The organism is Pseudomonas protegens CHA0 (assembly GCF_000397205.1).
GTDB lineage: Bacteria > Pseudomonadota > Gammaproteobacteria > Pseudomonadales > Pseudomonadaceae > Aquipseudomonas > Aquipseudomonas protegens.
Genome location: NC_021237.1, coordinates 4,405,168 through 4,516,303, shown reverse-complemented (window position 1 = coordinate 4,516,303; position 111,136 = coordinate 4,405,168). Strand labels below are relative to the sequence as shown.

Annotated in this window: 104 protein-coding genes (2 of these 104 running past the window's edge); 40 read left to right on the top strand and 64 right to left on the bottom strand. The window is 62.4% G+C overall.

Going from position 1 to position 111,136, the window contains the following annotated elements:
- Positions 1–201: the 3' portion of an FAD-dependent oxidoreductase gene (locus tag PFLCHA0_RS20125; RefSeq protein WP_011062248.1), read on the top strand. 1,191 nt of this gene lie to the left of the window's left edge; only the last 201 of its 1,392 coding nucleotides appear in the window; its start codon lies beyond the left edge, outside the window; it ends in the stop codon at positions 199–201.
- A 108-nt stretch (positions 202–309) separates the two neighbouring features.
- Positions 310–1,014 carry a YebC/PmpR family DNA-binding transcriptional regulator gene (locus PFLCHA0_RS20120; protein WP_011062247.1) on the top strand — a complete coding sequence of 235 codons (705 nt, stop codon included), beginning with the start codon at positions 310–312 and terminating at the stop codon, positions 1,012–1,014.
- A 65-nt stretch (positions 1,015–1,079) separates the two neighbouring features.
- On the opposite strand, the gene PFLCHA0_RS20115 is transcribed toward PFLCHA0_RS20120, so the two are convergent.
- From PFLCHA0_RS20115 to zapE, 4 genes are all read right to left on the bottom strand, one after another.
- Positions 1,080–2,393 carry a leucine-rich repeat-containing protein kinase family protein gene (locus tag PFLCHA0_RS20115; protein ID WP_041752421.1) on the bottom strand — a complete coding sequence of 438 codons (1,314 nt, stop codon included), beginning with the start codon at positions 2,391–2,393 and terminating at the stop codon, positions 1,080–1,082.
- Positions 2,394–2,482: 89 nt separating this feature from the next.
- On the bottom strand, positions 2,483–2,851 hold the full coding sequence (locus PFLCHA0_RS20110) for a hypothetical protein (RefSeq protein WP_015636332.1): 369 nt from the start codon (positions 2,849–2,851) through the stop codon (positions 2,483–2,485).
- Positions 2,838–3,452 (bottom strand): hypothetical protein, encoded by a 615-nt coding sequence (locus PFLCHA0_RS20105; protein WP_015636331.1) that lies wholly within the window; start codon positions 3,450–3,452, stop codon positions 2,838–2,840. The genes PFLCHA0_RS20110 and PFLCHA0_RS20105 overlap by 14 nt, the downstream gene beginning before the upstream one ends.
- On the bottom strand, positions 3,449–4,579 hold the full coding sequence (gene zapE, locus PFLCHA0_RS20100) for a cell division protein ZapE (protein ID WP_015636330.1): 1,131 nt from the start codon (positions 4,577–4,579) through the stop codon (positions 3,449–3,451). Before zapE ends, PFLCHA0_RS20105 begins: the two co-directional genes overlap by 4 nt.
- A gap of 240 nt (positions 4,580–4,819) precedes the next feature.
- Here zapE and PFLCHA0_RS20095 point away from each other — a divergent pair, with 240 nt between their 5' ends.
- The 7 genes from PFLCHA0_RS20095 (at position 4,820) to PFLCHA0_RS20065 (ending at position 11,358) form a co-directional block, all read left to right on the top strand.
- Positions 4,820–5,320: a Csu type fimbrial protein gene (locus PFLCHA0_RS20095; RefSeq protein ID WP_015636329.1), complete on the top strand. Its 501-nt coding sequence runs from the start codon at positions 4,820–4,822 to the stop codon at positions 5,318–5,320.
- A 102-nt stretch (positions 5,321–5,422) separates the two neighbouring features.
- On the top strand, positions 5,423–5,959 hold the full coding sequence (locus tag PFLCHA0_RS20090; RefSeq protein WP_011062241.1) for a Csu type fimbrial protein: 537 nt from the start codon (positions 5,423–5,425) through the stop codon (positions 5,957–5,959).
- 20 nt (positions 5,960–5,979) lie between these two features.
- Positions 5,980–6,516 (top strand): Csu type fimbrial protein, encoded by a 537-nt coding sequence (locus tag PFLCHA0_RS20085; protein ID WP_015636327.1) that lies wholly within the window; start codon positions 5,980–5,982, stop codon positions 6,514–6,516.
- A gap of 4 nt (positions 6,517–6,520) precedes the next feature.
- Complete coding sequence (locus PFLCHA0_RS20080) at positions 6,521–7,021, top strand: Csu type fimbrial protein (RefSeq protein ID WP_015636326.1); 501 nt, start codon at positions 6,521–6,523, stop codon at positions 7,019–7,021.
- Positions 7,022–7,067: 46 nt separating this feature from the next.
- Entirely contained in the window at positions 7,068–7,859 is a 792-nt protein-coding gene (locus tag PFLCHA0_RS20075; protein ID WP_015636325.1) for a fimbrial biogenesis chaperone, read from the top strand.
- 119 nt (positions 7,860–7,978) lie between these two features.
- Complete coding sequence (locus PFLCHA0_RS20070) at positions 7,979–10,336, top strand: fimbria/pilus outer membrane usher protein (protein ID WP_041752419.1); 2,358 nt, start codon at positions 7,979–7,981, stop codon at positions 10,334–10,336.
- A 32-nt stretch (positions 10,337–10,368) separates the two neighbouring features.
- Entirely contained in the window at positions 10,369–11,358 is a 990-nt protein-coding gene (locus tag PFLCHA0_RS20065; RefSeq protein WP_011062236.1) for a Csu type fimbrial protein, read from the top strand.
- A gap of 3 nt (positions 11,359–11,361) precedes the next feature.
- On the opposite strand, the gene PFLCHA0_RS20060 is transcribed toward PFLCHA0_RS20065, so the two are convergent.
- Complete coding sequence (locus tag PFLCHA0_RS20060; protein WP_015636323.1) at positions 11,362–12,087, bottom strand: anti-sigma factor family protein; 726 nt, start codon at positions 12,085–12,087, stop codon at positions 11,362–11,364.
- Entirely contained in the window at positions 12,084–12,590 is a 507-nt protein-coding gene (locus tag PFLCHA0_RS20055; protein WP_011062234.1) for an RNA polymerase sigma factor, read from the bottom strand. The genes PFLCHA0_RS20060 and PFLCHA0_RS20055 overlap by 4 nt, the downstream gene beginning before the upstream one ends.
- Positions 12,591–12,757: 167 nt before the next feature.
- Here PFLCHA0_RS20055 and PFLCHA0_RS20050 point away from each other — a divergent pair, with 167 nt between their 5' ends.
- The gene (locus PFLCHA0_RS20050; protein WP_015636322.1) at positions 12,758–13,843 is read left to right on the top strand and encodes a catalase family peroxidase; all 1,086 of its coding nucleotides are present in this window, start codon (positions 12,758–12,760) and stop codon (positions 13,841–13,843) included.
- Positions 13,840–14,379 (top strand): cytochrome b, encoded by a 540-nt coding sequence (locus PFLCHA0_RS20045; protein ID WP_011062232.1) that lies wholly within the window; start codon positions 13,840–13,842, stop codon positions 14,377–14,379. The genes PFLCHA0_RS20050 and PFLCHA0_RS20045 overlap by 4 nt, the downstream gene beginning before the upstream one ends.
- Positions 14,380–14,400: 21 nt before the next feature.
- Here PFLCHA0_RS20045 and PFLCHA0_RS20040 read toward each other — a convergent pair whose 3' ends face one another.
- The gene (locus PFLCHA0_RS20040) at positions 14,401–15,621 is read right to left on the bottom strand and encodes an MFS transporter (RefSeq protein ID WP_015636321.1); all 1,221 of its coding nucleotides are present in this window, start codon (positions 15,619–15,621) and stop codon (positions 14,401–14,403) included.
- Between the two features lie 104 nt (positions 15,622–15,725).
- Between PFLCHA0_RS20040 and PFLCHA0_RS20035 the strand changes: the two genes are divergently transcribed.
- Positions 15,726–16,181, top strand: a complete 456-nt coding sequence (locus tag PFLCHA0_RS20035; RefSeq protein ID WP_015636320.1) for a winged helix-turn-helix transcriptional regulator — start codon at positions 15,726–15,728, stop codon at positions 16,179–16,181.
- A 36-nt stretch (positions 16,182–16,217) separates the two neighbouring features.
- Here the strand turns inward: PFLCHA0_RS20035 and PFLCHA0_RS20030 are convergent, their stop codons facing one another.
- On the bottom strand, positions 16,218–17,372 hold the full coding sequence (locus PFLCHA0_RS20030) for a M14 family metallopeptidase (protein WP_011062229.1): 1,155 nt from the start codon (positions 17,370–17,372) through the stop codon (positions 16,218–16,220).
- Between the two features lie 487 nt (positions 17,373–17,859).
- Positions 17,860–18,207, bottom strand: a complete 348-nt coding sequence (locus tag PFLCHA0_RS20025; RefSeq protein WP_015636319.1) for a DUF6124 family protein — start codon at positions 18,205–18,207, stop codon at positions 17,860–17,862.
- Positions 18,208–18,338: 131 nt separating this feature from the next.
- Between PFLCHA0_RS20025 and PFLCHA0_RS20020 the strand changes: the two genes are divergently transcribed.
- Positions 18,339–19,004, top strand: coding sequence for a LexA family protein (locus tag PFLCHA0_RS20020; protein ID WP_011062227.1), 666 nt, complete (start codon positions 18,339–18,341; stop codon positions 19,002–19,004).
- 53 nt (positions 19,005–19,057) lie between these two features.
- Here the strand turns inward: PFLCHA0_RS20020 and PFLCHA0_RS20015 are convergent, their stop codons facing one another.
- Genes PFLCHA0_RS20015 through PFLCHA0_RS20000 form a run of 4 tightly spaced genes read right to left on the bottom strand, consistent with a single transcriptional unit; the run spans position 19,058 to position 24,619 of the window.
- On the bottom strand, positions 19,058–21,004 hold the full coding sequence (locus tag PFLCHA0_RS20015; RefSeq protein ID WP_015636318.1) for an acetyl/propionyl/methylcrotonyl-CoA carboxylase subunit alpha: 1,947 nt from the start codon (positions 21,002–21,004) through the stop codon (positions 19,058–19,060).
- Positions 21,004–21,819, bottom strand: coding sequence for a gamma-carboxygeranoyl-CoA hydratase (locus PFLCHA0_RS20010; RefSeq protein WP_011062225.1), 816 nt, complete (start codon positions 21,817–21,819; stop codon positions 21,004–21,006). The genes PFLCHA0_RS20015 and PFLCHA0_RS20010 overlap by 1 nt, the downstream gene beginning before the upstream one ends.
- Positions 21,820–21,836: 17 nt before the next feature.
- The gene (locus PFLCHA0_RS20005; protein WP_015636317.1) at positions 21,837–23,444 is read right to left on the bottom strand and encodes a carboxyl transferase domain-containing protein; all 1,608 of its coding nucleotides are present in this window, start codon (positions 23,442–23,444) and stop codon (positions 21,837–21,839) included.
- Positions 23,445–23,455: 11 nt separating this feature from the next.
- Positions 23,456–24,619 carry an isovaleryl-CoA dehydrogenase gene (locus tag PFLCHA0_RS20000; protein ID WP_015636316.1) on the bottom strand — a complete coding sequence of 388 codons (1,164 nt, stop codon included), beginning with the start codon at positions 24,617–24,619 and terminating at the stop codon, positions 23,456–23,458.
- A gap of 228 nt (positions 24,620–24,847) precedes the next feature.
- Here PFLCHA0_RS20000 and PFLCHA0_RS19995 point away from each other — a divergent pair, with 228 nt between their 5' ends.
- Complete coding sequence (locus tag PFLCHA0_RS19995; protein ID WP_015636315.1) at positions 24,848–26,551, top strand: AMP-binding protein; 1,704 nt, start codon at positions 24,848–24,850, stop codon at positions 26,549–26,551.
- 6 nt (positions 26,552–26,557) lie between these two features.
- A complete protein-coding gene (locus tag PFLCHA0_RS31745) occupies positions 26,558–26,779 on the top strand; it encodes a hypothetical protein (protein ID WP_125062762.1) in 222 nt (73 codons plus the stop codon).
- A 383-nt stretch (positions 26,780–27,162) separates the two neighbouring features.
- Here the strand turns inward: PFLCHA0_RS31745 and PFLCHA0_RS19990 are convergent, their stop codons facing one another.
- The 3 genes from PFLCHA0_RS19990 to PFLCHA0_RS19980 all read right to left on the bottom strand — a co-directional run bounded on the left by PFLCHA0_RS19990 (position 27,163) and on the right by PFLCHA0_RS19980 (position 29,590).
- On the bottom strand, positions 27,163–28,062 hold the full coding sequence (locus PFLCHA0_RS19990) for a hydroxymethylglutaryl-CoA lyase (protein ID WP_015636314.1): 900 nt from the start codon (positions 28,060–28,062) through the stop codon (positions 27,163–27,165).
- Positions 28,063–28,124: 62 nt separating this feature from the next.
- Complete coding sequence (locus PFLCHA0_RS19985) at positions 28,125–28,529, bottom strand: MerR family transcriptional regulator (RefSeq protein WP_011062220.1); 405 nt, start codon at positions 28,527–28,529, stop codon at positions 28,125–28,127.
- A gap of 125 nt (positions 28,530–28,654) precedes the next feature.
- Positions 28,655–29,590: a LysR family transcriptional regulator gene (locus PFLCHA0_RS19980; protein ID WP_011062219.1), complete on the bottom strand. Its 936-nt coding sequence runs from the start codon at positions 29,588–29,590 to the stop codon at positions 28,655–28,657.
- 179 nt (positions 29,591–29,769) lie between these two features.
- On the opposite strand from PFLCHA0_RS19980, the gene PFLCHA0_RS19975 reads away from it, so the two are divergent.
- A complete protein-coding gene (locus tag PFLCHA0_RS19975) occupies positions 29,770–30,999 on the top strand; it encodes an acyl-CoA dehydrogenase (protein ID WP_015636313.1) in 1,230 nt (409 codons plus the stop codon).
- A 42-nt stretch (positions 31,000–31,041) separates the two neighbouring features.
- Here PFLCHA0_RS19975 and PFLCHA0_RS19970 read toward each other — a convergent pair whose 3' ends face one another.
- Complete coding sequence (locus tag PFLCHA0_RS19970; RefSeq protein WP_015636312.1) at positions 31,042–32,424, bottom strand: substrate-binding domain-containing protein; 1,383 nt, start codon at positions 32,422–32,424, stop codon at positions 31,042–31,044.
- A 294-nt stretch (positions 32,425–32,718) separates the two neighbouring features.
- Between PFLCHA0_RS19970 and PFLCHA0_RS19965 the strand changes: the two genes are divergently transcribed.
- Positions 32,719–33,051: a DUF1508 domain-containing protein gene (locus PFLCHA0_RS19965; protein WP_011062216.1), complete on the top strand. Its 333-nt coding sequence runs from the start codon at positions 32,719–32,721 to the stop codon at positions 33,049–33,051.
- A gap of 47 nt (positions 33,052–33,098) precedes the next feature.
- On the opposite strand, the gene xthA is transcribed toward PFLCHA0_RS19965, so the two are convergent.
- Positions 33,099–33,911, bottom strand: coding sequence for an exodeoxyribonuclease III (xthA, locus tag PFLCHA0_RS19960; RefSeq protein WP_011062215.1), 813 nt, complete (start codon positions 33,909–33,911; stop codon positions 33,099–33,101).
- Between the two features lie 176 nt (positions 33,912–34,087).
- Between xthA and PFLCHA0_RS19955 the strand changes: the two genes are divergently transcribed.
- From PFLCHA0_RS19955 to PFLCHA0_RS19945, 3 genes are all read left to right on the top strand, one after another.
- Entirely contained in the window at positions 34,088–34,738 is a 651-nt protein-coding gene (locus tag PFLCHA0_RS19955) for a GNAT family N-acetyltransferase (protein ID WP_011062214.1), read from the top strand.
- Positions 34,739–34,803: 65 nt separating this feature from the next.
- Positions 34,804–36,531 (top strand): autotransporter assembly complex protein TamA, encoded by a 1,728-nt coding sequence (locus PFLCHA0_RS19950; RefSeq protein WP_015636311.1) that lies wholly within the window; start codon positions 34,804–34,806, stop codon positions 36,529–36,531.
- Positions 36,528–40,205: a translocation/assembly module TamB domain-containing protein gene (locus PFLCHA0_RS19945; RefSeq protein ID WP_015636310.1), complete on the top strand. Its 3,678-nt coding sequence runs from the start codon at positions 36,528–36,530 to the stop codon at positions 40,203–40,205. The genes PFLCHA0_RS19950 and PFLCHA0_RS19945 overlap by 4 nt, the downstream gene beginning before the upstream one ends.
- Positions 40,206–40,209: 4 nt before the next feature.
- Here PFLCHA0_RS19945 and PFLCHA0_RS19940 read toward each other — a convergent pair whose 3' ends face one another.
- The 5 genes from PFLCHA0_RS19940 to PFLCHA0_RS19920 form a co-directional block, all read right to left on the bottom strand.
- Entirely contained in the window at positions 40,210–42,699 is a 2,490-nt protein-coding gene (locus PFLCHA0_RS19940) for a fimbria/pilus outer membrane usher protein (protein ID WP_015636309.1), read from the bottom strand.
- 85 nt (positions 42,700–42,784) lie between these two features.
- Positions 42,785–43,534 carry a fimbrial biogenesis chaperone gene (locus PFLCHA0_RS19935; protein WP_015636308.1) on the bottom strand — a complete coding sequence of 250 codons (750 nt, stop codon included), beginning with the start codon at positions 43,532–43,534 and terminating at the stop codon, positions 42,785–42,787.
- 72 nt (positions 43,535–43,606) lie between these two features.
- A complete protein-coding gene (locus tag PFLCHA0_RS19930) occupies positions 43,607–44,209 on the bottom strand; it encodes a fimbrial protein (RefSeq protein ID WP_015636307.1) in 603 nt (200 codons plus the stop codon).
- A gap of 280 nt (positions 44,210–44,489) precedes the next feature.
- On the bottom strand, positions 44,490–44,726 hold the full coding sequence (locus PFLCHA0_RS19925) for a response regulator transcription factor (RefSeq protein WP_015636306.1): 237 nt from the start codon (positions 44,724–44,726) through the stop codon (positions 44,490–44,492).
- 21 nt (positions 44,727–44,747) lie between these two features.
- Positions 44,748–47,921 carry a hybrid sensor histidine kinase/response regulator gene (locus PFLCHA0_RS19920; RefSeq protein ID WP_015636305.1) on the bottom strand — a complete coding sequence of 1,058 codons (3,174 nt, stop codon included), beginning with the start codon at positions 47,919–47,921 and terminating at the stop codon, positions 44,748–44,750.
- Positions 47,922–48,538: 617 nt separating this feature from the next.
- Between PFLCHA0_RS19920 and PFLCHA0_RS19915 the strand changes: the two genes are divergently transcribed.
- The 4 genes from PFLCHA0_RS19915 to PFLCHA0_RS19900 all read left to right on the top strand — a co-directional run bounded on the left by PFLCHA0_RS19915 (position 48,539) and on the right by PFLCHA0_RS19900 (position 53,304).
- Positions 48,539–49,021, top strand: coding sequence for a MarR family winged helix-turn-helix transcriptional regulator (locus PFLCHA0_RS19915; protein ID WP_011062206.1), 483 nt, complete (start codon positions 48,539–48,541; stop codon positions 49,019–49,021).
- On the top strand, positions 49,011–50,480 hold the full coding sequence (locus PFLCHA0_RS19910) for an efflux transporter outer membrane subunit (RefSeq protein WP_011062205.1): 1,470 nt from the start codon (positions 49,011–49,013) through the stop codon (positions 50,478–50,480). The genes PFLCHA0_RS19915 and PFLCHA0_RS19910 overlap by 11 nt, the downstream gene beginning before the upstream one ends.
- 14 nt (positions 50,481–50,494) lie before the next feature.
- Complete coding sequence (locus PFLCHA0_RS19905; RefSeq protein ID WP_015636304.1) at positions 50,495–51,697, top strand: HlyD family secretion protein; 1,203 nt, start codon at positions 50,495–50,497, stop codon at positions 51,695–51,697.
- Between the two features lie 77 nt (positions 51,698–51,774).
- On the top strand, positions 51,775–53,304 hold the full coding sequence (locus tag PFLCHA0_RS19900) for a DHA2 family efflux MFS transporter permease subunit (protein ID WP_011062203.1): 1,530 nt from the start codon (positions 51,775–51,777) through the stop codon (positions 53,302–53,304).
- Between the two features lie 194 nt (positions 53,305–53,498).
- Here PFLCHA0_RS19900 and lpxH read toward each other — a convergent pair whose 3' ends face one another.
- Together lpxH and PFLCHA0_RS19890 are read right to left on the bottom strand one after the other, a co-directional pair.
- A complete protein-coding gene (lpxH, locus tag PFLCHA0_RS19895) occupies positions 53,499–54,251 on the bottom strand; it encodes a UDP-2,3-diacylglucosamine diphosphatase (RefSeq protein WP_015636303.1) in 753 nt (250 codons plus the stop codon).
- Positions 54,248–54,751 carry a peptidylprolyl isomerase gene (locus PFLCHA0_RS19890; RefSeq protein ID WP_011062201.1) on the bottom strand — a complete coding sequence of 168 codons (504 nt, stop codon included), beginning with the start codon at positions 54,749–54,751 and terminating at the stop codon, positions 54,248–54,250. The genes lpxH and PFLCHA0_RS19890 overlap by 4 nt, the downstream gene beginning before the upstream one ends.
- Before the next feature lie 270 nt (positions 54,752–55,021).
- Here PFLCHA0_RS19890 and PFLCHA0_RS19885 point away from each other — a divergent pair, with 270 nt between their 5' ends.
- Complete coding sequence (locus tag PFLCHA0_RS19885) at positions 55,022–56,722, top strand: glutamine--tRNA ligase/YqeY domain fusion protein (RefSeq protein WP_015636302.1); 1,701 nt, start codon at positions 55,022–55,024, stop codon at positions 56,720–56,722.
- Between the two features lie 18 nt (positions 56,723–56,740).
- Entirely contained in the window at positions 56,741–58,123 is a 1,383-nt protein-coding gene (gene cysS, locus PFLCHA0_RS19880; RefSeq protein WP_015636301.1) for a cysteine--tRNA ligase, read from the top strand.
- Positions 58,124–58,195: 72 nt separating this feature from the next.
- Here cysS and PFLCHA0_RS19875 read toward each other — a convergent pair whose 3' ends face one another.
- From PFLCHA0_RS19875 to PFLCHA0_RS19760, 24 genes are all read right to left on the bottom strand, one after another.
- The gene (locus PFLCHA0_RS19875; RefSeq protein WP_011062198.1) at positions 58,196–58,513 is read right to left on the bottom strand and encodes a helix-turn-helix domain-containing protein; all 318 of its coding nucleotides are present in this window, start codon (positions 58,511–58,513) and stop codon (positions 58,196–58,198) included.
- Positions 58,500–58,850 carry a hypothetical protein gene (locus PFLCHA0_RS19870; protein WP_015636300.1) on the bottom strand — a complete coding sequence of 117 codons (351 nt, stop codon included), beginning with the start codon at positions 58,848–58,850 and terminating at the stop codon, positions 58,500–58,502. The genes PFLCHA0_RS19875 and PFLCHA0_RS19870 overlap by 14 nt, the downstream gene beginning before the upstream one ends.
- 237 nt (positions 58,851–59,087) lie before the next feature.
- A complete protein-coding gene (gene nuoN / locus PFLCHA0_RS19865) occupies positions 59,088–60,551 on the bottom strand; it encodes an NADH-quinone oxidoreductase subunit NuoN (protein WP_015636299.1) in 1,464 nt (487 codons plus the stop codon).
- 7 nt (positions 60,552–60,558) lie between these two features.
- Positions 60,559–62,091, bottom strand: coding sequence for an NADH-quinone oxidoreductase subunit M (nuoM, locus tag PFLCHA0_RS19860; RefSeq protein WP_015636298.1), 1,533 nt, complete (start codon positions 62,089–62,091; stop codon positions 60,559–60,561).
- Between the two features lie 39 nt (positions 62,092–62,130).
- The gene (gene nuoL / locus PFLCHA0_RS19855; RefSeq protein ID WP_011062194.1) at positions 62,131–63,984 is read right to left on the bottom strand and encodes an NADH-quinone oxidoreductase subunit L; all 1,854 of its coding nucleotides are present in this window, start codon (positions 63,982–63,984) and stop codon (positions 62,131–62,133) included.
- On the bottom strand, positions 63,981–64,304 hold the full coding sequence (gene nuoK / locus PFLCHA0_RS19850) for an NADH-quinone oxidoreductase subunit NuoK (protein WP_011062193.1): 324 nt from the start codon (positions 64,302–64,304) through the stop codon (positions 63,981–63,983). Before nuoK ends, nuoL begins: the two co-directional genes overlap by 4 nt.
- Before the next feature lie 4 nt (positions 64,305–64,308).
- Positions 64,309–64,809 (bottom strand): NADH-quinone oxidoreductase subunit J, encoded by a 501-nt coding sequence (gene nuoJ / locus PFLCHA0_RS19845; protein WP_011062192.1) that lies wholly within the window; start codon positions 64,807–64,809, stop codon positions 64,309–64,311.
- Between the two features lie 9 nt (positions 64,810–64,818).
- The gene (nuoI, locus tag PFLCHA0_RS19840; protein ID WP_003223795.1) at positions 64,819–65,367 is read right to left on the bottom strand and encodes an NADH-quinone oxidoreductase subunit NuoI; all 549 of its coding nucleotides are present in this window, start codon (positions 65,365–65,367) and stop codon (positions 64,819–64,821) included.
- A gap of 11 nt (positions 65,368–65,378) precedes the next feature.
- The gene (gene nuoH / locus PFLCHA0_RS19835) at positions 65,379–66,386 is read right to left on the bottom strand and encodes an NADH-quinone oxidoreductase subunit NuoH (RefSeq protein WP_011062191.1); all 1,008 of its coding nucleotides are present in this window, start codon (positions 66,384–66,386) and stop codon (positions 65,379–65,381) included.
- Complete coding sequence (gene nuoG / locus PFLCHA0_RS19830; RefSeq protein WP_015636297.1) at positions 66,383–69,097, bottom strand: NADH-quinone oxidoreductase subunit NuoG; 2,715 nt, start codon at positions 69,095–69,097, stop codon at positions 66,383–66,385. Before nuoG ends, nuoH begins: the two co-directional genes overlap by 4 nt.
- A 137-nt stretch (positions 69,098–69,234) precedes the next feature.
- Positions 69,235–70,590: an NADH-quinone oxidoreductase subunit NuoF gene (gene nuoF, locus PFLCHA0_RS19825; protein ID WP_011062189.1), complete on the bottom strand. Its 1,356-nt coding sequence runs from the start codon at positions 70,588–70,590 to the stop codon at positions 69,235–69,237.
- The gene (nuoE, locus tag PFLCHA0_RS19820; RefSeq protein WP_011062188.1) at positions 70,587–71,084 is read right to left on the bottom strand and encodes an NADH-quinone oxidoreductase subunit NuoE; all 498 of its coding nucleotides are present in this window, start codon (positions 71,082–71,084) and stop codon (positions 70,587–70,589) included. The genes nuoF and nuoE overlap by 4 nt, the downstream gene beginning before the upstream one ends.
- Positions 71,085–71,086: 2 nt before the next feature.
- Entirely contained in the window at positions 71,087–72,871 is a 1,785-nt protein-coding gene (gene nuoC, locus PFLCHA0_RS19815; protein WP_015636296.1) for an NADH-quinone oxidoreductase subunit C/D, read from the bottom strand.
- Between the two features lie 70 nt (positions 72,872–72,941).
- Complete coding sequence (locus PFLCHA0_RS19810; RefSeq protein ID WP_011062186.1) at positions 72,942–73,616, bottom strand: NuoB/complex I 20 kDa subunit family protein; 675 nt, start codon at positions 73,614–73,616, stop codon at positions 72,942–72,944.
- A 10-nt stretch (positions 73,617–73,626) separates the two neighbouring features.
- Positions 73,627–74,040: an NADH-quinone oxidoreductase subunit A gene (locus PFLCHA0_RS19805; protein ID WP_011062185.1), complete on the bottom strand. Its 414-nt coding sequence runs from the start codon at positions 74,038–74,040 to the stop codon at positions 73,627–73,629.
- Positions 74,041–74,644: 604 nt separating this feature from the next.
- Positions 74,645–75,970 (bottom strand): isocitrate lyase, encoded by a 1,326-nt coding sequence (gene aceA, locus PFLCHA0_RS19800; RefSeq protein WP_011062184.1) that lies wholly within the window; start codon positions 75,968–75,970, stop codon positions 74,645–74,647.
- Positions 75,971–76,485: 515 nt separating this feature from the next.
- The gene (locus PFLCHA0_RS19795; RefSeq protein ID WP_041752417.1) at positions 76,486–77,241 is read right to left on the bottom strand and encodes a secretin N-terminal domain-containing protein; all 756 of its coding nucleotides are present in this window, start codon (positions 77,239–77,241) and stop codon (positions 76,486–76,488) included.
- 178 nt (positions 77,242–77,419) lie between these two features.
- Positions 77,420–77,842, bottom strand: coding sequence for a GNAT family N-acetyltransferase (locus PFLCHA0_RS19790; RefSeq protein WP_011062182.1), 423 nt, complete (start codon positions 77,840–77,842; stop codon positions 77,420–77,422).
- A complete protein-coding gene (locus PFLCHA0_RS19785) occupies positions 77,835–79,001 on the bottom strand; it encodes a ribosomal protein uL16 3-hydroxylase (protein WP_015636294.1) in 1,167 nt (388 codons plus the stop codon). The genes PFLCHA0_RS19790 and PFLCHA0_RS19785 overlap by 8 nt, the downstream gene beginning before the upstream one ends.
- Positions 79,002–79,084: 83 nt before the next feature.
- The gene (gene purB, locus PFLCHA0_RS19780; protein WP_019092906.1) at positions 79,085–80,455 is read right to left on the bottom strand and encodes an adenylosuccinate lyase; all 1,371 of its coding nucleotides are present in this window, start codon (positions 80,453–80,455) and stop codon (positions 79,085–79,087) included.
- A gap of 119 nt (positions 80,456–80,574) precedes the next feature.
- Positions 80,575–81,198, bottom strand: a complete 624-nt coding sequence (gene hflD, locus PFLCHA0_RS19775) for a high frequency lysogenization protein HflD (RefSeq protein ID WP_015636292.1) — start codon at positions 81,196–81,198, stop codon at positions 80,575–80,577.
- Positions 81,195–82,328, bottom strand: coding sequence for a tRNA 2-thiouridine(34) synthase MnmA (mnmA, locus tag PFLCHA0_RS19770; RefSeq protein WP_015636291.1), 1,134 nt, complete (start codon positions 82,326–82,328; stop codon positions 81,195–81,197). Before mnmA ends, hflD begins: the two co-directional genes overlap by 4 nt.
- Positions 82,329–82,399: 71 nt before the next feature.
- Positions 82,400–82,846, bottom strand: coding sequence for an NUDIX hydrolase (locus PFLCHA0_RS19765; protein WP_015636290.1), 447 nt, complete (start codon positions 82,844–82,846; stop codon positions 82,400–82,402).
- A gap of 147 nt (positions 82,847–82,993) precedes the next feature.
- Entirely contained in the window at positions 82,994–85,219 is a 2,226-nt protein-coding gene (locus tag PFLCHA0_RS19760) for an NADP-dependent isocitrate dehydrogenase (protein WP_041752415.1), read from the bottom strand.
- Positions 85,220–85,723: 504 nt separating this feature from the next.
- Between PFLCHA0_RS19760 and icd the strand changes: the two genes are divergently transcribed.
- Positions 85,724–86,980: an NADP-dependent isocitrate dehydrogenase gene (gene icd / locus PFLCHA0_RS19755; protein WP_011062175.1), complete on the top strand. Its 1,257-nt coding sequence runs from the start codon at positions 85,724–85,726 to the stop codon at positions 86,978–86,980.
- Positions 86,981–87,059: 79 nt separating this feature from the next.
- On the opposite strand, the gene cspD is transcribed toward icd, so the two are convergent.
- Positions 87,060–87,323 carry a cold shock domain-containing protein CspD gene (gene cspD, locus PFLCHA0_RS19750; RefSeq protein WP_019092905.1) on the bottom strand — a complete coding sequence of 88 codons (264 nt, stop codon included), beginning with the start codon at positions 87,321–87,323 and terminating at the stop codon, positions 87,060–87,062.
- 218 nt (positions 87,324–87,541) lie between these two features.
- Here cspD and clpS point away from each other — a divergent pair, with 218 nt between their 5' ends.
- Positions 87,542–87,904 (top strand): ATP-dependent Clp protease adapter ClpS, encoded by a 363-nt coding sequence (clpS, locus tag PFLCHA0_RS19745; protein ID WP_011062173.1) that lies wholly within the window; start codon positions 87,542–87,544, stop codon positions 87,902–87,904.
- Positions 87,905–87,933: 29 nt separating this feature from the next.
- Positions 87,934–90,204 carry an ATP-dependent Clp protease ATP-binding subunit ClpA gene (gene clpA, locus PFLCHA0_RS19740; protein WP_011062172.1) on the top strand — a complete coding sequence of 757 codons (2,271 nt, stop codon included), beginning with the start codon at positions 87,934–87,936 and terminating at the stop codon, positions 90,202–90,204.
- Positions 90,205–90,330: 126 nt separating this feature from the next.
- Here clpA and infA read toward each other — a convergent pair whose 3' ends face one another.
- From infA to trxB, 4 genes are all read right to left on the bottom strand, one after another.
- Entirely contained in the window at positions 90,331–90,549 is a 219-nt protein-coding gene (gene infA / locus PFLCHA0_RS19735) for a translation initiation factor IF-1 (RefSeq protein ID WP_002553999.1), read from the bottom strand.
- A 100-nt stretch (positions 90,550–90,649) separates the two neighbouring features.
- Complete coding sequence (locus PFLCHA0_RS19730; RefSeq protein WP_015636288.1) at positions 90,650–91,357, bottom strand: arginyltransferase; 708 nt, start codon at positions 91,355–91,357, stop codon at positions 90,650–90,652.
- A gap of 58 nt (positions 91,358–91,415) precedes the next feature.
- Positions 91,416–92,096, bottom strand: coding sequence for a leucyl/phenylalanyl-tRNA--protein transferase (gene aat, locus PFLCHA0_RS19725; RefSeq protein ID WP_015636287.1), 681 nt, complete (start codon positions 92,094–92,096; stop codon positions 91,416–91,418).
- Between the two features lie 72 nt (positions 92,097–92,168).
- Positions 92,169–93,119: a thioredoxin-disulfide reductase gene (gene trxB, locus PFLCHA0_RS19720; protein ID WP_015636286.1), complete on the bottom strand. Its 951-nt coding sequence runs from the start codon at positions 93,117–93,119 to the stop codon at positions 92,169–92,171.
- A gap of 295 nt (positions 93,120–93,414) precedes the next feature.
- On the opposite strand from trxB, the gene PFLCHA0_RS19715 reads away from it, so the two are divergent.
- From PFLCHA0_RS19715 to cysG, 6 genes are all read left to right on the top strand, one after another.
- Positions 93,415–95,823 (top strand): DNA translocase FtsK, encoded by a 2,409-nt coding sequence (locus tag PFLCHA0_RS19715; RefSeq protein WP_015636285.1) that lies wholly within the window; start codon positions 93,415–93,417, stop codon positions 95,821–95,823.
- A 68-nt stretch (positions 95,824–95,891) separates the two neighbouring features.
- Positions 95,892–96,515 (top strand): outer membrane lipoprotein chaperone LolA, encoded by a 624-nt coding sequence (gene lolA / locus PFLCHA0_RS19710; RefSeq protein WP_011062167.1) that lies wholly within the window; start codon positions 95,892–95,894, stop codon positions 96,513–96,515.
- A gap of 33 nt (positions 96,516–96,548) precedes the next feature.
- On the top strand, positions 96,549–97,874 hold the full coding sequence (locus PFLCHA0_RS19705; protein ID WP_015636284.1) for a replication-associated recombination protein A: 1,326 nt from the start codon (positions 96,549–96,551) through the stop codon (positions 97,872–97,874).
- A complete protein-coding gene (gene crcB / locus PFLCHA0_RS19700; RefSeq protein ID WP_011062165.1) occupies positions 97,871–98,245 on the top strand; it encodes a fluoride efflux transporter CrcB in 375 nt (124 codons plus the stop codon). Before PFLCHA0_RS19705 ends, crcB begins: the two co-directional genes overlap by 4 nt.
- A gap of 16 nt (positions 98,246–98,261) precedes the next feature.
- On the top strand, positions 98,262–99,542 hold the full coding sequence (serS, locus tag PFLCHA0_RS19695; RefSeq protein ID WP_015636283.1) for a serine--tRNA ligase: 1,281 nt from the start codon (positions 98,262–98,264) through the stop codon (positions 99,540–99,542).
- Positions 99,543–100,937, top strand: a complete 1,395-nt coding sequence (gene cysG / locus PFLCHA0_RS19690; protein ID WP_011062163.1) for a siroheme synthase CysG — start codon at positions 99,543–99,545, stop codon at positions 100,935–100,937. It begins immediately after the preceding gene.
- A 71-nt stretch (positions 100,938–101,008) separates the two neighbouring features.
- Here cysG and PFLCHA0_RS19685 read toward each other — a convergent pair whose 3' ends face one another.
- The 6 genes from PFLCHA0_RS19685 to tusD form a co-directional block, all read right to left on the bottom strand.
- On the bottom strand, positions 101,009–102,010 hold the full coding sequence (locus PFLCHA0_RS19685) for a glutathione S-transferase family protein (protein WP_015636282.1): 1,002 nt from the start codon (positions 102,008–102,010) through the stop codon (positions 101,009–101,011).
- An 88-nt stretch (positions 102,011–102,098) separates the two neighbouring features.
- On the bottom strand, positions 102,099–103,100 hold the full coding sequence (locus PFLCHA0_RS19680) for a glycosyl transferase family protein (protein ID WP_015636281.1): 1,002 nt from the start codon (positions 103,098–103,100) through the stop codon (positions 102,099–102,101).
- The gene (locus tag PFLCHA0_RS19675; RefSeq protein ID WP_015636280.1) at positions 103,097–103,432 is read right to left on the bottom strand and encodes a TusE/DsrC/DsvC family sulfur relay protein; all 336 of its coding nucleotides are present in this window, start codon (positions 103,430–103,432) and stop codon (positions 103,097–103,099) included. The genes PFLCHA0_RS19680 and PFLCHA0_RS19675 overlap by 4 nt, the downstream gene beginning before the upstream one ends.
- Positions 103,429–103,725, bottom strand: coding sequence for a sulfurtransferase complex subunit TusB (gene tusB, locus PFLCHA0_RS19670; protein WP_015636279.1), 297 nt, complete (start codon positions 103,723–103,725; stop codon positions 103,429–103,431). Before tusB ends, PFLCHA0_RS19675 begins: the two co-directional genes overlap by 4 nt.
- The gene (tusC, locus tag PFLCHA0_RS19665; RefSeq protein WP_015636278.1) at positions 103,725–104,087 is read right to left on the bottom strand and encodes a sulfurtransferase complex subunit TusC; all 363 of its coding nucleotides are present in this window, start codon (positions 104,085–104,087) and stop codon (positions 103,725–103,727) included. Before tusC ends, tusB begins: the two co-directional genes overlap by 1 nt.
- Before the next feature lies 1 nt (position 104,088).
- Positions 104,089–104,481, bottom strand: coding sequence for a sulfurtransferase complex subunit TusD (gene tusD, locus PFLCHA0_RS19660; RefSeq protein ID WP_019092899.1), 393 nt, complete (start codon positions 104,479–104,481; stop codon positions 104,089–104,091).
- A 189-nt stretch (positions 104,482–104,670) separates the two neighbouring features.
- Between tusD and PFLCHA0_RS19655 the strand changes: the two genes are divergently transcribed.
- Complete coding sequence (locus tag PFLCHA0_RS19655) at positions 104,671–105,417, top strand: SDR family oxidoreductase (RefSeq protein WP_015636276.1); 747 nt, start codon at positions 104,671–104,673, stop codon at positions 105,415–105,417.
- Between the two features lie 15 nt (positions 105,418–105,432).
- Here PFLCHA0_RS19655 and PFLCHA0_RS19650 read toward each other — a convergent pair whose 3' ends face one another.
- The 3 genes from PFLCHA0_RS19650 to PFLCHA0_RS19640 form a co-directional block, all read right to left on the bottom strand.
- Positions 105,433–106,137, bottom strand: a complete 705-nt coding sequence (locus tag PFLCHA0_RS19650; RefSeq protein WP_011062155.1) for a YoaK family protein — start codon at positions 106,135–106,137, stop codon at positions 105,433–105,435.
- A gap of 42 nt (positions 106,138–106,179) precedes the next feature.
- The gene (locus PFLCHA0_RS19645) at positions 106,180–106,515 is read right to left on the bottom strand and encodes a DUF6388 family protein (RefSeq protein WP_015636275.1); all 336 of its coding nucleotides are present in this window, start codon (positions 106,513–106,515) and stop codon (positions 106,180–106,182) included.
- A gap of 61 nt (positions 106,516–106,576) precedes the next feature.
- A complete protein-coding gene (locus tag PFLCHA0_RS19640) occupies positions 106,577–107,032 on the bottom strand; it encodes an RDD family protein (protein ID WP_015636274.1) in 456 nt (151 codons plus the stop codon).
- A gap of 184 nt (positions 107,033–107,216) precedes the next feature.
- Here PFLCHA0_RS19640 and PFLCHA0_RS19635 point away from each other — a divergent pair, with 184 nt between their 5' ends.
- Positions 107,217–107,969, top strand: a complete 753-nt coding sequence (locus PFLCHA0_RS19635) for an outer membrane beta-barrel protein (protein ID WP_011062152.1) — start codon at positions 107,217–107,219, stop codon at positions 107,967–107,969.
- 72 nt (positions 107,970–108,041) lie between these two features.
- On the opposite strand, the gene PFLCHA0_RS19630 is transcribed toward PFLCHA0_RS19635, so the two are convergent.
- On the bottom strand, positions 108,042–108,950 hold the full coding sequence (locus PFLCHA0_RS19630) for a LysR family transcriptional regulator (protein WP_015636273.1): 909 nt from the start codon (positions 108,948–108,950) through the stop codon (positions 108,042–108,044).
- 125 nt (positions 108,951–109,075) lie between these two features.
- On the opposite strand from PFLCHA0_RS19630, the gene PFLCHA0_RS19625 reads away from it, so the two are divergent.
- The 3 genes in view from PFLCHA0_RS19625 to catA are tightly spaced (at most 51 nt apart) and all read left to right on the top strand, a layout consistent with a single transcriptional unit that may run on beyond the window.
- Positions 109,076–110,224 carry a muconate cycloisomerase family protein gene (locus tag PFLCHA0_RS19625; RefSeq protein ID WP_011062150.1) on the top strand — a complete coding sequence of 383 codons (1,149 nt, stop codon included), beginning with the start codon at positions 109,076–109,078 and terminating at the stop codon, positions 110,222–110,224.
- A gap of 10 nt (positions 110,225–110,234) precedes the next feature.
- Positions 110,235–110,525, top strand: coding sequence for a muconolactone Delta-isomerase (gene catC, locus PFLCHA0_RS19620; protein WP_011062149.1), 291 nt, complete (start codon positions 110,235–110,237; stop codon positions 110,523–110,525).
- Between the two features lie 51 nt (positions 110,526–110,576).
- On the top strand, positions 110,577–111,136 hold the 5' portion of the coding sequence (gene catA, locus PFLCHA0_RS19615; RefSeq protein WP_015636272.1) for a catechol 1,2-dioxygenase. The gene runs 370 nt beyond the window's last position; the window shows 560 of its 930 coding nt (coding positions 1–560); the start codon lies at positions 110,577–110,579; its stop codon lies off the right edge, out of view.

The window sequence follows — 111,136 nt, the reverse complement described above, 5'->3', positions numbered from 1 at the left end:
AACCCCTGGACTCGCTCGCCGCTGGTCAATGGCCCCCTGGGCTACTTCCCGCCGGAGCCGATCCGCTACCTGGGTTCGCTGGTGGTGCGCAACGCCATCCGCCGCAAGGAACGGGCCGAGGACCACGGGCGCCGGCCGCGGCACCTGGATGTGCGCCTGGCGCGTTTCGCTGCGGCGGCCGGCAAGGCCGACAAGGGCTGAAGCCTGCCAGCCACTGACTTTTTGGTCGATCAGGGCCTTGAGGACGTATAAACTTGCCCATCGCGTCGGCCAAATCCAACTCGACGCCATAGATCAAGAGAGTGAGTAATGGGCGCACAGTGGAAGGTTAAACACAAAGAAGCGGCAGCCAATGCCAAGGGCAAGATTTTCGGCAAGCTGGTCAAAGAGATCACCATCGCCGCACGTAACGGCGCCGACACCGCCACCAACGCCCACCTGCGGCTGGTGGTGGAACAGGCGAAAAAGGCTTCGATGCCCCGCGAGACCCTGGAGCGTGCCATCAAGAAAGGCTCGGGCCAGCTGGGCGAGACCGTGCAGTACCACCGCGTGACCTACGAAGGTTTTGCCCCGCACCAGGTACCCCTGATCGTTGAATGCGTGACCGACAACATCAACCGTACCGTGGCGGAAATCCGCGTGGCGTTCCGCAAGGGCCAACTGGGCGCTTCGGGTTCGGTGTCCTGGGATTTCAACCACGTGGGCATGATCGAGGCCTCGCCGGACAGCCCGGACGCCGATCCGGAACTGGCCGCCATCGAGGCCGGTGCCCAGGACTTCGAGCCGGGCGAAGAGGGCGCGACCCTATTCCTGACCGAGCCTGCGGACCTGGATGCGGTACAGAAAGCCCTGCCCGAGCAAGGTTTCACCGTGCTTTCGGCCAAGCTTGGCTACCAGCCGAAGAACCCGGTCAGCGGCCTGAGCGATGAGCAGATGGCTGAAGTCGAGGCGTTCCTCGAAGGCCTGGACAACCATGACGACGTGCAGGACATGTTCGTCGGCCTGGCAGGCTAAGGCGATTCGCCGGCCAGCCCGCTCCTGCATACCTTTGTAGGAGCCGGCTGGCCGGCGAAGCTGTTTTAAAGCCCCGCCAATTCCTCGCAGACCTGGGTAAAGCCCGGTCGCGCCAGTACCTCCGGCTGGCAGCAGCGCTGCACCAGCGCCGCCAGTTTCTGCTGTTGCCCCAGGCTCAGCGAGCCATCCCCGCGCTCCAGCAATTCCTCCAGCAAGATACCGAAGGCCCGCACTTCCAGGCGTTGCAGCGCCCGGCTTTGCACGGTGTCGTCCTGGGCATGGAAGGACGCTGCGCCAAAATCCCCCAGCAGGCAGTCGCCTTGGGCGTTCCACAAGGTGTTGTGGCCATAGAGGTCGCCATGGGTGATGCCCTGGGCATGCAGGTGGGCGCCCACCGAAGCGATGCCGCGGGCGATGCCCAGGGTTACGTCGGCGTTGAAGCGGGCGTCGTCCGGGTAGATGTCCCGGGAGCAGGAATCCAGGCTGGGCAGCGCTGCAAGGTTGGCAAAACTTTTGTCGATCAACTGCATCACCAGGCCGTTCTGGCCCTGGGGGTGGTCGAGGATGCGGCCTTCGACGCGGATCAGGTTCGGGTGCAGCCCGGCGCTGATGCAGGCGTTCATTTCGTGCAGCGGCGAGCCGTCGCTGGTCATCTCGCCCTTGTACAGCTTGACCGCCACCGCTCGCGGCGGTTGCCCGGCGGGCTGCCACTGCGCCTGGTGAATCACCCCCGAGGCGCCTTCGCCCAGGCGCTGTTCCAGGGTCAGTTCGCTCCAGGGGATGGTCGGAGTGGATTCCAGGGCCGTGGCATCGGCTTCCGACTCCAGCGGGTTGCCGGCATAGGCCAGCCAGGTCAGGCGCGGCAGGGCGAGGAGGAACGGCGGCAGCTCGGTCAGGCGGTTGGCGGCAATCCGCAGCAGTTCCAGGCGGTGGCACTGGCCCAGGCTTTCGGGCAGGCGGGTCAGGCGGTTGCCGGCGAGCATGAGTTTTTGCAGCAGCGGGCGCTGGCCCAGTTCTTCCGGCAGCTCAGCGATGCGGTTATCGGTGAGGATCAGCCAGCGCAGCTGCGGTGGCAGGGCGGCGGCCGGCACCCGCTCGATGCGGTTGGCCTTGAAGCCGATCATGCTCAGTTGCAGGCATTGGCCGAGGCAGGCCGGTACTTCACTGAACCAGTTGTCCGAGCAGAACAGGATGCGCAGGCGAGTGAGCCGGTGCAGGTCCTCGGGCAGGCTGCTCAGGGCGTTGCCACTGAGGTTGAGGATCTCCAGGGAGTCGGCCAGATCGAAGATTTCCCGGGGGAACTCAGTCAGCCCGCAGGACAGGTCCAGGCGCTTGATGCCGGCCAGTTGGCCAGCCCGCAGTTGGGCAAGGGTATCCATGAACAGCGTCAACACTCGAAAGAAGAAAAAGGCGGGCAGAATAAAGCAGTTCGGCGGTTTTTGCTGCCTGGGCGGCCATGGGATGGGGGCTATTGGGTTTCCAGCAGCCTGAAGGCCAACGCGCCCGCTCCTTGAACGTAGTCGGCAATCAGGGTCAGGTCGGTCTTGCGGCCTTTGGACCACAGCTGGCAGGCCACTCTCATGGTCGATGGCTCGGTGCCCAGCGGGTAAAGGTCCAGGGCGACCCGGCCGCTGCGGTCTGGTTGGAATACCCGGTCATAGGGCGCAAGGGCCAGGTCGCCGGCCTGTTCTCCCGAGCTGTCCAGCTCTTCGAGGATTTCTGCATAAATGGCCGGGCTCACGCCAACTGCCGCCAATGCCGTCGGCTGGGCATGTTCAATGGCGCGCAAGAGTGCCTCTGCCAGTCGGTAAATCTCTTGGCGGTCAAATGCTTGCATCTTGCAGTGCTCCAGCCAGCCGGCGAAATGCCGCGGGTTGTCTGGAGTTCCCGGCTTCAGCCAGCATCGACTCCAGGCTGTGGTGCTCCAGGGTATTTTTTACCGATCCGGTGGCGGCTCTGCCCAGCGGGCTTTCCAGGTCGAAGTCGCTCTCCAGGGTTGCAAGCAGGTAGGCGCCCTGGCGGCTCCATTGGTTGAAACGCATGACGTGCCGGTCATCCAGAATCACCGCGCCTTCCTGCTTGTCGTCCGAGAAATGGAAAGCCAACTGCGAAGGGGGCAGGTTTTGCTGGGCCGCAAGGCGTTTCCTGTACTTGAGCACGGACGTAAGGCGGGCCCCGGGGGCCAGGTTGAAGCCACTGCCGACCCGTTGCCGGTCAAGGAAGTAGCACTTGAACAGCACCTCCAGGGTTCGCTGGTGGTAGCGCGTCGTGCAGCGTTTTTCATACTGGTGAAAGTCCTGGGGCTCGCCGACCCGCTCATAGCCTTTGGCCGCCAGTTCGGCTGCCGAGAAACTCTCCAGACCAAATAGCCGGGAGTGCTTGAGGGTTGAATCTTGCAGGTGCAGGCACACCAGCTCGCAAAAGCTGATCGAACTCATGTGGCTACCTGCTCAAGCGGGTGCTCGGGGCCGATTTCCTGCAGTTGCCCGAGGCGGCTGCGGGTGCGGGCCAGGTCGATGGCGTGGCCGCCCAGGCTTTCGGCCAGCGGGCGCTGGCCGATCAGCAGCAGGCGCTTGTCCTGGTCGTAGAGCACGTCGATCAGATTGATGAAGCGCTGCTGGGCGGCGATCGAGCACTCCGCCAGTGGCGGCAGTTCATCGATGATCCAGGTGTCGAACTGGCGGCTCAGTTCCAGGTAGTCCATGACTGCCGTGGGCTGCTGGCACAGGTCGTTGAATTCGAAGCGGATGCTGCGCTGCTGGCGCTGGCGGGTGGTCAGCTGGCGGCTGCCGACCTGCAGCAGCGTTGCCGGGGCATGGCGTTCGGGCAGCTTGAGCGCCTGGCGCTGGGCCGCGGTGCCGGGCCAGAGATACTGCCCCCGGGTAAAGGCCTGTTGTTCGTGGGTTTGCGCGTGGGTCCGGTAATCCTCGGCACCGCCGACTTCCATGACCTGCATGCGCGCGTTGATCAGTTCGATCACCGGTTTGAAGCGGGCATGGTACAGCGGGTTGGGCAGCAGGCCTTCGGGGGCGTAGTTGGAGGTCACCAGCAGCACGATGCCGCGCTTGAACAGGGCCTTGAACAGCCGGGTGATGAGCATGGCGTCGCCGATGTCGTGGACATGGAACTCATCGAAACACAGTACCCGGCACTGGCGGAGCAGCTCGTCCAGAGTGGTTTCCAGGGCATCGGCCTGCTGCTGGTGGCGAAACATGCCCTGGTGCAGTTGGGCGAAGAAGTCATGGAAATGCAGGCGCTGTTTCTCGTCGATGGGCAGGGCACGGAAGAAGCCGTCCAGCAGCCAGCTCTTGCCCCGCCCCACGGCGCCATACAGGTACAGGCTCGGCGCCTGCGGGGTGGCCTGCTCCAGGGCGTCGGCCAGTTGCCCCATGCGCTCGATCACCTGCAACTGGCCATGGCTCAGGGTGTAGCCCAGGTCCAGGGCCTTATGGCGAAAGTAGTCATGGATCAGCGCGCCAGCGGCGCTCGGGCGGCGGGCGGGCCTGGCGAACAGGCGACGCCAGGGAGATCGAGTCTGTGCATGTTTTGGCGGTAAAGCGGCCAATGTTGATTACCCCGATGGTTCCAGGCCGCTCACCTTAAGAGCGGCGCGCCAATTTAACCAATAGAAAATGCCCCGGCCAGTCATCTCGAAAAGGCATGGCTACAGCCGTGCCGGCGCAGCGCTCATGCCGTGAGCAATTAATACGCTAACTGGCGGTTTCCCCGCGGGTTGCTAACCTGACTTCAGCGAATGCTCCTCATAAGGATTGAGGCCTTGAATGGATATAAGGGTGTGGCAGTGATGAGCGCATTGCTCAGCGCGACAGCAGGGGCCGCGGACTTGCAGGTGCAGGTCCGGGTCGATGTGCTGCGTGGCTGCCAGTTGGTCGGCCAGCAGCGCGAAGCGGGGATCGAACAGCTCGGTACCCTGGACTTCGGCAGCACCGCGCGCCTGGACGATCCGGCCGGGCCCTTGTCGGCGGCACTGCCGGGCAGCCGCCAGCCGCGCCTGGAATGCAACCCCGATACCCCCTATCAGATGCGCATCGACGGCGGCCTGCACGGTGGTGTCGGCGAAGTGCGCTACCTGGCCAGCAACACCCGGGCCGGCAAACCCATTCCTTATCGCCTCTACCAGGACCCGGCCCGGCGGATTCCGCTGCCGGTGAATGTACCGGTCAGTGGCCGGGTGCCGGATTCCGGCACGGTGGACCTGCCCTTGTACGGGCGTATCGAACCTTTGGCCGAGATCCCTCGGGCCGGCGGTTATTCCGATGTATTGAAAGTGACCCTGACCTGGTAGGGCCGGGGCATGAATGCTGCCACCAGTAACGGGGCAGAGCAGGGAGGGCGGTTCATGGTGAACGGCCCATGTGGGAGTCCTGATGGAACTGGGATGGCTGCAATGAAAGGCAGGACCTGGACGATTGTCGCCCTGGGTTCGTTGTGCCTGTTGGCGGACGACGCCCAGGCGGCAATCAGCGGGCAGATCCAGGCACGCCTGGTGATTACCGCTGCCTGCCAGGTCAGCAGCGGCGGCGATCCGTCTGCCAGCCCGATCGGCGACCCGGGCATGCTCAACTTCGGCCAGCAGGGCCCGACCTGGGTCGCGCCGATCAAGGCCAGCCTCACCAACAGCGCCGAGGGCCAGCTGCAGGTGGCCTGCAACTCCTCGGTCACCGGCTTCACCGTGACCATCAATGGCGGCCTCAACGGCGACGGCACGACCCGGCGCTTGAGCAATGGTCGCCAGACCATCCCCTATCGATTGTTCGTCGATGCTTCCGGTAGCGACAGCTACAGCATCGGCCAGCAGCGCAATTTCGCAGTGAGCAGCGGCAGACGGATTCCCATCCCGGTGTTCGGCTCTGTGGTCGCGAATACCCGCGCGGTTCCGGCAGGGCTCTACACCGACACCCTGACCATCACGCTGGATTGGTAAACCATGAGAGGACACACATCATGCACGCGCTTGTATCCAGAATCGGCTGGCCTCTGTTGGGGCTGGTCATGGCTTCAACGGCCAATGCCGCCACCACGGTCACCGGGCAGATCAGCTCGACCCTGATCCTCACCAGCAGTTGCCAGGTCAACGGCGTCGGCGGCAGCACCGGACTGAACTTCGGTGCCCTGAACTTCGGCACCACCAACAGCCTGTTCACCACCGCCACCGGCCAAGTGCTGGGCGGCGGTGGCGGCGCGCTGTCGATCCTCTGCTCCACCGGCACCACGCCGACCCTGACCATCCAGGGCGGCGCCAATGACGGCAAGTCCACCGGTGGCACCCGGGCCCTGTTCGACGGGGTGGCCAACTATGTGCCCTATGACCTGTACACCGACTCCGGGCATTCGCAGATCGTCGCGATCAACGGCGTGATCAACCTGGCGCCAAGCACCGGGGTGGCGCAAACCGTGAACCTCTATGGCCAGGCGGTGGGCAAGGCGGGGCTACCGGCCGGCACCTACACCGATACGGTGTCCGTGCAACTGACCTTCTGATGCCATGGCCAGCCACGCTTGTGCGCTGCTGCTCCTGGCCTGCGCGAGTGCCTGGCCGGGGTGGATCGCTGCGGCCACCAGCCAGAGCTTCCAGGTCAGCGCCACCATCACCGCCGGGTGCCTGGTGGTGGGGGGTGTCAGCAACTACGGCAGCCTGGCCTTCGGCAGCCAGTCGGCGCTGTCCACCAGCACGGTCAGAGTGGCGCTCACCGGGGGCGTGCAGTTGCAGTGCACGCCGGGGGTGACCCTGAACATGACGGTGGACGGAGGCCAGTACAACAGCAGCGGCCGGCACATGCAGCTCAATAGCGGCAGTGCGCGGGTGGCCTATCAGTTGTTTCGCGATGCGGGCTACAGCCAGAGCCTGGGGATAGGCCAGAGCGTGGCCGTGGCCTACAGCGATGCCAATAACATCAGCCTGCCGATCTACGGGCAGGTGCAGTTGCCGGGCAATCAGCCTGGGGGGACGTACAGCGATGTGCTGCAGGTGCAGCTGTCGTGGTGATGGGGCGCATTCATAACCAGCCGGCAGGCGGACAAGGAGTAGCAGTATGCATTTACCTTTGCAGGGCATGCGGGGGACCGGTTATCTGATCCTGGCGGGGCTGTTGGCGGTTGTACCCAGGGTCCAGGCCGCCAGTTCGGTGCTGATCTGGCCGATCGACCCGGTACTGGAGGCCGATCAGCAGGCCAGCGCGCTGTGGCTGGAGAACCGCGGTACCGAGACCGCCAACCTGCAGATCCGGGTGTTTGCCTGGAGCCAGAGCGGCTTTGCCGACCAGTACCAGAACCAGCGCGATGTCATCGGCAGCCCGCCGGTGGCGAAGATCGAGCCGGGGCAGAAGCAACTGGTACGCCTGACCCGCACCCGCGAGGTGCCACCGGGGCAGGAGCTGGCGTACCGGATCATCATCGACGAGATTCCCTCGGCCAAGCCCATCACCCCGGAAGGGGATGCCAAGAGTGCGGCAGCGATCCGCTTCCAGATGCGCTACTCGGTGCCTTTGTTCGCCTATGGCGCCGGGCTGTGGAGCAAGGAAGACACCTCCCGTCCACGCGATCCCAAGGGGGCCGGCGTGCCGGACCTGAGCTGGCGCAAGGTGGCAGTGGACGGCAAGACGTTTTTCGAGCTGCGCAACCAGGGCGCGGTGCACGCCCGCCTGACCGATGTGGCCTTCAAGCAGGGCGGGCAGGCCCGGCCCGTGGCGCCTGGGCTGCTGGGCTATGTGTTGCCCGGGGCGGTGATGCGCTGGCCGGTGCCGGAAACCCTGGCGGCCGAGTCGACCCTGCAACTGCGGGTCAATGGAGCACCGCAGGTACAGGACCTGGCGCCTACGCACTGAGCCTCGGGCGCAACGCGGCCGCCAGTCGGACGGCCGGTGGGGAGAGGTACGGACGGATGTGAGCGCGGTGGCGCATCCGCCCCGGGATGGAGATGTCCATAGATGGACTTGAGCCCGCAATGAGCCAGGACCCGGCTCGGCGTTTTCGCAGGTGGCAAGGGCTGGTGACCGGCCTGTGTAGCCTGATGCTGGCCGCAGGGGTGCCGGCGGGCGAACTGCCGCCGCCGCCCAGCAGCCTGGAGTCGATGGCCGATGCACAGCTGTTTCTGGAACTGGTGATCAATCAGATGAACACAGGGAAGGTGGTGGCGGTGGAGCAGCGCTCCGGCCGGCTGTTTCTGCCGGCGCAGACCCTGCGTGAAACCGGGATCAAGCTGCCCGAGGGGCTGGGCGCCGAGGTCGACCTGGACAGCCTGCCGGGCCTGCACAGCGACTACGACAGCCAGGGCCAGCGGCTGCTGCTGGACGTGCCGCCCGACTGGCTGCCGGAGCAATTCATCGGCAGCCGCCAGGCTTACCCACGGACCCCGGCCCTGAGCAGCTTCGGCGGGTTGCTCAACTACGACCTGTACCTCAACGACACCGATGACGGCGGCACCTACCTGGCGGCCTGGAACGAGGTGCGGCTGTTCGACTCCTGGGGCACGCTGTCCAACACCGGGCAGTACCGCCAGACCCTGTCGGGGGGTGGGAACAGCTCCCTGAACAACGGTTACCGACGCTATGACACCACCTGGCGTTTTTCCGACGATGAACGCCTGCTGACCTACGAGGCCGGTGACCTGATCAGTGGCGCCTTGCCCTGGAGCAACTCGGTGCGCCTGGGCGGGGTGCAACTGTCCCGGGATTTCTCGGTGCGTCCGGACCTGGTGACCTATCCCTTGCCGCAGTTCGCCGGGGAAGCAGCGGTGCCGTCCTCGGTGGACCTGTTCATCAACGGCTACAAATCCAGCAGCGCCGACCTGCAGCCCGGCCCCTACACCCTGACCAACATTCCCTTCATCAACGGCGCCGGCGAAGCGGTGGTGGTCACCACCGATGCCCTTGGCCGGCAGGTGTCCACCACGGTGCCGTTCTACGTCACCAGCACCTTGCTGCAAAAGGGCCTGACGGACTTCTCGGTGGCCGCGGGTACCTTGCGCCGGGACTACACCCTGCGCGACTTCGGCTATGGCCCGGGGGTGACTTCCGGCAGCCTGCGCTACGGCCTGAGCGACAGCCTGACCCTGGAAGGCCATGCCGAAGCCTCGGACTCCCTGACCCTGGGCGGGGTCGGCGGCAACCTGCGGCTGGGGCAGTTCGGGGTAATCAATACCGCCGTCAGCCAGAGCCGTTTCGACGGCGACGGCGGCCAGCAGTTGAGCCTTGGCTATCAGTACAGCAGCCAGCGCTACAGCGTCGCCTACCAGCGGGTGCAGCGGCGTGATCAGTACGCCGACCTGACGGTGGTCGACAGCCCCTACACCAGCCTCAGCCAGCGTAGCGAGCAACTGACCCTGAGCCTCAACCTGGAGCGCTTCGGCAGCCTGGGCGCCGGTTATTTCGACGTGCGCGCCGCCGACTCGACCCGTACCCGGCTGTTGAACCTGACCTGGAGCAAGCCGCTGTGGCACAGCAGCAGCTTCTACCTGTCGGCCAACCGCGAGATCGGCGACAGCCACTGGGCCATGCAGGCACAACTGGTGGTCCCCTTCGACCTGCACGGCAGCCTGAGCCTGAGCAACGAGCGCAGCAAGACCGGGGAAAACCGCCAGCGGGTCAACTTCAGCCGCTCGGTGCCGATCGAAGGCGGGGTTGGCTACAACCTTGGCTACGCCACCGGCAGTGGCGCCGACTATCGCCAGGCCGATGTGACCTGGCGCCTGCAGTCGGTGCGCCTGCAGGCCGGGGTCTATGGCACCAGCGATGCCGAGACCCGCTGGGCCGATGCCAGCGGTTCACTGGTGTGGATGGACCGCCAGGTGTTCGCCGCCAACCAGATCGACGACGCCTTCGTGGTGGTCAGTACCGACGGCTACAAGGACATCCCGGTGCGCTATGAAAACCAGCTGGTGGGCCAGACCGACAAGAACGGCCATCTGCTGGTGCCCTGGAGCAGCGCCTATTACCGCGGCAAGTACGAGATCGATCCGCTGAACCTGCCGGCCAACGTGCAGAGCCCGAATGTCGAGCAGCGGGTGGCGGTGCGGCGTGGCAGCGGCTACCTGCTGGAGTTTCCGCTGACCCGGATCATTGCCGCCAGCGTGGTGCTGGTGGACGCCCAGCAGCGCGAGCTGCCCCTGGGCAGCAACGTCACTCATGAGCAGAGCGGGGCGCGGACGGTGGTCGGCTGGGATGGGCTGGTCTATCTGGAAAACCTCGCGGCCCAAAACACCCTGCACGTGGAACTGGCCGACGGCAAGACCTGCCTGGCGCAGTTCGACATCGACATGCAACAGCAGCAGGTGCCGTTGATCGGCCCGCTGGTCTGTCAGTAACGGCGGTATCACCGGATCAAGGAGCGTGGCGTGTGAATGCGGGCAAGGGATGGCGACAGGCAATACTGGGGCTGCTGGCGAGCGTGCTGTCGTGCACGGCCCAGGCACTGTGCACGACGGTCCCGACCGCGCCGGCAGGCTTCGGTACCGTCAGCTCGATCCTGGTGCGCACCACCTCGCAGCCGGCCTCCACCACCAATGCCGGGCTGAGCTGTACCGGCTCGCTGCTGAGCATTCTGGCCAGCAACGATCATTTCTACGCCACCATCACCTCCACCACCAGCGGCATGGTGGGACCTACCGGCGACGTCATCAGCTACACCCTGTACGCCAACAACAGCACCAGCTATCCGATCACCCGCGGGGTGCAGTTCGACTTCGCCCGCAATTCCATCATCGACCTGCTGGGCCTGCTGGGCAGCCCGACCGTGGCCAAGACGGTGCCCATCTACCTGGGTACGCTCACCGGCAGCAACGTGGCGGCGGGGGTCTATACCGAGAACCTGAGCATTCTCTGGAGCTGGAACTATTGCTCCGGAATCGGCGCCCTGGGGATCTGTCTGGGCCGGGATGTCGGCAGCGGTACCCAGAGCCTGACCGTGAACATGACGGTGTCCAACGATTGCGTGATCACTGCGCCGAACATCAGTTTCGGCAGCGCGCCGGTGATCAGCGCCTTCGCGACGGTGACCGGGCAGACCATCAACCTGGCCTGCACCAAGGGCAGTGCCTACACCGTGGGCCTGAGCGATGGCCAGCACCCGGTGAGTGCGGGGGGGCGCAGGCAGATGATTTCCGGCAGCAACTACCTGGCCTACGACATCTTCAAGAGTGCCGGCAGCACCCGCTGGGGCAGTGTCGGCAGTGCCCGGCGCTCCAGCACCGATGCCGAGGTGAACCCCGGCAACGGCCTGGGCACCGGCAGCCAGATCTTCAACTACAACGCCAGGATCTACACCGACCAGAGCACCCCGCCGGCCGGCACCTATATCGACAACGTGGTGCTGGACGTGGGCTTCTGAGGGCTATAGGGGAATTTCCGCCGGGCCGACCATGGCGTAGTTGTAGCCCTGGCCGGACCAGTACTGCGCCTGCAACGGGCCCTCGCGGCGGCTGCCCGGGGGCAGCAGTTTGTTCTGCGGCCCTGGCGGGCGGATGTAGAAGCTAACCTTGCGCCCCTCGCGATCCTCGTACAGCACCATGGCCGCCGGGCCTTGCTCGGTGCTCAGCAGGCGCCCGCTGACGGCCCTGAACCCGGCCCCCTGCAGATCCGGCAATGGGCTGGCCTGGGTGAAGTAGCGGTCCAGCCAGGCCTGGATGCTCTGATTGCCCTGTACTTTGAAGTCCGCGGGGAGCATGCCCTGCTCGGCAAACAGACGATAGGCCTGCAGGGCGTCGGTCATGGGCAGCACGCTGCTGCCGGCCAGGGTCAGTTCCCGCGCCTGCCAGCCGCTCAGGCCGCCCACGCCCACCGCCACCAGGAGCACCGCGGCACTGGCCAGGCGGCGCAGGCTACGTTGCTTCAGGCGCGCGCGGATCTGCACAGGGTCCAGCGCCGGGTTGGCCGGCTGCAGCAGGGCACCACCCAGGGCCGCCCGCAGGTGCTGGGCGTCCTGCTGCCAGGCCTGGACCCGGGCCGCCACCTGCGGGTGGCTGGCCAGGTAGTGTTCCAGCAGCCGGCGGTCCTGCTCACTGAGTTGGTGATCGACATAAGCGTGCAAGTCGCTGTCGCTGGGGGGCAGGCTGATCATTTGAGTATCCGTAGAGAAGGGCTGCTGATTTCGCCGTCGCTGAGTTGGCGCAGGGCCTGGCGGGCCCGGGACAGGCGCGACATCACGGTGCCGGTGGGCACTTGGAGAATCTCGGCGATCTCCTTGTAGCTCAAGCCTTCCACCGACACCCAGAGCAGCAGGGCGCGCTGTTCGGCATTCAGGCGGTCGAAGGCTTCCAGGGTCGATTGCGCCATCACCGTGCGCTCCACCGAGGGCTGGCTGTCGTCACGGCCGGTGAAGAACTCCAGCATCCGCGCGTAGCGTCGGGAACGCCGGTGGGCATCGAGGAACTGCCGGTAGAGGATGGCGAACAGCCAGGCCCGCAGGTCGCCTTCGGGGCGTTTCTCGGTCCATCCGGCGAGGGCGCGTTCCAGGCAGGCCTGCACCAGATCGTCGGCGCTGCTGGGCTGGCGCGTCAGGGACAGGGCAAAGCGGCGCAGCCTTGGAATCAGCGGGCGTAGCTGTTGGTCGAGATCGTTCATGAAATCCTGCGGATGCTGGGCCAGTCACTAGGCTTGAGGCTAGGAAGACGCGCCGCACAGCAGGTTATTCCAGCCGCAGGAAAATAAATACCGGTCGTGGAATAACCCTGGGCGAGCTGCGTCTGACAGGTCCTTGCCCTCATGGCTACGCGTATTGGAGATGTCCCATGGTTGATCCTTCATCAAAGCCCGACCGCCCACCCCTGGGGCCCGTCAGCCTGACCCTGCGCCTGGGGGCAATCGCCCTGGTGGTGGCCGTCGCTGCGGGGGCTCTGGCCTATGTGCATGGCAGCCTCGATCCCGGTCGCCTGACCCCCAAGGCCCTGGTGGATGTGCTGGAAACCAACAATGGCGTGCACCCGGGGTATCGCCGTAACCACGCCAAAGGGGTGTGCGTCATCGGCTACTTCGAAAGCAGCGGCGAGGCCCGGGCCTACTCCACGGCGCAGGTGTTCAATGAGGCACGCACGCCGGTGGTGGGGCGCTTTGCCCTGCCCAGTGGCAATCCCTATGCGCCGGACAGCAGCGTGCCGATCCGCAGCCTGGCGCTGCGTTTCCTCCAGGCCAACGGCCAGCAGTGGCGGACCGGGATGAACAGCATGCCGGTGTTCCCGGTGGGCACTCCCGAAGCCTTCTATCAGTTGCAACAGGCCGGCTCCCCTGATCCGGCCACGGGCAAGCCGGACCCGAGCAAAGTGCCGGCATTCTTCGCCAGTCATCCCGAGGCGACGCCGTTCCTGCAATGGGTCAAGGGCGCCAAACCTTCGGCCAGCTATGCCAGTGAAAGCTACAACGGGATCAATGCCTTCTACCTGGTGGATGGCAGCGGCAAGCGCCAGGCAGTGCGCTGGGGGGTAGTGCCCGAGACCCGGGATGGGCCTGATGCAGGCAGTGCCCCGCAAGGCGCCGACTACCTGGAGCAGGACCTGGTTCGGCGCCTGGCCCAAGGGCCGCTGCGCTGGCGCTTGCAGATCACCCTGGCGGCGCCCGGCGACCCCACGGATGACGCCAGCAAGGCCTGGCCGGCGCAGCGGCCGGTAATCAACGCCGGGACCCTGGTGCTGCAAAGCACCCAGGCGCAGAACAGCGGCGAGTGTCGGGACATCAATTACGACCCGCTGATCCTGCCCAGCGGCATCCAGGCGTCCGACGACCCCCTGCTGGCAGCGCGCTCTGCGGCCTACGCCAGTTCCTACCTGCGTCGCACCAGCGAAGTCAGCCAATTGCCCGGCGCCCAGGAGCCACGTCCATGAATAGCCAACCTCGACATTTCGCCCCCCTGGCGCGCCTGCTGCACTGGCTGATGGCGTTGCTGATCATCGCCATGCTGTTCATCGGCGCCGGCATGGTGGCCTCGGTTTCCGCGCGTCATGAATGGCTGATCCACCTGCACAAGCCCCTGGGGATCGCCATCCTGCTGTTGGTGCTGGTGCGCCTATGGGTGCGTTTCTACACCCGACAACCGCCGTTGCCGGCAGACCTGCCGGGCTGGCAGGTGCTGGCGGCCAAGGCCTCCCATGTGCTGCTGTACGCCTTGATGCTGAGCCTGCCGCTGCTGGGCTGGGGCATGATCTCGGCGGCCGGTGACCCGGTGATGCTTGGCAGTTCGCTGCAACTGCCGGCGATCCTGCCGGCCAATGCCCAGCTGTTTGCGGTGTTGCGCAAGGCCCATGGTTATCTGGCGTACCTGCTGTTTTTCACCGTGCTGCTGCATCTGGCCGCGGCGCTGTTCCATGGTTGGGTGCGTCGCGATGGCGTGCTGCAGAGCATGTTGCGCGGCCGCGGTTGATTGAACCCGGCGGCGCCGGGCTCAAGTGGCGCAACCCACCCTGGCCGCGGCTTTGCCCGGGGCCAGGCTCCACAGCCAGTAGATCAGCGCCACGCCGTTGATCCCGGCCCCCAGCAGGCAGACCCCGGCCCAGCCGGCCCAGGCATAGGTGGCGGTGGCGGCGATGGAGCCTGCGGCGCTGCCCAGGGAATAGAACAGCATGTAGCCGGCGGCCAGTCGGCTCTGCGCCTCGGGGCGCACGCTGTAGATCAGGCTCTGACTGGTGACGTGCACGGCCTGCAGGCCCAGGTCGAAGCTGATTACCCCGAACAGCAGGGCCCACAGGGACGATTGAGTGAAGGCAATGGGCAGCCAGGACAGCAGCATCAGGCCCAGTGCCAGGCCGCTGGTCCACTGCGCCAGGCCGCGGTCGGCCAGGTGCCCGGCCCGTGCCGCGCCCAGGGCGCCTGCCGCGCCGGCGAGGCCGAACAGGCCGATCTCGGTGTGGGACAAGGACAGTGGCGGGGCACTCAATGGCAACACCAATGGCGTCCACAGCACGGTGCCGGCGGCGAAGATCAGCATCGCCAGCACCGCCCGGTCCCGCAGCACTTTTTCCTCCTTGAACAGTTGCAGCAGCGAACCGAGCAATTGCCCGTAACCCTGGGTGGCCTTGGGTTGCTCGCGGGTAGGCAGGGTTTTCCACAGGGCCAGGGCCACCAGCAGGGTCAGCCCGGCGGACAACAGATAGACCGAACGCCAGCCCGCCAGGTCGGCCATGGTCCCGGCCACGGTACGGGCCAGCAGGATGCCTACCACCACGCCGCTGGTGACCATGCCCACGGTTCGGCCGCGTTGCTCTGCCGGGGCCAGGTTGGCGGCGTAGGCCACCAGTACCTGGGTTACCACCGCCAGCAGGCCGATGCAGGCCATGCCCAGCAGCAGCCAGGCGCTGCTCGGGGCCAGGGCCACGGTGAGCAGGGCCAGCACCGAGAGCAGGGTCTGGGTCACGATCAGCCGTCGCCGGTTGTACAGGTCCCCCAGGGGCACCAGCAACAGCAGGCCCAGGCCATAGCCGACCTGGGTCAGGGTGATGACGATGCCCACGGTGGCCGGCGCCAGGTCGAAGGTATGAGCCATGGCATCCAGCAGTGGCTGGGCGTAGTAGACGTTACCCACCGCCAGACCGCAGGCGATGGCGAATAGCAGCACCACTTTGGTGGAAAGAGCAGGCGAGGCATGAGGGGAAGAATTGGCTGACATGTTGGGCTCCGGGTTTTGGTTTCATAATGAAACCAGTTGTACGGTAAAGATCGTGGTTTTATATTGCAACCACTTTCCTTTGGCCTGATCGGAGAATGCCCTACATGGTCAAGCGCACCAGCCTGCAAGATGCCGAGTGCCCGGTTGCCCGCTCACTGGACGCCATTGGCGACTGGTGGTCGCTGCTGATCGTGCGGGATGCCTTTGACGGAATCCGCCGTTTTGGCGAGTTCCAGCGCAACCTCGGCATGGCCAAGAACATCCTGGCCACACGCCTGCGGACCCTGGTGGAACATGGGGTGTTCGAGGTTGTCCCGGCGTCCGATGGCAGTGCCTACCAGGAGTACGTGCTGACGGAAAAGGGCAGGGGGCTGTTTCCCCTGATCATCGGCTTGCGCCAATGGGGCGAAGCGTTTTTCTATCAGGAAGGGGAAGCGCATTCACGGATGGTCGACCGGCAGACCGGGCAGCCGTTGCGCGCGCTGGAACTGCGCTCGGCGGACGGGCGCTTGCTGGGGCCGGAGGATTGCCGGCGGGTGGCGGTCGGGGAGGGTGACTGAGGGCTGCGCAACGGGGGGGGCAGCCCTCAGTCGGGTTCAGCGCAGGTGATCCACCAGGTCGGCCAGGGTGCTCAGCACATCCTTGCCCAGTTGCATGGAGCGTTTGCCCGACCAGCCGGTGAGCGGGTTGGGGTTGTCATCGTGGTCCTTGAAGGGCATTTCCAGGGTCAGGGCCAGGCAGTCGTACTTTTCCCCGACGGCATTGCAGGCCAGGGCCATGTTGGCCTGGCCGGGTTTGTCCCGGGTGTAGCCGTGGGTGGTCTGGAAGTCCCGGGTCTGGCGTTTCAGGTGGCTGCGGAAATGCTCCTCGAGCTTCTCCAGTCGCGGGGTGTAGCCCGGGTTGCCTTCGCAGCCGGCGGTGAACACGTGGGGAATCTCTTCATCGCCGTGCACATCGAGAAACAGGTCGACGCCGTATTGTTCCATCTGCTGCTGGACGAACAGCACTTCCGGGCTGAGTTCCTGGCTGGCGGTCTGCCAGGCGCGGTTCAGGTCCTGGCCCTGGGCATTGGTGCGCAGGTGGCCGTGGAATGCGCCGTCGGGGTTCATGTTCGGCACCAGGTACAGGTCGGCCTTGGCCAGTAGCGCGTTGAGCTCCGCATCATCGTGACGGAACAGGCGCTCGATCACGCCCTCCATGAACCATTCGGCCATGTGCTCACCGGGATGCTGCTGGGCGATGATCCAGATCTTGCGTTGGCCTGGCGCGCCGCTGCCTTTGCGCAGCAACTGGATGTCCCGGCCTTCGACGCTTTTACCCACGGCCAGCAACTCGGTGCCGGCCTTGGTCAGGGCCTGGTCGATCAGCCAGTCGTGGCGGCCACGGCTGTAGGGTTCGAAGTAGGCGAACCAGGCATGGGTCTGGGTGGCTTCCAGGTTGAAGCGCAAGGCGTCGCCTTCGAAGATCGTCGGTACGCGAAACCAGTTCACATGGTCGTAGGAGGCCACTGCCTGATAGCCGGTCCAGGCTTTGTTGTAGGAGGATTGGCTGGCGTTGGTCAGGCGAAACCAGTGTTCCTGGCCGACATGCAGGCCGCTGACCTTGAAATGAAACCACTGGAAGTGCGGGCTGCGGGTATCCGGGCGGATGGCCAGCAGTGCCTGCAACGGGTTGCTGATATCCAGTACGTCGATGTTGCCACTGTCGAAATCAGCGCAAATATCAAAAGAAGTGTGATTGCCCACGGTCATAATCGATTCCTTATCAGGATTGTTATGAGCGCTACTCTACACAGAAGGGGGGGTAAAAGAAGGGGGGCGTCGTCCTTGACGCAGACGAAGCTTAGTGGCTATGCGATTGATTCTCAAGCGCTACTTTTTGATTTGCGAGGCTTTTACGACGGGCGTTTGCTTGCAAAAGGACATTCTTTTGCTATCATCGCCGCCATTATTTTTTGCGACACCTACAGTCTTCATTAGCCTGAAGCCAAGCCAGAAAAACTGGCAAAAAAAAGACCCGGCAAAAAGCCGGGTCAAAAACCGTGATTAGCCTGATGAGGAGATAATCCAAAGGTCCGACCTAAGGTCCTTTGGGCTATCGACTGATCTCGCGACCAGTTGCTTGCAATAATAATCATTATCATTTGCAAGTCAAATGTTTTTCCCCGCCTTCCGGAAAATATTTTTCCACTTCCGTTTTTTCCCGTCGCTGGCTTCACGTCCAGCCGTACGCAGGGCTTCAGTTCGACTCAACGCGCTGGCTTTCCAGTGATTTGTCCACCAGGGCCTTGGCCAGATCGATCATGTGCACCACTGAAAACGCCAGGTCGCGATTGGCTCCCCGCAGATTGTCCGCTGCATCGTAGGCGGTGGCCGCTGCACAGCGCAGCAGGTCGGAGGCGTGGATCATGGCTTCCTCGCTGCTCAGGCTGCGCCTGATTTCGAAGAACTTCTCTTCCTTGTCTGACTCGGTAATGGCCGGCTTCAAGTAATAGTCCATTGCGCGTCGGGCAGCCTGGCTGTCCTTGAGTGAGCTTAATGTGGTCTCTGTATCGAGTTCCGGCACGTCCTTGCTGCTTGTGTTCATGAAGTGTTCTGCCCTGTCTGAGAAAGGAAATAGGGGTAGGCCGATGTTAATACACATTGTAATTGTGACGGGATTTCAAATACTACAAGTTGTGTGTTGAGGCTGGAAATACACAACGTATTGTTCGGCCCATGGACAAATGGATCGAGTTGGTCAAAGCCAACATGAAAGGCCGCAAGGTCACACAGGAAAAGCTCGCCGAGCGCCTGGGCATGTCTCAAGGGGGTATCGGTCACTGGTTGAGCAAGCGCCGCCAACCGAAGATCGAAGACATGAACCGGGTGCTGGAAGAGATCGGCATGGGCTTTCTCGAAGTGGCCCTGGTGGTCCGCGAGAAACCCTTGCTAGGAGACGATGGCGAGCCCCTGGCAGACGGGCCTGCGCTCCTCAACAAGTACAACCCGTACTTCCGTTACCCGGTGAGCGATTGGCGGGTGGCCGGCGAGGTTCGCGAAGACGGGCAGCCTGCCTACGTGCCGGAGCGCTACGAGCTTTCCGACTATCAGGCCCGGGGCGCGGCATTCTGGCTGGTGGTGGTCGGCGACGCGATGATCGCTCCCAGCGGTCTGAGCATCAGCCAGGACATGCTGATCCTGGTGGACCCGGCGATTGGCGCCGAACCCGGGAAGTTGGTGGTTGTACAGTGTCCTGGTAGTGACGAGGCGATCTTCCGCAAGTTGGTGCAAGAGGGTGGTTTGCGTTACCTGGTTCCGCTCAATCCTACTTATCCGAAGATGCTCTACAGCGACAAGTGCCGGATTATTGGTGTAGTCGTACAAGCTACTGCGAAGTTTTAACTTTCCCTAGAAGCCCCTTCCTGCAAACAGGAAGGGGCTTTCTTACTTGGGAGTTATTCCAACTCCACCAATGCACTGCCTTCGCTGACCATTTCGCCTTCCTGGCAATACAGCGCCTTGATGACCCCGGCCTGGGGGGCACGAATGCTGTGTTCCATCTTCATGGCTTCCAGCACTACCAGTTGTGCACCGGCCTCGACGCTTTGCCCCGGGCTGACCAATATCCGAACGATGCTGCCATTCATCGGCGCAGTCAGCCCGCCTTGCTGGCTATGGCTGGCTTCGGCCGCGGCAATCGGGTCATAGGCGCTGACGGCATGTGTGTCGCCCTGCCAGTTCAGGTACAGGGTGTCGCCGCGACGGATGGCCCGGTGCTCGCGGCGCAGTCCCTGTTGCTCTGTCCATAGGTGCTCGCCCTGCAGCTCAAAGGCCGCAGTGCGAGCGCCAAGGCTGATGGCCTGATCCTGGCCGGCGCAGCTCAGGTGCAGGCTGGTTTGCGCTGGCAGGCCGTTGCGCCAGCCGTTGATGGCGGACCATGGCGAGTCGGGATCATCGCTTCGTGTGCGTGGCGGCTGGCTCTGGCTGAAGGCGTGGGCGGCCGCTTGCCAGAAGTCTGCACTCAGCTCGCCTGCGGCTGGCAGCAACTGCTCCTGATAGCGAGGGATAAAGCCGGTATCCAGCTGCGCTTCGGCAAAGGCCGGGTGGGCAATGATGCGCCGCAGAAACGCCAGGTTGGTCTTCAGGCCGCCGATGACGAACTCGTCCAGCATGCTCAGCAACCGCAGGCGCGCCTGCTCGCGGTCTTCGCCCCAGGCAATGAGCTTGCCCAGCATCGGGTCGTAGAAGGGCGAAACGCTGTCGCCTTCCTCGACACCGCTGTCCACCCGCCGACCGGGGCCTGCAACCGATTCGCGGTACAGCTCCAGGCGCCCGGTGGCCGGAAGAAAGTCGTTGGCCGGGTCTTCGGCATACAGCCGTACTTCGATCGCATGCCCGCGCAGTGGCACCTGCTCCTGGCTGATGGGCAGGGTTTCGCCGCGGGCCACGCGGATCTGCCAGGCCACCAGGTCCAGGCCGGTGATGGCCTCGGTGACCGGGTGTTCCACCTGCAATCGGGTGTTCATCTCCATGAAGAAGAACTCGCCACGGGCATCCAGGAGAAACTCCACGGTGCCCGCGCCCACGTAGCCAATGGCCTGGGCCGCGCGCACCGCGGCTTCGCCCATGGCCTTGCGCAGTTCGGGGCTGAGGCCCGGGGCCGGAGCTTCCTCGACCACTTTCTGGTGGCGGCGCTGGATCGAACAGTCGCGTTCGTTGAGGTACAGGCAGTTGCCGTGCTGGTCGGCAAACACCTGGATCTCCACGTGCCGTGTCTTGAGCAGGTACTTTTCCACCAGCATCCGCGAATCGCCGAAGGACGACTGGGCTTCGCGCTGGGCCGAGGCCAGGGCTTCGGCCAGTTGGCTGACGTCCTCGACGACTTTCATGCCCTTGCCGCCACCGCCCGCGGTGGCCTTGAGCAGCACCGGGTAGCCGATGCGTTCGGCGGCATTGCGGAAGGTTTCCAGGTCCTGGGCTTCACCGTGGTAACCCGGAACCAGGGGCACCCCGGCGGTTTCCATCAGCGCCTTGGCTGCCGACTTGCTGCCCATGGCGTCGATGGCCGCGGCAGGCGGGCCGAGGAAAATCAGCCCGGCGGCTTCGATGGCTCGGGCAAAACCGGCGTTCTCCGAGAGAAATCCATACCCGGGATGGATGGCCTGGGCGCCGCTGGCCCGGGCGGCGGCAATCAGCTTGTCGATCTGCAGGTAGCTGTCGGCAGCCTTGCTGCCGCCCAGGTCCACGCGGATATCCGCTTCACGGCTGTGCCGGGCGTCGCGGTCGGTAGCGCTGTGCACGGCCACGGTGGTCAGGCCCAGGGCCTTGGCGGTGCGCATCACCCGGCAGGCGATCTCGCCGCGGTTGGCCACCAGCAGGGTGTCTAGAACAGGGGCGCTCATCAACGGGACTCCTTGGACGTGGTCTCGGACTGCCAGCTGGGCGGGCGTTTTTCCAGGAATGCCCGCAGGCCTTCCTGGCCTTCGGCGCTGACCCGGATGCGGGCGATGGCGTTTTCGCAATAGCGACGCAGGGCGGTGGTCAACGCGCCGTTGCCCACTTCCCGCAGCAGGTCCTTGCTGGCGCGCATCGCCTGGGGACTGTTGAGCAGCAGATTGTCGACCCACTGCTGGACCTGTTGATCCAGCTCTGCGGCGGGATAGCTTTCTGCCAGGAGACCGATTTCCCGCGCCCGCTGGCCGCCAAAGCGTTCGGCGGTGAGGGCATAGCGGCGGGCAGCGCGTTCGCCGATGGCCTGGACCACGAACGGGCTGATGACCGCTGGTGCCAGGCCGATGCGCACTTCGGAGAGGCAGAATTGCGCCTCGTCACTGCCAATGGCCATGTCGCAGCAACTGATCAGGCCCAGGGCCCCGCCAAAGGCCGCGCCTTGCACCACCGCCAGGGTCGGGATCTTCAGCTTGGCCAGGTTGTACATCAGCTCCGCCAGTTCCCGGGCGTCGTCGAGGTTGGTGTGGTAGTCGAGCTCGGCCGATTGCTGCATCCAGGCCAGGTCGGCGCCGGCGCTGAAATGCCGGCCGCGCCCGCGCAGCAGCAGGAAGCGCAGGCTCGGGTCGCCCTGCACCTGATCCAGGGCGAGGATCAGTTCACGGATCATTTCGGCGTTGAAGGCGTTGTTCTTGTCTTCGCGGCTGAGCCACAGGGTGGCGAAGCCTCGAGGGTCACGCAGCAGTTCCAGGGTATTGAAGTCGCTCATGTTCTTCTCGCGCAGGATTACATGCGGAACACGCCGAAGCGGCTCTGTTCGATGGGGGCGTTGAGGGCCGCAGACAGGGCCAGGGCCAGTACGTCACGGGTTTGCGCCGGGTCGATGACGCCGTCATCCCAGAGCCGTGCGCTGGAGTAGTAGGGGTGCCCCTGATGTTCGTACTGGTCGAGGATCGGCTGCTTGATCTGGGCTTCCTGGGCGGCGTCGAAGCTTTGCCCGCCGCGCTCGGCCTGTTCGCGCTTGACCTGCACCAGGACTCCGGCGGCCTGCTCGGCCCCCATCACGCCGATGCGCGCGTTGGGCCACATCCACAGGAAGCGCGGGTCATAGGCCCGGCCGCACATGCCGTAGTTGCCGGCACCGAAACTGCCGCCGATGATCACCGTGAACTTCGGTACCTGGGCGCAGGCCACTGCGGTCACCAGCTTGGCGCCGTGCTTGGCGATGCCGCCAGCCTCATATTTCTGCCCCACCATGAAACCGGTGATGTTCTGCAGGAACAGCAGCGGAATCCCGCGCTGACAGGCCAGTTCGATGAAGTGCGCGCCTTTTTGCGCGGCTTCGGCGAAGAGGATGCCGTTGTTGGCGAGGATGGCCACCGGGTAGCCGTGCAGGTGGGCGAAGCCGCAGACCAGGGTGGTGCCGAACAGGGCCTTGAACTCATCGAATACCGAACCGTCCACCAGCCGGGCGATGACCTCACGTACATCGAACGGCTGCTTGGGATCGGCCGGGACCACGCCATAGAGTTCGTCGCGGGCATACAGCGGAGCGATCGGCGTGCGTTGTTGCAGTTGGCCCTGTTTGTGCCAGTTGAGGTTGGCCACGCTGCGCCGGGCCAGGGCCAGGGCGTGTTCGTCGCTCTCGGCATAGTGGTCGGCAACCCCGGAAATCTTGCAATGCACATCGGCGCCGCCCAGGTCCTCGGCACTTACCACTTCGCCGGTAGCGGCTTTCACCAGGGGCGGGCCGGCGAGAAAGATAGTGGCTTGTTCACGGACCATGATGGCTTCGTCGGCCATGGCCGGAACATAGGCACCCCCGGCGGTGCAGGAGCCCATCACCACGGCGATCTGCGGGATGCCCTGGGCGCTCATGTTTGCCTGGTTGAAGAAGATCCGCCCGAAGTGCTCGCGGTCCGGGAACACTTCATCCTGGCGCGGCAGGTTGGCGCCGCCGGAGTCCACCAGGTAGATGCACGGCAGGCGGTTCTGCTGGGCGATGGTCTGCGCCCGCAGGTGCTTTTTCACCGTCAGCGGGTAATAGGAACCGCCTTTCACCGTGGCGTCGTTGGCCACGATCATGCATTCGACGCCTTCCACCCGGCCGATACCGGCAATCACGCCTGCGGCGGGTACGTCTTCGCCGTAGACCTCATAGGCGGCCAGGGCGCTGATTTCCAGGAACGGCGAGCCGGGGTCGAGCAGGCGGTTGATGCGCTCGCGGGGCAGCAGCTTGCCCCGCGAAGTGTGGCGCTCCTGGGCCTTGGCGCCGCCGCCTTGCTGGACCTGGGCGAGCAGGCTGTGCAAGGCGTCGACCTGGGCCAGCATCGCCTCGCTGTTGGCCACGAACTCCGCTGAGCGCGGGTTGAGCTGGGTATGCAAGATAGCCATGGACAGCTCCGTTAGCGGGTTTCGTTGAACAGTTCGCGACCGATCAGCATGCGGCGGATCTCGCTGGTGCCGGCGCCGATCTCGTAGAGCTTGGCGTCGCGCAGCAGGCGGCCGGCGGGGAATTCATTGATGTAGCCGTTGCCGCCGAGGATCTGGATTGCGTCGAGGGCCATCTGGGTCGCGCGCTCGGCGCTGTAGAGGATCACTCCGGCGGCATCCTTGCGGGTGGTTTCGCCGCGCTCGCAGGCTTGGGCCACCGCATACAGGTAGGCGCGGCTGGCGTTGAGCTGGGTGTACATGTCGGCGATCTTGCCCTGGATCAGCTGGAATTCGCCGATGCTCTGGCCGAACTGCTTGCGGTCGTGGATGTAGGGCACCACCAGGTCCATGCAGGCCTGCATGATCCCGGTGGGGCCGCCGGAGAGCACCACGCGCTCGTAGTCGAGGCCGCTCATCAGCACTTTGACGCCACCATTGAGCACGCCGAGGATGTTTTCCTCCGGCACTTCCACGTCATCGAAGAACAGCTCGCAGGTGTTGGAGCCGCGCATGCCCAGCTTGTCGAACTTGTTGCTGCGGCTGAAGCCTTTCCAGTCGCGCTCGACGATGAACGCGGTGATGCCGTGGGGGCCTTTCTCCAGGTCGGTCTTGGCGTAGATCACGTAGGTGTTGGCATCGGGGCCGTTGGTGATCCAGGTCTTGCTGCCGTTGAGCACGAAATGGTCGCCGCGTTTGTCGGCCCGCAGCTTCATCGACACCACGTCGGAGCCGGCATTGGGTTCGCTCATGGCCAGGGCGCCGATGTGTTCGCCGCTGATCAGCTTGGGCAGGTATTTGCTCTTCTGTTCGTGGTTGCCGTTGCGGTTGATCTGGTTCACGCAGAGGTTGGAGTGCGCGCCGTAGGACAGCGCCACCGAGGCCGAGCCGCGGCTGATCTCCTCCATGGCCACCACATGCGCCAAGTAACCCAGGCCGGCGCCACCGTATTCTTCCGCCACGGTGATGCCCAAGAGGCCCATGTCGCCGAATTTGCGCCACATGTCGGCGGGGAACAGGTTGTCGACATCGATCTGCGCTGCCCGGGGTGCCAGCTCCGCCTTGACGAAGGCCTGGACCTGTTGGCGCAGCATGTCGATGGTTTCACCGAGGGCGAAGTTCAGGGTCGGGTAACTCATGGCGGGGCACCTTCAAACTTGTTTTTATTGAGGGAATAGGATGTCGAGAGCGGCGCGGCCTGGCTCTCACCTTTACGTTAACGTAAACCTGCGACCGGTGGCTGTCAATCGCCCTTTACGTAAACGTCAACTTGCGCCAGAGTAGCGAGGCTTTCGATTGGAGCCAGGCTGTTTTGCACCTTTCGCCTGGCTCCTGCACACCCACTAATAAAGACAATAGGGGTCGTCATGGAACACTCGGGTTTCCAGCCGGATCGCAGTTACACCCGTGGTACGCAAGACCAGCCGCTGCTGGCGTTGACCATCGGCCAGGCTTTCGATAACACCGTCGCCGCCTATCCCCAGGGCGAGGCTCTGGTGGTGCGCCACCAGCAGCTGCGCTACACCTGGCAGCAACTGCGCGAGGCGGTCGACCTGCATGCCCGGGCGCTGCTGGCCCTGGGGCTCAAGACCGGCGATCGCCTGGGGATCTGGGCCCCCAACTGCGCCCAGTGGTGCATCGCCCAGTTCGCCAGCGCCAAGATCGGCGCGATTCTGGTGAACATCAATCCGGCCTACCGCAGTTCCGAGCTGGAGTATGTGCTCAGGCAGTCCGGCTGCCAGTGGCTGATCTGCGCCGGAGCCTTCAAGACATCCGATTACCACGGCATGCTCCAGGGCCTGGTGCCCGAGCTGGCGGAACAGTCCATCGGCCAATTGCACAGCGAGCGGTTACCCGAGCTGCGCGGGGTGATCAGCCTGGATGCGCAGCCGCCGTCGGGTTTCCTGCCCTGGTCGCAGCTATCGGCGCTGGGGGCGGGGGCCACGGCCGAGCAGTTGCAGGCGCGCCAGGACAGCCTGGATTTCGACCAGCCGGTGAATATCCAGTACACCTCCGGCACCACCGGTTTCCCCAAGGGCGCGACCCTGAGCCACTACAACATCCTCAACAACGGTTACATGGTGGGGGAGAGCCTGGGCCTGACTGCTGCCGACCGGCTGGTGATCCCGGTGCCGCTGTACCACTGTTTCGGCATGGTCATGGGCAACCTGGGGTGCATCACCCACGGCACCACCATGATCTATCCCAATGACGCCTTTGACCCGCTGCTGACCTTGACTGCGGTGGCCGAAGAGCGCGCCACCGGCCTGTACGGCGTACCCACGATGTTTATCGCTGTGCTCGATCAGCCCCGCCGCAGCGAGTTCGACCTGTCGAGCCTGCGGACCGGGATCATGGCCGGGGCCACCTGCCCGATCGAGGTGATGCGCCGGGTGATCAGCGAAATGCACATGAGCGAAGTGCAGATCGCCTACGGCATGACCGAAACCAGCCCGGTGTCGCTGCAGACCGGGCCGGACGACGACCTGGAACTGCGGGTGACCACCGTGGGCCGGACCCAGCCGCACCTGGAGAGCAAGATCATCGACGAGGCCGGCAATGTGGTGCCCCGCGGCACCATCGGTGAGCTGTGCACCCGGGGCTACAGCGTCATGCTCGGTTACTGGAACAACCCTGAGGGCACCCGCGAGTCCATCGATCAGGCCGGCTGGATGCACACCGGTGACCTGGCCACCATGAACCAGCAGGGGTATGTGTGCATTGCCGGGCGCAACAAGGACATGATCATTCGCGGTGGCGAGAACATTTATCCGCGAGAGCTGGAAGAGTTCTTCTTCACCCATCCTGCGGTGGCCGATGTGCAGGTAATCGGCATCCCCTGCGACAGGTACGGCGAGGAGATCGTCGCCTGGATCAAGTTCCACCCCGGCCATTCGGCCAATGAGCTGGAGCTGCAGACCTGGTGCAAGGAGCGTATCGCGCACTTCAAGACGCCGCGTTACTTCAAGTTCGTTGAAGAGTTTCCCATGACCGTGACCGGTAAGATCCAGAAGTTCCGCATGCGCGAAATCAGCATCGAGGAGCTGCGTGAGCGCATGAACAAGGGGTGAATCCGGATGGAGCGTGCATCGGCGCCGGTGCACGCTTTATGGGCAGCAAAGAGGGATCGCAGAAAGCACAAAGGGGAGCCGAAGCTCCCCTTTAATTTTGTCGTTGCGTGCTCTTTTTTTATTATTGAGGGGCGGTCTATTGTTGTTTTTGGCAACCGTTGCCCTTTACTGCTGTTTTTGGCGATCCCCATCCGGGATCAAGAGCAAACGTATTTTTTTGAGCGCTGATTCAATGTGTCGCCAGGGCGATCCAACCAGTTCGGGAGCTACCTCAGGGTAGTTTTATTGTTCTCTGACCGGTTGCGGGTGGCTCTTGCAAGCCCTCCTGCACAGTGCATCCTCTCCAAAAAAATCTGTTAGCTGCGTCTCTGCCGTGTTGTTTTTGTTATCTCAGAGTCGTTACGTCTTATTTTTATTAGGTTTGCTGCTTTTTATTCTTGTTATGCCATAGAGATAGCAGAAGCCGTGCCAACTTTTTAAAGTCTTTTAAAATCAATGGCTTGATAATTTTGTAGGACAATCTGTACCGCAACAAATTCGACAAACTGTTTCCGTGTTACTCGTTCCGGCCCCAGATCGGAGTGGCCGGTAACACCCGGCCGCACAATGCCTCAGCTGGGGTTACGCGCCTTGGCCACGCGGGAGCCGGTGGGGCGCCCCAGCACGTTACAGATTTGCCGGCCGGCGTCGATCAGGCGGTCCATGTCGATACCGGTATGGATGCCCAGGCCATTGAGCAGGTAGAGCACGTCTTCGGTGGCGACGTTTCCGCTGGCGCCCTTGGCATAGGGGCAGCCGCCGAGGCCGGCGATGGAGCTGTCGAACACCGCGATGCCTTCCAGCAGGCTGGCGTAGACATTGGCCAGGGCCTGGCCGTAGGTGTCGTGGAAGTGCCCGGCGAGTTTTTCCCGTGGTACCTGAGCGCCCACCACCTCGAACATGCGCCGGGTGGCACCGGCGGTGCCGGTACCAATGGTGTCGCCCAGAGAGACCTCGTAGCAGCCCATGTCATGCAGCTCGCGGGCGACCATGGCCACCTGTTCCGGGGCCACTTCACCTTCATAAGGGCAGCCCAGCACGCACGACACGTAACCGCGTACGCTGATGCCGTGCTGCTTGGCGGCGTCCATGATCGGCACGAAACGCTCCAGGCTTTCGCTGATGGAGCAGTTGATGTTGCGCTGGGAGAAGGCTTGCGAGGCCGCGGCGAACACCGCCACTTCCTTGACCCCCGCCGCCAGGGCATCTTCGAAACCCCGCAGGTTGGGCGCCAGCGCGCCATAGACAACCCCGGGCTTGCGCTGGATACGGGCGAAGACCTCGGCTGAACCGGCCATCTGCGGCACCCATTTGGGTGACACGAAACTACCGACTTCTATGTAGCCCAGGCCGGCGGCGGTGAGGGCATCGACCAATTGCACCTTGTCTTCGACGCTGATGGGCTGGGCTTCGTTCTGCAGGCCGTCGCGGGGGCCGACTTCGATCAGGCGTACATGGCTGGGGAGTGACATTCAGGTTCACCTTCTTATAGGGAGTGGCGGATACCGGCGCCCGGGCGCAGGTGTGCCGATGATTATCGGGCGGTGCTTTTCTGGTTCAGGATGGTCTGCTCCAGCGCCTGGGTGCAGCGCTCTTCGGCGGTGTCCAGTTCCAGCTTCATCTGTTCGATGTCGAGCAATTGCTGTTCGAGCTGTTCGCGACGCTCGGCGATTTTCGCCAGCATGCTGTGCAGCTGCTTCAGGTTGCCGCTGCTCGGGTCGTAGAGCTCGATCAGTTCGCGGCACTCGGCCAGGGAAAAGCCGATGCGCTTGCCCCGCAGGATAAGTTTCAGGCTGACCTTGTCCCGGGGCGAATAGATGCGCTCCTGGCCACGGCGTTCGGGAGCCAGCAGGCCCTGCTCTTCATAGAAGCGGATGGCCCGGGTGGTGATGTCGAGCTCGCGGGCGAGGTCGGAAATGCTGTAGGTCTGGCTGCTCATGGAGGCGCTCAAGAGGGGGCTTGGCGCTAAGCTAAAGGCAGGTTGACGTATACGTCAAGCAGTCCGAGCCGATCCCGTTCGCCGGCAAGCCGGCTCCTGCAGTGAGGGCTTGCCGGCGAAAGGGCTCAGGCGGTCTGCTGGTCGAGCTTCTTTTCGTAGGCCGTGACCTGCTGGCAGAGCTCGATCATCTGCTCGCGCATCCAGCGGTTGGCCGGGTCCTGGTCGGTGCTCTCGTGCCAGTACAGGTGGGTTTCCACCGGCGGGACATCATTGACCGGCAGGTTGAACGCATGCAGTTCATGGCGACGGGCAAAGCGCTCCGGTACGGTCATCACCATGTCGGTCTGCTGCAGCACCTGGGAAGCCATCAGGTAGTGCTGGGAGCGCAGGGCGATCTTGCGCTGGATACCCATCTTGCCCAGGGCCAGGTCGACATGTCCGAGGCCGCTGCGGCGGCTGGAGATATGGATGTGGGTCAGGGACAGGTAATCGTCCAGGCTGAATTTTTCCTTGCCCGCCAGCGGGTGGCCCTTGCGCATGGCGCACACATAGCGGTCTTCCATCAGCTTGACGTGACGCACCTGGGGGTCGGTATTGAGCGGTGCGTCGACGGCAAAGTCCAGGCGCCCGGCTGCCAGCTCCTTGGTGGTTTCCCGACGCTTGGAGAGAAAGCTTTCGATTATCACCGCCGGCGCCAGGCGCCGCAGGCGCTGGAACAGTGGTGGCAGGATCACCGCTTCGGTGAGGTCGGTCATGCTGATGCGGTAGGTCTTGACCGCTTGCAGGGGGTTGAAAATGCGACTTTCCTGGACCGAAACCCGCAGCAGCGACAGGGCATTGCGCACTGGCCCGATGATGTTCTGCGCCATGGGTGTGGGCACCATGCCCTGGGCGGTACGCACGAAGAGCGGGTCATTGAAGGTCTCGCGCAGGCGTGCCAGGGCGTTGGATACCGCCGGTTGGGTGATGCCGACGATCTGCCCGGCACGGGTCAGGTTGGCTTCGGTGTAGATCGCATCGAAAACGATGAAGAGGTTGAGATCGACCTTGCTCAGATTCATTGCGCTGCACTCTTATTGTTAGGGCCTGTGGGAGGGCTCGGAAGCCTGTCGGATCAGCCGATCATATATCGGTGATGAATGTTAATACACGCCGAGAATAGGCTAGGTAAATTTTCGTAGCTGATCTAGCATCGATTTCAGTCCTCCAACACCCGATCGTCACAAAGGTAGAGCTGCCCATGGAATTCGCCTATTCCCCCAAGGTTCAGGAACTGCGTGAGCGTGTCACCGCGTTCATGGATGCCTATGTTTATCCGGCTGAAGCGGTCTTCGAGCGTCAGGTTGCCGAAGGCGATCGCTGGCAGCCGACCGCCATCATGGAAGAGCTGAAACTCAAGGCCAAGGAGGCCGGGCTATGGAATTTGTTTCTGCCTGAGTCGGAGTTGGGGGCAGGCCTGACCAACCTTGAGTACGCGCCGCTGGCGGAAATCATGGGGCGGTCGTTGTTGGGCCCGGAACCCTTCAACTGCTCGGCACCGGATACCGGCAACATGGAAGTGCTGGTGCGCTACGCCAACGAAGAGCAGAAACAGCGCTGGCTGGAGCCATTGCTGCGTGGCGAGATCCGCTCCGCGTTCGCCATGACCGAGCCGGACGTGGCGTCCTCCGATGCCACCAACATGGCGGCCCGTGCGGTACGCGACGGCGACCAGTGGCTGATCAACGGCAAGAAATGGTGGACCTCGGGCGCCTGCGACCCACGCTGCAAGATCCTGGTGTTCATGGGCCTGAGCAACCCGGATGCGCCGCGCCATCAACAGCACTCGATGATCCTGGTGCCGGTGGATACCCCCGGGGTGAAGATTGTTCGCCCGTTGCCGGTGTTCGGCTACGACGACGCGCCCCATGGCCACGCCGAAGTGCTGTTCGACAACGTCCGGGTGCCCTACGAGAACGTGCTGCTGGGTGAGGGCCGTGGTTTCGAGATTGCCCAGGGCCGCCTTGGCCCGGGCCGGATCCACCACTGCATGCGTTCCATCGGCATGGCGGAGCGGGCGCTGGAACTGATGTGCAAGCGTTCGGTGAACCGTACTGCCTTTGGCAAGCCGCTGGCGCGCCTGGGAGGCAACATCGACAAGATCGCCGACTCGCGAATGGAGATCGACATGGCCCGGCTGCTGACGCTGAAGGCCGCGTACATGATGGACACCGTGGGCAACAAGGTGGCCAAGAGCGAGATTGCCCAGATCAAGGTCGTGGCGCCGAACGTGGCCCTGCGGGTGATCGACCGGGCGATCCAGATCCACGGCGGGGCCGGGGTCTCCAACGACTTCCCGCTGGCCTACATGTATGCGATGCAGCGCACCTTGCGCCTGGCCGACGGCCCGGATGAGGTGCACCGCGCGGCGATCGGCAAGTATGAAATCGGCAAGTATGTACCCAAAGAGCTGATGCGCAGCGGGCATTGAGGGCGATGCGTCCGGCCTGTCGAAAGGCCGGTCGCTGTGAGTTCAGTACACCCAGACCTCCACGCGGCGGTTCTTGATCCGTCCTTCGTCGGCACTGTTGGCCGCTACCGGCAGCTCGGCGCCAAAGCCGCGAATCTCGCGAAACACCACGCCGCTCTTCACCAGTTCCCGACGCACCGCCATGGCCCGCAGTTTGGACAGCAGGGCCGCGCGGGCCGGATCGTTCTTGGCGTCACCGAAGCCGGCCAGGGTCACCTGGCGGTTCATCTTGCCGTGCTGGCGCAGGTAATCCAGTACCCGATTGAGGTCCTGGCGGGCCTTGTTGTCCAGGCTGGCGCTGCCTTCCTCAAAACGAAAGTTGACCGTCAGGCGCTGTGCCTGGCGGGTGAGCGCCTGATAAGCCTCCGGCATCTGCGGGCCGGGAGCGACGCGCATGGCCTGCACGGTCTGGGCGATAAAGCCGTTGGCGGCGACGATGGCCTGGCCCTTGCTGCCCTGGGCAAAGCTCACCAGGGCATCGGCCCAGGGGTTCTGCCCATTGGGCGGCAGGTACAGGTACAGGCGCCGTGACAGCGGGTAATCCTCGGTGGCGATCAGGCTGTTGAGCGGCAGCATCGGCTGTGAGTCGCCGTCGATAATGGCCACCGCCTTGGCCTGGCGCACATAGGGCAGGCCGATGAAGCCTATGCCCTGGGGGTCATGGCTGACTGCGTCGGACAACTGCTCGCTGGATTCAAAACGTTTTGCGCCGGGGCTCAGGGCCTTGCCGCGACGGCTGAGTACCAGTTCCTTGAAGGTGTCGTAGGTGCCGGACTGGTCATCCCGGGCATAGAGATGTACCGCGCCGCCAATGCCACCCAGTTCTTCCCAGGTCTTGGCTTCGCCGCTGAACAGCCGGGCCAGTTGCTCGGTGTTCAGTTGGTTCAGCGGGTTGTGCGGATGCAGGATGATTGCCAGCCCGTCGATGGCGATCACCTGTTCGGCGCTGGGGCTTTTCAGGTCTCCCAGGCTTTCAAGGTCCACCAGCTCGCTGTCCTTGATCGGCCGTGAAGCGGCGGCCAGGTCGGCCCGAGCGGTTTTCAGAGCGGCAAAGCCGGTACTCGAACCGTGGGCGGCCACTTCCACCCGCACCGCTCGGCCCTGGGCGGTTTGCCCCACCACCTGTTGTTCATTGTCTTTGCCACTGGCGGTGATCCTGATATCGCGCAGGCCCTGTTCTTCCATCAGGCCCTTGACCAGGGCCGGGCCCAGCCGGGCGCCGATGGTATTGGAGCCTTGGATGCGCAGGACGGGCGCATTGTCCGGGGCTGGGGGCAGGGCGGCGAATACCGACCAGGGCAGGGCGTAGCAAACGAAACCGATCAGAAACAGGCTGATGGTCCGGCACCAGATATCTCGTTCACTGACGGTGGAAGCGCGGGGCATGGCGGCACTGGCCTTCTATATAGAGGGAGGAGGTAAGTGCTGGGGACATTAAGTCAGGGAGGTGACAGGGATGTGACGGACGGGGCTATTTGCAGAGAAATGGCGAAAGTCTTACATCATAAATAGCTGTTTTCTCTAGATTTTTTGAGATTTGTCCTAAAGACCAACCCCGGAACGGTGCGTAGAGTGGGCAACTTTGTCTGGCGGGGATTGGGGCGACTGCCAACGCGTCATCCCCCGCGGATGCCTCGGCAGTGTTGAGCTGCTATTTCGTAGTGTGCAAAGGAGTTACAAATGAGTGCCTGGTTCGAGCTGAAGCAGTATGGCAGTGGTGCATGCAGATTCTTGCTGAAGACAAAGGAGGCGCAGACCATGCTTCAAAGCGACCGCTACCCTTGCCGGGACAGTGCCGAGGCGGCGCTCGGCCTGTTCCGCGCACACTGCGCTTCCCCGGAACGCTACGTCAAGAAAATTTCGTCGGGCGGCAAACCTTTTTTCAAGCTCAAGTCCGGTAAGGAAGTGATTCTGGTCAGCCACTTGTACGATTCGGAAGCCACCCTCGAGAGCGCCATCAGCGCTATCGCCAGTGCCGGTACCACGGAGCGGGTCGAGCACATACAGTTGTAACCGCAAAAAAAAGCCCATCGGCAGATGGGCTTTTTTGTGCCTGTCGATCAGCCCAGTTCGAGCCAGATCGGCGCATGGTCCGAAGGTTTTTCCATGCCTCGCAGTTCATAGTCGACCCCAGCGTCCTTGACCCGTGGCAACAGCCCCTGGGAAGCCATGATCAGGTCGATGCGCAGGCCGCGCTTGGGCTCATCCTCGAAGCCGCGGCTGCGGTAGTCGAACCAGCTGAAGCGGTCGTTCACCTCGGGGTTCAGGTGACGAAAGCTGTCCACCAGGCCCCAGTTCTTCAGGCGGGCCATCCACTCGCGCTCTTCCGGCAGGAAGCTGCATTTGCCGGTCTTCAGCCAGCGCTTGGCGTTCTCGGCGCCGATGCCAATGTCGCAATCTTCCGGGGAAATGTTCACATCGCCCATCACCACCAGGGGCTGGTCATTGCTGAAACGGCTTTCCAGCAGGTGCTGCAGATCCTGGTAGAAGCGCTCTTTGGCCGGGAATTTGGTGGGATGGTCGCGGCTTTCGCCCTGGGGGAAGTAGCCGTTCATGATGGTCACCGGGGTGCCGTTGGCATCGGCGAAGGTGCCCCAGATAAAGCGCCGCTGGGCGTCTTCGTCGTCACCTTCAAAGCCTTTATGCAGGGCCAACGGTGCCTGGCGCGAGAGCAGGGCTACGCCGTAATGGCCTTTCTGGCCGTGGTAATGCACGTGGTAGCCCAGGGCCTGGATGTCGGCAAGAGGGAACTGTTCGTCGGCGACCTTGGTTTCCTGCAGGCCGATCACGTCCGGCTGGTGTTTGTCGATCAGCGCCGCCAGCTGATGGGGGCGGGCACGCAGCCCGTTGATATTGAACGAGACGATTTTCATGGTCGGCGGTCCTGGCAAAACAGCGATGCTAGCTGACAACGCCCGGGCCGGCCAGCGTGGCGGCGTGGCGGATGCGCTGCTAATGTCCCTGGGGCGCGGGAACGATCAGCGGCGCGCAGGGCTCGTAATAACAAGAACGCGGCCATTTGAGCCGGGTCCAGGGGAGAGTGACCGTCATGCCTGATTCCTCCAATGTCATCGCCGATATTCACCAGCTCGACAGCGGCTATTCCCGCGAAGCGCGGTCGCTGCTGTACCAGGCCTACCGCCATGAGCCGACCTTCGGCTTCATTTTCGAAGCCGATCGCCCCGGCTACGAACAGCGGGTACGAGCCACAGTGCGCGAATTGGTGAAGCAGCATTTTCTTCAGGACCTGCCGGCCATCGGCCTGCTGGTCAATGACCGGCTGATCGGTATCGCCCTGATCGCGCCGCCGCAACGGCGCCTGGGCATCACCGAAAGTTGGGCCTGGCGCCTGCGCATGGTGCTCAGCACCGGGTTTCGCTGCACCCAGCGCTATCTGGAGTATCACCAGGCGGTGCAGGCCTGCCTGCCCAATGATGCGGTGCATGTGCTGCCGCTGCTGGGGGTACATCCGCAGTTTCAGGGCCAGCATTTCGGCGAGCAATTGCTGGCGGCGGTGCACAACTGGTGCGCCGTGGACGAGCATTCCCAGGGTGTGGTGCTGGACACCGGCAATCCGCGTTACCTGGAGTTCTACAAGCGTCAGGGCTATGAAGAGATCGGTGAGATTGCGGTGGGGCCGGTGCGTGAGCACGTATTTTTTCACCCCAACCCGCAGCACTTACAAAGAGCAACAGCCTGATATAGAACTTTCCGTGCACCTGAGCGCTCTATCGCCCTCCCAAGCTCGTGATAGCATCCGCGCCTATGAAGTTTCCAGGAAGATTTACCAGCGGCTTTTTGCTGTTGTTCACAAGCTGTGCGGCGCTGGCGCAGAGCGAATTGGATGTCAGGGTCAAGCCCGCCAATGACGAGTTGAAGGCCAATGTGGAGGGTTACATTGGCAGTGTCGGCGATCGCGATGAAGAAGCCCTGCTGCGGTTCAGCCGGGGCGCCGAGGAGCAGGCGAAGAAAGCCGCCCAGGCCCTGGGCTACTACCAACCGCATATCCAGAGTGAGGTGCGTGGCGGTGACAAACCGCGCTTGACGTTGCGGATCGACCCCGGCGAACCGGTGCACCTGCGCAACGTGACAGTCCGGGTCGAAGGCCCGGCGGCTTCCCTCAAGTCGTTTCGCCTTCCCGACGGCGACCAGCTCAAGCCTGGTGCCGTGCTCAATCATGGCCATTACGAAGACGCCAAGCGCCTGATCCAGAACCAGGCTTCGCGCTATGGCTTTTTCAGCGGGCGCTTTACCCAGCAGAAACTGTCGGTGGACCCCCAGGCAGGTGTCGCGGACATCGACCTGGTCTATGACAGCGGCCCGCGCTACGCGCTGGGCAAGGTCAGCTTTAGCGGCGACTCCCTGTTCGATGAAGACCTGTTGCGGCGCATGGTGCCGTTCAAGGCCGGCGCGCCCTATGACTCCGAACTGATTGCCGAACTCAACCAGGCCCTGCAGTCGAGCGGCTACTTCGAGGGCGTGCGGGTGGACGCCGCGCCTACTGCCGCCGAGCACGAGGTGATTCCGGTGGCGGTCCAGCTGGAAACCCGCAAGCCCCGGACCATGGGCCTCGGCCTCGGCTATTCCACCGACGTGGGGCCGCGGGTCAAGGCCAACTGGACCCGGCACTGGGTCAACCCCCAGGGCCACAGTTACGGCTGGGAGGCGGAAGTTTCTGCCCCGCGGCAGAACGTCGGCCTGTGGTACGACATTCCCCTGGACCCGCCTCTGACCGACAAGCTGCGGTTCGCCGGTGGTTACCAGAATGAAGAGATTGCCGGCACCGATACCCTGAGTAAGTTGCTCACCATCGGTCCCGAGTGGCACAGCAAGTTGCCCAGCGGCTGGCAGCGGGTACTGTCGCTGAAGTATCAGCGAGAGGAATATCGCCTCGGGGACGACTCGGGCCTGAGTAATCTGCTGATGCCTGGCCTGACTTATTCCTACCTGCGCAGCGACAATCGCATCGACCCGCATAACGGCTATCGCATTCAGTTCGACACCAAGCTGGCCAAGGAAGGGGTCGGTTCCGACACCAACCTGCTGTATGGCACGGTGCTGCTCAAGGGCCTGACCACGGTCTGGGACAATCACCGCTTTCTCGGGCGAGTGCAGTTCGGTGGCAGTGCCACCAATGGCTACAAGTCGATTCCGCCGTCCTTGCGCTTCTTTGCCGGTGGCGACCAGAGCGTTCGGGGCTACGACTATCAGACCCTGTCACCGGAAAACTCCGAAGGCGATCGCATCGGCGGCCGCTACATGGTGGCCGGTAGCGTCGAGTACCAGTATTCGATCGCCGAGAAATGGCGGATCGCGACCTTTGTCGACCAGGGCAACTCTTTCAACAAGCTGGAGCTGCCTAACCTCAAGACCGGGGTGGGCGTCGGCGTACGCTGGGTTTCGCCAGTGGGACCGATCCGGGTCGACCTGGCCCACGCGATGAATGACGATGGCGGCATCCGCTTGCACTTTTCCATGGGGCCAGAGCTTTGAAGCGTGGTTTGAAGATAACGCTGCTGGCGATTGTTGCGCTGGTGATCCTGATCATTCTGGCCGTGGCCAGCGTACTCGGAACCCAGGCTGGCAGCCGCTGGGCCCTGGCGCGAGTGCCGGGGCTGACCCTGGAAAATTTCGAGGGCCGCCTTGGCGGGCACTGGAGCGCCGATCATCTGCTCTGGCAACAGGAGGGCAACCGGGTCGAGCTCAATGCCGTGCAGTTCACCTGGTCGCCCGGCTGCCTGCTGCGCATGACCCTGTGCATCGAGCAGTTGGAAGCCGATCAGGTCAGCCTGCTGTTCCCTCCGAGCGGCGAAACCGAAACCAGTTCGGAGCCCATCAGCCTGCCGGAACTGAAGCTGCCGTTGGCCATCGAGTTGGGGCAAGTGCGTGTGGGCAGCCTGCTGTTCAATGGCAGTGAAGAACTCAAGACCCTGCAGCTGGCGGCGCACTGGACTGCCCAAGGCCTGCAGATCGACTCTTTGCACCTAAAGCGCGATGACCTGAGTCTGGACCTTTCCGGGCTGCTGCAACCCAGTGGCGACTGGCCCCTGACCGCCCAAGGCAACCTCGGCTTGCCCGCTCCCGGCGGTGGCCCCTGGTCCCTGGCGTTGAAGGTTGAAGGCGACCTGCTCAAGACTCTGCAGCTCAATGCCGACAGCCGTGGCTACCTGCAAGGGCAATTGAGCGGCCAGGTGCAGCCCCTGGTGGAGAACCTGCCAGCCCAGGTGCGAATCACTGCCGATGGGTTCAAGGCCAGCGCCGATCTGCCGGACACCCTGCAACTGGATCAGCTGGAGCTGACTGGCAGGGGCGACCTGAAAAGCGGCTACCAGCTCGCCGGCAAGGCCAGCCTGCCGGCGGAGCAGGGCCCGGTGGCCCTGTTGCTGCAAGGCAAGGTCGACGCCAAGGGCGCACAGATTGCCGCCCTGGACCTGAGCGCCAACGACAAGCAACACCTCAAGCTCAGTGGGCAACTGGACTGGAGCGAAGGTTTTGCCGCCGAGGCCAAGCTGGCCTGGCTGGACTTCCCCTGGCACCGTCTGTATCCGCTGATTGACGAGCCGGCGGTGCGGGTCCGCAGTTTTGATGCCGAAGTGGCTTACCGTGACGGTAACTACCTGGGCAACTTCAAGGGCGACCTGGACGGCCCGGCAGGCGCGTTCAGCCTGAGCAGCCCGTTCAGCGGCGACCTGACGAAAATCTATCTGCCGCAGTTCAAGCTGGCGGCGGGCCAGGGCAAGGCCGAGGGCCACCTGAACCTGCAGTTCGCCGACGGCATTGCCTGGGATACCGCCCTGGATCTGTCGGCCATCAACCCCGCGTACTGGGTGGCGGAGCTGCCCGGAACCCTGGCCGGCCCCCTGCGCAGCCAGGGCGAAATGAAGAACCAGCAACTCAAGCTCAATGCCAACCTCGACCTCAAGGGACGCTTGCGCGGACAGCCGGCGGTTCTCCAGGCCAAGGCCGACGGAGCGGACGAGCAATGGACCCTGGGCGCGCTGGACATCCGCCTGGGAGACAACCGGATCAACGGCTCCGGCAGCCTGCAACAGAAGATCACCGGCCAGCTGGATATCAAGATGCCGCGCCTGGGTCAGCTCTGGCCCGAGTTGCGTGGGCAGCTCAACGGTCGGCTGGACCTGGCCGGCACCCTCAAGGCGCCACAGGGCAAGCTGGACCTGGCCGGGCAGCAACTGGCCTTTGCCGAAAACCGCCTGCAGAACCTCAAGTTGGACGCCACTCTGGATGGCGCGCAAAAGGCCCAGGTGGACCTCAAGGGCAGCGGGATTCAACTGGGCGACACGCAGTTGGGGACCCTGACCCTGGCCGGCCAGGGCGACATCAAGAAACAGAAACTGCAACTGGACCTGCAAGGACCGCTGTTGAAACTGGCCCTGGGCCTGGATGGCGCCCTGGACCAGGGCAGCTGGCGCGGGCGCCTGGCCAGCGGCGATGTACAGACCGGCGGCCAGGACTGGAAGCTGCAGAACCCGGCCCGGCTTGAGCGGCTGGCCAACGGCACGCTGAACTTCGGTGCCCACTGCTGGGCCAGCGGCGATGCCAGCCTGTGCGGTGAAGACCAGCGGCTGATGCCGGACCCGAAACTGCGTTATCACCTCAAGCGTTTTCCCCTCGACAGCCTGGCGCAGTGGTTGCCCAAGGATTTCGCCTGGAAGGGCATGCTCAATGCCGATGTGCAATTGGACTTGCCGGCCAGCGGGCCCCAGGGCCAGATCATGCTGGACGCCAGCGGTGGTACCCTGCGGGTCAAGGAAAAGGACCAGTGGCTGGATTTCCCCTATCAGGCATTGAAGCTCAATACCCGACTCACCCCGAGGCGCATCGACACGCATTTGCAGTTCGACGGCGGCAAACTGGGTGAGCTGATGCTCCAGGCGCAGATCAATCCCTTGCCGAAAAGCAAACCGCTGTCCGGTGATTTCCGCCTCAGCGGCCTGGATCTGTCCGTGGCGCGGCCGTTCGTGCCCATGGTGGAAAAGCTCAGCGGCAGCCTCAATGGCAGCGGTCGTTTGTCTGGCGGCCTGCTGGCGCCTCAGGTCAACGGCAACGTGCAGTTGTCCGGGGGCGAGGTGTCCGGCTCCGAGTTGCCCATCAGCCTTGAAGACCTGCAACTGAGCGCGCAGATCGCTGGCGAGAGCGTGCAGCTCAACGGCGGCTGGAAAAGCGGCAAGGCCGGGCAGGGCAGCCTCAATGGCAACATCGCTTGGGGCCGGGCGCTATTGGTGGACCTGAGCCTCAAGGGCACCCAACTGCCGGTGACGGTGGAGCCCTATGCGGCGCTGGAGGTGGCGCCGGACCTGAAGATCTCGCTGCAGGAGGAAAAGCTGGCGATTGCTGGCAAGGTGCTGATCCCCAAGGGCCAGATCACCGTGCGCGAATTGCCGCCCTCGACGGTCAAGGTCTCCGACGACACGGTGATCGTCGGCCAGCAGACCGACGACGGCAAAAAGCCCATGGCCATGGCTATGAACATCGATGTGGAGGTGGGCCAGGACAAGCTGGCCTTCAGCGGTTTCGGCCTGACTGCCAACCTGCAGGGGCACGTGCACATTGGTGACAATATGGATACCCGCGGTGAGCTGTGGCTCAACGACGGCCGCTATCGGGCCTACGGCCAGCGCTTGACCGTGCGTCGTGCGCGGCTGCTGTTTGCCGGCCCCATCGACCAGCCTTACCTGGACATCGAGGCCGTGCGCCAGACTGACGACGTGATTGCCGGCATCCGCCTGAGCGGCAGCGCCGAGCAACCGGCGACGCAGATATTTTCGGAACCGGCCATGAGCCAGGAACAGGCGCTGTCCTATCTGGTTCTGGGGCGCCCGCTGACGTCCACCGGTGAAGACAACAACATGCTGGCCCAGGCGGCTCTCGGGCTGGGGCTGATGGGCAGCTCGGAACTGACCGGAGGCATTGCCAAGAACCTGGGCATTCAAGACTTCCAACTCGATACCCAGGGCAGCGGCAACAACACCAGCGTGGTGGCCAGCGGCGCCATTTCCGAAAGGCTCAGCCTGCGCTATGGCGTCGGGGTCTTTGAGCCCGCCAGTACCATCGCTCTGCGTTACAAGCTGAGCAAGAAGGTCTATCTGGAAGCGGCGAGCGGTTTCGCCAGCTCCCTGGATATCTTTTACAAGCGCGATTTCTGAGGAATCAGGGGCGGCACACCAGGTTCGCCCGCTCATAGTTCAGCGCCTTGTCGCGTTCGGGCAAGGCATAAGGCGCTTCACACCTCTGGCCCTGCCAGTGGATAGTCAGGGTACCGGTGTCGGCTTCAACCAGTGCCAGAGCCTTGCCACCAGGGTCAGAGATCGCCAACTGTTTGCCAGTGCTGTCCTCGAGCGACGCGCCAAACGGAATCGGCTGGTGCTTGGCGTCGAACAGCGCAAACTGCACCCGCCGTCCGGTCTTGCTGGTGTAACGCGCCAGCACCACGGCACCACGACGTGGCACCACTTGCCGGGTCCCACTGTCGATCTCGATATCGGCGCCCAGGTCTCGAGTGTCGAGGTTGATCCAGTTCACGCGATAGGGCTGCGCATTGGGGATCACGGCGAAGCCGTTGCTGCCGGTCCTGGCTCCGGAGAAGCTGCCGATTTTCACCCCTTTCACCCCTTCTGCGCCTTCGACTTGCGCCAGCGCGAACGTTTCGCCCACGGTTTGTCCCAGGTTGATTCCGCCGGCATGGCCGACGATCGAACCCGACAGGTTAAGGTTTTGCGCGTTGTAACCGCGCCCCTGGCTGTAACCGGCGCTGATATCCATAAATGAGGTGCGGGTGCTGAGGTTGACTGAGCCGGAGCTGCCGCCGTTGCTGCTGTTGCCGGCTTGCACTGAGTAATAGGTGTCGCTGTCTTGCGCCAGATAGCCGTTGATGCCCATTTGCGTGGTATCGCTGGATTTCTGCGTGCTGGCCGAGACGAAGGCGCGGGGTGCACGAGGCTTGGAGCCCAGCGGGAACGATATGGACAGGTTCACCAGTGTGTCATTGTTCGCCGGCCCGTAGTTGCCGACATCCTTGGAGTAGGTGGCGCCGAGGTTGTAGCTCACATCGCCCCAATAGTTGCTGTAACCCGCCGACAGGCTTTGCGAGCCCCCGCGTCCCCAGTAACGCTGGTCGCTGGCGTTGATGTAGGCGCTGCCGTATCGCTGGTTTCGGCCCAGGCTCTGGTTGACGGTCAGGTCGGTACGGGTTTTCGAGTTGCCGATACGCTTCTGACCGTCGTTGCTCAGTTCCTCGACGTGCTCGGTGAGGGTGCGATAGCCCTCGGTCGAGTAGCGATAGGCGGCGAGGGTGAAGTTGGTGTCGGTGCCGGTGAACGTCTTCGCATACAGCGCGCGCAGGCTGTTGCCGGTGATGGTTTTGCCGAAAGTGCTGCTCATGGAGTGGGTCAAGTCCAGCGAGACGGCACCGATAGTTGTATTGCGGCCAGTCCCCACGGACAGCGCCTTGAAGTTTTCCGAGGCCTGCACCCCGACGATCCCGGACAAGTTACTGCTGATGCCGTATGCCAGGGTGCTGCTGACAAATTGCGGTGACTTCTGGTCAACGCTGTTGCTGTTGTACCGGCCGGCCGAGACGCTGTACTTCAACTGGCCCTCACGGACCATGATCGGCAGGCTGGAAAATGCCTGCACCGTCACCCGGCGGCGGCCATCGGCTTCGATAATCGTCACTTCCAGGTCGCCGTTGGAGCCGCTGGGGTAGATATCGCTGATCTCGAATGGCCCCGGCGGCACGTTGGCGGTGTAGAGGAGGTAGCTGTCCTGGCGAATCTCCACGGTGGCGCTGGACTGCGCAATGCCGCGAATGATTGGCGCATAACCGCGCTCGCTGTCGGCACGCATGCCGTCGTCGGACGCCAGTTTCAGGCCGCGATAGCGCACGCTGTCGAACAGGTCGGCATCTGAAAAAATATCCCCGGCGCTGAACTGGCCCTTCAGGGCAGTCACGTCATGTTGCAGATAGCTGCGGTTACTTTTGAATGTGCTGGGGCGGCCGGTGCTGCTGCTGAAGTTCGATTCGTTACGCAAGCGCCAGGCGCCGAGGTTGATGCCGTTGCGCAGGCCGATGTTGTTGGACAGGGTATTTTCACCCCGAGTGCCGTTGCGGCTGCTGCTCAACTGATAGTTGATGAATGCGGCGGGAACGCCTTCGTCCCATAGGGCCGAGTCGACATAACCACGTCGGCCACGCACCATGGCGCGTTGCGGAACACTGACGATCAAGCGCAGACGGGGTACGTCGTAACGCACGCTGGCGTGATCGATCAAGGCGGGCAAGTCCAGGCAGGCATCGGGATCATCGCTGCTCAGTTTGCCGCTGGCTTGCAGCTTGCCGATGTCGACCCCCAGTTGCTGCACTATTTCCAGAGTCAGGCAGGCCTCGACCTTGCTCGTGCCGGGAGGGCGACGAAAATCGATGTCGCGGCGGCCGACCAGCGTTTCGTTGCCGTACAGGTCCACCCGATAGATGCCGGGCAGCACACGACTGCTGGCGAGCAATGGTTGCAGATCCACAGAAGATGGTGCGCCTAGGAGAAACGAGGTATTGAACTGTTCATCGTCATCGGCTACGCAGGTGGTGCTGAATAAAAGAACAATCGAAAATGGCGCCCATCTGTCGCGCTTGAGTAAAAACATGCAGGAACCCCATATCACCTCCGATACGAACTAACGGAGCGAAGAGAAATACAGTGGAAGTTCAGCCGTCACAGCGGCGCTTAAGTTATGGGGTTTGTTTATTCAAACTGGCTCGGGTATCGGCACTGTTGGAAATTTGTGCTCCATAACGATCTTGTGCGCCATAATCATTAATGCTTTTGAATAAAAGACGGGCTGTATTGGCGTTGTGAAGTTGTTTAAGGGGGAAGCTTTTTTGCTCGCCGGGGGCAATCATCATTGATTCAACGGGTTGCTCACTGACGGTGCCGGATTGAAGTGTGATTTCGGCAATCGACACGTGATACCGGCCAGGGTTGTTCACCACCAACAGGTGCTTGCCGGCTTGTTCTGTCAGGCGCCAGGTCAGTTCGCTCGGTGCCAGATAGGCGTTGTTTTTCAGGCCTGCCGGGCGGAAGAACACCTTGATGCGCTGACGCACGGCCAGTTGCAAGGTGTTCTTGGATTTCGCCGCTTGAGGGATCTCTTGCACATTGAGCCACACCACCGACTCGCGGTCGGATGGCATGCCCGTGCCTTCGTAGATCACCCGCAATATTTGCTGTTCGTCGCCGCTGACGCGCACCAGTGGCGGCGTGACGGCAAAGGGTACTGCTGCGGTTTCGCTGGAGTCGGTGTCGATCCACGACTGGATCAACACGTCTTCACCGCTGTTGCGCACGGTGATTCCGGCCTCCTTGTGCTGGCCGTCGAAAATCAGCCGGGTGCTGCTCAAGGAAATTCCGGCCATGGCCTGATTGACCATGAACAGGCTCAGCAGGCCTGCACAAAAGGATAGTGAGTGACGATAAAACATGAGGGCTACCGCGCAAGTGAATGAGGATGCGGGGCCGACCGGCCCCGCACCGGGCTTGTGTGTTCGCGCGGATTATTCGTATTGCAGCGTGAACGGTAGGGTGGCGTCGCCACGACCGGCAACAGCCTGTGCCGGAGTGCCGGTGGTTACGTAGGCTGCGGAGAATTTGAGGGTGGCGTTGCTGTCTTGCAGAGAGTTTTCGATCTTTGCGGTGCTTGCCGTGCGGAGGTCGATCACCTCGCCATTGGAGTCAAGCAGCGCAATGCCGATACCTTTCGCAGCCCCCAGACCGTCAATCAGACGAAGCACCTTGGTACCGGGCACGAGACCCGAACCTGCGCCCGAGGTTGGTTTGAAGATCATTGCGACCTTAGTACCGGCGTTGCAGTTGATCTTCATGCTGAAGTTTTCGACGTTCAGTGTGCCGTTGCCTTTAGGCGCGCTGGGAGTGCCCATGTCTTTGATCGACACTTCGCCCATTTCGACCGCGATGGTTTTACCCTTGCCAGCACCCTCAACGGAGCAGGCGTCATTGTTGATGGTGCCGGTGAAGTTGATAGTGCCACTACCGGCCTGGATGGGGTTAGCGGGTGTAGTAACGGGCTCCTCTGCCAAGGCATTGCCAGCGGCGGCGATGATTGAAAGGGCGAGAAGTGCGCGAGTTAGCTTTTTCATGTTGTTTTCCAGTGGTTAGGTTTAAAACAACAACACGATATAACGCGATTTTTTGGTGGTACATCAGACGATTCCTAGAAGTTAATTGCAGCTGGAATGTAGTTGTCTATTGGTTTGAGTTTTTTCTAGTTATGTTAGTAATCCAGAAGTGTATGGTTGCTGTTGGCGCCAAGTTTGCTCGTGGCAAGAGTTTTTTGAATGCTTGTTATCTTTTCGCTCTTAAGTCAATTGTTGCTGACTCCCACTCCCGGAACAAATCAACGCACTATTTTATGTTCCTTTAGCAACAAATGAGTAAAACGCTCGGCACTGCTGCGCACCGGCTTGCCACGATCTCTTGCAGGCGCGTCAGGCTCAGCGGGTTGGAAATTATCGTCAGCGCCAGCACCAGCACGTTGGGGAAGTGCCGCGTCAGGTATTCCATCAGCGCGCAAGCATTGGCCACGCTCAACCAGCTCTCGTACCCCCCCAGGACGATGGGGTGGTCATTGGCAATGGCAACCTTGAGGGTTTCCATGGCTGATTATCCGCATTGAAATTATTCAAGGGTGTCCAGCAGGTCTTTCAATCGAGCCAGATTCTGGCGCACCTCCAGGTCCAGGGCGCTGGTCACGCTCATGCCGTTCAGGCGACACTCCAGCTCGACGAAGGTTGTGGCCAGTTCCTCGAGCTGTACCGCACCCAATGCACCGGCCATGCTGTGCAGCTGTTGCGCCACGCGATGGGCATCGGCGTTGTCCAGTGCCGTCAGCGTGACCTGCATGTCCTGGCGTAGCGTCGTGACAAAGAGTTCGCGCATGTTCGATGACAGCTTTAGAGGCGCAACGCTGGTCGCCGGTAGGGCGATTTTGCAATGTCTTTCCAGGTGCGCGCGCAGGGTGGCGAGGTTCAGCGGCTTGACCATCCAGGCGTTCATGCCGACGCTAGCGCAGCGCTCGCCTTCTTCGCGCAAGGCGTTGGCGGTGACGCCGATAATCGGCAAGGCCTGATCCAGTTGTCGCAACGCCGTGGTCAATTGGTAGCCGTTCATGACCGGCATATTGACGTCGGTCAGCAGCAGATCGAAACGTCCGGGCGACCACTGCGCCAGGGCAAGCTCGCCATTGGCCGCGACGACCACCGAGCAGCCCAGCACTTCCAGTTGCTCCTTGATGATCGCCGAGTTGATCACATTGTCTTCCGCCACCAGCACTTGCAGATTCAACTGCCGGGGGGTATCCGGCGACGAAGGTTGGCTGTCGGTGCGAGCGCCGTGCTGGGCCTGGTAAATCGCCCAGGCGATCGCGCGGACATCATGGGCGTCGACTTCTCGGACGGTACCGCGTAATTGCGAAGGGTTGGGGCCATCCGCCGTGGCGACGACCTTCGGACCCGGCCAGGCCGCGGTATTGGCCAGCGAGCAAAGCTCTACCAGCAGTGCCGATGACACTGGTGTACCGGCCGTCAGCGGGTGGCAGTCGAGGCCAAAACGCTTGAGCCAGGCCATCAGGTGTTGGGCCTGTTCAGCGACCTTTGCACGCACATAGACGGCGGCGCTGCCGGGGCCGAACACAGGGCAATCGGCCAGCTCACCGGGTGCGTGTTCCAGCGAGAGTTGAAGGATGAAACTGCTGCCGAGCCCGGGCTCGCTGACCACGTTCAACTGGCCCGCCATCAACTCGCACAGCCATTTGCAAATGGCCAGTCCCAATCCGGCACCGGCTTGCGCGTTGGCGTCGTTGACCTGATAGAAAGGGTCGAACAGTTGCTGTTGTTGCGCCTGGGTAATCCCCTTTCCCGAATCGCTGACTTGCCATTGCACATGGGCACGGCCGTCGTCGCTTTCCAGCAACTGAACCCGCAGCACCACGCGACCGTTATCGGTGAACTTGATGGCGTTGCTCAACAAGTTGTTGAGGATCTGGCGAATCCGTATCGGGTCACCGCGCAACCGGTCCGGCAGCGCCGGGTCGATGCAGGCATAGAGCAGCAGGCCCTTGGATCGGGCGAAGGCGCTGTAGGTGCGCACGGTGTCTTCGGTCAGCTCCAGCGGGCAGAAATCCTCAAGTTCGAGGGTCATCTGTCCGGCTTCGATTTTCGACACATCCAGTACATCGCTGACCAGTTGGAACAACGTGGCGGAGGAGCGCTGGATGGTGTGCAGGTAATCCTGCTGGCGCGGGGCGAGCGAGGTCAGGCCAAGCAGCTCCAGAGTTCCCAGCACGCCGTACAGGGGAGTACGGATCTCGTGGCTCATGGTGGCGAGGAAACGGCTTTTGGCCTGGTTTGCCGAGTCGGCGGCCTGGCGCGCCTCTTCCAGCGCCGCTGCATCTTCGACATGCCGGGTCACGTCATGCAACGCACATAACCAGGCGTCCTGGCCCTGATAGCGGGTGGGCACGAAGGCAACATGCAAGTGGCGCCCATTGATTTCAAGATCGGCATGACCGGGGCCCGTAAGGGGCGTGAGCAAGCTCATCAGTTGGCCGTTGTCGTGCCATTGCTGGGCGCGCTGGTTTTCCAGCAGCACCTGGTGATCGCTGCGGCGAATCACGCACAGGCCGGTCGGCGCCGTATCGATCACCGTGCGGCTGAATGCCTCGCTTTCAGCGATGCTGGCGTGGGCGCTCTGCGCGGGCAGGATGACCCGGGCCTGGTACCAGCGATTGATCGCCCGACTGCAACCGAGCAGCGCAAGCACCAGCGCGACCAGGCCAAGCAATGGCCACAGCGCGTAATCGAGGAAGCTGCGCAGGCTGATGAAGTAGATCGCCGTCCAGTGATGCTCCCCGGGGCTGCTCAGTTTGAACACCAGGCCGTCGCGGTTGAAGTTCACCCCTTCATCCAGCACCTCGCCGGGTTTCAGAGCTCCGGTCAATACCACGCCACGAGGGGTGATCAAGGTGAAGTCATCGTAGATCGACCACTGCATCAACCGCTCGATGTTGTTGACCTGAGACAGGTTCATCAGCGAGCCCAGCACCACCCAGGTATCGGCGCCCTCGACGGTCAATGCGGTTTTCGCCAGGTTGATACTCACGTACGCCAGCAGGGTGGGGGCGCTCTTGTCGTCATTGGAAGAGACATAGGGTTCCCAGTGCACCTGAAAATCTGGCAATGGCGAGTTCTGCCCGCGCAGGCGCTTGTTCAAGCGGGTCATCGCATCGATCAGATCGCCCATAGGCATTGGTACCCGTCCCGGACCGCGCAAACGCCCGGTGGAGGGTACGGCAAGGTCAAAATTGTCGGGGCCATTGATCAGGGCGACTTGGGGCGACTGATAGTGCGAGGCCGACCAGAACGCACTGTAATAGGCCGCCAAATGGGTACCCAGCGCAAAGATCTTCGGGTATTGGCTGGGGGCAATCCTGTCCGTATTGATCTTCAAGCTATAGGGCAGCGAAAACGGCAGGCCGCGGCCCTCGTAAATATTCGGCCCTTCATCGGGCAGGGGTTTTTGTGAGTAGGGTGGCAACATGAGACTGGGCAGCCGTTCGCTCTTGACGCTTTCCCGGGCGATATCCTGCAGGAACACTTCCTGTTCGTGGACATTCTCCATCAGCCGAGCGAAGTGAAACTGCAAGGTTTCGCGCCGCTCTTCGATCATGCGCGTCACCCCCACATAGCTGATGCCCAGCAACAGCAACAACAGGGCTCCGAGCACCAGCAGGCTCTTGTTCAGGCGCGAGGAACTGCTGGCGAGTTTCTCCAGAAGGGCATTGGGATGTGGCATTAGAGGACCTGGGTAGCAGTGATGAGAGAGCCGTTGGACACAGTGACCACGATGGCAAGTGACGGGCCTCGACACCCGCTTGCCAATCCATACGCGTTTGTCGGCCCGCCATGGGACAGCAACGGCTGGAATTGATCCGAAGATATGGCGTGAAAGATCAGGAAACCCTGAATCTGAGTGCAGTCGATTTTACGCAACAGATCAAGTTCTTGCGCGGTCTCCAAGCTTCCCGTCACCACCGTTAGACCAACGGGGGACCGAGCCTGGCAATGCAGGTCGGCGCCTGCGTCAGTTCCTCGTTGGCGCTGCAGTCGTGCACCTGTATGCGCTCGATCTTCAACTCGCTGAAGGGGGGGATGCCGGGAGCACGTGCGAGCCATGGCCTTTGTCGAAGTCATCGTGGAATAGGGCAATCCCGTTGATTCACAGGCGGCAGGCAGAGGCATGAAGACTACTAATCGTCAGCGGGTTGGTGATGACGCCCGCCTGTTCAGCATAAAGACCCAGTCCATAGGTCAACTAATTACAAAGCAACCTAACTATTGCGTTGACATTCGCTGCCTAGGCAGTAATATCTCGACATATATTCACTGCCTAGGCAGTTATTAGGTGAGCACATGAAGCATTTCACCCCGGACGAATTCAAAACCTGCCATCTCGGCCTGTTGCTGGGCCGCGCCGCATTGCTCAAGGACCGGATCATCGACACCCACATGGAACCCCACGGCATCACTGCCGCGCAGTTCAAAGTGTTGATCATCATGGCCCAGTTCGGCGTCGATACCCCGGCCGAGCTGTGCCGGCACCTTTCGCTGGACAGCGGTTCGATGACACGCATGCTCGATCGTCTGGAGCAGAAGGGCTTCCTGGCTCGCCAACGCAGCGAAGGTGATCGCCGCCAAGTGCAACTGACCCTGACCGAACAGGGCCAGCAGTTGACGGATCGGCTGCCGCAGATCGGCGCCGACGCGATGAATGAACTGGCTGGCGCGATCTCCCCGGACGAGTTGAAGACCCTGGAATACATCCTCAAGAAAATCCTGCTGGCCGCCGGTGACCCGATCACCATCCAGCGCTTAGGTGAACACAATGAGCAGTAAAACCTTGCGCAGCAGCCTGACGCTGGTGCTGTCGGCGATGATCCTTGCCGGATGCGCCAATTACAGCGGCCTCGATACCCAAGGCAAAAATCTCGACGCGAAAAGCCTGAAGGCCGGCCAATCCCTCAACGGTGTGACCCTGTCGCCTGCGGCATGGCCGAAAAGCGACTGGTGGACCAGCCTCGGCGATCCACAGCTCGACGGTCTGATCCGCGAAGCCCTGCGCGACAGCCCGGACATGCAGATTGCCGCCGCCCGCGCCCATCAGGCCAGCGCCGCCGCGTATGCCGCCGATGCCGAACGCTATCCGACCCTCGATGCCAGCGCCGGCATCAGCCGTTCGCGCCTGGCCAAGGATCAGGATCCGCTGGGGCAGGGCGATGCCTACGCCACCGTGCGCAACATCAGCGCCGGCTTCAATTACAACTTCGACCTGTGGGGAGGCCAGCGTGACGCCTGGGAAGCCGCACTCGGCCAGGCTCGTGCTGCTGAAGTCGACCGTCAGGCCGCGCAATTGACCCTCGCCGCCGATGTGGCCCGGGCCTACAGCGATCTGGGGCAGGCGCACATCGTCTATGACCTGGCCAGCGACGACCTCAAGCGCACCAGACAAATGCTCGATCTGAGCCAGCGTCGCTTGAGCGCCGGGATCGACAGCCAGTACCAGCTCCAGCAAACCCAGAGTCTGGAAGCCAGTTCCGAAGCCAGCCTGATCGACGCCGAAAAACGTCTGAGCAGTGCGAAAATCGCCCTGGCCGTGCTGCTCGGCAAAGGCCCGGATCGCGGCAGTGAAATCGCCCGGCCCAAAGTATTGCAAGCCAGCGCCGTGGCTGTGCCCTCGGTTCTTCCGGCAGAGCTGCTTGGCCGCCGCCCGGACCTGGTCGCCGCCCGCTGGCGTGTAGAGGCCGCGAGCAAAGACATCGATTCGGCGAAAACCCGCTTCTATCCCAACCTGAACCTTACGGCTTCCGCCGGTGCCGAATCCTTGTTGGGTGACGCAATGTTTGGTTCGGCCAGTCGCTTCTTCAGCATCGCCCCGACCATTTCGCTGCCGATCTTCGATGGCGGGCGCCTGCGCGCCAACCTCGATTCGCGTGACGCCGATTACGATCTGGCGGTGGCGCAGTACAACAAAAGCCTGGTGAAAGCGCTGGGTGATGTCAGCGACACGATCAACCAGTTGCGTGACATCGGCCGGCAAATCGGCGCGCAACAGCACGCCACCGATATTGCTCAGGATTCCTATAACACCGTGGTCCAGCGTTACGGTTCCGGCATCGGCAACTACCTGGACGTGCTCAGCATCGAGCAGCAACTGCTGCAGGCCCAACGTCAGTTGGCCAACCTCAATGCTGAGCAGATCGATTTGTCGATTCAACTGATGCAAGCGCTGGGCGGGGGCTTTCAGGGCGAGACCCTGAGCGCAGCCAACGCCATTCCAGCTACGCCGCACAACTAATTCAGGTATTTGTCATGGCCACTGCCGAAAACATCCAAGCTCAAGACAACTCGCAAGACACCGGCAATCCGCGCAAGCGCAAAGTGATGCTGCTGGTGCTGGCCATTGTTGTGGCCCTCACCGGTGCCGGTGTCTGGGCTTATCACGAATTCATCGGGCGCTGGAATGAGAGCACCGATGACGCCTACGTCAACGGCAACGTCGTTGAAATCACTCCGCTGGTGACCGGTACCGTGGTCAGCATCGGCGCCGACGATGGTGACCTTGTCCACGAAGGTCAGGTGCTGATCAACTTCGACCCCAACGATGCCGAAGTCGGTCTGCAAAGTGCCCAGGCGAAACTGGCGCGTACCGTGCGTCAGGTTCGCGGCCTGTACAGCAATGTCGACGGCATGAAAGCCCAGGTCAACGCGCAACAGGCCGAAGTGCAGAAGGCTCAGGACAACTTCAACCGCCGGAAAAACCTTGCCGCTGGCGGCGCGATTTCCCAGGAAGAACTGTCCCACGCCCGCGACGACCTGACCTCGGCGCAAAACGCCCTGGCCAACGCCAAGCAGCAGTTGAAAACCACCAGTGCACTGGTCGATGACACCGTGGTCTCGTCGCACCCGGACGTGATGTCGGCGGCTGCGGATCTGCGCCAGGCCTACCTGACCAATGCGCGCAGCACCCTGATCGCGCCGGTCACCGGTTACGTTGCCAAACGCACCGTGCAGCTCGGCCAGCGAGTGCAACCGGGTACGGCGTTGATGGCGGTGATCCCGCTGGATCAACTGTGGATCGATGCCAACTTCAAGGAAACCCAATTGCGTGACATGCGCATCGGCCAGCCTGTGGACATCGAGTCCGACATCTACGGCAGCAGCGTGAAATACAGTGGCACCGTCGACAGCCTCGGCGCCGGCACCGGCAGCGCGTTTGCTCTGTTGCCCGCGCAGAATGCCACCGGTAACTGGATCAAGATCGTGCAGCGTGTGCCGGTACGGATTCACATCAACGCCGAAGAACTGGCCAAGCACCCATTGCGGGTTGGGCTGTCGACAAATGTTGAAGTGAACCTGCATGACCAGAGCGGCCCGGTACTGGCGCAGCAACCGCAGCAAAAGGCTTCGTTCAGCACCAACGTCTACGACCGGCAGTTGGCCGAAGCCGACGCGATGATCGCTCAGCTGATCCATGACAACAGCGCTGTGGTCAGCAAAACCGCGCAACGCTGATTCGCCACTGACCCTGTGGGTGCGAGCATGCTCGCCCCAAAGGGGCGCAGCGCCACCCCGGTTCCAAAGGATTCGCGATGAGCAATAACGCTTCTTTCACGCCGCCCAGCCTGTTGCTCAGCACCATCGGCCTGTCGCTGGCGACCTTCATGCAGGTGCTCGACACCACCATCGCCAACGTGGCGTTGCCGACGATTTCCGGCAACCTTGGTGTGAGTTCGGAGCAGGGCACGTGGGTGATTACCTCGTTCGCCGTGAGCAACGCGATCGCGTTGCCGCTGACCGGCTGGCTCAGCCGGCGCTTTGGCGAGGTGAAACTGTTTCTCTGGGCGACGATGCTGTTTGTGCTGGCCTCGTTTCTCTGCGGCATCTCGACCTCGATGCCTGAGCTGATCGGCTTTCGTGTGCTGCAAGGCCTGGTGGCCGGGCCGTTGTACCCGATGACGCAAACCCTGTTGATCGCCGTTTATCCACCCGCCAGGCGCGGCATGGCCCTGGCATTGCTGGCAATGGTCACGGTGGTGGCGCCGATTGCTGGTCCCATTCTTGGCGGCTGGATCACCGACAGTTACAGCTGGCCGTGGATTTTCTTCATCAACGTTCCGATCGGCATTTTTGCGGTGATGGTGGTGCGTTCGCAGTTGGCCAAGCGCCCGGTGGTCACCAGCCGTCAGCCGATGGACTACGTCGGGCTGATTTCGCTGGTCATTGGCGTCGGCGCGTTGCAGGTGATCCTCGACAAGGGCAATGACCTGGACTGGTTCGAGTCGAACTTCATCATCATCGGTGCGGCGATTTCGGTGATCGCGCTGGCGGTGTTCATCATCTGGGAAATGACCGACCAGCATCCGGTGGTCAACCTGCGGCTGTTCGCGCACCGCAACTTCCGCATTGGCACGATAGTGCTGGTGCTGGGCTACGCCGGGTTCTTCGGTATTAACCTGATCCTGCCGCAATGGTTGCAGACCCAGATGGGCTACACCGCGACATGGGCGGGGCTGGCGGTGGCACCGATCGGCATCCTGCCGGTGCTGTTGTCACCCTTTGTCGGCAAGTACGCGAACAAGTTCGACCTGCGCCTGTTGGCCGGGCTGGCATTCCTGGCCATTGGCCTGAGCTGCTTCATGCGTGCCGGTTTCACCAATGAAGTGGACTTCCAGCACATCGCCCTGGTGCAACTGTTCATGGGCATCGGCGTGGCGCTGTTCTTCATGCCGACCCTGAGCATCCTGATGTCCGACCTGCCACCGCACCAGATCGCCGACGGCGCTGGCCTGGCAACCTTCCTGCGGACTCTGGGGGGTAGTTTTGCGGCGTCGCTGACCACCTGGATCTGGATTCGCCGGGCAGACCAGCATCACGCTTACATGAGCGAAAGCATGAGCATCTTCGACCCGGTCACCCGGGATGCGCTGAGCAATCTCGGAGGCGCGAGCACCAAGGCTTACGCGCAGCTGGATCAAGTCCTGACCAGCCAGGCATACATGCTCTCGACCGTGGACTACTTCACCTTGCTGGGCTGGGGCTTCATGGGCCTGATTCTGCTGGTCTGGCTGGCCAAGCCGCCGTTCGCTGCCAAGGCCGGCCCAGCCGCGGCGGGGCATTGATGCCTTTCGTCGCAGGCGCTGGCGTCCGAAAGGGTCATGCAAGGCTTGCTGGCCCCTTCGCCGGCAAGCCGGCCCCTACGGTAGGGCATTTGTTGTAGGAGCGGGCTTGCCAGGGAAGGCGTCCGACAGGGCCATGCAAGGCTTGCTGGCCTCTTCGCTGGCAAGCTGGCTCCTACGGCAGCGAGGGCGTCCGTTCAGGGCGAACCGGGCAGCGCCAGTTGCGTCGGTACGAAATCGAACGCCGCCAGTTGGAAACCCTGCTCATCCACCTGCAGCGCCCAGCCCTGACGGTCCCAGTCCCCCAGCACAATGCGCTTGGCGGCTTGTTCGCCGATCTGCAGCTTGTGGATCGCCGGGCGATGGGTGTGGCCGTGAACCAGGGTGCGCACCCCGTGTTCCTGCATGACCTGCGGTACCTGGTCCGGGGTCACATCGACAATGTCGTTGGCCTTCATGCGGGTCTGGGCCCGGCTTTCGTTGCGCAGCTTGCGCGCCAGCTTGCGCCGGGTGCCCAGGGGCAGGTGGCGCAGAATCCACAGGCTCAGCGGGTTGCGCAGGTAGCGGCGCATACGCATGTAGGCTTCGTCACGGGTGCACAGGCTGTCACCGTGCATCAGCAATACCGGCTCGCCGTAGAAGTCGACGACGCTGGGATCCTTGAGCAGGGTGGCGCCGGCCGCCTTGCAGAAGGCCTTGCCGAGCATGAAGTCGCGATTGCCATGCATCAGGAAGATCTGCGTGCCGCTATCGCTGAGCTCGCGCAATGCCTGGCAAATGGAAAGCTGGTAGGGGGTCATGGCATCGTCGCCGATCCATACCTCGAAAAAGTCCCCGAGGATGTACAGCGCCTCGGCGGCGCGGGCGCGTCCACCGAGTAAATCCAGAAACGCCCGGGTAATGTCCGGGCGCTCCTCTTCCAGATGCAGATCTGAAATCAGCAGTATCACTCAATGATCTCGGCTTTCTCGATGATCACGTCGTCTGCGGGTACGTCCTGGTGGCCGGACTTCATGGTGGTAGCCACGCCCTTGATCTTGTCGACCACTTCGGTGCCGGCGATCACTTTGCCGAATACGGCGTAGCCCCAGCCCTGCACGGTTTTGCCGCTGTGGTTGAGGAAGCTGTTGTCGGCAACGTTGATGAAGAACTGCGCGGAAGCCGAATGCGGCTCCATGGTGCGGGCCATGGCCACGGTGTACTTGTCGTTGGAAAGGCCGTTGTCAGCTTCGTTCTGGATGCTTGGACGCTTGTCTTTCTTTTCTTTCATGCCAGGTTCGAAGCCGCCGCCCTGGATCATGAAGTTACCGATGACGCGGTGAAAAACGGTGTTTTCATAGTGACCGGCTTTCACGTATTCGACGAAGTTGGCCACGGTCAACGGGGCTTTCTCGGCGTTCAGTTCCAGCACGATCTCGCCGTGGTTGGTGGTCAGTTTGACTTGGGTCATGGTCGGTACTCTTTATAAGGAGAAGCGTTTTCAAGAAAATCCTGGGTGGCGGGGCACGCATGGGGTCCGCACCGATTTGGCCATCCTGCAGCCAAGGAGCGCAGTTTAGCGTGACCGCCACGAATTTCGAGGCTGTTTTTTCACTTGGGTGCCATTAATAGCCGCAGTTTTAAAGCTGCGCTCTGTCAGGCACTTGACAGCATCGGCTATGATATCCGTTTTGATTTATCAGGCCGCACCTGGCCGCGCACTTGTACGTTCAAGGATCCTATGAGCAAGCCCACTGTCGACCCTACCTCGAATTCCAAGACTGGACCGGCCGTACCGGTCAACTTCCTGCGCCCGATCATCCAGGCGGACCTGGACTCGGGTAAGCACACACAGATCGTGACCCGCTTCCCTCCGGAGCCCAATGGTTACCTGCACATCGGTCACGCCAAGTCGATCTGCGTGAACTTCGGTCTGGCCCAGGAATTCGGTGGCGTCACGCACCTGCGTTTCGACGACACCAACCCGGCCAAGGAAGACCAGGAATACATCGACGCCATCGAAAGCGACGTCAAGTGGCTGGGCTTTGAGTGGTCCGGTGAAGTGCGCTACGCCTCGCAGTATTTCGACCAGCTGCACGACTGGGCCGTGGAACTGATCAAGGCAGGCAAGGCTTATGTCTGCGACCTGACTCCCGAGCAAGCCAAGGAATACCGTGGCAGCCTCACCGAGCCGGGCAAGAACAGCCCGTTCCGCGAGCGTTCGGTGGAAGAGAACCTGGACTGGTTCGCTCGCATGCGCGCCGGTGAGTTCCCGGATGGTGCACGGGTACTGCGGGCCAAGATCGACATGGCCTCGCCGAACATGAACCTGCGCGACCCGATCATGTATCGCATCCGTCACGCTCACCACCACCAGACCGGTGACAAGTGGTGCATCTACCCCAACTACGACTTCACCCACGGTCAGTCGGACGCCATTGAAGGCATCACCCATTCGATCTGCACCCTGGAATTCGAAAGCCACCGTCCGCTGTACGAGTGGTTCCTCGAGCACCTGCCAGTACCGGCCAACCCGCGCCAGTACGAGTTCAGCCGTCTGAACCTGAACTACACCATCACCAGCAAGCGCAAGCTCAAGCAACTGGTGGATGAGAAGCATGTGAATGGTTGGGACGACCCGCGCATGTCGACCCTGTCGGGCTTCCGCCGCCGCGGCTACACCCCGGCGTCGATCCGCAATTTCTGCGAGATGGTTGGCACCAACCGCTCCGACGGCGTGGTCGACTACGGCATGCTGGAATTCAGCATCCGCCAGGACCTCGACGCGAATGCCCCGCGCGCCATGTGCGTGCTGCGTCCGTTGAAAGTCGTGATCACCAACTACCCGGAAGGCCAGGTCGAGAACCTCGAACTGCCGCGTCATCCGCAGAAAGAAGAACTCGGCGTGCGCCAGCTGCCGTTCGCCCGTGAAATCTACATCGACCGTGACGACTTCATGGAAGAGCCGCCAAAGGGCTACAAGCGCCTGGAGCCGAACGGCGAAGTACGCCTGCGTGGCAGCTACGTGATCCGTGCCCTTGAGGCGATCAAGGACGCCGAGGGCAATATCGTCGAGCTGCGTTGCTCCTACGACCCGGACACCCTGGGCAAGAACCCTGAAGGCCGCAAGGTCAAGGGCGTGGTCCACTGGGTGCCGGCTGCCGCCAGCGTCGAGTGCGAAGTGCGTTTGTACGATCGTCTGTTCCGTTCTCCGAACCCGGAGAAGGCCGAGGACAGCGCGAGTTTCCTGGACAACATCAACCCTGACTCCCTGCAAGTGCTCACTGGTTGTCGTGCCGAACCCTCGCTGGGCAACGCACAGCCGGAAGACCGTTTCCAGTTCGAGCGCGAAGGCTACTTCTGCGCGGATATCAAGGACTCGAAACCAGGCGCTCCGGTATTCAACCGTACTGTGACCCTGCGCGACTCCTGGGGTCAGTGATTCAGTCAAGGAACTAACGTGCTAACGATCTACAACACGCTCACCAAGAGCAAAGAAGTCTTCAAGCCGCTGGATGGCAACAAGGTGCGCATGTACGTGTGCGGCATGACCGTGTACGACTACTGCCACCTGGGGCACGGCCGCAGCATGGTGGCCTTCGACCTGATTACCCGCTGGCTGCGTTTCAGCGGGTATGACTTGACCTATGTGCGCAACATCACGGATATCGACGACAAGATCATCAATCGTGCCAATGAGAACGGCGAGGCCTTCGAGGCCCTGACCGAGCGCATGATCGCGGCGATGCACGAGGACGAGGCGCGGCTGAACATCAAGAAGCCGGACATGGAACCGCGCGCCACCGACCATATCCCCGGCATGCACGCGATGATCCAGACCCTGATCGACAAGGGCTACGCCTACGCTCCGGGCAATGGCGACGTGTACTACCGCGTCGGCAAGTTTATGGGCTACGGCAAGCTGTCGCGCAAGAAGATCGAAGACCTGCGCATCGGCGCGCGGATCGAAGTCGACGAGTCGAAACAGGACCCGCTGGACTTCGTCTTGTGGAAAGCCGCCAAGCCGGGTGAGCCGAGCTGGCCATCGCCTTGGGGTGACGGTCGTCCGGGCTGGCACATCGAGTGCTCGGTGATGTCCACCTGCTGCCTGGGCGAGACCTTCGACATTCATGGCGGCGGCAGCGACTTGGAGTTCCCGCACCACGAGAACGAGATCGCCCAGAGCGAGGCGGCTACCGGCAAGACCTACGCCAACGCCTGGATGCACTGCGGCATGATCCGCATCAATGGCGAGAAGATGTCCAAGTCCTTGAACAACTTCTTCACCATTCGCGACGTGCTCGACAAGTACCATCCGGAAGTGGTGCGTTACCTGCTGGTGGCCAGCCACTACCGCAGCGCCATCAACTACTCGGAAGACAACCTCAAGGACGCCAAGGGCGCCCTGGAGCGTTTCTACCATGCACTCAAGGGCCTGCCGAAAGTGGCGCCGGCTGGTGGCGAAGCCTTCGTCGAGCGTTTCACCCAGGTGATGAACGACGACTTCGGTACTCCGGAAGCCTGTGCCGTGCTGTTCGAGATGGTGCGCGAGATCAACCGCCTGCGTGAGAGCGATATCGATGCGGCGGCCGGTCTGGCAGCCCGCTTGAAGGAGCTGGCCAGTGTGCTGGGCGTGCTGCAACTGGAGGCCGACGACTTCCTGCAGGCCGGTGCCGAAGGCCGGGTCGATGGGGCACAGGTCGAGGCGCTGATCCAGGCCCGTCTGGCAGCCCGTGCCAACAAGGATTGGGCTGAGTCCGACCGTATTCGCGATCAGATCACCGCCATGGGCGTGATCCTGGAAGACGGTAAGGGCGGTACTACCTGGCGCCTGGCTGACTAAGCCTACGTTCGCAGCAGCAAGAAACCCGCCTGGCGCGGGTTTTTTGTTGCCCGTAAAACAGTATCTGCTTGCTCAGGCCAGCGAGGCGAGGCGCTCCACTGTATCGGGGTAGCGTTCCACCAGGCGTATCAAGGTCGTGGCCTGGGCGTTGGGTATGGCGCGGCCCTGTTCCCAGTTCTCCAGGGTGCGGGTGTTGGTGCGCAGGTACATGGCGAATACCGAGCGCGAGAGGTTGAGTTGCTGGCGGATGTTCATCACCTCGGCGGCGGTGATGGGCGGCAGCTTTTCGAGCTTCACTTTATGGCTGCGCAGGGTGATCTTGCCCTGGCGTTCCTGGGTGAGGGCGTCGATGCCTTCTACCAGTTCGGAAAAGATGTCACGTTTGGTCATGTCTTCTGGCCTCGATTTCACGTTCCAGCAGTTGTTTGAGCTGTTGTCGCTGCTGCGGTAGCAGGTCGTCCATCTGCTCCTTGTCGAACAGGGTGAAGAGCCAGAACTGTGCTCCTTCGGACCACCAGTAATAAATCACCCTCAGCCCGCCACGCCTGCCCTTGTTGCGTCGCTCATCGATGAAACGCATCTTGCGCAAGCCGCCAGTGCCCTGAATCAGAACACCCGCGTGCGGGTGGCGCAGCAACTCGATCTGCAGTTCGCAGAACAACTCGTCGTCAAGGAAGCCTTTTCGGTATCGCGCAAATGCCGGTAGTTCAATAAACAGAGCATTCATTTCATACGCTTCCTGCGTATAGGCTGGATGACGCTGCAGCTTTGGTCAAGGCCCGCTGAGCGCCGCGTTTGATCTGGCAACAGTCTATGTCTGCGGCAGTGGGCTGAATGTCGGACCGGGCCGACGTGACAGGAAGGGCGATTCCGAGTTTCGCTGGGAAGAGGGGAGGGCAGGGCCCTGAAATGCAAAACGGCACCCGAAGGTGCCGTTCTGTTTGTTGCGTTGAAACCTAAGCGATCAACCCGCCAGGCCGGAGTGCTGGACCAGGGTCAGCAGCGGCTGTGGGTATACGCCGAGGAAGAACGCCAGGACCGCGATGGCCAGCAGCATGACGCCACCGGCTTTCTGTTCCCAGTGCAGTTGGGCATCGACGCGACGCAGGTTCGGCTCGATCAGGTACAGGGTGACCATCACTCGCAGGTAGTAGAAGACGCCGATGGCGCTGCCCATTACCAGGGAACCGACCAGCCACCATTGGTGCGCTTCGACACCGGTAGCGATGATGTAGAACTTGCCGATGAAGCCTGCGGTCAGCGGGATACCGGCCAGGGACAGCATCATCACGGTGAGGACGGCCGTCAGGTACGGACGGCGCCAGAACAGGCCGCGGTACTCGTACAGGGCGTCGGCGTCACGGCCCTTGTACGGCGAGGACATCAGGGTGATCACGCCGAAGGCGCCCAGGCTGGTGATCACGTAGGTGACCAGGTACACGCCGATGGCTTCCATGGCCAGGCCCTTGCTCGCCACCAGGGCGATCAGCAGGTAACCGAAGTGGGCGATGGAGGAGTAACCCAGCAGACGCTTGAGGTTGCTCTGGGTCAGCGCCAACAGGTTGCCCACCAGGATCGAGGCAATGGCGATCACGGTCAGCACGTTGCTCAGAACACCGCTGCTGGCCACTGGCGACAGCTGGAACAGACGCACCAGTACCGCGAACACCGCCACCTTGCTGGCGGTGGCCAGGAAGGCGGCGACCGGGGCCGGGGCGCCTTCGTAGACGTCAGGAGTCCACAGGTGGAAAGGCACCAGCGACAGCTTGAAGGCCAGGCCGATCAGCATCATGCCCAGGCCCAGTTGCGCCAGCGGGCTTGGCAGGCCGGTGGCGGCCAGGGCCTGGCCGATACCGCTGAAGCTCAGGCTGCCGGCTTCTGCGTAGAGCAAGGCCATGCCGAACAACAGGAAGCCCGAACCGGCGGCCGAAAGCACCATGTACTTGATGCCGGCTTCCAGGGAGCGCTTGTTGAAGAAGGCATAGGCCACCAGGCCGTAGACCGGTACCGAGAGCAGCTCCAGGCCAATGAACAGGCCGGCCAGGTTCTGCGCGCTGACCAGTACCAGGCCACCAGCGGCGGCCAGCAGGATCAGCAGGTACAGCTCTTCACGGTTGCCCGGGTAACCGCTACTGCCATCGCCCAGGTAGGCGTGGGCCAGGGTGACGCAGGCCAGGGTGGCCACCAGGATCAGGGCCATGTACAGGCAGGCGAACTGGTCGATCTGCAACAGCGGGGTGACCGCCAGCGGTGCCACTTTCAGCACCGGGAAGATCGACAGCAATGCCAGGTTCAGACCGGCCACCGATAGCAGGAAGGTCTGGGCGTGGTTGCGCCGCCAGGCGATCGCCAGCATCACCACCACAAGGGTGGCGCTGGTGATCAGCAGCGGCGCCAGGGCTATAAAGTGTTGAATCGTAAAGTCCATAGCGCTCTTACCGGGCCGAAGCGAGTTGAGTGAAGGCGGTGCTGAGCCATTGCTGCACGCCATGCATGGTGGCGGCAGAGGTATCGAGGAACGGTTGCGGGTACACGCCGATGTAGATCAGCAGTACCGCCAGCCCCAGCACCATGATCAGTTCGCGAGCATCCATGCCGTGCAGCACCGCGTCCGACTTGGACGGGCCGAAGTAGGCACGGTGGATCATGATCAGCGAGTAGACCGAGCCGAACACCAGGCCCGAAGTCGCGATCGCGGTGATCCATGGAGCGCTGACGAAGGTGCCGATCAGGATCAGGAACTCGCCGACGAAGTTGCCGGTGCCCGGCAGGCCCAGGGAGGCGGCTGCGAAGAACAGACTGATGGCCGGCAGGTAGGCGATACGCGACCACAGGCCGCCCATTTCACGCATGTCGCGGGTATGGGTGCGTTCGTACAACTGGCCGCTGAGGATAAACAGCGCGGCTGCCGAAACACCGTGGGCCAGCATCTGGATCACCGCGCCCTGCAGAGCCTGCTGGCTGCCGGAGTAGATACCGATCAGCACGAAGCCCATGTGGGAAACGCTGGAGAAGGCGATCAGGCGCTTGATGTCGGTCTGGGCGAAGGCCAGGAAGGCGCCGTAGAAGATCCCGACCAGACCCAGGGTCATGGCGATCGGTGCGAACTCTGCCGATGCGTTGGGGAACAGTGGCAGGGCGAAACGCAGCAGGCCGTAGGCCGCCGTCTTCAACAGGATGCCCGCCAGGTCCACGGAACCGGCAGTCGGTGCCTGGGCGTGAGCGTCAGGCAGCCAGGAGTGGAATGGCACCACGGGCAGCTTCACCGCGAAGGCGATGAAGAAGCCGAGCATCAGGATGTACTCGGTGGCGGTGGACATCTTGGTCTTCAGCAACTGGGCGTAATCGAAGGTGATCACCCCGGTGTTGTTGAAGTTCACCAGCACCAGGCCCAGGATCGCCACCAGCATGATCAGGCCGGAAGCCTGAGTGAAGATGAAGAACTTGGTCGCTGCGTAGATCCGGGTTTTCTTGCCGTCTGCCGAGCTGTGACCCCAGAGCGCGATGAGGAAGTACATCGGCACCAGCATCATTTCCCAGAAGAAGAAGAACATGAACAGGTCCAGCGCCAGGAACACGCCGACCACACCGCCCAGGATCCACATCAGGTTCAGGTGGAAGAAGCCCACGTGACGCTGAATCTCTTTCCAGGAGCAGAGTACCGAGAGGATACCCAGCAGGCCGGTCAGCAGGATCATCAACAGCGACAGGCCGTCCAGCGCCAGGTGCACGTTGATGCCGAAGCGCTCGATCCAGACATGCTTGAACTCGATGGCCCAAGTTGGATCGGCGCCAGGCGCCGGAGCAAATGAATAGTTACCGTGGGCCCACAGCCAGAGGCCGAGAGCGAGTTCCAGGGTCATGGTCAACAGCGCAATCCAGCGGGGGAGGGTGGCGCCGAAGCGCTCACCCAGCCAGCACAGCAGGCCGCCGATGAAGGGGATCAGGATTAGCCAAGGCAGAATCATGACGGGCTCAATTCCTTTCGCAAGTTCGCAAGGTTCATATCAGACCGCTACCAGCACAATGGCGCCGATGACCAGCACGGCACCGGCTGCCATCGAGGCGGCGTACCAACGCAGTTGACCGGTCTCGGTACGGCTCAGGGAGGTGTGACCCCCTTTGGCCATACGCGGGATCAAACCGATGGTCTGATCGAGCGGGTCCTTGCGCAGTACGTGGCTGATGGCCAGGTATGGCTTGACGAACAGTTTGTCGTAGATCCAGTCGAAGCCCCAGGCGGCGAACCACCAGGCCGAGAGCAGACGCCCGATGCCGCTGTTGGCGATGGCGGTCACAACGCGACGCTTGCCAAGGAACAACAGGGCGGCCAGCAGGATACCGGCCAGGGCGATGGCACCCGAGGCGATTTCCAGGCTGTGCTTGGCTTCGCCACCGGCATGGCCGACGCTTTGCGGCAGCACGCCATGCAGGGGCGGGGTGATCATCGCGCCGATCGCAGTGGACAGCACGATCAGCACCACCAGCGGCAGCCAGTGGGAGATCCCGTGGCCGGCGTGGGCTTCGGTCTTGGCTTCACCGTGGAAGGTGATGAAGATCAGGCGGAAGGTGTACAGCGAGGTCATGAACGCACCCACCAGGCCAGCGTACAGCAGGCCATGGTTGCCGCTGGCGAAGGCTTCCCAGAGGATCTCGTCCTTGGAGTAGAAGCCTGCGGTCACCAGAGGCAGGGCCGCCAGGGCCGCGCCGCCGACGATGAAGCTGGCGTAGGCCAGAGGCAGTTTCTTCCACAGGCCGCCCATCTTGAAGATGTTCTGCTCGTGGTGGCAGGCAACGATCACCGCACCGGAAGCAAGGAACAGCAGGGCCTTGAAGAAGGCGTGGGTCATCAGGTGGAAGATCGCGCCGTCCCAGGCGCCAACGCCCAGGGCCAGGAACATGTAGCCGATCTGGCTCATGGTGGAGTAGGCGAGGATCCGCTTGATGTCGGTCTGCACCAGCGCGGCGAAACCGGCCAGTACCAGGGTCACGCCGCCGACCAGGCCCACCAGGTGCAGGATTTCCGGCGCCAGGGTGAACAGGCCGTGGGTACGGGCGATCAGGTAGACACCGGCGGTGACCATGGTTGCGGCGTGGATCAGTGCCGAAACCGGGGTCGGGCCGGCCATCGCGTCCGCCAGCCAGGTCTGCAGTGGCAACTGGGCAGATTTACCCACGGCGCCACCCAGCAGCATCAGGGTTGCCAGGGTAATCCAGAAGTCACCGGCCTGGAATTTCTGCGGAGCCAGCACCAGCAGTTCCTGGACGTTCAGCGTGCCCACCTGTTGGAACAGGATGAACAGGCCGATGGCCATGAACACGTCGCCGATACGGGTAACGATGAAGGCCTTGAGTGCGGCGTTACCGTTGTTGCGGTTGCTGTAGTAGAAACCGATCAACAGGTAGGAGCACAGGCCCACGCCTTCCCAGCCGAAGTACAGGAACAGCAGGTTATCGCCCAGTACCAGGAACAGCATGCTGGCGATAAACAGGTTGGTGTAGGCGAAGAAGCGCGAGTAGCCGGCTTCACCACGCATGTACCAGGACGCGAACAAGTGGATCAAAAAGCCCACGCCCACCACCACGCCCAGCATGGTCACGGACAGACCATCCAGGTACAGGGCGAAGTTCGGCGCGAAACCGTCCACCGACATCCATTGCCACAGCACCTGGGTGTAGTGGCCACCCTCGGGCGGTGCGACGTTGAATTGCCAGATCACGTAGGCAGCAACGATGGCCGACAGGCCAATGGAGCCGACACCGATCAGGGCCGAGAGGTTTTCCGAGAGGCGTCCACGGGAGAACGACAGCAGCAGGAAACCGATCAGGGGGAATACGAAAGTCAGAAAGAGAAGGTTCATCCGCGCATCTCGCTGGCTGCATCGATATCGAGAGTGTGGAAGCGGCGGTACAGCTGCAGCAGGATCGCCAGGCCGATACTGGCCTCGGCGGCTGCCAGGCTGATCACCAGGATGAACATCACTTGTCCATCCGGCTGCGCCCAGCGGGCGCCCGCAACGATGAAGGCCAGTGCAGAGGCGTTCATCATCACTTCCAGGCTCATCAACACGAAGAGGATGTTACGGCGGACCATCAGGCCGACCAGACCGAGGCAGAACAGGATGCCGGCAACCGCCAGGCCATGTTCCATCGGGATAGTACCGAGAGAGATAGTAGGCATCGTATTACTCCTTCGCCTCGTTGCGGCCCAAGTGGAACGCCGTGACGGCCGCGGCAAGCAGCAGCATCGAGGCGAGTTCGACCACCAGCAGGTAAGGGCCGAACAGGCTGATGCCCACGGCCTTGGCGCTGACGGTGGTTTGACCGATACCGGCACCGCTCTGATGGCTGAACAGTACGTACAGCAGTTCAGCCAGCAGCAGCGCGGCCAGGATGACCGGGCCGATCCAGATGCCGGGCGTGAGCCAGATGCGCTCTTGCTGAGCCGCGGCCGGGCCGAGGTTCAGCATCATCACCACGAACACGAACAGCACCATGATGGCACCGGCGTAGGCGATCACTTCCAGGGCACCGGCGAACGGCGCGCCAAGGCTGAAGAAGGTCATGGCCACGGCGATCAGCGAAATGATCAGGTAGAGCAGGGCGTGCACAGGGTTGGTATTGGTGACCACACGGAGTGTGGAGACAACCGCAACACCTGACGCGAAATAGAAAGCGAATTCCATCTTTCTTCCTTAAGGCAGCAAGCTCTTCACGTTGATCGGCTCGGCTTCATTCTGCGCGGAGCCTTTTGGCTTACCGGCAATGGCCATACCTGCAACACGATAGAAGTTGTAATCAGGGTTCTTTCCGGGACCGGAGATCAGCAGATCTTCTTTCTCGTAAACCAGGTCCTGACGTTTGAACTCGGCCATCTCGAAATCCGGTGTCAGCTGGATCGCGGTGGTCGGGCAGGCTTCCTCGCAGAGGCCACAGAAAATGCAGCGCGAGAAGTTGATGCGGAAGAAGTCCGGGTACCAGCGACCGTCTTCGGTTTCAGCTTTCTGCAGCGAGATGCAACCCACGGGGCAGGCCACGGCGCACAGGTTGCAGGCTACGCAACGCTCTTCGCCGTCGGGGTCGCGGGTCAGGACGATGCGGCCACGGTAGCGTGGAGGCAGGTAGACCGGCTCTTCCGGGTATTGCAAGGTGTCGCGCTTGCGAAAGCCATGGCCGAAGACCATGACCAGGCTGCGCAACTGGGTACCAGTACCCTTAACGATGTCGCCAATATATTTGAACATGGGTCAAATCCTCACTGAACCGCAACCGCAGGTGTGTTCCACAACACAACCGCAGCGGTTATCAGCAAATTGATCAGGGTCAGTGGCAGGCAGAATTTCCAGCTGAAGTCCATCACCTGGTCATAACGCGGACGCGGGATGGAAGCGCGCAGCAGGATGAACAGCATGATGAAGAACGCGGTCTTCAGTGCGAACCAGACGAAGGACAGTTGCGGCAGGATGCCGAACGGACCGTGCCAGCCACCGAAGAACAGGGTGACCAGCAGCGCCGAGATCAGGATGATGCCGATGTATTCACCGACGAAGAACATGCCCCATTTCATACCGGCGTATTCAATGTGGTAGCCGTCGGCCAGTTCCTGCTCCGCTTCCGGCTGGTCGAAGGGGTGACGGTGAGTCACGGCCACGCCAGCGATGAAGAAGGTACAGAAGCCGAAGAACTGCGGAATGATGAACCACAGGTTCTGCGCCTGGTACTCGACGATGTCGCGCATGTTGAACGAGCCGACCTGTACCACGATGCCCATCAGGGCCAGGCCCATGAACACTTCGTAGGACACGGTCTGCGCCGAGGCACGCAAGCTGCCGAGCAGGGCGAACTTGTTGTTGCTCGACCAGCCGGCGAACAGCACGGCGTAGACCGACAGACCGGCCATGGCGAAGAAGAACAGCAGGCCGATGTTCAGATCCGCCACGCCCCAGGTCGGGGTGATCGGGATGATCGCGAAGGCGATCAGCAGGGCGGACATGGCCACCACCGGTGCCAGGGTGAAGATCACCTTGTCGGCAAACGGCGGAGTCCAGTCTTCCTTGAAGAACATCTTCAGCATGTCGGCTGCGATCTGGAACATGCCGAACGGGCCAACACGGTTCGGACCGTAACGGTCCTGCCACCAGCCCAGCAGGCGACGTTCGACAAAGCTCAGCAGCGCACCGGCGATCACTACGGCCAGCAGGATCACGATGGCCTTGACGACCGTCAGGATCACGTCGATCACTTCAGGGGTAAACCAACTCATTGTGCCGCCTCCTGCAGACCATCAACGGAAATGCCTGCGATTGCCGGAGGAATACCCGCCAGGCCGGCAGGCAGGCCCACCAGGCCAGCACCCAGCTCTTCGTTGATGCGCAGCGGCAGACGCAGGGTCTGGCCAGCCACGTTCACCGCGAGCAGGGCACCGTCGTTGACACCCAGGCGATCCGCTTCGGATTTGGCCAGAGCAACGTACGGAGCCGGGATGCGCTCCTGCACCGGAGCGGCTTTCGAAGAGTTTTCCTCGCTGCCGAACAGGTGGTAGAACGGCACGGCCTGCCAGGTGCCCGGGGCCGGGGAGAAGGCTCGCGGCACGCTGGCGAACCAGTTGAGGCGGTCGCCCTGGGTTTCGATCAGGCGAGTGCCCGGGTCACCGGCGCGCAGGTGGCCACCGACTTCGTCCTGGAACTTGTTCCAGGCCTGTGGCGAGTTCCAGCCCGGAGACCAGGCGAACGGCACTTGCGAGCGCGGTTCGACGGAGCCCGAGTAACCTTCCATGGAGTAGGCGAAGGCGGTATCCGGATCTTGCGGGGTACGTGGCTCGTGCACGCTCTGGTTGGCGCGCATGGCGGTACGGCCACTGTAGCGCAGCGGTTCGCGCGCCAGTTTCAGGCCCTTGATGCGGAACGCCGCGGAAGGTGCGGCATCGACGATGCTGGCCAGTTGCGCCGTGCTCGCGGCGCAGGCTGCGGTCACGTGGTCCAGTTGGGTCCAGTCCACCGGCTTGTTCAGCAGGGTGCTGCGCAGGGCGTGCAGCCAGCGCCAGCCTTCGTGGACCATGATGCTGGCGTCCAGGTAGGTCGGATCGAAGACCTGGAAGAAGCGCTGGGCGCGACCTTCCTGGCTGATCAGGGTGCCGTCGCCTTCGGCGAAGCTGGCCGCCGACAGCACCAGGTGCGCGCGCTCAAGGGTAGCGGTCTGTTGATGATCGGCAACGATCACCACCTTGGCTGCGTTCAGTGCGGCATCCACCTTGGCTGCATCGGTGCGGGTGTACAGGTCGTTTTCCAGCACCACGATGGCGTCGGCCTTACCGTCGATCACCGCCTGCAGGGCCGCGTCCACGGATTCGCCACCAAGCATGGCCAGACCGAGGCTGTTGGCCTCTGGCACGATCAGACTGATGGAGCCGGCTTTCTCGCGCAGCTTCAAGGCTTTGGCGATGTTCGCCGCCGCTTCGATCAGTGCCTTGGAGCCCAGGGAGGTACCGGAAATGATCAGCGGGCGCTTGGCTGCCAGCAGGGCATCGGCAATGCGTTTGGCCAGTTCCAGGGCTTCACTGTCCAGGCCTTCCACGGCAGGGGCACTGGCGTCGATGGCGTGGGCCACGGCGAAACCGATGCGCGCCAGGTCGTCTGGAGCGGCGTGTACACACTCCTCGGCCACGTCGTCGAGCTTGGTTTCGGCGAGGCTGGCAATGAACAGCGGGTTCAGCGCGTGCTGGCCGATGTTCTTCACTGCCGCGTCGAGCCAAGGCTGGACGCGCATGGCATCGGCCATTTCCTCGGCCTTGCCCTTGACCGACTGGCGCAGGGCCAGGGCCATGCGTGCGGCGGTCTGGGTCAGGTCTTCACCGAGGACGAAGACGGCGTCGTGGTCTTCGATGTCGCGCATGTTCGGAACCGGCAGCGGGCTGTCGTTCAGGACCTGCAGAACCAGGCGGATGCGCTCCAGCTCGGAGGCTTCGATACCGGAGTAGAAGTGCTCGGCACCGACCAGTTCCTGCAACGCGTAGTTGCTTTCCAGGCTGGCGCGGGGCGAACCGATACCGACGATGTTACGGCCGCGCAGCAGGTCTGCGGCCTGATCCAGTGCCTGGTCCAGGGTCAGCTTGGTGCCATCGGCCAGGCGTGGCTGGCGTGGACGGTCCTTGCGGTTGACGTAGCCATAGCCGAAGCGGCCACGGTCGCAGAGGAAGTACTGGTTCACCGAACCGTTGTAGCGGTTCTCGATGCGGCGCAGCTCGCCGTAGCGCTCGCCCGGGGAGATGTTGCAACCGCTGGAGCAGCCATGGCAGATGCTCGGCGAGAACTGCATGTCCCACTTGCGGTTGTAGCGCTCGGAGTGAGTCTTGTCGGTGAACACACCGGTCGGGCAGACCTCGGTGAGGTTGCCGGAGAACTCGCTTTCCAGGGTGCCGTCTTCAACGCGACCGAAGTACACGTTGTCGTGGGCGCCGTAGACGCCCAGGTCGGTGCCGCCGGCGTAGTCCTTGTAGAAGCGCACGCAGCGATAGCAGGCGATGCAGCGGTTCATCTCGTGGGAAATGAACGGGCCGAGGTCCTGGTTCTGGTGGGTACGCTTGGTGAAGCGATAACGGCGCTCGTTGTGGCCGGTCATCACCGTCATGTCCTGCAGGTGGCAGTGACCGCCTTCCTCACAGACCGGGCAGTCGTGGGGATGGTTGGTCATCAGCCACTCGACGACACTGGCACGGAACGCCTTGGATTCTTCATCGTCGATGGAGATCCAGGTGTTGTCGGTGGCCGGGGTCATGCAGGACATGACGATACGACCACGGGTGTCGTTCTCGTCGGTGTACTGCTTGACCGCGCACTGGCGACAGGCACCGACGCTACCGAGAGCGGGGTGCCAGCAGAAATAAGGGATGTCGAGGCCTAGTGACAGACAAGCCTGTAACAGGTTGTCCGCCCCATCGACTTCGAGCGCTTTGCCGTCTACGTGGATAGTGGCCATGGTTCAAAGTTCTTCGTTGGCCCGGTGTCAGCGGGCGTGGCTAATGGAATCTTGTTATGCGTGCGAATCAACACAGCCGTTCACGGCGTCATCGCACGTCGAGCGCAGGGCACGGACCCGGCGCCCTCATTTAAGCGTTACGCGCCGACTACGATCGGTCGGGCCAGAGGCGGGACGGCGGCGCTGGTGGGCGCGATGCCGGCTTCGAACTCTGGACGGAAATACTTGATGGCGCTGCCCAAAGGCTCCACGGCACCCGGTGCGTGAGCACAGAAGGTCTTGCCCGGGCCGAGGAAACCCACCAGGCCCAGCAGGGTCTCGATGTCCCCTTGCTGGCCCTGGCCTTTTTCCAGGGCCATCAGCAGCTTGACGCTCCAGGGCAGGCCGTCGCGGCACGGTGTGCAGAAGCCGCAGGACTCGCGGGCGAAGAACTGCTCCATGTTGCGCAGCAGGGACACCATGTTGATGCTGTCGTCCACCGCCATGGCCAGGCCGGTACCCATGCGGGTGCCCACTTTGGCGATGCCGCCGGCATACATCTGGGCGTCCAGGTGCTCGGGCAGCAGGAAGCCGGTACCGGCGCCGCCTGGCTGCCAGCATTTGAGCTTGAAGCCGTCGCGCATGCCGCCGGCGTAGTCTTCGAACAGCTCGCGGGCGGTCACGCCGAAGGGCAGCTCCCACAGGCCGGGGTTCTTCACTTTGCCGGAAAAGCCCATCAGCTTGGTGCCGTGGTCTTCGCTGCCTTCGCGGGCCAGGGATTTGTACCATTCCACGCCGTCGCCGATGATCGCCGGCACGTTGCACAGGGTCTCGACGTTGTTCACGCAGGTCGGCTTGCCCCACACGCCCACGGCGGCAGGGAAGGGCGGCTTGGAGCGCGGGTTGGCGCGACGGCCTTCCAGGGAGTTGATCAGTGCGGTTTCTTCACCGCAGATGTAACGCCCGGCGCCGGTGTGGACGAACAGCTCGAAATCGAAACCGCTGCCCAGGATGTTCTTGCCCAGAAGGCCTGCGGCCTTGGCTTCTTCCACGGCACGACGCAGGTGCTTGGCGGCGGTGGTGTACTCGCCGCGCAGGAAGATGTAGCCGCGGTAGGTCTTGAGTGCGCGAGCACTGATCAGCATGCCTTCGATCAGCAGATGGGGCAGTTGCTCCATCAGCATGCGGTCTTTCCAGGTGTTGGGCTCCATTTCGTCCGCGTTGCACAGCAGGTAGCGGATGTTCATGGATTCGTCTTTGGGCATCAGGCCCCACTTCACGCCGGTGGGGAAGCCCGCACCGCCGCGACCCTTGAGGCCGGCATCCTTGACGGTCTGCACGATGTCGTCCTGGGACAGGTCGGCGAAGGCCTTGCGGGCCGCCGCGTAACCGTTCTTGGCCTGGTACTCGTCGAACCAGACCGGCTCGCCGTCGTCGCGCAGGCGCCAGGTCAGGGGATGGGTTTCTGCGGTGCGCGCAATGCGGTTCGCAGGACCGAAAGAGGTCAGGGTCATACGTAGCCCTCCAACAGTTTGGCCACGCCAGCAGGCTGCACGTCGCCGAAAGTGTCGTCGTCGATCATCAGCGCCGGTGCCTTGTCGCAGTTGCCCAGGCAGCACACCGGCAGCAGGGTGAAGCGGCCGTCGGCGGTGGTCTGGCCGAGGCCGATGCCCAGCTCGCTCTGGATCTGGCTGACCACGGACTCGTGGCCGCCGATGTAGCAGACCATGCTGTCGCAGACGCGAATGATGTGGCGGCCCACTGGCTGGCGGAAGATCTGGCTGTAGAACGTCGCCACGCCTTCAACGTCGCTGGCAGGAATGCCGAGGATCTCGCCGATGGCGTAGACCGCGCCGTCAGGCACCCAGCCACGTTCCTTCTGGACGATCTTCAGGGCTTCGATGGACGCCGCGCGCGGGTCCTCGTAGTGATGCATCTCGTGCTCGATGGCCGAGCGCTCGGTTTCGCTCAGGGCGAAACGGTCTGTCTGGATAAGCGTGCTGTTCATGCTTAGCGGTCCACGTCGGCCATAACGAAGTCGATACTACCCAGGTACGCGATCAAGTCCGCGACCATGCTGCCGCGGATCACCGAAGGGATCTGCTGCAGGTGCGGGTAGCTTGGGGTGCGAATCCGGGTGCGGTAGCTCATGGTGCCGCCATCGCTCGTCAGGTAATAACTGTTGATGCCCTTGGTCGCTTCGATCATCTGGAAGGATTCGTTGGCCGGCATCACCGGGCCCCACGAAACTTGCAGGAAGTGCGTGATCAAGGTTTCGATGTGCTGCAGGGTGCGCTCTTTCGGCGGCGGCGTGGTCAGCGGGTGATCCGCTTTGTACGGGCCTTCCGGCATGTTGCGCAGGCACTGGTCGATGATCTTGATGCTCTGGCGCATTTCCTCGACGCGAACCATGCAGCGGTCATAGGCGTCGCCGTTGGCGGCCAGCGGGACTTCGAACTCGAAGTTCTCGTAGCCGGAGTAAGGGCGCGCTTTACGCAGGTCGAAATCGCAACCGGTGGAACGCAGGCCGGCACCGGTGACGCCCCATTCCAGGGCTTCCTTGGTGTTGTAGGCGGCGACACCGATGGTCCGGCCTTTGAGGATGCTGTTCTGCAGGGCGGCCTTGGTGTATTCGTCCAGGCGCTTGGGCAACCATTCGACGAAGTCCTTGACCAGCTTTTCCCAGCCGCGGGGCAGGTCGTGGGCAACACCACCGATGCGGTACCAGGCCGGGTGCAGGCGGAAACCGGTGATGGCTTCGATCACCGTGTAGGCCTTCTGGCGGTCGGTGAAGGTGAAGAACACCGGGGTCATCGCGCCCACGTCCTGGATGTAGGTGCCCAGGAACAGCAGGTGGCTGGTGATGCGGAAGAACTCGGCCATCATGATGCGGATGACGTCGACCTTCTCTGGCACCTTGATGCCGGCCAGCTTCTCGACCGAGAGCACGTACGGCAGGTTGTTCATCACCCCGCCGAGGTAGTCGATACGGTCGGTGTACGGGATGAAGCTGTGCCAGGACTGACGTTCGGCCATCTTCTCGGCACCACGGTGGTGGTAGCCGATGTCCGGAACGCAGTCGACGATCTCTTCACCGTCCAGTTGCAGGATGATGCGGAAGGCACCGTGGGCCGAAGGGTGGTTCGGGCCGAGGTTGAGGAACATGTAGTCCTCGTTGGCCCCGGAACGCTTCATGCCCCAGTCTTCCGGACGGAAGCGTGCGGCTTCCTCTTCCAGTTGCTGCTTGGCCAGGCTCAGGCTGAACGGGTCGAATTCGGTGGCGCGGGCCGGGAAGTCCTTGCGCAGCGGGTGACCTTCCCAGGTCGGCGGCATCATGATCCGCGACAGGTGCGGGTGGCCCGGGAAATCAATGCCGAACATGTCCCAGACTTCACGCTCGTACCAGTTGGCGTTCGGCCAGATACCGGTCACGGTCGGTACGCTGAGGTCGCTTTCGGACAGGGCGACCTTGATCATCACGTCGCTGTTACGTTCGATCGACAGCAGGTGATAGAACACGGTGAAATCGGCGCCGCTCGGCAGACCCTGGCGCTTGGTGCGCAGGCGCTCGTCCACGCCGTGCAGGTCATAGAGCATGACGTACGGCTTGGGCAGGTTGCGCAGGAAAGTCAGGATTTCAACGAGTTTGGAGCGCGTAACCCACAGCACCGGCATGCCGGTGCGGGTGGCCTGGGCGGTGAATGCCTCAGGGCCAAAACGGTTATTGAGTTCGACGACCACATCCTGGTCGTCAGCCTTATAAGGCGGGATGTACAGAGCACTGCCTGTAGTCATGGTTTTTTATCGCTTTCGGTCAACGTAAAGAGTGAAGCCAGGTTCGTTTCTTTGTAAGAACAGAACTGGATCAGACTTCGTCAGGGCTGCGCAGGTTGGTGACCTGTATACGCTGTTCGCGGCGCTGTTCCTTTTGCGACGGCATCTCGGCGCGATACACGCCTTGGTCGCCGACGACCCAGGAAAGTGGGCGACGCTCCTGGCCAATGGATTCCTGCAAGAGCATCAGGCCTTGCAGGAACGCTTCGGGGCGGGGCGGGCAGCCAGGTACGTAGACGTCCACGGGCAGGAACTTGTCCACCCCCTGGACTACCGAGTAGATGTCGTACATGCCGCCGGAGTTGGCGCACGAACCCATGGAGATAACCCATTTCGGCTCGAGCATTTGCTCATAGAGACGCTGGATGATCGGCGCCATCTTGATGAAGCAGGTCCCGGCGATAACCATGAAGTCCGCCTGACGCGGCGATGCCCGGATAACCTCGGCGCCAAAGCGCGCGATGTCGTGGGGCGCCGTGAAGGCGGTGGTCATTTCCACGTAGCAGCAGGACAGGCCGAAGTTGTACGGCCACAGGGAGTTCTTACGCCCCCAGTTGACCGCGCCGCTCAGCACGTCTTCGAGCTTGCCCATGAAGATGTTTTTGTGGACCTGATCCTCTAACGGATCGGAAACGGTTTCCCGTTCGCCGATCGGATACTGATCGTTAGGAGCATCGGGGTCGATCCGGGTGAGATTGTATTGCATCGCCAAAGCCTCATTGTTTTAGCTTCGCCTGCCGCTTACGACGACCTTCCGGAGCCCAGTCAAGAGCCCCCACCCGCCAAAGGTAGACAAGACCTGCCAACAGAATTGCTATGAAAACGAGAGCTTCGACGAATCCGGTCCAGCCGCTTTCGCGGACGGACACAGACCAGGCAAAGAGAAAGAGGGCTTCGATATCGAAGATCACGAAGAGCATCGCGACCAGATAGAATTTGGCTGAGAGCCGCAAGCGGGCGCCACCGGTAGGTAGCATGCCGGACTCGAACGGTTCGTTTTTGCTGCGGCCCCAGGCTTTTGACCCGAGGAGGCTGGAGACGCCGAGCATGAAGGCGCAAAGGCCGACAACGCCCAGAAGGAAAATGGCAAAGCCCCAGTTGTGGGCCATGAGTCCTGTCGCTTCGGGCATGCTGGTAATCCTTAACAGAGAGCAAGAGTCTCTGAGCTTGATAAAGAAATAAAGCAGTGACGATATGTCGCAGCGCAATCAATCGCGCTGATTTTATGGCTAAACACCGGGCAAGTAAAATTTCTAAAGCGAAATTGTTTATCGTAATAAGGACATAGCTCACCCCGGTAGCCCCGTAAGCCGCGGCCTGCGGGCATTAGGGGAGGTTTTGTTAATTATGTTTTGTAGCTGCTGTAACGAAAGTTACAACTGCTAAATGATAATCAATATTGTTTAGAGGCTGTTTTAATCTGCTTTCCTTCGGGGAGTGGGAAAGTTGCTTGTTATATCCCTGTTACTGCAAGTAGCAGGGGCGCACCTTTTAACCTCTTTCGCCCTTGCTAACACCGCCCTGGATCAATGTTTGGCCAGCTTTTTTGCAGGGGCGGGCATGGCGAGGCTTTTGAGGAGGGCGCGCAGGGTAGAGGTTCGCCGGCAAGCCGGCTCCTACAGGAGGGGTGGGCAAAAAAAAACGCCCCGAACCAGTCGGGGCGTCAGCTGTACAGCAATGCAGTTGTTTTTACCGGGTCTGCATTGGCCGCTCGATCAAGCCGTGAGGCCTAAATCAGTGGAACTGTTCTTCTTCGGTGGAGCCGGTCAGCGCGGTTACCGAGGACGAGCCACCCTGGATCACGGTGGTCATGTCGTCGAAGTAGCCGGTGCCCACTTCCTGCTGGTGAGCCACGAAGGTGTAGCCCTTGGCGGCGTCAGCGAACTCTTGCTCTTGCAGTTTCACGTAGGCGGTCATGTCGTTGCGGGCGTAGTCGTGCGCCAGGTTGAACATGCTGTGCCACATGTTGTGGATGCCGGCCAGGGTGATGAACTGGTGCTTGTAGCCCATGGCGGACAGTTCGCGCTGGAACTTGGCGATGGTCGCGTCGTCCAGGTTCTTCTTCCAGTTGAAGGAAGGCGAGCAGTTGTACGACAGGATCTGGTCCGGGTATTCCTTCTTGATCGCCTCGGCGAAGCGACGGGCTTCGTCCAGGTCTGGCTTGGCGGTTTCGCACCAGATCAGGTCGGCGTACGGAGCGTAAGCCAGGCCGCGGGCGATTGCCTGGTCCAGGCCGGCTTTCACTTTGTAGAAGCCTTCCTGGGTGCGGGTGCCAGTCACGAATGGCTGGTCGTACGGGTCGCAGTCGGAAGTCAGCAGGTCGGCAGCGTTGGCGTCGGTACGGGCCAGGATGATGGTCGGTACACCGGCAACGTCGGCCGCCAGGCGGGCAGCGGTCAGCTTCTGTACGGCTTCCTGGGTTGGCACCAGTACCTTGCCGCCCATGTGGCCGCACTTCTTCACGGAAGCCAGCTGGTCTTCGAAGTGAACGCCGGCGGCGCCTGCTTCGATCATGCTCTTCATCAGCTCGTAGGCGTTCAGTACGCCGCCGAAACCGGCTTCAGCGTCGGCCACGATCGGTGCGAAGTAGTCGATGTAGCCGTCGTCGCCCGGGTTCTTGCCGGCTTTCCACTGGATCTGGTCGGCGCGACGGAACGAGTTGTTGATGCGCTTGACCACGGTTGGAACCGAGTCCACCGGGTACAGCGACTGGTCGGGGTACATGGATTCGGCGGAGTTGTTGTCCGCAGCCACTTGCCAGCCCGACAGGTAGATCGCCTGGATACCGGCTTTAACCTGTTGTACAGCCTGGCCGCCGGTCAGGGCGCCCATGCAGTTGACGAAATCTTTATCAGGACGGAAGGACGGCTTGGCACCTTGGGTGACCAGGTTCCAGAGCTTCTCGGCGCCCATGCGTGCCAGGGTGTGCTCGGGTTGAACCGAGCCACGCAGACGGACCACGTCGGCAGCGGAGTAGGTGCGAGTCACGCCTTTCCAGCGCGGGTTTTCAGCCCAGTCTTTTTCAAGGGCTGCAATTTGCTGTTCGCGTGTCAGTGCCATGGAGATAAACCTCGTCGCGTCTTGTGTAAAAAGTCGTTCTTGGTTGGAGAGTTCCGGCTCCGCCGATCACGCTTCATAACGCTGCGTAAAAGGCTGCTCGCTGACCAGGAAGCTTATGGCGGTCAAGTCGGGTCTGGCGGGGATGGCGACGGGTGAACGATGGGCTCGAGGGGAAAGTGAGCAGGTGAAGGCGAGCTGCGGGGCGCATGCCGGCGTCGTGGGCCTTGGTGCGTTCCATCAGTGTGTTGCCGATCTACCTAATTACGCTTCCGTCCCTCGGGACAACTTCGTTCCAGTCGCAATCTCGTCAAACACACCTTGTGGGCGGTACAGACACGAATCGGCTCAGGTGGGTAGGTTAGAGCGGCGATCCGAAGGCCCTTGCCAGGGCCCCTGATTAGCGGGAGCGAGGCCATCATGCCCGCGGTTTTTTGGCTCGTCAAATGTTTTGTAGTGCTTTTTTTGCGGCACTACATCTTTGGTCTAATACGACTAATCAGTCAGTTTTTGGTGCTTTAGTCCAAGGCATCGACCTTGACCCGCAAGGTCATGTCGTCCCGGCCTTGAGTCGAGTAGCTGCGGCCCGGGCCCTGTTTATCGGCCTGGGTCTGGCGATTGACTCCGGCCAGGGTGATCCATTCGCCCAGGCGCCCACTGACAGTTGTGTCGGTGCTTTGCACGTTCACTACATCGGGACGCTCCTGGCTCATGCGGTCACGGTTGGTGCTGATGCTCAGGTGCACGGTTTCACCGGTAACGCTGGCGGTGACATAGAAGCCCTGGGTGACGTTGCGGTACTGGGTCTGGTTCTGCAGGCGCCCGTAGGGGTCGGTCTGGGTGGTGGTCAACGGCACGCTCTGGCCGACCTGGATCAGCGCTGGCACGCCTTCGCTGGCCTGGATCTGCTGGATACCGCCGTCGCGGCTCTCGGTGCTGCGGTTGATGATCCGCGTCTGCGGTACGCCGTTGACCGAATAGCCCTGGTTGTCCTGCAGGTTGTTTTCGTTGGTGTCGACGGTGATCAGCAGGCGTTTGGCCGCGGTGTCCAGTTGGGCGATAAAGGCTCGCAGTTCGGCGATCTTGCCCGACTCGGCGTTGACGATCAGCTGGTTGCCATAGGCGCTGACCTTGCCGTCCTTGCCGAGGAAGTTCTGCGCCACCGGCAGCAGGTCGGCACTGGTGCGGTTGTTGAGGGGCACGATCTCGGTGGCGGCCATGACCGAACAGCTGAAGGTCAGCAGCAGCGTCGTGAGCAGGGTGCGTAGGGACATATCCGTTATCTCCGCGAGTAGCTGGCGTAAAGCCTTGAGTTTGACACTTTGTCGGCTTTGGGTGGGGCAAGTTGAATCGCGCACGGCAAAACGCCCCGGCATCCTGGTCTCCAGCTTAGTTGCCGGAGGAGGGATGGCGGGGCGTTTTGGCTGGCCGTTGCCGCGAGCGGCGTGTCGGTCAGGCGCCGCGAACCATGTCGACGTGGGGAATGCCCGCTTCGAGGAACTCCTCGCTGACGATGGAGAAGCCCAGGCGCTCATAGAATGCCGTGGCCTGGACCTGGGCGCTGAGCATCTGTTGCTTCAGGCCGCGCTTTTCGGCTTCATCGATCACCGCGCGCATCAGCGCGTCGCCAACCTTCAGGCCGCGCCAGTCCTTGAGCACCGAAACCCGGCCCACATGGCCGTCGGGCAGCAGGCGCGCGGTGCCGATGGGGAAGTCGCCCTCGAAGGCCAGGAAGTGCACGGCGCTGTCGTCGTCGGCATCCCACTCCAGTTCGGGCGGCACCGATTGCTCGGCAATGAATACGGCTTCACGGATGCGCCGGATCTCGGCGTTGTCCTTTTGCCAGTCTGCGACACGTACGTGAATCTTATTCATCGGCAAACCCCAGGCTCCCTTGCTTGACCAGTTCACACAACAGGCCGCGCCCATCGTCATCCGCCAGCCACTGGCCGAGGTTGTCGATATGCAGGGCATCGGCGGCGCAAATCATTTTCAGCAGTTCGCGCAGCTTACCGGGAAGCAGGCGGCTTTGGCCGCTGGCGAACAGTAGCAGGTCTTCATCCACTTCCGACCAGGCCAGGCGCGCGCTCGGGTTGCGGATCAGGATCGCGCCCTGTTCCAGGCTGCCCAGCAGGTCTTCTTCTTCCAGTTCGGGTCCGGTCACCAGTTCCGGGTAGCGTGGTTCGGTCATGAACTGGCCGAACCAGGTCAGCAGCAGGCGCTCGTCGCTCATGTGCTCGGCCAGCAGGCCCTTGAGCCGGTCGAGGGCGTCCTGCTGGATCTGGTGCGGATCGCTGGCCGGCTGCACGTCGGCGTCGGTGTAGCGGTCTTCGTCCGGCAGGAACTGGCCGAGGAAATCGGTGAAGTGGGTCAGGACTTCGGCGGCGCTTGGGGCGCGGAAACCGACCGAATAGGTCATGCAATCGTTCACCGCAACGCCATAGTGGGCCAGGCGCGGTGGCAGATAGAGCATGTCGCCGGGCTCCAGGACCCAGCTTTCGGTTTCTTCGAACTCGGCGAGGATGCGCAGGTCCGCGTGTTGCAGCAGCGGGCTTTCGGAGTCGCACATCTGGCCGATCTTCCAGTTGCGCTTACCAAAGCCTTGCAGCAGGAACACGTCGTAGTTGTCGAAGTGCGGGCCGACGTTACCGCCAGGTGCGGCGAAGCTGATCATCACGTCATCGATGCGCCAGCTCGGCAGGAAGCGGAAGTGCTCCAGCAGCTCGGCGACTTCCGGGACGAACTGGTCCACGGCCTGGACCAGCAGGGTCCAGTCGCGTTCCGGCAGCTTGCTGAACTCGTCTTCGGCGAAGGGCCCGCGGCGCAGTTCCCATGGGCGCTCGCCGTTTTCGATCACCAGGCGCGATTCGACTTCTTCTTCCAGGGCCAGGCCGGCCAGTTCGTCAGGTTCGATCGGGCTTTCGAAGTCAGGCAGGGCCTGACGGATCAGCAGGGGTTTCTTCTGCCAGTAGTCACGCAGAAATTCCCGTGCAGTGATGCCGCCCAGAAGTTGAAGAGGAATATCAGGATTCATGTGTAACCTATTGAAAAAGTGTACTTTTCTAGCAGGAATAAAAACGCCCGGCGCGGCCGGGCGTCAAAAGGTCGAGCAATCGGTCAGATGCGCTTGGCCTGGGCTGCGGCATTACCGATGTAGCTGGCCGGGGTGAGCTGTTTCAGCTCGGCCTTGGCCGCGGCGGGCATGTCCAGCCCGTCGATGAAAGTCTGCAGCGCTTCTGGGCTGATGCCCTTGCCGCGCGTCAGTTCCTTGAGCTTTTCGTAGGGGTTTTCGATGTTGTAGCGGCGCATCACGGTCTGGATTGGCTCGGCCAGGACTTCCCAGCAGGCGTCCAGGTCTTCGGCGATTTTCTGCGCGTTGAGCTCCAGTTTGCTGATGCCTTTGAGGCTGGCCTCGTAGGCAATCACGCTGTGAGCAAAGCCCACGCCCAGGTTGCGCAGCACGGTGGAGTCAGTCAGGTCGCGCTGCCAGCGGGAGATCGGCAGTTTGCTTGCCAGGTGCTGGAACAGTGCGTTGGCGATGCCCAGGTTGCCTTCGGAGTTTTCGAAGTCGATCGGGTTGACCTTGTGCGGCATGGTCGAGGAACCGATTTCGCCGGCAATGGTACGCTGCTTGAAGTAGCCCAGGGAGATGTAGCCCCAGATATCGCGATCGAAGTCGATCAGGATGGTGTTGAAGCGCGCAATGGCATCGAACAGCTCGGCGATATAGTCGTGCGGCTCGATCTGCGTGGTGTAGGGGTTGAAGGCCAGGCCCAGCTCGTCTTCGATGAAGGCGCGGGCGTTGGCTTCCCAGTCGATGTCCGGGTAGGCCGACAGGTGGGCGTTGTAGTTGCCCACGGCGCCGTTGATCTTGCCCAGCAGCGGCACGGCAGCGACCTGGGCGATCTGGCGCTCCAGGCGGTACACGACGTTGGCCAGCTCCTTGCCCAGGGTGGTCGGCGAGGCCGGCTGGCCGTGGGTGCGCGACAGCATCGGCACTTCGGCGAAACGGATCGCCAGCTCGCGGATGGCGTTGGCGGTCTGGCGCATCAGCGGCAGCATCACTTCATCACGGCCTTCGCGCAGCATCAGGGCGTGGGACAGGTTGTTGATGTCCTCGCTGGTGCAGGCGAAGTGGATGAACTCACTGACGTTGGCCAGCTCAGGCAGCTTGGCGGCTTGTTCCTTGAGCAGGTACTCGATGGCCTTGACGTCGTGGTTGGTGGTGCGCTCGATCTCTTTGACGCGCTCGGCGTGCTCCAGGGAGAAATTCTCTGCCAGGGCATTGAGCACGGCGTTGGCTTCGGCGGAGAACGCCGGCACTTCGCTGATGGCGCTGTGGGCGGCCAGGCGCTGGAGCCAGCGCACTTCAACGAGGACGCGAGCACGGATCAGGCCGTATTCGCTGAAAATGGGGCGCAGGGCCTGGGTTTTGCCGGCGTAGCGGCCGTCAACAGGGGAAACCGCAGTGAGCGAAGAGAGCTGCATGGGGTGTTCTCGGACAGTCGGGCAACGAAATGGGGCGCGTATCATACATGAAAATATCCGCCGGTCCGTTGCCAACTGACCAGCGTCTTACGCGCAGCTCTTGAAAAATCAGGCGCAGCTCAGCTGCTGCGCATCAATGAATAAAGCTCTTTGAGCAATTTGCGCCGGCTGATCACCAGTTGCCAGCGATGGCCGCCCAACTGTCGCCACAGGCGTGCCGAGCGGATGCCGGCCAGCAGCAGGGCGCGGATCTTCGAGGCATTGCTGGGCTGCTGCAGGTTGCGCATGTCGCCGTGCACCTGAATGCGCTGGCGCAGGGTGCTCAGGGTGTCCTGGTACAGCCCGCCGCACGCGGCGATGACGTTTTCGTGGGCGGGGCCGAAATGTTCTACCTGGGACTGGATCTGCGGCAGGCGTTTGCCGATGGTCTCCAGCAGGTCGTCGCGCTTGGCCAGCTGGCGCTCCAGGCCGAGCATCGACAAAGCGTAGCGCAGCGGTTCGCGCTGCAGGGTGCTGGGGTCGCGCTCCAGGGCGCCGATCAGGGCCCGGTAACCCTCGCGCAGGTTGATGTCGTCGCCGCCGTAGACTTCCAGGGTGTCTTTCGGGTCGCGGATCAGCAGGCTGCCGAGCATGCAGCTCAAGGCCGCTTCGCTGACCTGGCCGGTCTTGGCGATCCGGTCCACCAGCACAGCGGCCAGGAATACACCGCCCAGCGCCGTCAGTTGTTCCTGAATCGGGCTCATGGACGGGCGTCCTTGCTGCTCCAGGGTTCGGCCACTTCGATCACGCCGCCACCGAGGCAGATCTCGCCGTCGTAGAACACCACGGACTGGCCGGGAGTGACGGCGCGCTGTGGGTCGTCGAAGGTGGCGCGGTAGCCGTTGGCGGTCTTTTCCAGGGTGCAGGGCTGGTCGCTCTGGCGGTAGCGTACCTTGGCGGTCAGGCGTCGCGGCTGGCTCAGGTCGATGGGGTTGACCCAATAGATGTCGGAGGCCAGCAGGGCGCGGGAGAACAGCCAGGGGTGATCATTGCCCTGGCCCACGATCAGCTCGTTGTGCTCCAGGTCCTTGATCAGCACGTACCACGGCTCTTCGCCGGCGTCTTTCAGGCCGCCGATGCCCAGGCCCTGACGCTGGCCAATGGTGTGGTACATCAGGCCGTGATGGCGGCCGATGACTTCACCTTCGGTGGTCTTGATCTCGCCGGGCTGGGCCGGCAGGTATTGCTTGAGGAAGTCGCTGAAGCGCCGCTCACCGATAAAGCAGATGCCGGTGGAGTCTTTCTTCTTCGCCGTGGCCAGGTCGTGTTTTTCGGCAATGGCGCGCACTTCGGGCTTTTCCAGCTCGCCTACCGGGAACAGGGTCTTGGCGATCTGCTCGCCGCCAACGGCGTGGAGGAAGTAGCTCTGGTCCTTGTTCGGGTCCAGGCCCTTGAGCAGTTCGGTGCGGCCGTCGATGTCGCGGCGGCGCACATAGTGGCCGGTGGCGATCAGGTCGGCGCCGAGCATCATGGCGTAGTCGAGGAAGGCCTTGAACTTGATTTCGCGGTTGCAGAGGATATCCGGGTTCGGCGTGCGGCCGGCCTTGTATTCGGCCAGGAAGTGCTCGAACACGTTGTCCCAGTATTCGGCGGCGAAGTTGGCGGTGTGCAGCTTGATGCCAATCTTGTCGCACACGGCCTGGGCGTCGGCCAGGTCGTCCATGGCGGTGCAGTATTCGGTTCCGTCGTCTTCCTCCCAGTTCTTCATGAACAGGCCTTCCACCTGGTAACCCTGCTCCATCAGCAGGAGGGCGGAAACGGAAGAATCCACGCCGCCGGACATGCCGACAATGACGCGCTTCTTTTGGTTATCAGAAGGGGCTGGATCACGCATAGGAATTCAACGGGTGTCTTGAAAAAGGACGCGATTCTAACAGGCTGAGGCCTGCAAGGCTAAAACTGCGGTTAAAGCATTGGTCGGATCAGTGCCAGGCTGTGCAACTGGCCATCCAGGTAATCGTCCAGGCACTGCAGGATCAGCTCGCTGCGCCAGTTGGCCCGTTGCTCCAGCAGTTGCTCGCGGCTCAGCCAGCGCGGGCCGATGATGCCGTCATCCAACTGATAGTCCGGATGATGGCGCAGTGGCTTGGCGGCGAAGCACACGCGCTGGTAGGTCACGCCGTTGCTGGGGGCGGTGTAGAGGTAGATGCCGACCACGCCGGTCAACTCCACATCCCAGCCGGTTTCCTCCAGGGTTTCGCGTACGGCCGCCTGGAGCAGGCTTTCATTGGCATCCAGGTGCCCGGCGGGCTGATTGAGCACGGCCTGTTCGCCCGAGTACTCCTCGACGAACAGGAAGCGGCCCTGGTCCTCGACGATGGTGGCGACAGTAATATGTGGTTGCCATTCCATAAAGGCACTCCTTTATAAAGGGTGAGCATTGTAGGAGCCGGCTTGCCGGCGAAGCGAGCGCTGTCTGTTTTGCCGACAGGCCGGTTGCTGCGGACGCCAGAAGCACAAACCCCGGCACGGGGCCGGGGTTTGTGTGTTCGCTCGTGCTTACACCAGCGCAGCAATGGCTGCGTTGAGGGTGGCGCTCGGGCGCATGGCCTGGCTCACCAGTTCGGGGTTGGCGCTGTAGTAGCCTCCGATGTCCACGGGCTTGCCCTGTACGGCGTTGAGCTCGGCGACGATGGTCGCTTCGTTCTCGGTCAGGGTCTTGGCCAGGGTGCTGAACTGCGCTTGCAGGGCGGCGTCCTCGGTCTGGGCGGCCAGGGCTTGAGCCCAGTACAGCGCCAGGTAGAAGTGGCTGCCGCGGTTGTCGATGTTGCCGACCTTGCGCGATGGCGACTTGTTGTTGTCGAGGAACTGGCCGGTCGCCTGGTCCAGGGTCTTGGCCAGCACCAGGGCTTTCGGGTTGTTGTAGGTGTTGCCCAGGTGCTCCAGGGAGGCGGCCAGGGCCAGGAACTCACCCAGGGAGTCCCAGCGCAGGAAGTTCTCTTCCAGCAGCTGCTGTACGTGCTTCGGGGCTGAACCGCCGGCGCCGGTTTCGAACAGGCCGCCGCCGTTCATCAGCGGCACGATCGACAGCATCTTGGCGCTGGTGCCCAGTTCCATGATCGGGAACAGGTCGGTCAGGTAGTCGCGCAGTACGTTGCCGGTCACCGAGATGGTGTCCTTGCCGTCGCGGGTGCGGGCCAGGGTGAACTTCATGGCTTCGACCGGGGACATGATGCGGATGTCCAGGTCGCTGGTGTCGTGATCCTTCAGGTAGGCCTGAACTTTCTCGATCATCACGCCGTCGTGGGCACGCATCGGGTCCAGCCAGAAAATGGCCGGAGTGCTGCTGGCACGAGCACGGTTGACCGCCAGTTTGACCCAGTCCTGGATCGGCGCGTCTTTGGTCTGGCACATGCGGAAGATGTCGCCGGCTTCGACTTTCTGCTCCAGCAGCAGGCTGCCTTTGCTGTCGGTGACGCGAACCACGCCGTCAGCCTTGATTTCGAAAGTCTTGTCGTGGGAACCGTATTCTTCGGCTTTTTTCGCCATCAGGCCAACGTTCGGCACGCTGCCCATGGTGGTCGGATCGAACGCGCCATTGGCTTTGCAGTCTTCGATCACGGCCTGGTAGATGGTTGCGTAGCAACGGTCCGGGATCACAGCCTTGGTGTCGTGCAGCTGGCCGTCGGTGCCCCACATCTTGCCGGAGTCACGGATCATGGCAGGCATCGAGGCGTCGACGATCACGTCGCTCGGCACGTGCAGGTTGGTGATGCCTTTGTCGGAGTTGACCATAGCCAGGGCAGGGCGGGCTGCGTAGACGGCCTGGATGTCGGCTTCGATCGCAGCTTGCTGGTCGGCTGGCAGGGTCTTGATGCGGGCGTACAGGTCGCCGATGCCGTTATTCAGGTTGAAGCCGATTTCCTGCAGCACGGCGGCGTGCTTGCTCAGGGCATCCTGATAGAACTCGGCAACGATCTGGCCGAACATGATCGGGTCGGAGACCTTCATCATGGTGGCCTTGAGGTGTACCGAGAGCAGTACGCCTTGCTTCTTGGCGTCTTCGATTTCAGCGGCGATGAAGGCGCGCAAGGCCTTTTTGCTCATGACTGCGCAGTCGAGGATCTCGCCGGCTTGCACGGCGGTCTTTTCCTTCAGGACGGTGGCAGTGCCGTCCAGGGCGATCAGTTCGATCTTGACGCTGTCGGCTGCTTCGATCAGGGCCGCTTTTTCGCTGCCGTAGAAGTCGCCGTTGCTCATGTGGGCAACGTGGGACTTGGAGTCCTTGGCCCAGGCGCCCATCTTGTGCGGGTGCTTGCGCGCATAGTTCTTCACCGACAGCGGAGCACGGCGGTCGGAGTTGCCTTCACGCAGGACCGGGTTCACGGCGCTGCCCTTGACCTTGTCGTAACGCGCCTTGGCGTCTTTGTCGGCGTCGCAGGTCACGGTTTCTGGGTAGTCCGGCAGCGCATAGCCCTGGGCCTGCAGCTCTTTGATCGCGGCTTGCAGTTGCGGGACCGAGGCGCTGATGTTCGGCAGCTTGATGATGTTGGCTTCTGGGGTGACCGCCAGCTCGCCCAGTTCGGCAAGGTGGTCCGGCACCGCTTTGGTACCCAACTGCTCAGGGAAGCTGGCGAGGATGCGGCCGGCCAGGGAGATGTCGCGGGTTTCCACGGCGATATCAGCCGAAGCGGTGAAGGCTTCTACGATAGGCAGCAGGGAATAGGTGGCGAGGGCCGGGGCTTCGTCGGTGAAGGTGTAGATGATCTTCGAGCGGGTGGGCATATTCGGATTAACTCTCTTCTTTGCTAAAGCGTGCGCAGAAACTCGAGGTGCGCCGGGTAAGCGCTTTCGTTCAAAGGTCATCCATGAGCCGAATGTCGAGGTTTCTTCGCGGTGATGTTGGGTGCATCAGTCGAGCGTCAAGCGGGTGGGCTGCGGTAACAACCCGGCTTTGGGCGGCCATTCTCGGCTTGTTTTGTCGGTAGCAGAGCGTTCGGCCGTCGTGACTCTGTGGTCAGCGGCGGCATTATACATAGGTAGCTAGCAAAACGCCGATGCTTCATAGGCGCCCGTTCTCGTCCATTGGTCTAAAGGTCGCAGGCAGGGTGCAGGCGTAGAGTCGCTCGGGGTGCTTTACTTTGGCACTTTTCCCTTTGCTTTCAGGCTTGTAGGCCGCGAACTGTGCAGCTTTCACGGCATATGGGTGGAACATGAGGTTCCCGTCCAGATTCAACTGGGGTACGCTCGAACGCAGCCAGATGTTCAATCCACACAACGGAGTTCAGCATGGGATACAAGAAGATTCAGGTTCCAGCAGTCGGCGACAAAATCACCGTCAACGCAGACCATTCTCTCAATGTTCCTAACAACCCGATTATTCCTTTCATCGAAGGCGACGGTATTGGTGTTGATATCAGCCCGGTCATGATCAAGGTTGTCGATGCTGCGGTTAAGAAGGCTTACGGCGGCGAACGCAAGATTTCCTGGATGGAAGTGTATGCCGGGGAAAAAGCGACTCAAGTGTACGACCAGGACACCTGGCTTCCTCAGGAAACCCTGGACGCAGTGAAGGATTACGTGGTTTCCATCAAGGGCCCGCTGACCACTCCGGTCGGTGGTGGCATCCGTTCCCTGAACGTGGCCCTGCGTCAGCAACTCGATCTTTATGTATGCCTGCGCCCTGTGCGCTGGTTCGAAGGCGTGCCCAGCCCGGTGAAGAAGCCGGGTGACGTGGACATGACCATCTTCCGTGAAAACTCCGAAGACATTTATGCCGGCATCGAGTGGAAAGCCGGCTCGGCAGAAGCCACCAAGGTCATCAAGTTCCTCAAGGAGGAAATGGGTGTCACCAAGATCCGTTTCGACGAAAACTGCGGCATCGGCGTCAAGCCGGTTTCCCTGCAGGGCACCAAGCGTCTGGCGCGCAAGGCGCTGCAATATGTAGTGGATAACGACCGCGACTCGCTGACCATCGTGCACAAAGGCAACATCATGAAGTTCACCGAAGGTGCCTTCAAGGAATGGGCCTACGAAGTGGCGGCCGAAGAGTTCGGCGCGACCCTGCTGGACGGCGGTCCCTGGATGCAGTTCAAGAACCCGAAAACCGGCAAGAACGTCATCGTCAAGGATGCCATCGCCGACGCCATGCTCCAGCAGATCCTGCTGCGCCCGGCCGAATACGATGTGATCGCGACCCTCAACCTCAACGGCGACTACCTGTCCGACGCCCTGGCGGCGGAAGTGGGCGGCATCGGCATTGCACCAGGCGCCAACCTGTCCGATACCGTGGCCATGTTCGAAGCCACCCACGGTACCGCGCCCAAGTATGCCGGCAAGGACCAGGTCAACCCGGGTTCGCTGATCCTCTCCGCAGAGATGATGCTGCGCCACATGGGCTGGACCGAAGCAGCCGACCTGATCATCAAGGGCACCAATGGCGCAATCTCGGCCAAGACCGTGACCTATGACTTCGAACGCCTGATGGACGGTGCAACCCTGCTGTCTTCCTCGGCCTTCGGCGATGCGCTGATCTCGCACATGTAAGCTGTACGACGCCCAAAGCAAACCGGCCGACTCAATCCCTTGAGTCGGCCGGTTTTTTCATGACTGGATGTTGGTTGGATCAGCTCAGGGCACTTTCGGGCTGGGCCTCGGCAGTGACGATTTCGCCGGGCACCTTCAACGCGCTGATTTTGATCGCATGCAGGCCCTTGGGCCCTTGGATGATTTCGAAGCTCACAGCCTGTCCGGCTTTCAAGGTCTTGTAGCCATCCATATCGATGGCCGAGTAATGGGCAAACAGATCGTCAGTCTTGCCCTCCTCATTAATAAAGCCATAACCCTTGGCGTTGTTGAACCACTTGACCTTACCGCTAGCCATACTCATATCCCTCTGCAACAGACTCCATCACTGGAGTATCATCCAGTTCATCCGCCGCCAAGCTTGGTAAAAAGGTTGACGCCGCGGACGTTTATTACCCAATGTGGGCCCTATTGGTTGTAACACCGTTTTGCCGATAGTCAAGTTGACCCGGCGGTCGGAGTTGAAATCCTTCCAGGGCGCCCCCACCACTGTATTTGCACAACTGACGAACCTTTCTTTCCATGCATGCAATCAGCCAGATTCGACTAACATTCAATCAGGATCGCCCGGACTTGCACGACGACGATTCCGCTGGCTTGGCAGTACAGGAGGCTAAGCCTGCTCTCCAGGCGCCGCCGATGTACAAGGTGGTTTTGTTCAACGATGACTACACGCCGATGGATTTCGTCGTCGAAGTGCTCGAGATGTTTTTTAACCTGAATCGCGAGCTGGCGACCAAGGTCATGCTGGCCGTCCATACCGAAGGGCGGGCAGTGTGTGGATTGTTTACCCGCGACATCGCCGAGACCAAGGCCATGCAGGTCAACCAGTACGCCCGGGAAAGCCAGCATCCGCTACTCTGTGAAATCGAGAAGGACGGTTAACGCCGACCACTTGGGTATGAGGTGAAGCTATGTTAAACCGCGAGCTCGAAGTCACCCTCAATCTCGCCTTCAAGGAGGCCCGTTCGAAGCGTCATGAGTTCATGACCGTCGAGCATCTCCTGTTGGCTCTTTTGGATAATGAGGCCGCCGCCACCGTTTTACGTGCCTGCGGAGCAAACCTCGACAAACTCAAGCACGACCTGCAGGAGTTCATCGACTCCACAACGCCGCTGATTCCCGTGCACGACGAGGATCGCGAAACTCAGCCAACCCTGGGTTTCCAGCGTGTATTGCAACGTGCTGTCTTTCACGTACAGAGCTCGGGCAAGCGTGAAGTCACCGGTGCCAATGTGCTGGTGGCAATCTTCAGTGAGCAAGAGAGCCAGGCGGTGTTCCTGCTGAAACAGCAGAGCGTTGCCCGTATCGACGTGGTCAACTACATCGCCCATGGCATCTCCAAGGTGCCCGGGCATGGCGATCATTCTGAAGGTGAACAGGATATGCAGGACGAAGAGGGTGGTGAGTCGTCTTCTTCGGGCAATCCTCTGGATGCCTATGCCAGCAACCTCAATGAACTGGCCCGTCAGGGCCGCATTGATCCGTTGGTAGGGCGCGAGCAGGAAGTCGAGCGCGTAGCGCAGATCCTGGCGCGCCGGCGCAAGAACAACCCGCTGCTGGTGGGTGAGGCAGGCGTGGGCAAGACCGCGATTGCCGAGGGCCTGGCCAAGCGCATCGTCGACAATCAAGTGCCGGACCTGCTGGTCAACAGCGTCGTCTACTCGCTGGATCTCGGGGCGTTGCTGGCCGGTACCAAATACCGCGGCGATTTCGAGAAGCGCTTCAAGGCGCTGCTGGGCGAATTGAAAAAACGCCCTCAGGCGATCCTGTTCATTGACGAGATTCATACCATCATCGGTGCCGGTGCGGCTTCCGGTGGGGTGATGGATGCCTCGAACCTGCTCAAGCCGCTGCTGTCCTCGGGTGATATCCGTTGCATCGGCTCGACTACCTTCCAGGAGTTCCGTGGCATTTTCGAGAAGGACCGGGCCTTGGCGCGGCGCTTCCAGAAAGTCGATGTGTCCGAGCCCTCGGTTGAAGACACCATTGGCATCCTGCGCGGCCTCAAGGGGCGTTTCGAGCAGCATCACAGTATCGAATACAGTGATGAAGCCCTGCGTGCCGCTGCAGAATTGGCCTCGCGCTATATCAATGACCGGCATATGCCGGACAAGGCCATCGACGTCATCGACGAGGCAGGTGCCTATCAGCGCCTGCAGCCGGCGGAGAAGCGCGTGAAGCGCATCGAAGTGGCCCAGGTCGAAGACATCGTGGCGAAAATCGCGCGGATTCCACCAAAACACGTCACCAGTTCCGATAAAGAGCTGCTGCGCAATCTTGAGCGCGATCTCAAGCTGACGGTGTTTGGCCAGGATGCGGCGATCGATTCGCTGTCCACCGCGATCAAGCTGTCCCGTGCAGGCCTGAAATCGCCGGACAAACCGGTCGGTTCCTTCCTGTTTGCCGGTCCTACCGGTGTCGGCAAGACCGAAGCGGCGCGGCAGTTGGCCAAGGCCATGGGGATCGAGCTGGTACGCTTCGACATGTCCGAGTACATGGAGCGGCACACCGTCTCGCGCTTGATTGGTGCGCCTCCCGGTTATGTCGGTTTCGACCAGGGCGGCTTGCTGACCGAGGCCATCACCAAGCAGCCGCATTGCGTATTGCTGCTCGATGAAATCGAGAAGGCCCACCCGGAAGTCTTCAACCTGCTGCTGCAGGTGATGGATCACGGGACCCTGACCGACAACAACGGGCGCAAGGCCGATTTCCGCAATGTGATCGTCATCATGACCACCAACGCCGGTGCTGAAACCGCGGCGCGAGCCTCCATCGGCTTCACGCATCAGGATCACTCTTCCGATGCCATGGAAGTGATCAAGAAGAGCTTCACGCCGGAGTTCCGCAACCGTCTGGACACCATTATCCAGTTCGGTCGCCTGAGCCACGAAGTGATCAAGAGCGTGGTGGACAAGTTCCTTACCGAGCTTCAGGCGCAGCTGGAAGACAAGCGCGTGCAGCTGGAAGTGACCGATGCCGCTCGCAGCTGGCTGGCCGCCGGTGGTTACGACGTGACCATGGGCGCCCGTCCGATGGCGCGCTTGATCCAGGACAAGATCAAGCGTCCCCTGGCCGAGGAGATCCTGTTTGGCGAGTTGTCCGACCATGGCGGTGTGGTCCACATCGACATCAAGGATGGCGAGCTGACCTTCGATTTCGAGACCACGGCGGAAATGGCTTGATCGCCGCATAACACAGCAGTACAGCCAAAGGCACCGGGAGGTGCCTTTGTGCTATCTGGCGTTTGAAACGTTTTTTGCAGACGAACAAAAACGCCCGGCATAACCGGGCGTCTTGTATTGACTTGCTTAGCGAGCGCGGTAAGTGATGCGCCCTTTGCTCAAGTCATAGGGCGTCAGCTCGACGCGCACTTTGTCACCGGTAAGAATACGAATGTAGTTCTTGCGCATCTTGCCGGAAATATGCGCGGTTACGACGTGCCCATTTTCCAACTCCACACGAAACATGGTGTTGGGCAGGGTGTCGACGACAGTGCCTTCCATTTCGAAGCTGTCTTCTTTCGACATGCAGTAAAGCCCTCGGTGTCCAATGAATGGCCCGGTGCAACTGCGCCAGGCAAAAGCGGCGTGCATTGTGCCCGAAAAGTGGGGTTTAAGCCAAGACCTTCTAGTTGAGGATCACCCATCTCTGGTTAACCAGCAGCTCTATGGGGCGATATTGGGTCTTGTAGTTCATCTTTTTGCAGTTCTTGATCCAGTAGCCGAGGTACACCGCATCCAGCCCGAGGCGCAGGGTTTCGCCGATTTGCCAAAGGATCGCAAAGCGCCCGAGGCTGCGGCGCTCTTCGTCGGGTTCATAGAAGGTGTAGACCGCCGACAGGCCATTGGGCAGCAGGTCGGTGACCGCCACGGCCAGCAGGCGGCCGTCCAGGCGGAACTCGTAGAAGCGCGAGAAGGGCAGGTCTCGAACCAGGAAGGTCGAGAACTGGTCGCGGCTTGGGGGAAACATGTCGCCATCGGCGTGGCGTTGCTCGATGTACCGCTGGTAGAGGTCGAAATACTCTTCGCTGAAGCAGGGTTTGGCCGCGTGTACGGTCAGGTCGCTGTTGCGTTTTAGAATGCGCTTTTGCTGGCGGCTGGGCAGGAACTGTGTAGCAGGAATGCGCGCCGGCACGCAGGCGTTGCAGTTCTGGCAGTGGGGGCGATACAGATGATCGCCGCTGCGCCGAAAGCCCATTTCCGACAGATCCGCGTAGACATGCACGTCCATGGGCTGGCTGGGATCGAGGAACAGAGTGGTCGCCTGTTCGTCGGGCAGGTAGCTGCAAGAGTGGGGTTGGGTGGCATAGAACTTCAGGCGCGCCAACTCGGTCATGAGTCAACCCTCGGAATAAGCTTTGCAATTAAGTGTAAGCCACCCCCGGCAAACCCGCCTAGGAAACCCATATGGCGCGGCTCGGCAGGTCCAGGTGGTGTTTCAGGTAATTCGCGAACTCTGGCCGGGAAATGGATCGGGCGCCGAGGCTGTGCAGGTGTTCGGTGGGCATCTGGCAGTCGATCAGCACAAATCCCCACGCCTTCAAGCGTTCCACCAGAGTGGCAAAGCCGAATTTCGAGGCATTGTCGGCGCGGCTGAACATCGACTCGCCGAAAAACAGCTGCCCCATGGCCAGTCCATACAAGCCGCCCACCAGCACTCCCTGATCCCAGACTTCCACCGAATGGGCGTAGCCGCGTTGATGCAGTTGCAGGTAGGCGCGTTGCATCGCTTCGCTGATCCAGGTGCCGTCGGCATAGGCGCGAGGCGCTGCACAGGCGCTGATGACTGCGGCAAAGTCCTGATCGAAGGTCACCTGATAGCGTTGTTTGCGCAACAGTTTGCCCAGGCTGCGGGAGACATGCAGTTCGTCCGGGAATAACACCGTGCGCGGATCGGGGGACCACCAGAGAATCGGCTGGCCTTCGGAAAACCAGGGAAAGCAGCCGTGACGATAGGCCTGGATCAGGCGGTCGGCAGACAAGTCTCCGCCCGCGGCCAGCAAGCCATTGGGCTCGCGCATGGCCTTTTCCAGCGGTGGGAAGTCGAGTGTGTTGCGTTGTAACCAGGTCAGCATGGTATCCAGACTTGCGGCAGGGGAGGGCGGTGGCGAGCCATTGCGGGCCCGCCACAAGCGTAGGGCGAGGGCTTAGTTGTCGTCGAGGAATTTTTCCGCATCCAGCGCTGCCATGCAGCCGGCGCCGGCCGAAGTGATGGCCTGGCGATAGACGTGGTCGGCCACGTCGCCGGCGGCAAATACCCCCTGGATGCCGGTGGCCGTGGCATTGCCTTCGCTGCCGCCACGCACCAGCAGGTAGCCGTCGCGCATCTCCAGCTGGCCCTGGAACAGATCGGTATTGGGCTTGTGGCCGATGGCGATAAACACCCCGGCCAGTGCCAGATCCTTGGTTTCTCCGCTGTGGCTGTCCTTGAGGCGGGCGCCGGTCACGCCGCTGGCATCGCCCAGCACTTCCTCCAGGTGCTGGTTCCAGTGCAGGCGGATATTGCCATTGGCGGCCTTGTCGAACAGCTTGTCCTGGAGAATCTTCTCGGCTCGCAGCTTGTCGCGGCGATGCACCAGGTGCACTTCTTTGGCGATGTTTGACAGGTACAGTGCCTCCTCCACGGCGGTGTTGCCGCCGCCCACCACGGCCACCACCTGATTGCGGTAGAAGAAGCCATCGCAGGTGGCGCAGGCGGAAACCCCTTTGCCGGCAAAGGCCTCTTCGGAGGGCAGGCCCAGGTATTGCGCCGAGGCGCCGGTGGCGATGATCAGCGCGTCGCAACTGTAGGTGCCGCTGTCGCCGATGAGGATAAACGGCCGCTGCTGCAACTGTGCGGTGTGGATGTGGTCATAGACGATCTCGGTGTCGAAGCGTTCGGCGTGTCTCTGCATCCGCTCCATTAGCACCGGGCCGGTCAGGCCTTCGACATCGCCGGGCCAGTTGTCGACTTCGGTGGTGGTGGTCAGTTGGCCGCCGGCTTGCAAACCGGTGATCACCGTCGGTTTGAGGTTGGCCCGAGCGGCATAGACGGCAGCGCTGTAACCGGCAGGGCCAGAGCCCAGAATGATCAGGCGTGAATGCTTCGCATCGTTCATAAAAACACCTCATAAGCCTTTGTCACAAAAGAGAATGCATGCTCCAATTGAACAGTGCGTAACAGGCCGTTGACTATGCTGGTCGGAGGGTTCCGACGTGGCATGGCGTGAACAAACCCGTACAATACGACGCTGTACCGGGTTTATTCAGAATTGCACTGTTTCAGAAGCAAGGGGCAGAGTGTTAAAAGTAGCCCCAGTTACGCCGGTCAACTTTATTTACCTGCTCGGATTGAGCAGTATCTTGTAGTCAATCACCCGTTGGACGCGCCCTTGGCGCAGGAAAAGACGCGTTTTGAAGAAATCCACCGCAGCACCTAAACCTGTTGTTCCGCTCTGGCGTCAACAATTGCACTACCGGCTCAAGGAAGGTGCGTTGATCGCCATTGGCGCCCTGTGCCTGTTCTTGATGATGGCACTTCTGACCTATGGGAAAGATGATCCGGGCTGGAGTCATAACAGCAAGATTGAAGACGTGCAGAACTTCGGTGGCCCGGCCGGTTCCTACAGCGCCGATATCCTGTTTATGGTGTTGGGTTACTTCGCCTATATCTTCCCGCTGCTGTTGGCGATCAAGACCTACCAGATCTTCCGCCAGCGCCATGAGCCCTGGCAGTGGAGCGGCTGGCTGTTTTCCTGGCGGCTTATTGGCCTGGTGTTCCTGGTGCTGTCGGGCGCCGCCCTGGCCCATATCCATTTCCATGCCGCCACGGGCCTGCCGGCCGGTGCCGGTGGCGCCCTGGGCGAAAGCCTGGGCGACCTGGCCAAGAATGCCCTGAACGTGCAGGGCAGCACCCTGATGTTCATTGCCCTGTTCCTGTTCGGCCTGACGGTGTTCACCGACCTGTCGTGGTTCAAGGTGATGGACGTGACCGGCAAGATCACCCTCGACCTGTTCGAACTGTTCCAGGGCGCCGCCAACCGCTGGTGGGATGCGCGCGTCGAGCGTAAACAGCTGGTGGCGCAACTGCGCGAAGTGGATGCCCGGGTCGATGAAGTCGTGACCCCGAACGTGGCCGACAAGCGCGAGCAGGCCAAGGTCAAGGAGCGCCTTATCGAGCGCGAGCAGGCCCTGAGCAAGCACATGTCCGAGCGCGAAAAGCAGGTGCCGCCAGTGATCACGCCGATCGCCACTAAGGCGCCGGAGCCCAGCAAGCGCGTGCAGAAAGAGAAACAGGTGCCGTTGTTCGTCGACAGCGCGGTGGAAGGCACCTTGCCGCCGATCTCGATCCTCGATCCCGCGGAAAAGAAACAGCTCAATTACTCCCCCGAATCTCTGGCGGCTGTCGGCCACCTGCTGGAGATCAAGCTCAAGGAGTTCGGCGTCGAAGTCTCGGTGGATTCGATCCACCCGGGGCCGGTGATTACCCGTTACGAAATCCAGCCAGCGGCCGGGGTGAAAGTCAGCCGGATCGCCAACCTGGCCAAGGACCTGGCGCGTTCCCTAGCCGTGACCAGTGTTCGCGTAGTGGAAGTGATTCCCGGCAAGACCACCGTGGGCATCGAGATTCCCAACGAAGACCGGCAGATCGTGCGCTTCTCCGAAGTGCTCTCGACCCCTGAATACGACAACTTCAAATCCCCGGTCACCCTGGCCCTGGGCCACGATATCGGCGGCAAGCCGATCATCACTGACCTTGCGAAAATGCCTCACCTGCTGGTGGCTGGTACCACCGGTTCCGGTAAGTCGGTGGGGGTCAACGCGATGATCCTGTCGATCCTGTTCAAGTCCGGCCCGGAAGACGCCAAGCTGATCATGATCGACCCGAAGATGCTCGAACTGTCGATCTACGAGGGCATTCCGCATCTGCTGTGCCCGGTGGTGACCGACATGAAGGACGCGGCCAACGCCCTGCGCTGGAGCGTGGCTGAGATGGAGCGGCGCTACAAGCTCATGGCCAAGATGGGCGTGCGCAACCTCTCGGGCTTCAACGCCAAGGTCAAGGAAGCGATTGAAGCCGGTACCCCGCTGGCCGACCCGCTGTACAACCGCGAAAGCATCCACGACGAAGCGCCGCTGCTGACCAAGCTGCCGACCATCGTGGTGGTGGTGGACGAATTCGCCGACATGATGATGATCGTCGGCAAGAAGGTTGAAGAACTGATCGCCCGTATCGCCCAGAAAGCCCGTGCCGCCGGTATCCACCTGATCCTCGCCACCCAGCGCCCATCGGTGGACGTGATCACCGGCCTGATCAAGGCCAACATCCCGACCCGCATGGCGTTCCAGGTGTCGAGCAAGATCGACTCGCGGACCATCATCGACCAGGGCGGTGCCGAACAATTGCTGGGCCACGGTGACATGCTCTACATGCCGCCGGGCACCAGCCTGCCGATCCGCGTCCACGGCGCCTTCGTTTCCGATGATGAAGTGCACCGCGTGGTAGAGGCCTGGAAGCTGCGCGGTGCGCCGGAATACAACGACGACATCCTCAACGGTGTCGAAGAGGCGGGCAGTGGTTTCGAAGGCAGCAGCGGTGGCGGTGACGGCGATGATCCGGAAGCCGACGCGCTCTACGACGAAGCCGTGCAGTTCGTCCTGGAAAGCCGCCGGGCCTCGATCTCGGCGGTACAGCGCAAGCTGAAGATTGGCTACAACCGCGCCGCCCGGATGATCGAAGCCATGGAAATGGCCGGGGTGGTGACGGCGATGAACACCAACGGCTCCCGCGAAGTGCTGGCGCCGGGCCCGACGCGCGACTGATCCTTGTTTCGCTTGCAGCGGCGTGAAGTCACGCCGCTCGTATACCCATCCAATTAATGAGGAATTCCATGCGCCTGATTCGCATGTTGCTGCTGCCGGTATTGGCTGTGACCACCTTGTCGGCCCACGCCGACCCCAAAGACGTGGCGCGCCTGACCCAGTTGCTGGAAAAGTCCCAGACCCTGACCGCGCGTTTCTCCCAGCTGACCCTGGATGGCAGCGGCACCCAGTTGCAGGAAACCGCCGGCGAGATGTCCCTGCAGCGCCCGGGCCTGTTCTACTGGCACACCGATGCGCCACAAGAACAGCTGATGGTTTCCGACGGCCAGAAAGTCTCCCTGTGGGACCCGGACCTGGAGCAGGTGACCATCAAGAAGCTTGACCAGCGTCTGACCCAGACCCCGGCCCTGTTGCTCTCCGGTGACGTGTCGAAAATCAGCGAAAGCTTCGACATCACCTCCAAGGAAGCCGGCGGCGTGATGGACTTCACCCTCAAGCCGAAAACCCGCGACACCCTGTTCGACAGCCTGCGCCTGTCGTTTCGCAACGGCATGATCAACGACATGCAGTTGATCGACAGCGTTGGCCAGCGCACCAATATCCTGTTCACCGGGGTCAAGGCCAACGAAGCCATCCCGGCGTCCAAGTTCAAGTTCGACATCCCCAAGGGTGCCGATGTGATCCAAGAGTAAGCAGCCGCAACCGCAAGGTTTCGAAGGTAGTCCATGGACCTGTTTCGTAGTGCCCCGATTGCCCAGCCACTGGCCGCACGCCTGCGTGCGACCAACCTGGACGAGTACGTTGGCCAGCAGCACCTGTTGGCCCGGGGCAAGCCGCTGCGCGAGGCCCTGGAGCAGGGCGCGCTGCATTCGATGATCTTCTGGGGCCCGCCCGGGGTCGGCAAGACCACCCTGGCGCGGCTGTTGGCGGAAGTCTCGGATGCCCACTTCGAAACCGTCTCGGCGGTGCTGGCCGGGGTCAAGGAGATCCGCCAGGCGGTGGAAGTCGCCAAGCAGCAGGCCGGGCAATACGGTCGGCGAACCATTCTGTTTGTCGACGAAGTGCACCGCTTCAACAAATCGCAGCAGGATGCCTTCCTGCCTTACGTGGAAGACGGCACGCTGATCTTTATCGGCGCCACCACGGAAAACCCCTCCTTCGAGCTCAACAACGCCTTGCTCTCCCGAGCGCGGGTCTATGTGCTCAAGAGCCTGGATGAAGCGGCCCTGGGCACCCTGGTACAGCGCGCCCTGACCGAGGAGCGGGGGCTGGGCAAGCGCCAGCTGAGCCTCAGCGATGAAGGCTTCCAGATGCTGCTGTCGGCCGCCGATGGCGATGGCCGGCGCATGCTCAACCTGCTGGAAAACGCCTCGGACCTGGCGGAAGACGGTGGCGAGATCAGTGTCGATCTGTTGCAAAGCCTGCTGGGTGACACCCGCCGGCGTTTCGACAAGGGCGGCGAAGCCTTCTACGACCAGATTTCCGCGTTGCACAAATCGGTGCGCGGCTCCAATCCCGACGGCGCCCTGTACTGGTTCGCGCGCATGCTCGACGGCGGCTGCGACCCGTTGTACCTGGCCCGGCGCGTGGTGCGCATGGCCAGCGAAGACATTGGCAACGCCGACCCGCGGGCCCTGAGCCTGTGCCTGGCGGCCTGGGATGTGCAGGAGCGCCTGGGCAGCCCCGAAGGCGAGCTGGCAGTGGCCCAGGCCATCACCTACCTGGCCTGTGCGCCGAAGAGCAACGCCGTGTACATGGGTTTCAAGGCCGCCATGCGCGCTGCTGCCGAGCACGGCTCGCTGGAAGTGCCGATCCACCTGCGCAATGCCCCGACCAAGCTGATGAAGCAACTGGGCTATGGCGACGAATACCGCTACGCCCATGACGAGCCGGATGCCTACGCCGCCGGTGAAGACTATTTCCCCGAAGAACTCGAACCCTTGCCGCTCTATCAACCGGTGCCCCGTGGCCTGGAACTGAAGATCGGCGAGAAGCTCAAGCACCTGGCCGCCCTGGACCGGGCCAGCCCCTTGCAGCGGAGAAAACCTTGATCCCCCTGATCCTCGCAGTCTCCGCCGGCGGTGTGGCTGGCACCCTGTTGCGCTTTGCCACCGGCAACTGGATCAACGCCAATTGGCCGCGGCACTTCTATACCGCGACGCTGGCCGTTAATATCGTGGGCTGCCTGCTGATCGGCGTGTTGTACGGGCTGTTCCTGGTCCGTCCGGAAGTGCCGATCGAAGTGCGTGCCGGATTGATAGTGGGCTTCCTCGGTGGCCTGACGACTTTTTCATCCTTTTCACTGGATACCGTGCGTCTGCTGGAAAGCGGACAAGTGGCGCTGGCCCTGGGCTATGCGGCGCTGAGTGTATTCGGCGGGCTGCTTGCTACCTGGGCCGGCCTGTCCTTGACCAAACTTTGATAAACGAGAGAACGACATGCTCGATTCCAAACTGTTACGTAGCAACCTCCAGGACGTAGCGGATCGTCTGGCATCCCGCGGCTTTGCCCTGGATGTGGCACGCATCGAAGCGCTGGAAGAACAGCGCAAGACCGTGCAGACCCGCACCGAGCAACTGCAGGCTGAACGTAACGCGCGCTCCAAGTCCATCGGCCAGGCCAAGCAACGCGGCGAAGACATCGCCCCGCTGATGGCCGACGTTGAGCGCATGGGGAACGAGCTGAGCTCCGGCAAGGCGGAGCTGGAAAACATCCAGAGCGAACTGGATTCGATCCTGTTCGGCATTCCCAACCTGCCCCACGAGTCGGTGCCGGTGGGCGAAGACGAAGACGGCAACGTCGAAGTGCGCCGCTGGGGCACCCCGACCGCCTTCGATTTCCCGATCAAGGACCACGTGGCCCTGGGCGAAACCCACGGCTGGCTGGACTTTGAAACCGCCGCCAAGTTGTCCGGCGCGCGTTTTGCCCTGTTGCGCGGCCCGATCGCCCGTCTGCACCGCGCCCTGGCGCAGTTCATGATCAACCTGCACACCGGCGAGCACGGCTACGAAGAGGCCTATACCCCGTACCTGGTGCAGGCGCCGGCCCTGGTGGGTACCAGCCAGCTGCCGAAGTTCGAGGAAGACCTGTTCAAGATCACTCGCGAAGGCGAAGCCGATCTGTACCTGATCCCGACCGCCGAAGTGTCCCTGACCAACATCGTGGCGGGTGAGATCCTCGATCCGAAGCAACTGCCGCTGAAGTTCGTCGCCCACACGCCATGCTTCCGCAGTGAAGCCGGTGCCTCGGGTCGCGATACCCGCGGCATGATCCGCCAGCACCAGTTCGACAAGGTCGAGATGGTCCAGGTGGTCGAGCCGTCGACCTCCATGGAAGCCCTGGAAGGCCTGACCGCCAACGCCGAGAAAGTCCTGCAACTGCTGCAACTGCCGTACCGCGTACTGGCCCTGTGCACCGGCGACATGGGCTTCAGTGCGGTCAAGACCTACGACCTGGAAGTCTGGGTACCGAGCCAGGACAAGTACCGCGAGATCTCCTCGTGCTCCAACTGTGGCGATTTCCAGGCCCGCCGCATGCAGGCGCGCTTTCGCAACCCGGAAACCGGCAAGCCTGAGCTGGTGCACACCCTCAACGGTTCCGGCCTGGCCGTGGGCCGCACCCTGGTGGCGGTGCTGGAGAACTACCAGCAGGCCGACGGTTCGATCCGTGTGCCGGATGTGCTGAAGCCGTACATGGGTGGCCTTGAGGTCATCGGCTAAATGGAATATCTGCCGCTGTTTCACAACCTTCGCGGCAGTCGTGTGTTGGTGGTCGGCGGAGGGGAGATTGCCTTGCGCAAATCCCGTCTGCTGGCCGATGCCGGTGCGCAGCTGCGAGTGGTCGCACCTGAAATAGAAGCGCAATTGCAGGAACTGATCGTCGCCAGCGGCGGTGAGTCCCTATTGCGCGGGTATGTCGAGGCGGACCTCGACGGCTGCACCCTGATCATCGCCGCCACCGACGACGAATCCCTGAATGCCCAGGTCTCCGCCGATGCCCATCGGCGTTGCGTGCCGGTCAATGTGGTGGACGCGCCGGCCCTGTGCAGCGTGATCTTCCCGGCCATCGTCGACCGTTCGCCGCTGGTCATCGCAGTCTCCAGTGGCGGCGATGCGCCAGTGCTGGCGCGGCTGATCCGGGCCAAGCTGGAAACCTGGATTCCTTCCACCTACGGCCAACTGGCCGGGTTGGCGGCGCGTTTCCGTGCCCAGGTCAAAGGCCTGTTTCCGGATGTGCAGCAACGCCGGGCGTTCTGGGAGGACGTGTTCCAAGGGCCCATTGCCGATCGTCAGCTGGCGGGGCAGGGGGCGGAAGCCGAACGTCTGTTGCAGGCCAAGATTGCGGGCAAGGCGCCTCATGCGCCGGGCGAGGTGTATCTGGTGGGCGCAGGCCCGGGTGATCCGGACCTGCTGACCTTCCGCGCCCTGCGCCTGATGCAGCAGGCCGATGTGGTGCTCTACGACCGCCTGGTGGCGCCGGCGATTCTCGAGCTGTGCCGCCGCGACGCCGAACGCATCTACGTCGGCAAGCGTCGCGCCGATCACGCCGTGCCCCAGGAACAGATCAACCAGCAACTGGTGACCCTGGCCCAGCAAGGCAAGCGGGTGGTGCGCCTGAAGGGTGGTGATCCGTTCATCTTTGGACGGGGCGGCGAAGAGATCGAAGAGCTGGCGGCCCACGGCATTCCGTTCCAGGTGGTGCCGGGGATTACCGCGGCCAGTGGTTGCTCGGCCTATGCCGGGATTCCCCTGACTCACCGCGACTACGCACAGTCAGTGCGCTTCGTCACCGGTCACCTCAAGGACGGCACCAGCAACCTGCCCTGGAGCGACTTGGTGGCGCCGGCCCAGACCCTGGTGTTCTACATGGGCCTGGTGGGCTTGCCGACCATCTGCGAGCAACTGATCAAGCACGGTCGCGGCGCCGACACCCCGGCGGCCCTGGTTCAGCAGGGCACCACCAGCAACCAGCGGGTCTTCACCGGCACCCTGGGCAACCTGCCTGCGCTGGTGGCCGAGCATGAGGTGCACGCACCGACCCTGGTGATCGTCGGCGAAGTGGTCCAGCTACGCGAGAAGCTGGCCTGGTTCGAAGGCGCTCAGTCCGAGGTCTGAAAGGCTTCGCCGGCAAGCCGGCTCCTACACATCCCGCTGTTGTAGGAGCCGGCTTGCCGGCGAAAGCGTCCTCAACCCCTGCACCAAACCCCTTGCCCACTCAACCGCTGCCGATCATGGCCGCGGCTGAAGTCCTGTAACGGCCCCTTCGGCACAATCCCCGTCGGATTGATGGTGGTGTGGCTGGCGTAGTAGTGCCCCTTGATGTGGGTAAAGTCCACGGTCTGGGCAATCCCCGGCCACTGGTACAGCTCCCGCAGCCAGTTCGACAGGTTCGGGTAATCGGCAATCCGCCGCAGGTTGCACTTGAAGTGGCTGTAGTACACCGCGTCGAAGCGGATCAGGGTGGTGAACAGCCGCACATCGGCTTCAGTCAGGTACTCTCCGACCAAGTAGCGCTGTTTACCCAGCAACGCTTCCAAAGCGTCCAGCTCGGCAAAGACATCATCGAACGCCGACTCATAGGCCTTTTGTGACGTGGCAAACCCGGCGCGATACACGCCATTGTTCAGCGCGGGGTAGATGCGTGCGTTGAGTTCATCGATGCGTGCGCGCAACGGCTGCGGGTAGAAGTCCAGGGCGTTGCCGGTCAGGCCGTCAAAGGCGCTGTTGAACATGCGGATGATCTCCGCCGATTCGTTGCTGACGATGCATTGGCGTTGTTTGTCCCACAGCACCGGTACGGTAACGCGGCCGGTGTAGTCCGCAGTGTCGGCGGTGTAGCGCTGGTGCATGAAGTCGAAGTGGTCCAGGGGGTCGCCGCTGGAGCCGTAGGCGGTGTCGAAGGTCCAGCCGTTCTCGCGCATCAGCCAGCTGACCACTGAGACGTCGATCAGCTTTTCCAGACCCTTGAGCTTGCGCAGGATCAGCGTGCGGTGGGCCCAGGGGCAGGCCAGGGAGACATAGAGGTGGTAGCGCCCGGCCTCGGCGGCAAAGCCGCCTTCACCGCTGGGCCCGGGGCGGCCATCGGCAGTGACCCAGTTGCGACGTTGCGCCTGTTCCCGTTGGAAAGCGCCGTCCTTGCCGCTTTCGTACCACTGGTCATGCCAGCGCCCTTCGATCAGCAGACCCATGAAATGCTCCTCGGCTGTTTTGCGTTGGAGTGCAGTCTATGCCCCTGGGTTCGAACAAAAAGCGCAAAGCATGGGCGGTTTTGATCGATTAAATCGATCTGTCTCGGGCATCCCAATACTGCTGGGCCAGCGCGAAGGCCTGCTCCCGCGGCGTGCCCAAGCCGCGCAAGGCCAGGGCCATGGTCGCCAGCAGGGCCAGTTGCGGGTAGCTGTCTTCTACATCGCCGCGCCACAGCGCCTTGAGGTGCTCGGGTTCCAGGCTGGCAGGTTTCACATGGCGTTGCGCCGACAGTGCCGGCCATTCCTCGTCCCAACTGACGCCACCGGTGCTGCCGTACAGATGGCTGGCGGTGTCCGGGTTGATCTCGATCTCGCCGCCATCGCCCTTGATCACGATGACGTTGTCCCCCAGCAGGCCGCTGGCATCGCGGTGCACTGCCTGGTAGCCGGGGTGGAAGATGCTTTGCAGGCCGCAACGGGCGCCCAGGGGGTTGAGGATTCGCGCCAGGGAATGGATCGGTGAGCGCAGGCCGAGGATGTTGCGCAAGTCGATCATGCGCTGCAGTTGCGGCGCCCAGTCCCCCAGGGGCATGAAGGCCAGGTTGCCCTGGTCCAATGCCTGGCTGACCGCCTGCCAGTCACGGCACAGGGGAATCCCCAGGGGTTCCAGCAATTGCTCTGTGTACAAGCGCCCGGCGGTGTGGGCGCCGCCGCCGTGCAGCAGGATGCGCACGCCGTTCTGTGCCAGGCACTTGGCCGCCAGCAGGTACCAGGGCAGGTGGCGCTTCTTGCCGGCGTAGGTCGGCCAGTCGAGGTCCAGGGCAATCGCCGGGGCGTTCAGGCGTTCGCGCAAGGCTTCGGTGAAGCCCGCCAGCTCTTGCGGGCTTTCCTCCTTGTGCCGCAGCAGCATGAGGAAGGCGCCCAGTTGGGTGTCCTCGACCTTGCCGTCCAGCAGCATGCCCATGGCTTCCCGGGCTTCCTCGCGAGTCAGGTTGCGCGCGCCGCGCTTGCCCTTGCCGAGAATCCGCACGAATTGGGCGAAAGGGTGTTCTTCCGGGGTTTGGGTGAGCAGGGGGGCGAAATCGTTCATAGGCAGTTGGTCGGCTTGGGCAGGCCCGCCAGCTTGGCGGCAAGTTTGGCGGGAGTGCCTTTGAACAGACGGTTCAGGTGCAGGCTGTTGCCCTTGTCCGGGCCCAGCTTGAGGGCGGTGTACTTGATCAGCGGGCGGGTGGCCGGGGACAGCTGGAATTCCCTGTAGAAGCCCTGGAGCAGTTCGAGGATTTCCCAGTGTTCCGCGCTCAGCTCAAGCTCTTCGTTGGCGGCCAGCGCTTGCGCCACGTCGGCGGACCAGTCGTCGAGGTTGACCAGGTAGCCGTCCTTGTCCAGTTCGATGGCGCGAACGCCCACGGTCAAGGTATTCATAGCCAGGTGTTGACCTTGTCATGCTGAAGGGACAGCTCGACGAAGCCCGGGTAGTCCACCGCGCGGGCCCAGGCCGGCAGGGGCAGGCCGCGGGCATTCAGGTCTTCTTCCAGCACGTACAGATTCAAGCCGCTACGGGTGCTCAGTTCGCTGCAAATGGCGCTGCCCGGTTGCAGGGCATAGGCGGCGTCGCCGCACAGCAGCAGGCCGTCGGCGCTGCCCAGCAGGCGCAGGCAACTGCTCAGGCGGGTGTCGGTGAAGGGCGAGTGGGACAACACATGCAAGGTCGACATCAGAGGGTAATCACCTGGTCAAAACGGTCGATGATCCCGGCCAGTTCCGGGGCGTCCAGCAGCTGTACATCGTCAAGACTCAAGCTCGCCGGGTCGAGGCCGCGGGCAGCGAGGCTGGCGCTGCAGGCAAACAGTTCGTCGACGCCGAACAGCGACAGCGCCTGCAGGTTGGCGCTCAGGTCTTTCTGGCGCAGCAGCGAGGCCTGTTGCCCGGGCGCCAGTTGCAGCACGCCATCATCGAGAAACAGCAGGCCGATGGGCAGGTCGAAGGCGCCGCCGGCCAGGACGATATCCAGCGCTTCCCGGGCGCCGGGGCCGGACCACGGCGCCTGACGGCTGATCAACAACAGGGATTTGGCCATGTCACGCCCCTCCAAAACAGATCAGGCGGTCGGCGGCCTGTACCGCGTCATGCAATTGCCCGAGCCCCGAGAGCTCCCAGGGGGCTTCGACGCTCACCGACGTACGCTGATAGCGCTGGGCTTCGTCAGCATTCAACACACCCCGGCGCAGGGCTGCGGCGATGCACACCACGCCGTCCAGTTGATGCTGGCCGACAAACTCGCGCCATTCCCGAGGCAGGTCCTGTTCGTCCTGGGGCGTGACGATGCTGTTGGCGGCGTTGTAGACGCCGTCCTGGTAGAAAAACAGCCGGACAATTTCATGCCCGCCCGCCAGCGCCGCCTGGGCGAACAGCAGGGCGCGGCGCGAGGAAGGCGCGTGGGCGGCAGAGAACAGGGCGATGGCGAACTTCATGACGGACTCGATGGATAAAACTGCGGCCATGATAAAGCTTTCTCCGAACATCGGCTAAACCCGTTTCGCCCCTGGGGCTCTGGTTCCAGGCATGCAGGACATATCGGGTAAAGCTTTGCCCGGCCCCAAACCGCGAAGCGAGGGATAGACTCGCGCCTTCATTCAACCGGGGACAAGGAGCAAGGGATAATGGATCTGAATTCGGCGGTGGTAGTGGTCACGGGGGCCGGAAGAGGCTTGGGGGCCGCGCTGGCCATCAGCCTGGCGGACCAGGGCTGCAAGCTGATTCTCTGTGGGCGCAACCCCGAAGCCCTGGCGCAAGTCAGCGCGGCCATCGAGGCGCGCACCGGCAGTCCCGCCGATCACGTAGTGGTGGACCTGGCCAACAGCGACAGCGTCAAGGCGGCCCTGGCGGAGATTCACGTCCGTCACCCGCAAGTGGACATCCTGATCAACAACGGCGCCATGTGGCTGGAGGCCAGCGAGCAGCCCCACAGCGCTGCCGAGGTCACGGGCGTGATCGATGCGGCCCTGACGGGCACCTTCCTGCTGACCCAGGGCCTGCTGCCGGCGCTCAAGGCCTCCAAGCGTCCGGACATCGTCACCATTGGTTCCATCAGCGGCTTGCCCAATGCACCGCTGCACAGCGTGTCGCTGCCGTTCTATGCGGCCAAGCACGGGCAACTGGCCCTGGCCGATGGCCTGCGGCAAATGCTCAAGGGCACGCCGGTGCGTTCGCTGTGCGTACACCCGCCGTACCTGGAAGATGTCTCGCCGCTGGATGAGGCCTGGCAGCAGATTCCGGCGCGGCAGAAGGGCGAGCAGGGCACCAACCGTGATGTGGTGGAGGCGGTGATCTTCGCCCTGACCCGGCCGCGGCATATCAGCCTGTCGTCGATCGTGATCGATACCGACAGCGGCGGCCTGTTCAGCTGATAACCGTGCTCAATGTCAGCGGTTCTTGTAGCCCAGTTGCCAGCGGCGGGGGATCTTCAATGACGCCACACCCAGCAGCACGGCAAACAACCCGCTGACATACAGTGCCTTGAGCCCCAGGTGCTGTTCCAGCAAGGCGCCCAGCACCGCCCCGGCGAACATGCCGCTCCAGGGCACCAGTTGCACCCGCCAGCCGTTGCGCCGGTCGCCGAGCATCCAGCGCCCCAGGCCGCGGCCAAAGCGTGAGAGGGCGCCGGTGACGTAGGTCAGGCCGATGGGCAGGCCGTTCACTTCCTCCACCGCGGCGTTGAGCATGCCCATGGCAATGATGGCCGCCAGCAGGGCCGGCAGTTGCTGCTCGAAAGGCCAGGCAGCAGAGGCGCAGAGCAACGCGCCGATGCTCAGCAGCAAGGGCAGGGCACGGTGCCCGGCCAGGCGGCTGACCACCACGCCCAGGGCGTTACCGACGATAAAGGTCGCTACCAGGAGCAGCAGGCGCAGTACCAGGCCCGGTTCGCCATCGCTGATGGCTACGGCCATGCGCGTGGTGTTGCCGCTCATGAAGGAAACGAAATCCCCGGTGGCCATGAAGCCGATGGCGTCGGTCATCCCCGCCAGCACCGAAAGGCAGGCCACCAGCCCGAGGCCGACCCGTCCGCGCCATTTCTGCGTGTGCTGCAGGGCTGCGCTGGCCGATTGCGTGGAAGTCGAAGGCAACATCGTCGGTTCTCCTGAACAGGGACTGCGAGGGGCGCGTGCGGGTCAAGGCCGAGGGTCAAGGTGGTGCAGGGTGCAGTACTCGTCCCACGGCATGCCGGCCATCTCCGCCACTTCCCGGTGCACCTCAAGGCGCTGGACGTGGAATTCCTCGGGGCTGGCAGCGGTCAGTTGCAGGCTCAGTTCCCAGGCGAACAGCCCCAGGCGTTCGGCTTCGGCCTCGAAGGCTTCATGCAGGCGCTCGGCGCGATACTGCGCCGGGGTTTCGCCCCGGGCCCGGGCTTCCAGGGGGTTGAGGTTGTCCAGCTGTTCGCGCAGCTCGGGGCGCTGTTCGAGGAACGTGACCAAGGCCTGTTCATGCGGGTGTTGATCGATTGCCATGAAGACTCCCGGAAAAAGCGCCACGCCAGGGCGCAAGACTGAATGGGTTACGGCCGGATGCTCAAGGCAGGTTCGGCTGAGCGACCATCAAGCCACGCAGCCGCGCCAGATCCTTGCACGGGATGACATAGGTGCGCGCCAGCCGGTCGCCGATGCGCTGGCCGCGGCTTGATTCGCAGCAGATCAGCAGGGTCACCGGGCTGATGGCCGCTTCGAAGGGGCGGGTCGCCGAGCGGATCAATACCTGCAACAGCGAGGGGGGCTGGCCGATGCCATTGATCACTTGCAGGCCGCAAAGGGCCTTGCCGGCGGTGTAGCCACGCCACAGGTATTCGTTGAGGGGAAAATACAGGCACCAGGTGGCCAGCAGGCACCAGGTGGAGAATTGCTCCATATCCGGGTATTGGAGGCGTTCGGCCAGTCGGCACAGGACAAACCACAGCAGCAGTACCAGCAGGCCGTCGACCAGATAAGCCAGAATGCGCCGGATGATCAGGCCGGCTCTCGATACTTCCATGCACTGCCCCAAAGACTACGCCCTGTATTGAGCGCCCTATTGTAAGGCTTAAAGCCCCTGCGGGGGCGAGGCTTCACAGGGATGTGAAAAAAACGTGAAAAATAATTAGAACCTTTTGCTTTCGACTTCCCTCGAAAAGGCTCCTGCAGCATTTGCCTTATTCAAACAGGGAGATCTACACACGATGTCAAAGGTATTCGCAACCCTTCTGGCCAGCACCTCTGCAGCCACCTTGCTGGCCCTTTCCAGCAGCGCCATGGCCGCCCCGGCCACCGGGCCGATTTCCACCCTGGGTATCCTCGGTAGCTACAACGACTTCAAGCTCGAAGGCGGTAGCGAAAGCGACAAGGAGCACCTGGGTGAAGGGGGTGTGTTCTACAACTTCGGCAACAAGATGACCGCCGAATCGGGCCTGATCTACCAGGCTGGGGTCGAGGCCAAGTTCGGCAAGAAGCACGACAACAAGCTCAAGGAAGGCCAGGCCGACCTCGACCTGGGCTGGCGCGCCGCCCTGGACGCACGCAACTTTGTCGATGTGCTGGTGGGGGGGGGCTACACCTGGACCCGCTACGAGCCGGATACCGGCGACTACGACATGAAGCTCACCAACAAGTCGCCCTTCGCCAAGGCCGCCCTGGGCTACAACCACCAGTTCGACGACCTGACCATGCGCGTCGAGCTGGGTGCGCGCCATACCATCAACGGCAAGGCGCGGCTCAAGGTGGATGACGTCGGCAGCGACACCGTGGACCTCAAGGACCGCACCAACCCTTACGCCGAGGTGAATTTCTTGATGAACCAGAACGGCTCGCTGCCGGTCATGGCCGGGGTCTATTACACCCGCACCGAGTACAAGCTGGACGAAGATACGCCTGTGGCTGACAACACCAAGCTCAAGCGTAACGAGTATGGCTTCAAGGTAGGCCTGACCTTCTAAGGGCAGCCGCCCGTTCCAAGCTGCAAGAGAGCCGCCGGTGCCCGTCTTTCGATGGGGCCGGCGGTTGTGCTTTCAGCTGACGATGGGGTGTTCGCGGCCGATCTCGCTGCGCAACTGGGCGATCAGGTGCAGGCAGTGGGTGAGGCCCGGCGAGGGCTCGCCGATGCGGCGGCTGAGGATGATCGGCGAGGTGGCCTCGGCCTCCAGTAGCGGGCAGAAGCCGATGTCGTCACGGTGCAGCACCTGCACCGAGGCCGGTACCAGGGTAATGCCGATGCCGGCGCCCACCAGGCCGATGGCGGTCTGCAGTTCATTGGTCCACTGGGCGATCTTCAGGTTCAGGCCGCGGGCACTGAACAGCGCGATCACATGGTCGGCGTAGCTCGGGCGCGGGTTGGCCGGGTACAGCACGAAAGGCTCCTCCGCCAGTTGCGCCAGGCTTACCGGTTGCCCCAGCAGCGGGTGGCCGGCGGGCAGGGCGACCACCAGGCGGTCTTCGGTCAGCACCTTCTGCACGATGGCCGGGTCGTCGATATGGATACGCCCGAAGCCGATATCGATGCGCCCGGCCTTCAAGGCTTCCACCTGCTGCAGGGTAGTCATCTCCGACAGGCCCAGTTCCAGTTCCAGGGTGCCGTTGCTGCGCAGGCGGCGGATCAGTTGCGGCAGCACGCCGTACAGGGTCGAGGGGGCAAAGCCGATGCCCAGCCAGGTCTTGTGCCCCAGGCCGATGCGCCGGGTGTTGTCGCAGACCTTGCCCAATTGCTCCAGTACCCGGTTGGAATGCTCGTAGAAAAACCGCCCGGCGGCGGTCAGGCGCAGCGGTCGGCCACGCTCCAGCAGCAGCACCCCCAACTCGTCTTCCAGTTGCTGGATCTGCCGGCTCAACGGCGGCTGGGCGATGTGCAGGCGCTCGGCGGCGCGGGTGAAATTGAGGGTTTCCCCCAGCACCTGGAAATAGCGCAGATGACGCAGTTCCATGACAGCTCCCCAGTGGTGAAGTGCATACCTTAAAGGTATCAAGCCAGACCAATTCTATATTGGAACCCCGGAAAAAGCCGGGACAGAATCGCTGGCAGAACTTCAAGAACCTCACGGGTATGGAAATGCACGCTTCTGCCATTGAATCGATCGAGACGATCATCGTCGATCTGCCGACCATCCGCCCCCACAAGCTGGCCATGCACACCATGCAGAACCAGACCCTGGTGCTGATCCGCCTGCGCTGCGCCGACGGCATCGAAGGCCTGGGGGAATCCACCACCATCGGTGGCCTGGCCTATGGCAATGAAAGCCCGGACAGCATCAAGACCAATATCGACCGTTTCGTCGCGCCGCTGCTGATCGGCCAGGACGCCAGCAACATCAACGCCGCCATGCTGCGCCTGGAGCAGAGCATCCGCGGCAACACCTTCGCCAAATCCGGTATCGAAAGCGCCTTGCTCGACGCCCAGGGCAAGCGCCTCGGGCTGCCGGTCAGCGAACTGCTGGGCGGCCGGGTGCGCGATGCGCTGCCGGTGGCCTGGACCTTGGCCAGTGGCGACACCGCCAAGGACATCGCCGAAGCGCAGAAGATGCTCGACCTGCGCCGCCACCGCATCTTCAAGCTGAAGATCGGCGCCGGTGAAGTGGACCGCGACCTGGCCCACGTGATCGCCATCAAGAAGGCCCTGGGCGACAGCGCCAGCGTGCGGGTCGACGTCAACCAGGCCTGGGACGAAGCCGTGGCCCTGCGCGCCTGCCGCATCCTCGGCGGCAATGGCATCGACCTGATCGAACAACCGATTTCGCGCAACAACCGCGCCGGCATGGTGCGCCTGAATGCCAGCAGCCCGGCGCCGATCATGGCCGACGAATCCATCGAGTGCGTGGAAGACGCCTTCAACCTGGCCCGGGAAGGGGCGGCTTCGGTGTTCGCCCTGAAGATCGCCAAGAACGGCGGCCCTCGCGCCACCCTGCGCACCGCGGCAATTGCCGAGGCGGCGGGCATCGGCCTGTACGGCGGCACCATGCTCGAGGGCGGCATCGGCACCCTGGCCTCGGCCCACGCCTTCCTGACCCTGAACAAACTGAGCTGGGACACCGAACTGTTCGGCCCGCTGCTGCTGACCGAGGACATCCTCGCCGAGCCGCCGGTGTACCGGGATTTCCACCTGCATGTCTCAAAGGCCCCGGGCCTTGGCCTGAGCCTGGACGAAGAGCGCCTGGCGTTCTTCCGTCGCGACAAAACCACCCCCGTGCTGCATCACACCTGAGGAGGGCTGCATGCTATTCCACGTGAAAATGACCGTGAACCTGCCGGTCGACATGAACCCCGAGCGCGCCGCGCAGCTGAAAGCCGACGAAAAGGCCCTGGCCCAACGCCTGCAGGCCGAAGGCAAGTGGCGCCACCTGTGGCGCATCGCCGGGCTGTACGCCAACTACAGCGTGTTCGACGTCGACAGCGTGCAGGAATTGCACGACACCCTGATGCAATTGCCGCTGTACCCCTACATGGCCATCGAAGTTGACGCCATGTGCAGGCATCCTTCGTCCATTCATGAGGATGACCGCTGAGCCCGTGCCAGCCCGTTCACCACTCTAATAAATACAAGATGAGGATTAATCATGAACGTCAGAATTTCCCACACTGCCAGCGCCCAACGCTTTCTTGAAGAAGCCAGCGGCCAGTTCACCGAGGGCGGCAACCCCCGGGCCAAGGCCATCATCTACCGCATCCTGCGGGACTCGGTGAACATCATCGAAGACCTGGAGATCACCCCGGAAGAGTTCTGGAAGGCCGTCAACTACCTCAACGTTCTTGGCGCCCGCCAGGAAGCCGGGCTGCTGGCCGCGGGCCTGGGCCTGGAGCATTACCTGGACCTGCTGATGGACGCCGCCGACGAACAGGTGGGCAAGACCGGCGGCACCCCGCGCACCATCGAAGGCCCGCTGTACGTGGCCGGTGCACCGCTGAGCCAGGGCGAAGCGCGCCTGGACGACGGGGTCGACCCGGGGGTGGTGCTGTTCATGCAGGGGCAGGTCCGCAACACCGCCGGCGAGCCACTGGCCGGGGCCATCGTCGATGTCTGGCACGCCAACACCGGCGGCACCTATTCCTACTTCGACGGCAGCCAGTCGGAGTTCAACCTGCGCCGGCGCATCGTCACCGACGCCGAGGGCCGCTA

What these genes read in the sequence shown, in the direction of transcription:
- catC (WP_011062149.1), top strand. Translation starts at nt 110,235, where the DNA reads ATGCTATTCCACGTGAAAATGACCGTGAACCTGCCGGTCGACATGAAC.
- PFLCHA0_RS19980 (WP_011062219.1), bottom strand. Translation starts at nt 29,590, where the DNA reads ATGAATCTGAGCAAGGTCGATCTCAACCTCTTCATCGTTTTCGATGCG.
- infA (WP_002553999.1), bottom strand. Translation starts at nt 90,549, where the DNA reads ATGTCGAAAGAAGACAGCTTCGAAATGGAAGGCACTGTCGTCGACACC.
- PFLCHA0_RS19685 (WP_015636282.1), bottom strand. Translation starts at nt 102,010, where the DNA reads ATGGGTCTGCTGATCGAAGGGCGCTGGCATGACCAGTGGTACGAAAGC.
- PFLCHA0_RS20105 (WP_015636331.1), bottom strand. Translation starts at nt 3,452, where the DNA reads ATGAGTTCGATCAGCTTTTGCGAGCTGGTGTGCCTGCACCTGCAAGAT.
- nuoC (WP_015636296.1), bottom strand. Translation starts at nt 72,871, where the DNA reads ATGACTACAGGCAGTGCTCTGTACATCCCGCCTTATAAGGCTGACGAC.
- nuoL (WP_011062194.1), bottom strand. Translation starts at nt 63,984, where the DNA reads ATGAACCTTCTCTTTCTGACTTTCGTATTCCCCCTGATCGGTTTCCTG.
- PFLCHA0_RS19950 (WP_015636311.1), top strand. Translation starts at nt 34,804, where the DNA reads ATGAAGTTTCCAGGAAGATTTACCAGCGGCTTTTTGCTGTTGTTCACA.
- PFLCHA0_RS19785 (WP_015636294.1), bottom strand. Translation starts at nt 79,001, where the DNA reads ATGAATCCTGATATTCCTCTTCAACTTCTGGGCGGCATCACTGCACGG.
- hflD (WP_015636292.1), bottom strand. Translation starts at nt 81,198, where the DNA reads ATGAGCCCGATTCAGGAACAACTGACGGCGCTGGGCGGTGTATTCCTG.
- PFLCHA0_RS19915 (WP_011062206.1), top strand. Translation starts at nt 48,539, where the DNA reads ATGAAGCATTTCACCCCGGACGAATTCAAAACCTGCCATCTCGGCCTG.
- PFLCHA0_RS19790 (WP_011062182.1), bottom strand. Translation starts at nt 77,842, where the DNA reads ATGAATAAGATTCACGTACGTGTCGCAGACTGGCAAAAGGACAACGCC.
- PFLCHA0_RS19910 (WP_011062205.1), top strand. Translation starts at nt 49,011, where the DNA reads ATGAGCAGTAAAACCTTGCGCAGCAGCCTGACGCTGGTGCTGTCGGCG.
- PFLCHA0_RS19630 (WP_015636273.1), bottom strand. Translation starts at nt 108,950, where the DNA reads ATGGAACTGCGTCATCTGCGCTATTTCCAGGTGCTGGGGGAAACCCTC.
- PFLCHA0_RS19705 (WP_015636284.1), top strand. Translation starts at nt 96,549, where the DNA reads ATGGACCTGTTTCGTAGTGCCCCGATTGCCCAGCCACTGGCCGCACGC.
- PFLCHA0_RS19975 (WP_015636313.1), top strand. Translation starts at nt 29,770, where the DNA reads ATGGAATTCGCCTATTCCCCCAAGGTTCAGGAACTGCGTGAGCGTGTC.
- PFLCHA0_RS19870 (WP_015636300.1), bottom strand. Translation starts at nt 58,850, where the DNA reads ATGAATGCTCTGTTTATTGAACTACCGGCATTTGCGCGATACCGAAAA.
- tusB (WP_015636279.1), bottom strand. Translation starts at nt 103,725, where the DNA reads ATGTCGACCTTGCATGTGTTGTCCCACTCGCCCTTCACCGACACCCGC.
- xthA (WP_011062215.1), bottom strand. Translation starts at nt 33,911, where the DNA reads ATGAAAATCGTCTCGTTCAATATCAACGGGCTGCGTGCCCGCCCCCAT.
- PFLCHA0_RS19765 (WP_015636290.1), bottom strand. Translation starts at nt 82,846, where the DNA reads ATGGAATGGCAACCACATATTACTGTCGCCACCATCGTCGAGGACCAG.
- PFLCHA0_RS20115 (WP_041752421.1), bottom strand. Translation starts at nt 2,393, where the DNA reads ATGGATACCCTTGCCCAACTGCGGGCTGGCCAACTGGCCGGCATCAAG.
- PFLCHA0_RS19925 (WP_015636306.1), bottom strand. Translation starts at nt 44,726, where the DNA reads ATGGAAACCCTCAAGGTTGCCATTGCCAATGACCACCCCATCGTCCTG.
- purB (WP_019092906.1), bottom strand. Translation starts at nt 80,455, where the DNA reads ATGCAGCTCTCTTCGCTCACTGCGGTTTCCCCTGTTGACGGCCGCTAC.
- PFLCHA0_RS19680 (WP_015636281.1), bottom strand. Translation starts at nt 103,100, where the DNA reads ATGAACGATTTCGCCCCCCTGCTCACCCAAACCCCGGAAGAACACCCT.
- PFLCHA0_RS20015 (WP_015636318.1), bottom strand. Translation starts at nt 21,004, where the DNA reads ATGAGCGCCCCTGTTCTAGACACCCTGCTGGTGGCCAACCGCGGCGAG.
- cysG (WP_011062163.1), top strand. Translation starts at nt 99,543, where the DNA reads ATGGAATATCTGCCGCTGTTTCACAACCTTCGCGGCAGTCGTGTGTTG.
- nuoE (WP_011062188.1), bottom strand. Translation starts at nt 71,084, where the DNA reads ATGAACAGCACGCTTATCCAGACAGACCGTTTCGCCCTGAGCGAAACC.
- PFLCHA0_RS19885 (WP_015636302.1), top strand. Translation starts at nt 55,022, where the DNA reads ATGAGCAAGCCCACTGTCGACCCTACCTCGAATTCCAAGACTGGACCG.
- nuoG (WP_015636297.1), bottom strand. Translation starts at nt 69,097, where the DNA reads ATGGCCACTATCCACGTAGACGGCAAAGCGCTCGAAGTCGATGGGGCG.
- PFLCHA0_RS19730 (WP_015636288.1), bottom strand. Translation starts at nt 91,357, where the DNA reads ATGACCGAGTTGGCGCGCCTGAAGTTCTATGCCACCCAACCCCACTCT.
- PFLCHA0_RS19995 (WP_015636315.1), top strand. Translation starts at nt 24,848, where the DNA reads ATGGAACACTCGGGTTTCCAGCCGGATCGCAGTTACACCCGTGGTACG.
- PFLCHA0_RS19930 (WP_015636307.1), bottom strand. Translation starts at nt 44,209, where the DNA reads ATGAAAAAGCTAACTCGCGCACTTCTCGCCCTTTCAATCATCGCCGCC.
- PFLCHA0_RS19920 (WP_015636305.1), bottom strand. Translation starts at nt 47,921, where the DNA reads ATGCCACATCCCAATGCCCTTCTGGAGAAACTCGCCAGCAGTTCCTCG.
- PFLCHA0_RS19810 (WP_011062186.1), bottom strand. Translation starts at nt 73,616, where the DNA reads ATGCAATACAATCTCACCCGGATCGACCCCGATGCTCCTAACGATCAG.
- icd (WP_011062175.1), top strand. Translation starts at nt 85,724, where the DNA reads ATGGGATACAAGAAGATTCAGGTTCCAGCAGTCGGCGACAAAATCACC.
- PFLCHA0_RS20075 (WP_015636325.1), top strand. Translation starts at nt 7,068, where the DNA reads ATGCATTTACCTTTGCAGGGCATGCGGGGGACCGGTTATCTGATCCTG.
- PFLCHA0_RS20095 (WP_015636329.1), top strand. Translation starts at nt 4,820, where the DNA reads ATGAGCGCATTGCTCAGCGCGACAGCAGGGGCCGCGGACTTGCAGGTG.
- PFLCHA0_RS20035 (WP_015636320.1), top strand. Translation starts at nt 15,726, where the DNA reads ATGGTCAAGCGCACCAGCCTGCAAGATGCCGAGTGCCCGGTTGCCCGC.
- PFLCHA0_RS20120 (WP_011062247.1), top strand. Translation starts at nt 310, where the DNA reads ATGGGCGCACAGTGGAAGGTTAAACACAAAGAAGCGGCAGCCAATGCC.
- aceA (WP_011062184.1), bottom strand. Translation starts at nt 75,970, where the DNA reads ATGGCACTGACACGCGAACAGCAAATTGCAGCCCTTGAAAAAGACTGG.
- clpA (WP_011062172.1), top strand. Translation starts at nt 87,934, where the DNA reads ATGTTAAACCGCGAGCTCGAAGTCACCCTCAATCTCGCCTTCAAGGAG.
- PFLCHA0_RS20055 (WP_011062234.1), bottom strand. Translation starts at nt 12,590, where the DNA reads ATGAACGATCTCGACCAACAGCTACGCCCGCTGATTCCAAGGCTGCGC.
- PFLCHA0_RS19805 (WP_011062185.1), bottom strand. Translation starts at nt 74,040, where the DNA reads ATGCCCGAAGCGACAGGACTCATGGCCCACAACTGGGGCTTTGCCATT.
- PFLCHA0_RS19990 (WP_015636314.1), bottom strand. Translation starts at nt 28,062, where the DNA reads ATGTCACTCCCCAGCCATGTACGCCTGATCGAAGTCGGCCCCCGCGAC.
- PFLCHA0_RS19795 (WP_041752417.1), bottom strand. Translation starts at nt 77,241, where the DNA reads ATGTCCCTACGCACCCTGCTCACGACGCTGCTGCTGACCTTCAGCTGT.
- PFLCHA0_RS20050 (WP_015636322.1), top strand. Translation starts at nt 12,758, where the DNA reads ATGGTTGATCCTTCATCAAAGCCCGACCGCCCACCCCTGGGGCCCGTC.
- PFLCHA0_RS19905 (WP_015636304.1), top strand. Translation starts at nt 50,495, where the DNA reads ATGGCCACTGCCGAAAACATCCAAGCTCAAGACAACTCGCAAGACACC.
- tusC (WP_015636278.1), bottom strand. Translation starts at nt 104,087, where the DNA reads ATGGCCAAATCCCTGTTGTTGATCAGCCGTCAGGCGCCGTGGTCCGGC.
- PFLCHA0_RS19935 (WP_015636308.1), bottom strand. Translation starts at nt 43,534, where the DNA reads ATGTTTTATCGTCACTCACTATCCTTTTGTGCAGGCCTGCTGAGCCTG.
- nuoM (WP_015636298.1), bottom strand. Translation starts at nt 62,091, where the DNA reads ATGATTCTGCCTTGGCTAATCCTGATCCCCTTCATCGGCGGCCTGCTG.
- trxB (WP_015636286.1), bottom strand. Translation starts at nt 93,119, where the DNA reads ATGAACGATGCGAAGCATTCACGCCTGATCATTCTGGGCTCTGGCCCT.
- nuoK (WP_011062193.1), bottom strand. Translation starts at nt 64,304, where the DNA reads ATGCCTACTATCTCTCTCGGTACTATCCCGATGGAACATGGCCTGGCG.
- nuoN (WP_015636299.1), bottom strand. Translation starts at nt 60,551, where the DNA reads ATGGACTTTACGATTCAACACTTTATAGCCCTGGCGCCGCTGCTGATC.
- PFLCHA0_RS19900 (WP_011062203.1), top strand. Translation starts at nt 51,775, where the DNA reads ATGAGCAATAACGCTTCTTTCACGCCGCCCAGCCTGTTGCTCAGCACC.
- nuoJ (WP_011062192.1), bottom strand. Translation starts at nt 64,809, where the DNA reads ATGGAATTCGCTTTCTATTTCGCGTCAGGTGTTGCGGTTGTCTCCACA.
- PFLCHA0_RS20080 (WP_015636326.1), top strand. Translation starts at nt 6,521, where the DNA reads ATGGCCAGCCACGCTTGTGCGCTGCTGCTCCTGGCCTGCGCGAGTGCC.
- PFLCHA0_RS20020 (WP_011062227.1), top strand. Translation starts at nt 18,339, where the DNA reads ATGGACAAATGGATCGAGTTGGTCAAAGCCAACATGAAAGGCCGCAAG.
- PFLCHA0_RS19955 (WP_011062214.1), top strand. Translation starts at nt 34,088, where the DNA reads ATGCCTGATTCCTCCAATGTCATCGCCGATATTCACCAGCTCGACAGC.
- aat (WP_015636287.1), bottom strand. Translation starts at nt 92,096, where the DNA reads ATGCTGACCTGGTTACAACGCAACACACTCGACTTCCCACCGCTGGAA.
- PFLCHA0_RS20090 (WP_011062241.1), top strand. Translation starts at nt 5,423, where the DNA reads ATGAAAGGCAGGACCTGGACGATTGTCGCCCTGGGTTCGTTGTGCCTG.
- PFLCHA0_RS19650 (WP_011062155.1), bottom strand. Translation starts at nt 106,137, where the DNA reads ATGTTGCCTTCGACTTCCACGCAATCGGCCAGCGCAGCCCTGCAGCAC.
- PFLCHA0_RS19635 (WP_011062152.1), top strand. Translation starts at nt 107,217, where the DNA reads ATGTCAAAGGTATTCGCAACCCTTCTGGCCAGCACCTCTGCAGCCACC.
- PFLCHA0_RS19965 (WP_011062216.1), top strand. Translation starts at nt 32,719, where the DNA reads ATGAGTGCCTGGTTCGAGCTGAAGCAGTATGGCAGTGGTGCATGCAGA.
- cspD (WP_019092905.1), bottom strand. Translation starts at nt 87,323, where the DNA reads ATGAGTATGGCTAGCGGTAAGGTCAAGTGGTTCAACAACGCCAAGGGT.
- PFLCHA0_RS19760 (WP_041752415.1), bottom strand. Translation starts at nt 85,219, where the DNA reads ATGCCCACCCGCTCGAAGATCATCTACACCTTCACCGACGAAGCCCCG.
- mnmA (WP_015636291.1), bottom strand. Translation starts at nt 82,328, where the DNA reads ATGCGTGATCCAGCCCCTTCTGATAACCAAAAGAAGCGCGTCATTGTC.
- PFLCHA0_RS20060 (WP_015636323.1), bottom strand. Translation starts at nt 12,087, where the DNA reads ATGATCAGCCTGCCCCCCAGCGACAGCGACTTGCACGCTTATGTCGAT.
- PFLCHA0_RS20070 (WP_041752419.1), top strand. Translation starts at nt 7,979, where the DNA reads ATGAGCCAGGACCCGGCTCGGCGTTTTCGCAGGTGGCAAGGGCTGGTG.
- PFLCHA0_RS19890 (WP_011062201.1), bottom strand. Translation starts at nt 54,751, where the DNA reads ATGACCCAAGTCAAACTGACCACCAACCACGGCGAGATCGTGCTGGAA.
- PFLCHA0_RS20010 (WP_011062225.1), bottom strand. Translation starts at nt 21,819, where the DNA reads ATGAGCGACTTCAATACCCTGGAACTGCTGCGTGACCCTCGAGGCTTC.
- PFLCHA0_RS19645 (WP_015636275.1), bottom strand. Translation starts at nt 106,515, where the DNA reads ATGGCAATCGATCAACACCCGCATGAACAGGCCTTGGTCACGTTCCTC.
- PFLCHA0_RS20025 (WP_015636319.1), bottom strand. Translation starts at nt 18,207, where the DNA reads ATGAACACAAGCAGCAAGGACGTGCCGGAACTCGATACAGAGACCACA.
- serS (WP_015636283.1), top strand. Translation starts at nt 98,262, where the DNA reads ATGCTCGATTCCAAACTGTTACGTAGCAACCTCCAGGACGTAGCGGAT.
- tusD (WP_019092899.1), bottom strand. Translation starts at nt 104,481, where the DNA reads ATGAAGTTCGCCATCGCCCTGTTCTCTGCCGCCCACGCGCCTTCCTCG.
- PFLCHA0_RS20005 (WP_015636317.1), bottom strand. Translation starts at nt 23,444, where the DNA reads ATGGCTATCTTGCATACCCAGCTCAACCCGCGCTCAGCGGAGTTCGTG.
- PFLCHA0_RS19640 (WP_015636274.1), bottom strand. Translation starts at nt 107,032, where the DNA reads ATGGAAGTATCGAGAGCCGGCCTGATCATCCGGCGCATTCTGGCTTAT.
- PFLCHA0_RS19675 (WP_015636280.1), bottom strand. Translation starts at nt 103,432, where the DNA reads ATGAATACCTTGACCGTGGGCGTTCGCGCCATCGAACTGGACAAGGAC.
- nuoI (WP_003223795.1), bottom strand. Translation starts at nt 65,367, where the DNA reads ATGTTCAAATATATTGGCGACATCGTTAAGGGTACTGGTACCCAGTTG.
- PFLCHA0_RS20000 (WP_015636316.1), bottom strand. Translation starts at nt 24,619, where the DNA reads ATGAGTTACCCGACCCTGAACTTCGCCCTCGGTGAAACCATCGACATG.
- PFLCHA0_RS20045 (WP_011062232.1), top strand. Translation starts at nt 13,840, where the DNA reads ATGAATAGCCAACCTCGACATTTCGCCCCCCTGGCGCGCCTGCTGCAC.
- PFLCHA0_RS20030 (WP_011062229.1), bottom strand. Translation starts at nt 17,372, where the DNA reads ATGACCGTGGGCAATCACACTTCTTTTGATATTTGCGCTGATTTCGAC.
- PFLCHA0_RS20085 (WP_015636327.1), top strand. Translation starts at nt 5,980, where the DNA reads ATGCACGCGCTTGTATCCAGAATCGGCTGGCCTCTGTTGGGGCTGGTC.
- PFLCHA0_RS19625 (WP_011062150.1), top strand. Translation starts at nt 109,076, where the DNA reads ATGCACGCTTCTGCCATTGAATCGATCGAGACGATCATCGTCGATCTG.
- PFLCHA0_RS19940 (WP_015636309.1), bottom strand. Translation starts at nt 42,699, where the DNA reads ATGTTTTTACTCAAGCGCGACAGATGGGCGCCATTTTCGATTGTTCTT.
- lolA (WP_011062167.1), top strand. Translation starts at nt 95,892, where the DNA reads ATGCGCCTGATTCGCATGTTGCTGCTGCCGGTATTGGCTGTGACCACC.
- nuoH (WP_011062191.1), bottom strand. Translation starts at nt 66,386, where the DNA reads ATGAGTTGGTTTACCCCTGAAGTGATCGACGTGATCCTGACGGTCGTC.
- PFLCHA0_RS19985 (WP_011062220.1), bottom strand. Translation starts at nt 28,529, where the DNA reads ATGAGCAGCCAGACCTACAGCATTTCCGACCTCGCCCGCGAGCTCGAC.
- PFLCHA0_RS19970 (WP_015636312.1), bottom strand. Translation starts at nt 32,424, where the DNA reads ATGCCCCGCGCTTCCACCGTCAGTGAACGAGATATCTGGTGCCGGACC.
- PFLCHA0_RS20040 (WP_015636321.1), bottom strand. Translation starts at nt 15,621, where the DNA reads ATGTCAGCCAATTCTTCCCCTCATGCCTCGCCTGCTCTTTCCACCAAA.
- nuoF (WP_011062189.1), bottom strand. Translation starts at nt 70,590, where the DNA reads ATGACCCTGACCTCTTTCGGTCCTGCGAACCGCATTGCGCGCACCGCA.
- PFLCHA0_RS20110 (WP_015636332.1), bottom strand. Translation starts at nt 2,851, where the DNA reads ATGCAAGCATTTGACCGCCAAGAGATTTACCGACTGGCAGAGGCACTC.
- PFLCHA0_RS31745 (WP_125062762.1), top strand. Translation starts at nt 26,558, where the DNA reads ATGGAGCGTGCATCGGCGCCGGTGCACGCTTTATGGGCAGCAAAGAGG.
- PFLCHA0_RS19875 (WP_011062198.1), bottom strand. Translation starts at nt 58,513, where the DNA reads ATGACCAAACGTGACATCTTTTCCGAACTGGTAGAAGGCATCGACGCC.
- clpS (WP_011062173.1), top strand. Translation starts at nt 87,542, where the DNA reads ATGCATGCAATCAGCCAGATTCGACTAACATTCAATCAGGATCGCCCG.
- PFLCHA0_RS19655 (WP_015636276.1), top strand. Translation starts at nt 104,671, where the DNA reads ATGGATCTGAATTCGGCGGTGGTAGTGGTCACGGGGGCCGGAAGAGGC.